The sequence below is a fragment of the Bradyrhizobium guangxiense genome (assembly GCF_004114915.1).
Taxonomy (GTDB): domain Bacteria; phylum Pseudomonadota; class Alphaproteobacteria; order Rhizobiales; family Xanthobacteraceae; genus Bradyrhizobium; species Bradyrhizobium guangxiense.
Genome location: NZ_CP022219.1, coordinates 6,141,585 through 6,252,732, shown reverse-complemented (window position 1 = coordinate 6,252,732; position 111,148 = coordinate 6,141,585). Strand labels below are relative to the sequence as shown.

General features: G+C 64.8%; 112 protein-coding genes, 4 tRNA genes and 2 pseudogenes (2 of these 118 only partly in view). 83 read left to right on the top strand and 35 right to left on the bottom strand.

What is annotated here, in order from left to right; genetic code table 11:
- The 3 genes in view from yidC to rpmH are tightly spaced (at most 27 nt apart) and all read right to left on the bottom strand, a layout consistent with a single transcriptional unit that may run on beyond the window.
- Positions 1-1,405, bottom strand: the 5' portion of a protein-coding gene (yidC, locus tag X268_RS30005) for a membrane protein insertase YidC (RefSeq protein WP_128928285.1). 464 nt of this gene lie to the left of the window's left edge; the window shows 1,405 of its 1,869 coding nt (coding positions 1-1,405); it begins with the start codon at positions 1,403-1,405; its stop codon lies off the left edge, out of view.
- 16 nt (positions 1,406-1,421) lie between these two features.
- A complete protein-coding gene (gene rnpA, locus X268_RS30000) occupies positions 1,422-1,847 on the bottom strand; it encodes a ribonuclease P protein component (protein WP_128928284.1) in 426 nt (141 codons plus the stop codon).
- 27 nt (positions 1,848-1,874) lie between these two features.
- Positions 1,875-2,009 (bottom strand): 50S ribosomal protein L34, encoded by a 135-nt coding sequence (gene rpmH, locus X268_RS29995; RefSeq protein WP_008542748.1) that lies wholly within the window; start codon positions 2,007-2,009, stop codon positions 1,875-1,877.
- Between the two features lie 366 nt (positions 2,010-2,375).
- Between rpmH and X268_RS29990 the strand changes: the two genes are divergently transcribed.
- From X268_RS29990 to X268_RS29970, 6 genes are all read left to right on the top strand, one after another.
- Positions 2,376-3,875 (top strand): ATP-binding protein, encoded by a 1,500-nt coding sequence (locus tag X268_RS29990; RefSeq protein ID WP_128928283.1) that lies wholly within the window; start codon positions 2,376-2,378, stop codon positions 3,873-3,875.
- 262 nt (positions 3,876-4,137) lie between these two features.
- A tRNA-Arg gene (locus tag X268_RS29985) sits at positions 4,138-4,214 on the top strand.
- A 174-nt stretch (positions 4,215-4,388) separates the two neighbouring features.
- Positions 4,389-5,897, top strand: coding sequence for a TIGR03790 family protein (locus tag X268_RS29980; RefSeq protein ID WP_128928282.1), 1,509 nt, complete (start codon positions 4,389-4,391; stop codon positions 5,895-5,897).
- Positions 5,898-6,059: 162 nt separating this feature from the next.
- A tRNA-OTHER gene (locus X268_RS39685) sits at positions 6,060-6,156 on the top strand.
- Positions 6,157-6,240: 84 nt separating this feature from the next.
- Entirely contained in the window at positions 6,241-6,597 is a 357-nt protein-coding gene (gene queD / locus X268_RS29975) for a 6-carboxytetrahydropterin synthase QueD (protein WP_128928281.1), read from the top strand.
- Positions 6,598-6,668: 71 nt separating this feature from the next.
- Positions 6,669-7,142, top strand: a complete 474-nt coding sequence (locus X268_RS29970) for a GNAT family N-acetyltransferase (RefSeq protein ID WP_128928280.1) — start codon at positions 6,669-6,671, stop codon at positions 7,140-7,142.
- 140 nt (positions 7,143-7,282) lie between these two features.
- Here X268_RS29970 and X268_RS29965 read toward each other — a convergent pair whose 3' ends face one another.
- Entirely contained in the window at positions 7,283-8,059 is a 777-nt protein-coding gene (locus X268_RS29965; RefSeq protein ID WP_128928279.1) for an IclR family transcriptional regulator, read from the bottom strand.
- Positions 8,060-8,247: 188 nt separating this feature from the next.
- Between X268_RS29965 and X268_RS29960 the strand changes: the two genes are divergently transcribed.
- Genes X268_RS29960 through X268_RS29950 form a run of 3 tightly spaced genes read left to right on the top strand, consistent with a single transcriptional unit; the run spans position 8,248 to position 12,178 of the window.
- Positions 8,248-9,039 carry an enoyl-CoA hydratase/isomerase family protein gene (locus tag X268_RS29960; protein WP_128928278.1) on the top strand — a complete coding sequence of 264 codons (792 nt, stop codon included), beginning with the start codon at positions 8,248-8,250 and terminating at the stop codon, positions 9,037-9,039.
- A 3-nt stretch (positions 9,040-9,042) separates the two neighbouring features.
- Positions 9,043-11,130 (top strand): acetate--CoA ligase family protein, encoded by a 2,088-nt coding sequence (locus X268_RS29955; RefSeq protein ID WP_128928277.1) that lies wholly within the window; start codon positions 9,043-9,045, stop codon positions 11,128-11,130.
- A 22-nt stretch (positions 11,131-11,152) separates the two neighbouring features.
- Positions 11,153-12,178: a tripartite tricarboxylate transporter substrate binding protein gene (locus X268_RS29950; protein WP_128928276.1), complete on the top strand. Its 1,026-nt coding sequence runs from the start codon at positions 11,153-11,155 to the stop codon at positions 12,176-12,178.
- Between the two features lie 31 nt (positions 12,179-12,209).
- Here X268_RS29950 and X268_RS29945 read toward each other — a convergent pair whose 3' ends face one another.
- Positions 12,210-12,536: a hypothetical protein gene (locus X268_RS29945; RefSeq protein WP_128928275.1), complete on the bottom strand. Its 327-nt coding sequence runs from the start codon at positions 12,534-12,536 to the stop codon at positions 12,210-12,212.
- A 269-nt stretch (positions 12,537-12,805) separates the two neighbouring features.
- On the opposite strand from X268_RS29945, the gene X268_RS40595 reads away from it, so the two are divergent.
- Positions 12,806-12,928 (top strand): hypothetical protein, encoded by a 123-nt coding sequence (locus X268_RS40595; protein WP_283818279.1) that lies wholly within the window; start codon positions 12,806-12,808, stop codon positions 12,926-12,928.
- A 31-nt stretch (positions 12,929-12,959) separates the two neighbouring features.
- On the opposite strand, the gene X268_RS29935 is transcribed toward X268_RS40595, so the two are convergent.
- Positions 12,960-14,201, bottom strand: coding sequence for an MFS transporter (locus X268_RS29935; protein WP_128928274.1), 1,242 nt, complete (start codon positions 14,199-14,201; stop codon positions 12,960-12,962).
- Between the two features lie 239 nt (positions 14,202-14,440).
- On the opposite strand from X268_RS29935, the gene X268_RS40590 reads away from it, so the two are divergent.
- From X268_RS40590 to X268_RS29910, 4 genes are all read left to right on the top strand, one after another.
- A complete protein-coding gene (locus X268_RS40590; protein WP_128929432.1) occupies positions 14,441-15,097 on the top strand; it encodes a LysR family transcriptional regulator in 657 nt (218 codons plus the stop codon).
- A 166-nt stretch (positions 15,098-15,263) separates the two neighbouring features.
- A complete protein-coding gene (locus X268_RS29920) occupies positions 15,264-17,453 on the top strand; it encodes a GumC family protein (RefSeq protein ID WP_128928272.1) in 2,190 nt (729 codons plus the stop codon).
- A 2-nt stretch (positions 17,454-17,455) separates the two neighbouring features.
- Positions 17,456-18,595: a glycoside hydrolase family 5 protein gene (locus tag X268_RS29915; RefSeq protein ID WP_128928271.1), complete on the top strand. Its 1,140-nt coding sequence runs from the start codon at positions 17,456-17,458 to the stop codon at positions 18,593-18,595.
- 79 nt (positions 18,596-18,674) lie between these two features.
- Positions 18,675-20,234, top strand: a complete 1,560-nt coding sequence (locus X268_RS29910; RefSeq protein ID WP_208764401.1) for a hypothetical protein — start codon at positions 18,675-18,677, stop codon at positions 20,232-20,234.
- Here X268_RS29910 and X268_RS39680 read toward each other — a convergent pair.
- On the bottom strand, positions 20,216-20,386 hold the full coding sequence (locus tag X268_RS39680) for a hypothetical protein (RefSeq protein WP_164937436.1): 171 nt from the start codon (positions 20,384-20,386) through the stop codon (positions 20,216-20,218). The genes X268_RS29910 and X268_RS39680 overlap by 19 nt on opposite strands.
- On the opposite strand from X268_RS39680, the gene X268_RS29905 reads away from it, so the two are divergent.
- Both X268_RS29905 and X268_RS29900 read left to right on the top strand, forming a co-directional pair.
- Positions 20,385-20,555 carry a hypothetical protein gene (locus tag X268_RS29905; RefSeq protein WP_430648242.1) on the top strand — a complete coding sequence of 57 codons (171 nt, stop codon included), beginning with the start codon at positions 20,385-20,387 and terminating at the stop codon, positions 20,553-20,555. The genes X268_RS39680 and X268_RS29905 overlap by 2 nt on opposite strands.
- Positions 20,556-20,565: 10 nt before the next feature.
- On the top strand, positions 20,566-21,024 hold the full coding sequence (locus X268_RS29900; protein ID WP_128928269.1) for a hypothetical protein: 459 nt from the start codon (positions 20,566-20,568) through the stop codon (positions 21,022-21,024).
- A 50-nt stretch (positions 21,025-21,074) separates the two neighbouring features.
- Here X268_RS29900 and X268_RS29895 read toward each other — a convergent pair whose 3' ends face one another.
- The 5 genes from X268_RS29895 to X268_RS29875 all read right to left on the bottom strand — a co-directional run bounded on the left by X268_RS29895 (position 21,075) and on the right by X268_RS29875 (position 23,546).
- Complete coding sequence (locus X268_RS29895) at positions 21,075-21,500, bottom strand: hypothetical protein (protein WP_128928268.1); 426 nt, start codon at positions 21,498-21,500, stop codon at positions 21,075-21,077.
- A gap of 75 nt (positions 21,501-21,575) precedes the next feature.
- Entirely contained in the window at positions 21,576-21,929 is a 354-nt protein-coding gene (locus tag X268_RS29890; RefSeq protein ID WP_128928267.1) for a hypothetical protein, read from the bottom strand.
- 58 nt (positions 21,930-21,987) lie between these two features.
- The gene (locus X268_RS29885; protein ID WP_128928266.1) at positions 21,988-22,494 is read right to left on the bottom strand and encodes a hypothetical protein; all 507 of its coding nucleotides are present in this window, start codon (positions 22,492-22,494) and stop codon (positions 21,988-21,990) included.
- A gap of 227 nt (positions 22,495-22,721) precedes the next feature.
- Positions 22,722-23,126: a hypothetical protein gene (locus X268_RS29880; protein WP_128928265.1), complete on the bottom strand. Its 405-nt coding sequence runs from the start codon at positions 23,124-23,126 to the stop codon at positions 22,722-22,724.
- 75 nt (positions 23,127-23,201) lie between these two features.
- Positions 23,202-23,546 carry a DUF1236 domain-containing protein gene (locus X268_RS29875; protein WP_128928264.1) on the bottom strand — a complete coding sequence of 115 codons (345 nt, stop codon included), beginning with the start codon at positions 23,544-23,546 and terminating at the stop codon, positions 23,202-23,204.
- A gap of 508 nt (positions 23,547-24,054) precedes the next feature.
- On the opposite strand from X268_RS29875, the gene X268_RS29870 reads away from it, so the two are divergent.
- Entirely contained in the window at positions 24,055-25,371 is a 1,317-nt protein-coding gene (locus tag X268_RS29870; RefSeq protein WP_128928263.1) for an aminotransferase class V-fold PLP-dependent enzyme, read from the top strand.
- Positions 25,372-25,473: 102 nt separating this feature from the next.
- Here X268_RS29870 and X268_RS29865 read toward each other — a convergent pair whose 3' ends face one another.
- The 3 genes from X268_RS29865 to X268_RS29855 all read right to left on the bottom strand — a co-directional run bounded on the left by X268_RS29865 (position 25,474) and on the right by X268_RS29855 (position 27,607).
- Complete coding sequence (locus X268_RS29865) at positions 25,474-25,908, bottom strand: DUF2846 domain-containing protein (RefSeq protein WP_245477707.1); 435 nt, start codon at positions 25,906-25,908, stop codon at positions 25,474-25,476.
- 126 nt (positions 25,909-26,034) lie between these two features.
- Positions 26,035-27,057: an LLM class flavin-dependent oxidoreductase gene (locus X268_RS29860; RefSeq protein ID WP_128928261.1), complete on the bottom strand. Its 1,023-nt coding sequence runs from the start codon at positions 27,055-27,057 to the stop codon at positions 26,035-26,037.
- A gap of 85 nt (positions 27,058-27,142) precedes the next feature.
- The gene (locus X268_RS29855; RefSeq protein ID WP_128928260.1) at positions 27,143-27,607 is read right to left on the bottom strand and encodes a hypothetical protein; all 465 of its coding nucleotides are present in this window, start codon (positions 27,605-27,607) and stop codon (positions 27,143-27,145) included.
- Between the two features lie 605 nt (positions 27,608-28,212).
- Between X268_RS29855 and X268_RS29850 the strand changes: the two genes are divergently transcribed.
- Positions 28,213-29,031, top strand: a complete 819-nt coding sequence (locus X268_RS29850; protein WP_128928259.1) for an alpha/beta fold hydrolase — start codon at positions 28,213-28,215, stop codon at positions 29,029-29,031.
- Positions 29,032-29,274: 243 nt separating this feature from the next.
- Here the strand turns inward: X268_RS29850 and X268_RS29845 are convergent, their stop codons facing one another.
- The 3 genes from X268_RS29845 to X268_RS29835 form a co-directional block, all read right to left on the bottom strand.
- Positions 29,275-29,958: a class I SAM-dependent methyltransferase gene (locus X268_RS29845; RefSeq protein ID WP_128928258.1), complete on the bottom strand. Its 684-nt coding sequence runs from the start codon at positions 29,956-29,958 to the stop codon at positions 29,275-29,277.
- A gap of 25 nt (positions 29,959-29,983) precedes the next feature.
- Positions 29,984-30,442 carry an Rrf2 family transcriptional regulator gene (locus tag X268_RS29840; protein WP_128928257.1) on the bottom strand — a complete coding sequence of 153 codons (459 nt, stop codon included), beginning with the start codon at positions 30,440-30,442 and terminating at the stop codon, positions 29,984-29,986.
- Between the two features lie 112 nt (positions 30,443-30,554).
- Positions 30,555-31,493, bottom strand: coding sequence for an acetamidase/formamidase family protein (locus X268_RS29835; protein ID WP_128928256.1), 939 nt, complete (start codon positions 31,491-31,493; stop codon positions 30,555-30,557).
- 182 nt (positions 31,494-31,675) lie between these two features.
- Here X268_RS29835 and X268_RS29830 point away from each other — a divergent pair, with 182 nt between their 5' ends.
- From X268_RS29830 to X268_RS29810, 5 genes are all read left to right on the top strand, one after another.
- The gene (locus tag X268_RS29830) at positions 31,676-32,062 is read left to right on the top strand and encodes a transposase (protein WP_128928255.1); all 387 of its coding nucleotides are present in this window, start codon (positions 31,676-31,678) and stop codon (positions 32,060-32,062) included.
- A gap of 306 nt (positions 32,063-32,368) precedes the next feature.
- Positions 32,369-33,412, top strand: a complete 1,044-nt coding sequence (locus X268_RS29825; RefSeq protein ID WP_128928254.1) for an ABC transporter substrate-binding protein — start codon at positions 32,369-32,371, stop codon at positions 33,410-33,412.
- Positions 33,409-34,236, top strand: a complete 828-nt coding sequence (locus X268_RS29820) for an ABC transporter ATP-binding protein (RefSeq protein WP_245477706.1) — start codon at positions 33,409-33,411, stop codon at positions 34,234-34,236. The genes X268_RS29825 and X268_RS29820 overlap by 4 nt, the downstream gene beginning before the upstream one ends.
- Before the next feature lie 20 nt (positions 34,237-34,256).
- A complete protein-coding gene (locus X268_RS29815; RefSeq protein ID WP_245477704.1) occupies positions 34,257-35,084 on the top strand; it encodes an ABC transporter permease in 828 nt (275 codons plus the stop codon).
- 73 nt (positions 35,085-35,157) lie between these two features.
- Positions 35,158-36,081, top strand: a complete 924-nt coding sequence (locus X268_RS29810) for an acetamidase/formamidase family protein (RefSeq protein WP_128928251.1) — start codon at positions 35,158-35,160, stop codon at positions 36,079-36,081.
- 240 nt (positions 36,082-36,321) lie between these two features.
- Here X268_RS29810 and X268_RS29805 read toward each other — a convergent pair whose 3' ends face one another.
- A complete protein-coding gene (locus X268_RS29805; protein WP_128928250.1) occupies positions 36,322-38,343 on the bottom strand; it encodes a YgiQ family radical SAM protein in 2,022 nt (673 codons plus the stop codon).
- 222 nt (positions 38,344-38,565) lie between these two features.
- Between X268_RS29805 and X268_RS29800 the strand changes: the two genes are divergently transcribed.
- Complete coding sequence (locus X268_RS29800; protein ID WP_128928249.1) at positions 38,566-39,510, top strand: DMT family transporter; 945 nt, start codon at positions 38,566-38,568, stop codon at positions 39,508-39,510.
- 294 nt (positions 39,511-39,804) lie between these two features.
- On the opposite strand, the gene X268_RS29795 is transcribed toward X268_RS29800, so the two are convergent.
- Together X268_RS29795 and X268_RS29790 are read right to left on the bottom strand one after the other, a co-directional pair.
- Entirely contained in the window at positions 39,805-40,485 is a 681-nt protein-coding gene (locus X268_RS29795) for a GntR family transcriptional regulator (protein WP_128928248.1), read from the bottom strand.
- Between the two features lie 9 nt (positions 40,486-40,494).
- Positions 40,495-41,907 carry an FAD-binding oxidoreductase gene (locus tag X268_RS29790; protein WP_128928247.1) on the bottom strand — a complete coding sequence of 471 codons (1,413 nt, stop codon included), beginning with the start codon at positions 41,905-41,907 and terminating at the stop codon, positions 40,495-40,497.
- Between the two features lie 177 nt (positions 41,908-42,084).
- Here X268_RS29790 and X268_RS29785 point away from each other — a divergent pair, with 177 nt between their 5' ends.
- The 10 genes from X268_RS29785 to X268_RS29740 all read left to right on the top strand — a co-directional run bounded on the left by X268_RS29785 (position 42,085) and on the right by X268_RS29740 (position 55,893).
- Positions 42,085-42,969 carry a dihydrodipicolinate synthase family protein gene (locus X268_RS29785; RefSeq protein WP_164937996.1) on the top strand — a complete coding sequence of 295 codons (885 nt, stop codon included), beginning with the start codon at positions 42,085-42,087 and terminating at the stop codon, positions 42,967-42,969.
- A 211-nt stretch (positions 42,970-43,180) separates the two neighbouring features.
- A complete protein-coding gene (locus X268_RS29780; protein WP_128928245.1) occupies positions 43,181-45,505 on the top strand; it encodes a TonB-dependent siderophore receptor in 2,325 nt (774 codons plus the stop codon).
- A 2-nt stretch (positions 45,506-45,507) separates the two neighbouring features.
- The gene (locus X268_RS29775; RefSeq protein ID WP_128928244.1) at positions 45,508-46,689 is read left to right on the top strand and encodes a PepSY-associated TM helix domain-containing protein; all 1,182 of its coding nucleotides are present in this window, start codon (positions 45,508-45,510) and stop codon (positions 46,687-46,689) included.
- Positions 46,690-46,779: 90 nt separating this feature from the next.
- Positions 46,780-48,012, top strand: coding sequence for a rhodanese-like domain-containing protein (locus X268_RS29770; RefSeq protein WP_164937995.1), 1,233 nt, complete (start codon positions 46,780-46,782; stop codon positions 48,010-48,012).
- Between the two features lie 332 nt (positions 48,013-48,344).
- Positions 48,345-49,589, top strand: a complete 1,245-nt coding sequence (gene serA, locus X268_RS29765; protein WP_128928242.1) for a phosphoglycerate dehydrogenase — start codon at positions 48,345-48,347, stop codon at positions 49,587-49,589.
- A gap of 81 nt (positions 49,590-49,670) precedes the next feature.
- Positions 49,671-51,332: a tannase/feruloyl esterase family alpha/beta hydrolase gene (locus tag X268_RS29760; RefSeq protein ID WP_164937994.1), complete on the top strand. Its 1,662-nt coding sequence runs from the start codon at positions 49,671-49,673 to the stop codon at positions 51,330-51,332.
- Between the two features lie 49 nt (positions 51,333-51,381).
- On the top strand, positions 51,382-51,846 hold the full coding sequence (locus tag X268_RS29755; protein WP_128928241.1) for a MarR family winged helix-turn-helix transcriptional regulator: 465 nt from the start codon (positions 51,382-51,384) through the stop codon (positions 51,844-51,846).
- Positions 51,847-51,859: 13 nt separating this feature from the next.
- Positions 51,860-52,630 carry an enoyl-CoA hydratase gene (locus X268_RS29750; RefSeq protein ID WP_128928240.1) on the top strand — a complete coding sequence of 257 codons (771 nt, stop codon included), beginning with the start codon at positions 51,860-51,862 and terminating at the stop codon, positions 52,628-52,630.
- A 111-nt stretch (positions 52,631-52,741) separates the two neighbouring features.
- Positions 52,742-54,823, top strand: a complete 2,082-nt coding sequence (locus X268_RS29745) for a methyl-accepting chemotaxis protein (RefSeq protein WP_128928239.1) — start codon at positions 52,742-52,744, stop codon at positions 54,821-54,823.
- A 131-nt stretch (positions 54,824-54,954) separates the two neighbouring features.
- Complete coding sequence (locus tag X268_RS29740) at positions 54,955-55,893, top strand: dihydrodipicolinate synthase family protein (protein WP_128928238.1); 939 nt, start codon at positions 54,955-54,957, stop codon at positions 55,891-55,893.
- 205 nt (positions 55,894-56,098) lie between these two features.
- Here the strand turns inward: X268_RS29740 and X268_RS29735 are convergent, their stop codons facing one another.
- The 3 genes and pseudogenes from X268_RS29735 to X268_RS29725 form a co-directional block, all read right to left on the bottom strand.
- Positions 56,099-56,797 (bottom strand): DUF1045 domain-containing protein, encoded by a 699-nt coding sequence (locus X268_RS29735; RefSeq protein ID WP_128928237.1) that lies wholly within the window; start codon positions 56,795-56,797, stop codon positions 56,099-56,101.
- Between the two features lie 18 nt (positions 56,798-56,815).
- A pseudogene (locus X268_RS29730) lies at positions 56,816-58,008 on the bottom strand (alpha-D-ribose 1-methylphosphonate 5-triphosphate diphosphatase).
- Entirely contained in the window at positions 58,005-58,673 is a 669-nt protein-coding gene (locus X268_RS29725; protein WP_128928236.1) for a transferase hexapeptide repeat family protein, read from the bottom strand. The pseudogene X268_RS29730 and the gene X268_RS29725 overlap by 4 nt, the downstream one beginning before the upstream one ends.
- Before the next feature lie 174 nt (positions 58,674-58,847).
- Between X268_RS29725 and phnC the strand changes: the two genes are divergently transcribed.
- The 4 genes from phnC to phnE (X268_RS29705) all read left to right on the top strand — a co-directional run bounded on the left by phnC (position 58,848) and on the right by phnE (X268_RS29705) (position 62,483).
- Positions 58,848-59,657, top strand: a complete 810-nt coding sequence (phnC, locus tag X268_RS29720) for a phosphonate ABC transporter ATP-binding protein (RefSeq protein WP_128928235.1) — start codon at positions 58,848-58,850, stop codon at positions 59,655-59,657.
- Between the two features lie 86 nt (positions 59,658-59,743).
- On the top strand, positions 59,744-60,679 hold the full coding sequence (phnD, locus tag X268_RS29715) for a phosphonate ABC transporter substrate-binding protein (RefSeq protein WP_128928234.1): 936 nt from the start codon (positions 59,744-59,746) through the stop codon (positions 60,677-60,679).
- Between the two features lie 74 nt (positions 60,680-60,753).
- Positions 60,754-61,638, top strand: a complete 885-nt coding sequence (gene phnE, locus X268_RS29710) for a phosphonate ABC transporter, permease protein PhnE (protein ID WP_128928233.1) — start codon at positions 60,754-60,756, stop codon at positions 61,636-61,638.
- Entirely contained in the window at positions 61,635-62,483 is an 849-nt protein-coding gene (gene phnE / locus X268_RS29705) for a phosphonate ABC transporter, permease protein PhnE (protein WP_128928232.1), read from the top strand. Before phnE (X268_RS29710) ends, phnE (X268_RS29705) begins: the two co-directional genes overlap by 4 nt.
- Before the next feature lie 128 nt (positions 62,484-62,611).
- Here the strand turns inward: phnE (X268_RS29705) and phnF are convergent, their stop codons facing one another.
- Complete coding sequence (phnF, locus tag X268_RS29700; RefSeq protein WP_128928231.1) at positions 62,612-63,340, bottom strand: phosphonate metabolism transcriptional regulator PhnF; 729 nt, start codon at positions 63,338-63,340, stop codon at positions 62,612-62,614.
- Positions 63,341-63,511: 171 nt separating this feature from the next.
- Here phnF and phnG point away from each other — a divergent pair, with 171 nt between their 5' ends.
- The 9 genes from phnG (at position 63,512) to X268_RS29655 (ending at position 70,504) form a co-directional block, all read left to right on the top strand.
- The gene (phnG, locus tag X268_RS29695; RefSeq protein ID WP_245477993.1) at positions 63,512-63,925 is read left to right on the top strand and encodes a phosphonate C-P lyase system protein PhnG; all 414 of its coding nucleotides are present in this window, start codon (positions 63,512-63,514) and stop codon (positions 63,923-63,925) included.
- Positions 63,926-63,929: 4 nt separating this feature from the next.
- Positions 63,930-64,538 (top strand): phosphonate C-P lyase system protein PhnH, encoded by a 609-nt coding sequence (gene phnH / locus X268_RS29690; protein ID WP_164937993.1) that lies wholly within the window; start codon positions 63,930-63,932, stop codon positions 64,536-64,538.
- A 4-nt stretch (positions 64,539-64,542) separates the two neighbouring features.
- Positions 64,543-65,646, top strand: a complete 1,104-nt coding sequence (locus X268_RS29685) for a carbon-phosphorus lyase complex subunit (protein WP_128928228.1) — start codon at positions 64,543-64,545, stop codon at positions 65,644-65,646.
- Positions 65,643-66,539: an alpha-D-ribose 1-methylphosphonate 5-phosphate C-P-lyase PhnJ gene (locus X268_RS29680; RefSeq protein ID WP_128928227.1), complete on the top strand. Its 897-nt coding sequence runs from the start codon at positions 65,643-65,645 to the stop codon at positions 66,537-66,539. The genes X268_RS29685 and X268_RS29680 overlap by 4 nt, the downstream gene beginning before the upstream one ends.
- The gene (gene phnK / locus X268_RS29675; RefSeq protein ID WP_128928226.1) at positions 66,532-67,329 is read left to right on the top strand and encodes a phosphonate C-P lyase system protein PhnK; all 798 of its coding nucleotides are present in this window, start codon (positions 66,532-66,534) and stop codon (positions 67,327-67,329) included. The genes X268_RS29680 and phnK overlap by 8 nt, the downstream gene beginning before the upstream one ends.
- Positions 67,330-67,351: 22 nt before the next feature.
- Positions 67,352-68,050, top strand: coding sequence for a phosphonate C-P lyase system protein PhnL (gene phnL, locus X268_RS29670; RefSeq protein ID WP_164937992.1), 699 nt, complete (start codon positions 67,352-67,354; stop codon positions 68,048-68,050).
- Between the two features lie 5 nt (positions 68,051-68,055).
- Complete coding sequence (locus X268_RS29665) at positions 68,056-69,213, top strand: alpha-D-ribose 1-methylphosphonate 5-triphosphate diphosphatase (RefSeq protein ID WP_128928224.1); 1,158 nt, start codon at positions 68,056-68,058, stop codon at positions 69,211-69,213.
- The gene (phnN, locus tag X268_RS29660; RefSeq protein ID WP_128928223.1) at positions 69,210-69,806 is read left to right on the top strand and encodes a phosphonate metabolism protein/1,5-bisphosphokinase (PRPP-forming) PhnN; all 597 of its coding nucleotides are present in this window, start codon (positions 69,210-69,212) and stop codon (positions 69,804-69,806) included. The genes X268_RS29665 and phnN overlap by 4 nt, the downstream gene beginning before the upstream one ends.
- Before the next feature lie 86 nt (positions 69,807-69,892).
- Positions 69,893-70,504, top strand: a complete 612-nt coding sequence (locus X268_RS29655) for a pyridoxamine 5'-phosphate oxidase family protein (RefSeq protein ID WP_128928222.1) — start codon at positions 69,893-69,895, stop codon at positions 70,502-70,504.
- 175 nt (positions 70,505-70,679) lie between these two features.
- Here the strand turns inward: X268_RS29655 and X268_RS29650 are convergent, their stop codons facing one another.
- On the bottom strand, positions 70,680-71,411 hold the full coding sequence (locus X268_RS29650; RefSeq protein WP_128928221.1) for an SDR family NAD(P)-dependent oxidoreductase: 732 nt from the start codon (positions 71,409-71,411) through the stop codon (positions 70,680-70,682).
- Positions 71,412-71,800: 389 nt separating this feature from the next.
- On the opposite strand from X268_RS29650, the gene X268_RS40115 reads away from it, so the two are divergent.
- Genes X268_RS40115 through X268_RS29635 form a run of 3 tightly spaced genes read left to right on the top strand, consistent with a single transcriptional unit; the run spans position 71,801 to position 73,944 of the window.
- Positions 71,801-71,995 (top strand): hypothetical protein, encoded by a 195-nt coding sequence (locus X268_RS40115; RefSeq protein ID WP_128929429.1) that lies wholly within the window; start codon positions 71,801-71,803, stop codon positions 71,993-71,995.
- 28 nt (positions 71,996-72,023) lie between these two features.
- Entirely contained in the window at positions 72,024-72,977 is a 954-nt protein-coding gene (locus tag X268_RS29640) for an aliphatic sulfonate ABC transporter substrate-binding protein (protein ID WP_128928220.1), read from the top strand.
- Between the two features lie 28 nt (positions 72,978-73,005).
- Positions 73,006-73,944: a TauD/TfdA dioxygenase family protein gene (locus tag X268_RS29635; RefSeq protein ID WP_128928219.1), complete on the top strand. Its 939-nt coding sequence runs from the start codon at positions 73,006-73,008 to the stop codon at positions 73,942-73,944.
- Positions 73,945-73,968: 24 nt separating this feature from the next.
- Here the strand turns inward: X268_RS29635 and X268_RS29630 are convergent, their stop codons facing one another.
- The 4 genes from X268_RS29630 to X268_RS29610 all read right to left on the bottom strand — a co-directional run bounded on the left by X268_RS29630 (position 73,969) and on the right by X268_RS29610 (position 77,663).
- Positions 73,969-74,472: a DUF6496 domain-containing protein gene (locus X268_RS29630; RefSeq protein ID WP_128928218.1), complete on the bottom strand. Its 504-nt coding sequence runs from the start codon at positions 74,470-74,472 to the stop codon at positions 73,969-73,971.
- 68 nt (positions 74,473-74,540) lie between these two features.
- Entirely contained in the window at positions 74,541-75,323 is a 783-nt protein-coding gene (locus tag X268_RS29625) for an alpha/beta fold hydrolase (protein WP_128928217.1), read from the bottom strand.
- A gap of 4 nt (positions 75,324-75,327) precedes the next feature.
- A complete protein-coding gene (locus X268_RS29620) occupies positions 75,328-76,623 on the bottom strand; it encodes an O-acetylhomoserine aminocarboxypropyltransferase (RefSeq protein ID WP_128928216.1) in 1,296 nt (431 codons plus the stop codon).
- A 239-nt stretch (positions 76,624-76,862) separates the two neighbouring features.
- On the bottom strand, positions 76,863-77,663 hold the full coding sequence (locus X268_RS29610) for an IclR family transcriptional regulator (RefSeq protein WP_164937990.1): 801 nt from the start codon (positions 77,661-77,663) through the stop codon (positions 76,863-76,865).
- A 127-nt stretch (positions 77,664-77,790) separates the two neighbouring features.
- Here X268_RS29610 and X268_RS29605 point away from each other — a divergent pair, with 127 nt between their 5' ends.
- Genes X268_RS29605 through X268_RS29580 form a run of 6 tightly spaced genes read left to right on the top strand, consistent with a single transcriptional unit; the run spans position 77,791 to position 82,402 of the window.
- Positions 77,791-78,756 carry a Bug family tripartite tricarboxylate transporter substrate binding protein gene (locus tag X268_RS29605; RefSeq protein ID WP_128928213.1) on the top strand — a complete coding sequence of 322 codons (966 nt, stop codon included), beginning with the start codon at positions 77,791-77,793 and terminating at the stop codon, positions 78,754-78,756.
- A 3-nt stretch (positions 78,757-78,759) separates the two neighbouring features.
- Positions 78,760-79,377, top strand: coding sequence for a flavin reductase family protein (locus tag X268_RS29600; protein ID WP_128928212.1), 618 nt, complete (start codon positions 78,760-78,762; stop codon positions 79,375-79,377).
- A gap of 52 nt (positions 79,378-79,429) precedes the next feature.
- The gene (locus tag X268_RS29595; protein ID WP_128928211.1) at positions 79,430-80,290 is read left to right on the top strand and encodes a fumarylacetoacetate hydrolase family protein; all 861 of its coding nucleotides are present in this window, start codon (positions 79,430-79,432) and stop codon (positions 80,288-80,290) included.
- 3 nt (positions 80,291-80,293) lie between these two features.
- Positions 80,294-81,097 carry a 2-oxo-hept-4-ene-1,7-dioate hydratase gene (gene hpaH / locus X268_RS29590; protein WP_128928210.1) on the top strand — a complete coding sequence of 268 codons (804 nt, stop codon included), beginning with the start codon at positions 80,294-80,296 and terminating at the stop codon, positions 81,095-81,097.
- A gap of 24 nt (positions 81,098-81,121) precedes the next feature.
- On the top strand, positions 81,122-81,514 hold the full coding sequence (locus X268_RS29585; protein ID WP_128928209.1) for a RidA family protein: 393 nt from the start codon (positions 81,122-81,124) through the stop codon (positions 81,512-81,514).
- A 12-nt stretch (positions 81,515-81,526) separates the two neighbouring features.
- Positions 81,527-82,402, top strand: a complete 876-nt coding sequence (locus tag X268_RS29580; protein WP_128928208.1) for an amidohydrolase family protein — start codon at positions 81,527-81,529, stop codon at positions 82,400-82,402.
- Positions 82,403-82,443: 41 nt separating this feature from the next.
- Here X268_RS29580 and X268_RS29575 read toward each other — a convergent pair whose 3' ends face one another.
- Entirely contained in the window at positions 82,444-83,448 is a 1,005-nt protein-coding gene (locus X268_RS29575; protein WP_128928207.1) for an LLM class flavin-dependent oxidoreductase, read from the bottom strand.
- Between the two features lie 177 nt (positions 83,449-83,625).
- Here X268_RS29575 and X268_RS29570 point away from each other — a divergent pair, with 177 nt between their 5' ends.
- The 4 genes from X268_RS29570 (at position 83,626) to X268_RS29555 (ending at position 88,227) form a co-directional block, all read left to right on the top strand.
- Entirely contained in the window at positions 83,626-84,099 is a 474-nt protein-coding gene (locus X268_RS29570; RefSeq protein ID WP_128928206.1) for a Crp/Fnr family transcriptional regulator, read from the top strand.
- A gap of 664 nt (positions 84,100-84,763) precedes the next feature.
- On the top strand, positions 84,764-85,450 hold the full coding sequence (locus X268_RS29565) for an SGNH/GDSL hydrolase family protein (RefSeq protein ID WP_128928205.1): 687 nt from the start codon (positions 84,764-84,766) through the stop codon (positions 85,448-85,450).
- Positions 85,435-86,562, top strand: a complete 1,128-nt coding sequence (locus X268_RS29560) for an acyltransferase family protein (RefSeq protein WP_128928204.1) — start codon at positions 85,435-85,437, stop codon at positions 86,560-86,562. The genes X268_RS29565 and X268_RS29560 overlap by 16 nt, the downstream gene beginning before the upstream one ends.
- Positions 86,563-86,838: 276 nt before the next feature.
- Entirely contained in the window at positions 86,839-88,227 is a 1,389-nt protein-coding gene (locus tag X268_RS29555) for a hypothetical protein (protein WP_245477702.1), read from the top strand.
- A 153-nt stretch (positions 88,228-88,380) separates the two neighbouring features.
- Here X268_RS29555 and X268_RS29550 read toward each other — a convergent pair.
- Positions 88,381-88,455, bottom strand: a tRNA-Thr gene (locus X268_RS29550).
- 321 nt (positions 88,456-88,776) lie between these two features.
- Here X268_RS29550 and X268_RS29545 point away from each other — a divergent pair.
- The 21 genes and pseudogenes from X268_RS29545 (at position 88,777) to X268_RS29445 (ending at position 105,088) form a co-directional block, all read left to right on the top strand.
- Positions 88,777-88,974: a hypothetical protein gene (locus tag X268_RS29545; protein ID WP_128929428.1), complete on the top strand. Its 198-nt coding sequence runs from the start codon at positions 88,777-88,779 to the stop codon at positions 88,972-88,974.
- A gap of 8 nt (positions 88,975-88,982) precedes the next feature.
- Positions 88,983-90,689, top strand: coding sequence for an FAD-dependent oxidoreductase (locus tag X268_RS29540; RefSeq protein ID WP_128929427.1), 1,707 nt, complete (start codon positions 88,983-88,985; stop codon positions 90,687-90,689).
- 212 nt (positions 90,690-90,901) lie between these two features.
- Positions 90,902-91,210, top strand: coding sequence for an EthD family reductase (locus X268_RS29535; protein ID WP_128928202.1), 309 nt, complete (start codon positions 90,902-90,904; stop codon positions 91,208-91,210).
- A gap of 242 nt (positions 91,211-91,452) precedes the next feature.
- Entirely contained in the window at positions 91,453-91,941 is a 489-nt protein-coding gene (locus X268_RS29530; RefSeq protein ID WP_128928201.1) for a hypothetical protein, read from the top strand.
- 146 nt (positions 91,942-92,087) lie between these two features.
- Positions 92,088-92,912, top strand: a complete 825-nt coding sequence (locus X268_RS29525) for an alpha/beta fold hydrolase (RefSeq protein WP_128928200.1) — start codon at positions 92,088-92,090, stop codon at positions 92,910-92,912.
- Positions 92,913-93,162: 250 nt separating this feature from the next.
- Positions 93,163-93,372: pseudogene (locus X268_RS29520) on the top strand (epimerase); the annotation flags it as partial.
- A gap of 82 nt (positions 93,373-93,454) precedes the next feature.
- On the top strand, positions 93,455-93,904 hold the full coding sequence (locus X268_RS29515) for a DUF2948 family protein (RefSeq protein WP_128928199.1): 450 nt from the start codon (positions 93,455-93,457) through the stop codon (positions 93,902-93,904).
- A 156-nt stretch (positions 93,905-94,060) separates the two neighbouring features.
- A complete protein-coding gene (gene hisD / locus X268_RS29510) occupies positions 94,061-95,356 on the top strand; it encodes a histidinol dehydrogenase (RefSeq protein WP_128928198.1) in 1,296 nt (431 codons plus the stop codon).
- Complete coding sequence (locus X268_RS29505) at positions 95,353-95,850, top strand: UPF0262 family protein (protein ID WP_128928197.1); 498 nt, start codon at positions 95,353-95,355, stop codon at positions 95,848-95,850. Before hisD ends, X268_RS29505 begins: the two co-directional genes overlap by 4 nt.
- A gap of 6 nt (positions 95,851-95,856) precedes the next feature.
- Positions 95,857-96,324, top strand: a complete 468-nt coding sequence (locus X268_RS29500; protein ID WP_128928196.1) for an arsenate-mycothiol transferase ArsC — start codon at positions 95,857-95,859, stop codon at positions 96,322-96,324.
- A gap of 155 nt (positions 96,325-96,479) precedes the next feature.
- A complete protein-coding gene (locus tag X268_RS29495; RefSeq protein WP_128928195.1) occupies positions 96,480-97,109 on the top strand; it encodes a Maf-like protein in 630 nt (209 codons plus the stop codon).
- 145 nt (positions 97,110-97,254) lie between these two features.
- Complete coding sequence (gene yacG / locus X268_RS29490; protein WP_128929426.1) at positions 97,255-97,437, top strand: DNA gyrase inhibitor YacG; 183 nt, start codon at positions 97,255-97,257, stop codon at positions 97,435-97,437.
- A gap of 186 nt (positions 97,438-97,623) precedes the next feature.
- Positions 97,624-97,699: transfer RNA gene (locus X268_RS29485), tRNA-Phe, on the top strand.
- Positions 97,700-97,952: 253 nt separating this feature from the next.
- Positions 97,953-99,173 (top strand): ABC transporter substrate-binding protein, encoded by a 1,221-nt coding sequence (locus X268_RS29480; protein ID WP_128928194.1) that lies wholly within the window; start codon positions 97,953-97,955, stop codon positions 99,171-99,173.
- Entirely contained in the window at positions 99,170-99,517 is a 348-nt protein-coding gene (locus X268_RS29475) for a hypothetical protein (protein ID WP_128928193.1), read from the top strand. Before X268_RS29480 ends, X268_RS29475 begins: the two co-directional genes overlap by 4 nt.
- A gap of 357 nt (positions 99,518-99,874) precedes the next feature.
- Complete coding sequence (locus X268_RS29470) at positions 99,875-100,507, top strand: DUF1326 domain-containing protein (RefSeq protein ID WP_128928192.1); 633 nt, start codon at positions 99,875-99,877, stop codon at positions 100,505-100,507.
- Positions 100,508-100,581: 74 nt separating this feature from the next.
- The gene (locus tag X268_RS29465; protein WP_128928191.1) at positions 100,582-101,361 is read left to right on the top strand and encodes a DUF2182 domain-containing protein; all 780 of its coding nucleotides are present in this window, start codon (positions 100,582-100,584) and stop codon (positions 101,359-101,361) included.
- Between the two features lie 319 nt (positions 101,362-101,680).
- Positions 101,681-101,929 carry a hypothetical protein gene (locus tag X268_RS29460; RefSeq protein WP_128928190.1) on the top strand — a complete coding sequence of 83 codons (249 nt, stop codon included), beginning with the start codon at positions 101,681-101,683 and terminating at the stop codon, positions 101,927-101,929.
- 461 nt (positions 101,930-102,390) lie between these two features.
- Positions 102,391-103,062 (top strand): FABP family protein, encoded by a 672-nt coding sequence (locus X268_RS29455; protein WP_128928189.1) that lies wholly within the window; start codon positions 102,391-102,393, stop codon positions 103,060-103,062.
- 19 nt (positions 103,063-103,081) lie between these two features.
- Positions 103,082-103,807, top strand: coding sequence for a RibD family protein (locus X268_RS29450; protein WP_128928188.1), 726 nt, complete (start codon positions 103,082-103,084; stop codon positions 103,805-103,807).
- Between the two features lie 9 nt (positions 103,808-103,816).
- Positions 103,817-105,088: a flavin monoamine oxidase family protein gene (locus X268_RS29445; protein ID WP_128928187.1), complete on the top strand. Its 1,272-nt coding sequence runs from the start codon at positions 103,817-103,819 to the stop codon at positions 105,086-105,088.
- Between the two features lie 74 nt (positions 105,089-105,162).
- On the opposite strand, the gene X268_RS29440 is transcribed toward X268_RS29445, so the two are convergent.
- A complete protein-coding gene (locus X268_RS29440) occupies positions 105,163-105,480 on the bottom strand; it encodes a hypothetical protein (RefSeq protein ID WP_164937989.1) in 318 nt (105 codons plus the stop codon).
- Between the two features lie 163 nt (positions 105,481-105,643).
- The gene (locus X268_RS29435) at positions 105,644-106,213 is read right to left on the bottom strand and encodes a cysteine hydrolase family protein (RefSeq protein ID WP_128928186.1); all 570 of its coding nucleotides are present in this window, start codon (positions 106,211-106,213) and stop codon (positions 105,644-105,646) included.
- Between the two features lie 227 nt (positions 106,214-106,440).
- On the opposite strand from X268_RS29435, the gene X268_RS29430 reads away from it, so the two are divergent.
- Positions 106,441-108,288: an AMP-dependent synthetase/ligase gene (locus tag X268_RS29430; RefSeq protein ID WP_164937988.1), complete on the top strand. Its 1,848-nt coding sequence runs from the start codon at positions 106,441-106,443 to the stop codon at positions 108,286-108,288.
- Positions 108,289-108,384: 96 nt separating this feature from the next.
- Positions 108,385-109,944 (top strand): oleate hydratase, encoded by a 1,560-nt coding sequence (locus tag X268_RS29425; protein WP_128928184.1) that lies wholly within the window; start codon positions 108,385-108,387, stop codon positions 109,942-109,944.
- Positions 109,945-109,981: 37 nt separating this feature from the next.
- Here the strand turns inward: X268_RS29425 and X268_RS29420 are convergent, their stop codons facing one another.
- Positions 109,982-111,148, bottom strand: partial view of a sensor histidine kinase gene (locus X268_RS29420; RefSeq protein ID WP_128928183.1) — the 3' portion only. It continues 681 nt past the right edge of the window; 1,167 of the gene's 1,848 nt are visible here — the last part of the coding sequence; the start codon falls outside the window, past its right edge; it ends in the stop codon at positions 109,982-109,984.

Here is a 111,148-nt window from a genome sequence, read left to right as displayed (position 1 = left end):
GAAGACAGCCGGCGACCGGATTGATCTTCTCCTTGCGGTAGATCTCCATCATCTCCTGCTGCTGCTTCACCTTGTCATCGGGGTAGCGCTCCTTCAGCGCCTGCAGCTGCGGCTGGATCGACTTCATCTTCGCCATCGAGGCGTAGGACTTGTTCGCCAGCGGGAAGAACAACAGCTTCACGATCACGGTGACGAGCAGGATCGAGATGCCGAAATTGCCGAACAGCCGGTAGAAGAAGTCGAGGCCGAGGAACATCGGCTTGGTGATGAAGTAGAACCAGCCCCAGTCGATCAAGAGATCGAAATGGTTCAGCCCGAGCTCCTTGTTGTAGCCGCCGAGGCCGGCGAACGGAAACACGCCGACGACGCCGGCCTCCTTGGCGCCCGCGAACAGCCGCGCGTTCGCCGTCGCCGTGCCGCCGATCGCGACGGTGACGGGCTCGAGCAGATAATCGGTCTGATAGGTGTGGAGATTGCCTGACGGGTTCGATGAGAAGCGCGCCTGCAGCTTGGCGTTGGTGTCGGGCAGCAGCGCCGAGGCCCAATACTTGTCGGTGATGCCGAGCCAGCCGTTGGTGACGTTGTTGAAGTTCACCTGCTTGGCTTCGTCGACCTTCTTGTAGGCGTATTCCTGCAGGCCCTGGTCGCCGAGATAGCCGATCAGGCCTTCATGCAGGATGTAATAGCCGGAAACCTGCGGCGCGCCGTGGCGCGAGATCAGCGCGAACGGGTAGAGCGTGACAGGCGTATTGCCGACATTGCTCACCTCGTCCTTGACGGTGAAGAGGTAATGATCGTCGACAGAGATGGTGCGGCGGAAGGTGAGGCCGTCGCCATTGTCCCACTTCAGCACCACAGGGGTGGTGGGGGTCAGGCTGCCGCTGCCGTCCTGCTGCCAGACGGTCTGGGCATCCGGCATCTTCGCGGTCACGCCCGTCGCCGCCACCCAGCCGAACTCGGCGTAATAGGGCTCTGCGGTGCCCGAGGGCGAGTAGAGAATGATCGGCGGCGATTTCGGGTCGACCGTCTCGCGGAACTGCACCAGCGCGATGTCGTCGATGCGGCCGCCCTTCAATGAAATGCTGCCAGCGATCCGCGGCGTGTCGATCTTGACGCGCGGGCTGGCGGCGATGGCGGCATCGCGCGCAACGACCGGCTGGGCCTGGTTCGCGGCCGGTGCTGCCGGCTGAGTTGCGCCACCGGGCTGCGGCGCGGCGCCTGGCGTCGCGGAGGCGGTTGGCGTCGCAGAGGCGGTTGGCTGCGGCGCGGACTTCTGAAGCTCGGCCTGCGCCTGCTGCTGGGCGCGCTGCTTCTCCATCTGCGGCACATTGTAGAAATATTGCCAAGCGATCAGGACGAGGCCCGACAGAATGACGGCGAGGATGGTATTGCGATTGTCAGTCATCTCGATTGTCTCGTCATCAATCCGGTTTGCGGCTGGCAGCGGGAGCGGGACTGGACCTTGTCCGGTCAGTCGTCGGGCCGCGTCGCTTCGCAGGTCCCTTGTGAACCCCCTTGGCCGTATGCCGTGCGGGCTTCGTGAGCGCTATGCGCAGATCGTCGAGCATGGCGGCGAAGGGGCGCGAGAGCGCGTCCCTTCGGCCAACCAGCACATAATCATGATGGGGCTGCATCGACACCGGATCGAGCCGCTTCACCAATTCGCGAAGCCGGCGCCGGATGCGATTGCGCTCGGGGGCGTTGCCGTTCTTCTTGGTAACGGTGAAGCCGATCCGGATCGGGCCGCCGTCATCGCGGGGACGGCTTTGCAGAACGAACGCGGGACTGTTCAGCCGCGCGCCATTGGCAACGGCGAGGAAATCCGCCCGCTGCCTCAGCCGATCCATGATGAAATCCCAAAAAGGGGGTCTGGCTCAGGCGCTCAGACGCTTGCGACCGCGGGCGCGGCGGGCGGCGAGAACCTTGCGGCCGCCGGCAGTGGCGAGACGGGCACGGAAGCCGTGACGGCGCTTGCGCACCAGTTTGCTGGGTTGATAAGTCCGCTTCACGGGTTTTTCTCCGCTGACCGGGCAATTTGCCTGTAGAATTGATGGTAAAGTCCGGAAGATACGGCCCAAAACGGGCCCTTTCCGGCCCCAAAAGAGCCGCTCCCGGCGTCAAACCGGGTCATCGCGGACAATTCGCGCGGCTTATAAGGGAGCGTCTTGTTTTCGTCAACGCCGCACAAGCGCGCGATTTCCGTGAATAACGCTGTTTGCAAGGGGTTTTTAACCCTTGAGGTGGCGACTCGCGATATCAGCGCTTACATCCCACCTTGGCAGATTAGCGATCCGTAATTTGACCCGACCGGGGATGGGTCGCATCGTCTTACTGCCAATTCTTCCCCCGCCAAAAGGGCAGCGAGGGCGAGTTTCGTGGCAGCGACAGACCTCCAGCCGATCCAGGATCAGGATCAGCCGGACCCGCCGGCAATGCGCCCCCGCGGGACCCGCGGGCTCGGGCTGTCAGGCAAGCTGCTGCTGCTAACCGTTCCCCTGGTGATGATCGCGGCCAGCCTGCTCTACGTGCCCGCCATCGCCAATTTCTGGGTCAACCGATTGAACGACCGCGTGGCGGCGGCCAACACCGCGGCGCTGGTGCTGGACGCGGCGCCGCTCGGCATGGTTCCCGATTCGCTGTCGCGCCAGATCCTCAAAAGCATCAATGCCCGCGCCGTCGCCATCAAGATGGGCCAGCAGCGTCGGCTGCTCGCCAGCGACAACATCCCGGCCGCCATCGAGCACGACATCGACCTGCGCGACATGACGGCCTGGGAGGCGATCACCGGCTCGTTCCGGATGATGTTGGAGACCGGCAACCAGGCCATCCGCATCGTCGGTCCCGGGGTCGGCAATGCCCAGTTCATCGAGATCGTCACCGACGAGCTGCCGCTGCGGCAGCAGATGTATCGATTCTCCCGCAACGTCGTGGTGGTTGCGCTGATCATTGCGGCGCTGACTGCCGGCCTGGTCTATCTCGCGCTTCATTATCTCTTCGTGCGCCCGATGCGGCGGCTGACCGCGAGCCTGGTCGGCTTCCACGAGAACCCCGAAAGCTCGGCGGGAATCATCGTGCCGAGCCAGCGCAGCGACGAGATCGGTGTCGCCGAACGCGAATTGTCGGACATGCAGCGCGATTTGATGTCGATGCTGCATCAGAAGAGCCGGCTCGCCGCGCTCGGCCTCGCCGTCTCCAAGATCAACCACGATCTGCGCAATCTGCTGGCCTCGGCCCAGCTCCTGTCGGATCAGCTCGCCAGCGTGCCGGACCCGCGGGTGCAGCGTTTTGCACCGAAGCTGGTGCGCTCGCTCGAGCGCGCCATCGCCTTCTGCCAGTCGACACTGTCCTACGGCCGCGCCCAGGAGGCCGCGCCCGACCGCCGCATGATCCTGATCGAGCCGGTCGTGCTGGAGGTGCGCGAGACCGCGGGCCTCGCCTCCGACGCCTCGATCGCCTGGGTCGCAGCGATCGAGCGCGGGCTCGCGATCGACGCCGATCCCGATCAGCTGTTCCGGGTGCTGCTCAACCTCGTCCGCAACGCCGCCCAGGCGCTGGAGAGTCATGCCTCCGGCGACGGTGGCCCGCAGCAGATCCGGATCACCGGGAAGCGCGAAGGCGCCGTCGCGATCATCGAGGTCTCCGACACCGGCCCGGGCGTTCCCCAGAAAACCAGGGAGCACCTGTTCGAGGCGTTCCAGACCTCCGGCCGTCCGGGCGGCAGCGGTCTGGGCCTTGCCATCGCCGCTGAGCTGGTCCGCGCCCATGGCGGCGATATCCACCTGGTCGAAGGCACCATTGGCGCCACCTTCCGCATCGTCATTCCCGACCGCCCCGTGGAGCTGCTCTCCATCCGCAACGAGCGGCAGAGGGCGTAGCTCGGCCGGTGGCCTCTCGTCGCCCGTCATTCCGGGGCTCGCGTCGCGAGAACCCGGAATCCCGAGCTTTGGCGCGAGATTCCGGGTTCGATGCTGCGCATCGTCCCGGAATGACATCCAAACCGTCATTTCCATGCAAAATCTCCCCATCCCGGACCTTGCCAATCGGGGAAAGAGCGGCTAGTCAGAGCGCTCTTTCGCACCCCCTCCGGCTCTGCCGGGGGCTGCGTCGCGGGCCACGCCCGCGCTGATTGCGAAACACGCGCCCGTAGCTCAGCTGGATAGAGCATCAGACTACGAATCTGAGGGTCGGACGTTCGAATCGTTCCGGGCGCGCCATTTACCTCGTTGAAATCACACGCCTTTACCGTCTTCTTTTCTTTCCCGAGAGGGCGTGGTTTGCAGTTCGTTGGCAAACCTTGTTCGCGGTGAGTTCTCGAAATTGAAGATAGCTTGCTTATCCGACCGGATCTCGAACGGAGATCAGGCATACAAGTCAATCGGCGACGCGTGATGGTCCATTTGCTATTTCCGTTTGCAGCGCGTCTGCCGCGAGTGCGACCTGGCAGCGTAGGAGGCCGCGGCGGGGTTGCCGACCGGGCCGCGGTCGAAATGATTCAGAACGGTCGCGATTTCGGAAAACGATTAGTCGCAACTATTCTTGTCGCGATCGCGCATCTACCATCCTTCGCAGCTGCACAGACCTCGTTGCTAACTGAATCTGTGAATGTGCTTGATGCAAATTCCGCAGTTGTAGCGACGTTATCCGTACCGCGGTCTAGCATTCAAAGCTCAGAAGTTGCGGTCCTGATCAATGATAACGATCCGCAGTCGGTGGAGATTGCGAACTACTATCAACGGGTGAGAAATCTTCCCAGCCGAAACATGATTCATTTGAGGTTCGAGCAAGACAAGATCTACCCCGGACTTCCTGCAAATAACGGTATTGATCCTGCTGAGTTCGCGGCGATCAAGCGGCAGGTGGATGCCGAGGCAGGTCCGGAGGTTCAGGCGTTTGTGATTTCCTGGAGCAGACCGTTTCGTATCGCGCGCTTCAACTACTACCCTACGAATTATTCGATTACGAGCGCCTTCGCCTATGGAATAGATATGCAGTACCTCACGAGCAGGAGTTGTGACAGCACCCCGCTCAATCCGTATTACGATTCACGATCGACAATGCCATATACGGATTTTCGCATTCGCCCAGCCATGATGCTCGCAGGTGAAAGCGCGACGAGTGTAAAAGCGACGATCGACAAGGGACTCAAGGCGGATCGAAGTCTTCCGAGAGGGAACGGCTGGTTCGTGAGAACCGCCGACAATACGAGGAGCATGCCTCGATATTCCGACTTCCAGGCAACTGTTCAAATTTGGAATCGCCCAGAAGCACTCAGGATGACCTACTACGACCGTTCAAGACCGGGTGGGCCGTCGGAAGTCAAAAACACCAGCGATATCCTCTTTTACCAGACGGGATTGGCGAACGTCTCAAGTCTCAATACAAACACCTATGTTCCTGGCGCTCTAGCGGACTCTCTTACCTCGGGCGGAGGCGATTTGTTTGGGTCGAATCAAACGAGCGCACTACGCTGGCTTGAAGCTGGGGTCGCAGCAAGTTACGGCACAGTGACCGAGCCCTGTGCATATGCAGATAAATTTCCTGCCGCTTCAGTGCTCGTGAAGAACTATTTCCTCGGCAACACAGCCCTTGAGGCATACACGAAATCGGTCCGACAGCCGTCCCAAGGCGTTTTCATAGGCGATCCGCTGGCAAGACCCTTCGGTACGCAGGCGACGCTTGTGAACGAAGTTCTCAGTATCAAGACGTCGATCCTTGAACCCGGAGTAGACTACGATCTTTACTCAGCGCCATCCCCGACCGGCCCATTTTCGCTGATTAGCACCGTTTCGGTGCCAGACTATCGCTTCACGACGATCATCCTGACTGGGATGAGAGCGCCGTTCTACAAACTAGACCGCGGAGGTGAGAGTGCTCCGCGATCGGATCGACGCAATTAAGAGAGCTGTCACGCGTGGGGCGAGGGCTTCCTCGAAGCCTTTCGACCTTCCGTTCCGTCGAGTTTCTGAATGATGATCGGAGCAAATTCGTCCGTCGGGGCTCTCAAAAGTCGATCTAGCTCAAAGAACGACGACGCGAGATGGTAATCGCGCCGGAGAACCGTGCTTGTCAGGTTGGTGATGACGAGCTAAGGCAACTCGCAACCATGGCAGACTACGAATCTGACGGTCGGACGTTCGAATCGTTCCGGGCGCGCCATTTTTCGACGGGAGGTCAGGACAAGACAGCATCTGGTCGCCAGACCGGCCTGAGACCGGACGGCGGCGCCGTGTGAGGATCTGGATGAGAATATCGCAGGCGTTCAAGTTCGAGGCGGCGCATCGGCTGCCAAACGTGCCCGAGACCCACCGATGCCGCCGGCTGCACGGTCATTCCTACCGGGTCGAGGTCCAGCTGGACGGGCCGGTCGATCCGCACACCGGCTTCGTCGCGGATTTCTTCGACATCGAAAAAAGCTTCGCCGATATCCTGGGCGCGTTGGATCACCACTGCCTGAACGACGTCGAAGGCCTCGAGAACCCGACCGCAGAGAATATCGCGATCTGGATCTGGGACCGGTTGAAGCCGAGCCTTCAACAGCTGTGGGCCGTCCGCGTCTATGAGACGGCGGACTGCTGGGCCGAATATCAGGGGCGGTGACGAGGAGCCCGAGCGACACCGTCTTCTGTAGACCCGATAAGGGTACAAGGCACTTCCGGAGTCCGGCGCTCATGGTACTCGATGGCGGCTTTTCCTTCAGAGCGGCTCGCCGCGAGGATGCTGCAACGGTCTTCAACATCACCCAGGCATCGATCCGCGGCCTCGCAGGCGCCTCCTATTCGCGGGCGCAACTGGAGAACTGGATGGGTGAGCGCACGCCGGCGTTTTATGAGGAGCTCATCGCCAGGGGACGAATGACCATATGCCTGCGAAACGGCGTTGCGGTCGGATTTGTCGACGCCGAACCCGGCGAAGTGACCAGGCTGTTTGTCTTGCCCGAAACCGCGGGATCCGGAATCGGCCGGCGTCTGCTCGAAATCGGTATCGCCCAGGCGCGGCTGGGCCACAACGGCCCGATAAGACTCGAAGCGACGATCAATGCCGAAGGCTTCTATCGAAAGTGCGGCTTCAGAAGCATAAGAAGAGGCTATTTCTCCCATGGTCTTGGTGGCGAGCCTATCGAGATCGTCCACATGGAATTATAAACTCGATATCTCCAACCCGCGTCGGAGCCGGGGCGATGGTGAACTTCAAATTCGAGAACGCGTCCAAGGCGAATCTGTAAGGGACCGTGTGTGACCTCTTCCGTCAGGCGGGCCAAGCTCCTGCGCCGCGCCGATCAGCGTCACCGGCCCGCTAGCACCTCCTTGCATTTGGCCGCAAACGCATTGAGGTACGCGCCCATCTCGCTCGCCAGGGCGTCGGTCCGGTCGACATTCTGCAGGCTCATGTTGAGGGCGTAGACCGGGAGCCCCTCCAGCACGATCGGCGTTGCGACGGCGAGAACGGCGGGCTGCCACGACACGGCGCAATAGCCGTCGCGTTCGACCGAGCTGATCGATCTCCTGACTTCTGCAAGCAACGCCTTGGTGGCCGCTGCGCTGCGCCGCCTGAACTGCTTCAGCAACAGCTCGCGCTCGGGCTCGGCAATGCCGGCGAGATAGGCGCGGCCCAGCGATGTCAGCTCCATCGGCACCTGCTGGCCGGCGACGACGTTGCGCAGCGCCGCGCGCGGGCTGTAGCGGATCGATTCCAGATAGACCATCATGGTTCGATCCGCGGTCGCTAAGCCGACGTTGAGCCGGCGTCTCGCCGATTCCGCTCGCATCATCGGTCCGATCGCGTTGAGCGCGGGTGATCCCGTCCGCATCGCGTGACCGATGCTGATGACGGACGCGGCAAGGCGGTAGGCCCGCTGGTTACGGACTTCGTCGAGCATCCCGGAATTGACCAGCGTTCGTGTCAGCCGGCTGACGGTCGATCGCGGTAGTCCGCTTCGCTCCGCGATCTCGCCGTTGCCCAGCGTGTCGACGCCGGGCCGGAACGCCCTGAGGATCTCGATGCCCCGCTCCAGCGACCGGTTGCCATCAACCCCGCCCGCATATCTGCGTAGCTGCGCCACATCCAGCCTCCGCCACGATTTCCACTCAGTGGAATTAAGGGGATGTCGCGGCGCATGAAAGCCGCTACAGGCATGGGGACGAAGAATGCCCGGCCGCGCTGGGGCCCGACGAGGAAACGGCACGGCCCGAGATCGACATCCGCCATCCCGTCGCGGTGATCGATCCGATTGCAACCACGGAGCCTGCCATGCCCTATCAGCTCATCGAATTTTCCGTCGAGGCCGACGTCGCGACGATCGCCTTCAACCGGCCCGAACGGCGCAACGCCATGAGCGACGAGATGCGTGCCGAGTTCGCTGGAGCGCTCGAAACCGTGGCCCGCGACAAGGCGATCAAGGCCCTGGTGCTGACCGGGCGCGGCAATGCCTTCTGTGCGGGCGGCGACATCAGCGGCATGAAGCGCCGGCTCGACGCGCCGCAGGGCGAGGTCGCATTCAACGGATGGAGCCGTCAGCAGGGCGTGCACCATGTGCAGTCGCTGCTGCTTGGCCTGCCGAAGCCGACGATTGCCGCCGTCAACGGCGCCGCGGCGGGGCTCGGTGCCGACACCGCGCTGGCCTGCGACTTCGTCATGGGCACCGAACGATCGAAATTCACCTGGTCCTACATCAAGCGCGGGTTGATCCCCGACGGCGGCGGGCTGTATTTCCTGCCCCGCCGGGTCGGACTTGCGAGGGCCAAGGAGCTGATCTTCACCGGCCGCGTCGTCGAGGCGGACGAAGCGCTCGCGCTCGGCATCGTCGATCGCAAGGTGGCCGCGGCCGAGCTCCTGGCCGCGGCGCAGGCCTGGGCGGCCGAACTGGCTGAAGGCTCTCCCACCGCGCTGGCCTTGAGCAAGAAGATCCTGAACGAGACGTTCGAGCATTCCGCGCATGACATCTTCAATCTCGGCAGCCAGGCGCAGGCGATCTGCTACACCAGCGTCGAGCATCGCGACGCCGTGACGGCGTTCCTCGCGCAATCCACCTCGAAGGATTGAGCGATGGATGCGATCGAACGTCTGATCCGGCCGCGCAGCGTCGCCGTCGTCGGTGCATCGGCGGACCCGAGCAAGACCTCGGGGCGACCGGTGTCCTATCTCCGCAAGCACGGCTTTGCGGGGGCGATCTATCCCGTCAATCCGAAGGTCGGTGAGATCGGCGGTCTCACCTGCTACCCCGACATCGCCTTGCTGCCTGACGTGCCTGACGTCGGCATTGTCCTGCTCGGTGCCGAGCGCGCCCATGTCGCGGTGCGTGAATTGTCCGAGCGCGGCGCGGCCGCGGCGATCGTTCTCGCCAGCGGCTTCACCGAAACCGGGGCCGAGGGCGCCGCGCGCCAGACGCAGCTCATGCAAGCTGCCGGCTCCATGCGGATCCTCGGGCCGAACACGATCGGTCTCGTCAATCTCACCGACAACATCGTGCTGTCGGCGTCGGGCGCGCTGGCAATGGATGACTTCACGGCGGGGCCCATCGGATTGGTCTCGCAAAGCGGGGGCATTCTCGGCGCTTTGCTGTCGCGCGCCGCGGCCCGCGGGATCGGGCTCTCCAAGCTGGTGTCGACCAGCAACGAGGCCGATCTCGAACTCGCCGACTTCATCGACTTTCTCGCCGGCGACGACGCAACCAAGGTCATTGCGCTCTATGTCGAGGCGATCCGTAATCCACGTCGCTTTCGCGAGGCGGTGCTGAAGGCCGGGCGCGCCGGCAAGCCCATCGTCGCCTTCAAGATCGGCCGATCGGAGGCGGGCGCCCAGGCGGCGGTCTCGCACACCGGCGCGCTCGCCGGCTCCGACCGCATGTACGATGCCTTGTTCAGGCAGCTCGGCGTGATCCGCGCCAGGACGTTCGAAGACCTGCTCGATATTCCCGCAGCCCTTGGCGCGGGACGGAAGCTTTCCGGCCGGCGTGTTGCGATCCTCACTTCGACCGGCGGTGCCGGCACGATCGTGTCCGACAGTCTCGGCGTCGCCGGCTTTGCGACCCCCGCCCCCGACGCTGAGACGGCCGCGCAATTGCGCAGCCTGCAGTCGGGATCGCATGCCAATCTCGATCGCAATCCGATCGACGTGACCCTGGCCGGTCTGCAGCCGGATCTGCTGCGTGCCGCGATCCGGATCCTGCTCGCAAGTCCCTCCTACGATGCGCTGGCAGTGATTGCCGGCTCGTCGGCCGTGGGGTCGCCGGCCCTGATGGCCGATGCCATCCACGACTGCCTGCCGCTCAGCGATAAGCCGGTCATTGCCTATGTCAGTCCCTACGCGCCCGAGGTGGTTTCCGTCCTCACCCGGCGCGGCGTCCCGGCCTACACGTCGGCCGAGAGCTGCGCCGCGGCGCTCGACGGGCTTTTGCGGGCCGCAATGCCGGAGCAGGTTCAGGCATCCGGTCCCACCGGGACGGCGGTCGACATCAGCGATCTCCCCGCTGGCTCGCTCGACGAAGCACAGGCCAAGACGCTGTTCGCCCGCTTTGGGATTCCCGTCGTGGCGGAGAAGGTGGTCGCAACGGCGGGCGAGGCGGGGCAGGCGGCGCGAGACTTCGGCGGCAAGGTCGTACTCAAGATTCTGTCGCGCGAGATTGCGCACAAGAGCGACGTCGGCGGCGTCGCGGTCAATCTGACGGCCGAGACCGTCGGCGGCCGTTCCGAGGTGATGGCCGACGAGGTCGAGACGAGGACCGGGAAGCGACCCGACCGATTTCTGGTTCAGGAGATGATTTCAGGCGGCGTCGAAATCATTCTCGGGATGCATCGCGATTCCCTGGGAACCGCGATCCTGCTCGGCATGGGCGGCGTTGCGGCCGAACTGTTCAAGGACACGACGATGCGCCTGCTTCCGCCGAATGGCGGCCTCGGCCTGTCCGAGGCGCGCGCGATGGCGCGCGATCTCGTCGCCTGGCCGCTGCTGGACGGTTTTCGGGGCCGGCCGAAATGCGATGTCGAGGCCCTCGCAGCCGCGATCGTCGCATTCTCGCACATGGTTGCGCAGCTCGGCGATCGCCTTGCGGAGGCGGAGATCAATCCGGTCTTCGTGCTGCCGGCGGGCCAGGGCGTGAAGGCGGCAGACGGATTGGTTGTTCTCAATGTCTGAACGGAATCGGATGGAGCTCCAGATGGCCAGTGGCGGAATCATCAATCACGACAGCGCGCGCGGGAAGTCTTTCACCCTGCGGCGCTGGCAAGGCCTTGCCATCCTGGCCTGTGCGATCGTCGCGGGGCTCGGAATAACGCCGGCGCGCGCCGAATATCCCGACAAGATCGTCAAGATCGTGGTGCCCTTCGCAGCCGGCGGCGGCACCGACGTCATCGCACGAACGACGGCGCAGGAGATCCAGGCCGACCTCGGCAAATCCGTCATCATCGAGAACAAGCCGGGCGCCGGGACCATCATCGGCACCCAGACGGTGGCCACCAGCGAGCCCGACGGCTATTCGCTGCTGATGGCGACCTTCGCGCACGCGGTCAACCCGAGTCTGTACAACAAGCTGCCGTTCGATCCGCACAAGGATTTCGCGGCGGTCTCGCTGATCGCGCGATCCTTCAATATCGTCGTCGTCAACCCCGCGTCCAAGATCAACTCGATCTCCGATTTGATCGCCGAGGCCAAGGCCAATCCGGGCAAATTGAATTTCGGCACGTTCGGCACCGGCACATCGGCCCATCTTGCAGGCGAGCTGTTCAATGCGATGGCGAAGGTCAAGATGACGGCGGTGCCCTACAAGGGCGCGGCGCCTGCGATCAGCGATCTCCTGGGCGGGCAGATCGACGTGATGTTCACCACCGTGGCAAGCGCGGCCTCGCTGGTCGCCGCGGGCCAGCTCCGGGCGCTGGCGGTCACATCCGCCGAGCGGTCGACAGCGTTTCCGCAGCTGCCGACCGTCGCCGAGGCCGGCGTGCCCGGCTACGCCGCCGAGTCCTGGTACGGATTGTACGCCCCGGCCAAGACGCCGGTTCCGGTGATCGCGCGCCTCAATCAGGCGGTCGGGAAGGCGGTTCAGTCCGGTGCGTTCAAGAAGCTCGAGGCGAACGAAGGCCTCATCATGGTCGGCAGCGCTCCGGAACAGCTCGACCGCTATGTCGCCCAGGAGGAGGAACGCTGGCGCAAGCTGGTCAAGGACGCGAACATCGAGGTGCAATAGCCATGGGTGGGTGCGGCCACGGAACAGAATCTTACCGCAACCCCTGCGCGTCGATCAGAATGCGGTGGATTTCAATGCGCTCCGGCAACTCGATCAGGAATTCCGCGTCGCGTGCGAGATGATGGACCTTGGTCGGCTCGCCCTTGGTGAAAGCCGTCATGGCCTCGATGTCCGCCCAATGGGAGATGGTCGTGAACCACGTCTCCGCGTCGCGGTCCTCGCGCAATTGCTGCACACCGAGCGCGGTCTTGAGCAGCGGTGGAATGCCTTCGGCCTGCAGATAGGCCTGATAAGCGTCGGCGACGTCGCGGCGGGGACGGCCGCGCCAGATGCGGGCGATGGTCGGCTTGGTCGGCATGATGAACTCCCTTGCGGCGAACGCCGTGCCCCGCCGTCCCGTTCCATGCGTCTTCGTGTCGCTGCCGCCGGCAGACCCCAGTGCCGGCTGCCGACGGCGCCGCCGCAGGAGCTTCACGGCGAAGAAGGGCCGCTGCATCCTCGTCGGCGTGCCCCGCGAGAAGGCCGAAATCTACACGCAGCCGCTTCACTTCGAGAAGGTGCTGAAGGGCTCGGAAGGCGGACAATGCCAGCCGGCGCGCGACATCCCGCGTCTCGTTCGGCTCAGCGATGCCGGCAAGGTCAGTTACCGCGGCATCGTCACCCCACCAGTTCGCGCTCGACGACGTCAACGACGCGCTGGACCTGATGCGCAGCGGTACGTCGGAACGAATCCTGCTCAACATCAGCTGAGCGCTGTGGCAGGGCCGGCGACGATGCAACTTCAACCGGGCGCTGCCCCCGCCACGCAGGCGCCGACGACATGTCGGCGCTGGCGCTGCAGCAGCCAGGTCGCGATCGCCATGTTCACGACATTCCAGGCGATGCCGTTGACCAGCGCCGAAGCGTAAGAGCCCGTCCAATCGTAGATCGCGCCGGCCATCCAGCTGCCCAGCGCCATGCCGACCAGCGTGACCGAGATGGCGAGGCTGATGCGAAAGCCGGCTTCCTGTGCCGGGAACAGCTCGCGAATGATCACGGCATAGCTCGGCACGATGCCGCCCTGCGCCAGGCCGAAGATGGCGGACACGACGTAAAGCGAGACCAGCCCGTTGAACGGCAGATAAAGCGCGAGTGCCGTGGCCTGCATCGCCGAGCCCAGCAGCAGCGTCGGCAGGCCGCCGATGCGGTTCAACAGCCAGCCGAAGACAAAACGGCTCGCCACACCGAAGCCGAGCATGACAGCCAGCATCTCGGCGCCGCGCGCCGTTCCATAGCCGAGGTCGCCGCAATAGGCCACCAGATGGACCTGCGGCATCGCCATGGCGATGCAGCAGCAGATGCCGGCCAAGGCCAGCAGGCCCTGGGTGACCGAAGGGGACAGGCCGATCGACTGCATCGTGTTGCCGCCGCTCGCCGCGTCGCGCGCGGCCGTGTGGGCGACGGGCCGGCGCAGCAGCACCAGCGAGAGCGGCAGCATCGTCGCCAGACAGAACAGGCCGATGCCGATATGGGTCTGCCGCCAGCCGTGCGCGGCGATGGCGTGCTGGACGACGGGTGGCCAGACCACGCCGGCCAGGGAGCTGCCGGCCGTCGCCAGGGAGATGGCGAGGCCGCGGTGCCTGTCGAACCACAGCGAGACGTCGGCCACCAAAGGCGCGAAGCTGGCGGCGCCGCCGAGGCCGATCGTGACACCTGAGATCATCGCGAACACCGAAAGGCTCGGCGCGAAGGCGGTGAGAACGTAACCGAGGCTCATCAGGATGGTGCCGCCGGCGAGCGGCGGCAGGATGCCGAAGCGATCCGCCAGGCGGCCGACGATGATGCCGCCGATCATGAAGCCGACGATGGCGAGCGTGTAGGGCAGGGTCGCCTCGGCGCGGGGCGCATTGAAATCGGCCTGCACCGCCGGCAATGCCACCACCAGCGACCACATGCCGACGCAGCCCAATGTGCTGAGTGCGATGGAGACGGCGAGGCGAATCCAGGAATAGGAACTTTCGATCGACGGCTGTTCGGGCGGCACTGGTTTCCTCGGGCTGCGCTAGAGCGTTTTCGAGCGAAGTGGACACCGGTTCGCGTGAAGAAAACGCGTCAAAACAAGAAACTAGAGCTTCGGTTCTGATTCAATCAGAACCGAAAATGCTCTAGGACCGGCCCTGGGGTATCGCCCGCCGTCAGCGGCGACAAAGCAGGATTTCTCTTTTGTCGCGCGAGCAAAACTCATGCATCCTGCCGGTCTCCCCGCATCGCCCGGAGTCGGCCATGACGTATCTGCTGCCGCCACTCAATGCCCTGCGCGCCTTCGAAGCCGCCGCCCGTCATCTCAGCTTCAAGCAGGCCGCCCACGAGCTGCACGTCACGGCCGGTGCGGTCAGCCAGCAAGTCCGCCTGCTGGAGGAGCGGCTGGGTGTGCAGCTGTTCGAGCGGCGGACGCGGCAGATCATTCTGACCTCGGCCGGCGAAACCTATCTGGCGCAGGTCCGAAAGGCGTTTCGCTGCCTTGCCGAGGCCACCGCCGAGCTCAAGCCTGAGGGCGTCACCAGTCTGCTGCATATCGGGCTTCACGCGAGTTTTGCCGTCGACGGTTTGCGCGCGCGCCTGGCTCGGTTCCGCCGCGCTGAGCCACAGCTCGCCATTCGCATCAGCCAGCCGGCGGGGCTGCACGAGCTGCTCGAAGGCAAGGTCGACGTCGTGATCGCGGACCGGGTGCAGCGTTGCCGGGGCTACAAATGCGAGCCTCTGGAGCGCGGCTTCCTGATCGGCCCGCTCGGCACCGCCGATTGTCCGGAGATCGAAACCCTGCGGTCCTGCCTGCTCGGCGATGGCGAGCTTGAGCGCCCAGGTAAATCCCGGGCGGCGCTGGTTGTCGGCACGGCAAGCCCGGCACGCAGACCGTCCAAGCCGTTCTTTTCCGCCTGAATGGGGTCGTTCGCAGGCATTTTTGCATCACTTCAGATGGGGGGCGGCATGGCCAGGCCGCGCCATGACGGTGTCGCGCGACGACCGTAACCGCCAGTTAACCATGGATATTTACGGTGGCGAAAGCCTCTGAGCTTCGTCTGTCAGTTGATTTCGAAAAGAGCCCATGGCGTTCGGTAGCCGCGTATCTCCGCGAAGCATCGCCCCGACGGAGCCTGCGGCTTCGTGGGAAGCGCCGCGCGCTGCGCGATTGAGGCCTGACGGTGCCGCGCCGGCGCTGATCAAGGGATCGCTGACCGTCTCCGGAACGCTCGCTTTTCTGCGCGAGAATGGGCGGCGCATTCTCACGCTGGCGCTGGCGCTGTTCGCCCTCGGCGTCATCGCCCTGATGATTCTGCCGGTCCGCTATGCCGCGACGGCCCTGGTCGTCCTCGATCCCCGCGAGCTGCGCATCACCACGGAGCAGGACGTCTTGCCGGGCATCGGCCAGGACGCCGCGGCGCTGCAGAGCCAGATCGAGATCGCCAAATCGGACGGCTTTCTCCGCCCCCTGATCGAGCAGCTCAAGATCGCGGAAGACGATGATATCGCCGGTGGTCATACCGACATGACGCGCCTGCTCGATAAGTTTCGCAACCGCCTCGAGATCACGCGCCGCGGGCTCACCTACGTCATTGCGATTTCCTTCACCTCGAACCGCCCCGACCGGGCCGCCTACTATGCCAACGCCATCGCCGAGGCGTTCGTCGCCAGCCAGGGCCGCGTCCGCACCGCGGCCACAGACGAAGCCGCCGACTGGCTCAAGGACAGGCTGAAGGCATTGAACGAGCGCCTGCGCGCGTCGGAAGACGCCGTCGCCGCGTTCAGGCTCGAGCACAAGATCCTCAATGCCGGCAAGGATTCCACCACGCAGCAATTGCGCGTGACCGATCTCAACCAGCAGGTCTCCGCCGCGCGCCTTCGCACCGAGGAAGCCAAGGCACGCTACGAGCAGGTGCAGCGCGATCTCAAGGCCAATGTCGAAGGGCCGGTGAAGCAGGATCTGCTCAGCATGCTGCGGACGCAGCGCTCGGCTCTGAACGACCAGATCGCGCAGAAGAAGGCGGTGTATGGCGACCGCCATCCCGACCTTGCCATCTCCTACAGCCAGCTGGCCGATATCAACCGTCAGATCGAGGTCGAGCGGAAGAAGAACATCGATACCGCGAAGTCTGAATATGAAGCCCAGCTGGAGCAGCAGAACGCGCTGGAAAAGCAGCTCAAGGCGGTCGAGACGCAGATGCTGGTCGACGGCCAGGCGCTGGTGAAGCTGCAGGAGCTGCAGCGCGACGCCGATGCCAACAGGAACATCTATGAGCAGTTCCTGTCGCGGTTCAAGACCACCAACGAGCAGCGTCAGCTGCAGGCGTCGCAGACCAAGATCGCTTCGGCGGCCATCCCACCGCTGCGCTCGACGCGTCCGCCGCTTGCTCTGCTGCTGGCGGCGCTGGCGATCGGCTCCCTGCTGACATCGACGGCCGCCGTTGCTGTCATGACGACCATGTCAGCCCAGCCCGCGCCCACTGAGGCGCCCATGCACGCAGCTGCGGCGGACACGCAAGGCCGGCAGGTTCAATCTCAAGTCCAGCCGCAGATTCCGCCACAAGTTCAGCCGCGAGTTCAGCCCCCCGCCGCTGCCGTTGACCGGCCGGAGGCGGTGCCGCGGCTTCCGGTCTGGGCCCGCATCCCCGAACTAGCGTCGGGGACCGCAGCCACCACCGTCTGGCAAAAGCCGATTGCGAGCTCGGCCGAGCTCGATCTCGGGGTCTATCTGGGGCCCCTGCTCGAACGGATCGATCGCGTGTCGGTGCGCGGTTGCAAGGTTGCCCTCGTGCTGTCGGTCGGCAAGAGCGCCGGCGGCAACACCGTTGCGCGCTCGCTGAATCGTGCCGCCGTGAAGCGCGGCATGATGAGCGTATTGATCCGCCTGCAGGGGGAATTCGCAGGGCACCAGCCGTCGGTGACCGAATGGAATGACGGCTCGACCACGGCGGGACTTCAGTCGATCGACGAGCTACTGAGCGCAGGTCGCAAAGCCGATGCGAGACCTGAGGACGACATCCGGTCCGAGTTCGATCTGATCGTCGTTCATGCCGGCAATCTGGCTTTGCAGCCCGACGCCATCGCGCTGGCGGCGCATGCGGATTTGATCGTCCTGGTGGCCCGCGCCGGCGAGCTCGGTTCGGCGGCGATGCGCCGGGTGACTGCGGCGCTGTCGCGGCACGAGACTGTACCAACGGGACTCGTGGTCAATCACGCGCCCGCGGGCTCGCAGGCGCCGCAACCCGAGGGCGGCGCATTGGGCCTTGCGGTCTGACCATGGCCGCGTCGCGCCGTCGTCTGCTGACTACGGCGCTGCTGCTCTCGATCTCGTTCGGCCCGCCGGCCTTCGCCGGCGATTGCGTGCCGGTGCCGCAGACGGTTGCGCCGGGAAGGCTCGCCGCGCTGTCGCGCGGCTTCAATGCCGACGGCTGGATCAACGGCGAGGTGCCAAGCCGCGGGTTGCTGCAGCAATTGCGCAAGTCGGGAATGAGCCATGTCCGGCTGCCGGTGCCGGCAGAGCGCGTCATGCCCCGTTTCGCCGCCAAGGCCGAGCGTGACGAGACGCTGCGCGTGGTCGACAAGGCGTTGAAGCAGCTCACCGCGCTCGGCTACGCAACGTCCGTCGATCTTCATCCCGGCGAGCGCTTCAATCGCCTGCACAAGGACGACCCGGACGCAGCGTTGCAACAGATGCAGGAGGCCTGGAGCGGACTTGCCGAGGTCATCCGATCCTATCCTGCCGATCGCGTCTTCGCCGAGCTGCTCAACGAGCCCGACATCGACGCCGGCAAATGGCAGATCGAGGTCGAGACGCTCGCCGCCTTCGTGCGCCGATTGCTTCCCACGACGACCCTCATTGTCGGTCCAGTCAACTGGCAGCGGGCGGACTCGCTGCCGCGATTCCGTCCGCTGCCGGATCCCGACGTCGTCTATGCCATCCACTTTTACGACCCCATGGTGTTCACCCATCAGGCCCATTGGGATGCACAGAATCCGCTGCACGACATCATCGATCTGCCTTATCCGATCAACGCCAGCGATCCCAAGGTTCGGGCGCTGCGCCAGGATTTGCAGGATCGGGGCGCGACCAAGGCGCTCGGCATGCTCGACACTGCGATTGCCGCGGCCGAGGCCAAGCCGGGCGTCGATCGCTGGCTCGCGCCCGCGCTCGAATGGCAGCAGCAATTCGCGCGGCCGATCATCGTCAACGAATTCGGCGTCCTGAAAGCCGGCGCGCCCAGGGCAAGCCGGTTGCGCTGGCTGGCGGAGGTCACAGCCTATGCCCGCGACCATTGCTGGGGTTGGACGCATTGGGAGCTGACGCAGGGCTTCGGCCTCGTCGACCGCAGCACCGGCAGGCCCGATCCCGACGTGATGCGGGCGTTGCGCGGCGCGACGCGGCCCGGCCGGCGCTGACGGCGCACTCCGCTATCGTTAACGTCTCCTTACCCACCGCCCGTTATCGTGCCGTCCGCGCGATGCCGAAGGACGATTGATGAGCGCCCGCTACCCACCGCAGGATCAGAGCGTGCAGGCCGTGACGTCGCCGCCGGCCTGGCGCGAGCTGGCCGCCACGTTCTGCATCGCCATCGCAACGATCGGCTTCGCCCCGGTGCTGCATCTGGCCAATCCGGCGCTGGCCATCGTCGTCGAGGTCCTCGTCGGCATCGCCATCGTTCTGGCGGTCCCGACCTATGCGCCGGCCATCGCGATCTTCGTCCTGTTCTTCCAGAATCTGTTCGTCTCGATCCTGTCGCCGCTGGTCCCGCTGCCGTCCGATCTCGACTTCATCAAGGGCTACAACTTTCTCGTCTGCTCGGTCATGTGGCTGGCAACGTTCGGCCTCTACGTGCTGGGCCAAAGGAATCAATCGGCCGAGGTCAACCGCATCATGCGCTGGGGCGTCGCCACCCTTGCCGTGGTGTCGCTCTATTTCGCGATCGGCTTCAGCCAGAACGGACAGCCCGCCGCGGTTTACTTGCGCAACATCGTGCTGCCGCTGTTCCTGTTCCAGCTGTCGCTTCTGACGGCGGCGACCTATGAGGTGCGCATCACGCCGTTCCTGGTGACGCTCGCGGTCATCCTCATCTGTTGCGGCTATGTCGAGCTCGCCTTCCGCGACGTCTGGCTGGCCATCACCAACGGCTCTACGTTCTGGGGTTTCGACGAGCTCAAGGCGACCCATTCGGGCGTCTGGGAGGCGGAGATGCGGGCCACCGGAAACGTGCCGGTCGACCTCAAGGATCGCTTCAGCTTCGACTTCCTGAACACGCCGCTGCTCGAAGGGTTCGGCCTGTCGAAGATGCTGCGCATCCACGGTCCGAACATGCATCCGATCAGCTTCGCCTACGGGATCGGCTTCCTCGCCCTGTTCCTGTTCTCGGTTGGACGTCCGCTGCTGGCCCTCGCGGCGCTGCCGCTCTTGGTGTTCTGCAGCGTGAAGGGCGCGCTGATCGTGGTGATCTTCGTGGCCGCGGCGTGGATCTCGACCCGGCTGCTCGGCGCCGTGCTGACGCTGCTGCTCGGTTTCCTCGGCTTGGTTGCGTTCGCGATTCTGGCGATCCGCGTCGGCCTCCAGATCGGCGACTATCACGTCATCGGCCTGATGGGCGGTCTCAACGGATTTTTGGAGAAGCCACTCGGCCGCGGCCTCGGCGTCGGCGGCAATTTGTCGGAGAGCTATTTTTCGATCGACTGGAGTGCCGCGCAGGCGGCCGGGACGATCGATGGCGCGGTCGAGAGCGCGATCGGCGTGCTCTTGTACCAGATGGGCATCGCCGCCCTCGTGCCGCTGGCCTTCTATTTCGCGATGGCGCTCAAGGCCTGGCGGCTCTATGCCTCGTCAGGCTACCTGACGCAGGGCCTTGCCGGGTTCGGCGTCCTCGTCGTGCTGCTCAACGGATTGTTCCAGGAAGAGGCCTTGTTCGCGCCGCTCGCGCTTGGGCTGATGCTCTCGCTCACCGGCCTCGTCATCGGCAGCCAGCTGAGAATGCAGGCGGTCGCCAGCGAGGATGCGGGGCTCGAGCAGCTCACGCGCTACCAGCCCGTGACGTAGCCCGGCGGCGGGCCTGCACGGCCGGCTCTGCGGCTGTGTCGCAGGAACTTCCACTTTTTCCCGGCGTTGAGCCGCGGTCCGCACCAGCGGCCGGCATGCGCGATGAAGAACTTTTCCAACGCTGAATTTTCCCCCGAGGTGATCGAGATCATGACGACCGCCCTGGAAGCCGCGGTTGCGAGTCTGCCGGAGCCGGTGCATGCCTCGCACGTCAACGCACTCGCCGAATCCATCCTGCGCACCGCGGGCGCGGGCGTGCGCAACGTCGCTGATCTGCAACGGATCGCGTTGATGGAGCTGCAGCTGATGCCCCGCAACTGATGAGGCAAAGATGAAGACGACATTCGTCGCGATCCTCGCGCTGCTTGCCACGCTGTCCGCCGCCCGCGCCGACAGCTGGACCAGTTATCGTATTGCCGAGACCGGGACGTCGGTCGATTTTCCAAGATCGCTGTTCGCGGAGTTGGCCGGCAAGCCCGATGGCTATGGTCAGCAATTTCGTACGTCGGACGGCAGGGCAGACCTCACCGTGCAGGCCGTTTCCAATGAGCAGGGTCTGACCCCGGCGCAATTTCTGGCGAAGAAGAATCCACCATCCGGAATCATTTATAAGCGCGTGGCGCGTGATTTCTTCGTGGTCTCGAGCATCAAGCGCGACAAGATCTGGTACGATCGCTGCAATTTTTCTCGGGGATATGTGCACTGCGTGCTGATCAATTATCCCGAGGCCGAGAAGCGACAATGGGACCGCGTCGTGACGCGCATTAGCCACAGCCTGAGCGCCAACTGAGCGGATCCAAAAAGAGCTGCCCGAGCAAGTCGGGCAGCAGGTCGTGAGGGTTAGCGTGCGGTCGTTGACGTGGTCGACATGGTCGGCTTCGAGCCCGGCACATGAGACATCGTCTTGGTGGTCGAGCCCACCTCTTCGCCGGCCTTGACCTTGGTGCGCGTATGCGAGCGGCTGAACGTGCCGCCCTCATGCGCCTGCGCCCGGGCATTCGAGTTCATCACGGGGCCATTGCCCTTGTTCATGCTGACCCCGGTCTGCGTCTTGCCGCTCACGGCAGCGGCGCTTCCGCCGGCCGCGATCGACGAGCCGGTGCGGCCCGTCGCCGAGGTGGACGTCCCACCGGTGCCGACGGTCGAGGCCGAGGTGCCGCCCACCGCGGCCGAGCCGCCGCTTCCGCCGGTGATACTGGTCTGCGCGAGAACCGGTGAGGCGGCAAGCAGAGCTGCAGCCGCTGCGGTCATGACTAACGTTCTCATGTGCAATCCTCTCTAGGTTTGGGGCATGATCCGAAGAATGCTCAGCGCTTTTCCGAAACGATCACGCTCGAACGATTAGGGTGACGAGGTCGAGATCGTGCAGCCGTTGACGGTGATGGTGCTGGCGCTGGTCGTGCCAGGACCACCCGCCGTCGACGAGGAGCTCGAGACGTTGCCGCCGCCCGCCTGAACATGCACGGACGATCCACCGGCCGAGCTCGAGCTCGAAAGCGAACCGCTCGACGCCGTCGAGCCGGTGGTGCCGGAGCCCGACGCACCGGCTGCGCTGATGCTGCCGTCTGCATGTTTCTCGACGGTGACCTTGCAGGTCTCGCCCGACGTCGTCTTGCCGGTCTTTTCCATGGTTTCTGCCGATGCAGCGCCGCCCATCAGAACCAGTGCCGCGATCGCAATGATTGACTTGTTCATGGCAGCTCCTCCTCAACATGGACGAAGGGAGCGGCACGCGGCCGCTCCCGGGATCGGACTAGTTCTTGTCCTTCTTCCACTCGTCCTTGTTGTGGCCCTTGCCCTTTTCCAGGCCCATGTCACTGGCATGGCTGCCGGACTTGCCGTCGCCCATGCCGGGCGACTTCGACGCGCCAGACTGGCCAACGGTCGAGCCACTGCCTGCGGCCGAGCCGCCGGTGCCGACGCTGGACGAGCTCTTGCCGCCGCCCGCGGACGAGCCGCCGGTGCCGAGCGTCGAGGCCGAGCCGCTGCCTGTGCCGCTGCCGGCTGCGGAGCCGCCGGTGCCCACAGTCGAGCTGCTGGTGCCACCGCCCGCCGACGAGCCACCGGTGCCGAGAGTTGAGGCCGAGCCGCTGCCCGTGCCGCTACCGGCCGCAGAGCCGCCGGTGCCTACGGTCGAGTTGCTGGTGCCGCCACCCGCCGACGAACCGCCGGTGCCGACCGTCGAGCTCGATTGCGCAACGGCGAGTGCCGTGCCGGCCAGCAGCGCGGCCGCAGCCGCAGAAAGCTTCAGGATCCTCATGTCCATCTCCTCCAAGGTTTTGCAAAGACAAATCGCCAAAGCAGGCTCGGGATAAATTGGTAATCGTGTAAACGTTCCTTGCGTCGGACACGCTGACGCGTCGATTCAGTGCTCATGGGAGTTCCGCGGCCCGAGCGCGGCGCGCATCGCAATTCATTCATTCATTGTTCATCTGCGCCGAACGCGAGTGTTTGTGCGCGCGATGCCGGGACCGGCGGCAGCTTCTGTCAGAATGCTCCGACCATCGCCTGTCGATCGTAAAGACGGCGCATGGAGGCAGCACGCGCAGTCCGCTTCGAACGAAGGCTCGTTGTGCGTGCGGCGCTCGGCTGGGATGCCGGTGGGGCTTTCGTCTCCGGCTTCTGCGGCGCAGCCATCGCCAACGCGTGGTCCGCATGATCGTCGCTTTGCTGGCCGGCAAGCAGGGGCGAGGAAACGGCTGTCGCGATCTGGCTAGATGTGTCGAAGATGATCTTTTCAGGCCAGGTGCGTGCGGAGTGGATGCGAATGATGCTGCGGTCGACCCCGGGCGCCGGAGCGAGGCCGGCCGGCGGTGGCAGTGAGCGATCGAGTGCGAACAGCAGCGCAACGACGAAGGCGCTGGCAAACAGGACGTATCGAACGATGGGCATCGAATGCTACCGCGGCAAGAACGGGTGTGATGACGCAGGCGGGCCGCTTCTCCACGGCCCGCTTGCGTGGCGGCGTTAGTCCACTTCCTGGACGACCATGCGGGTCTCGGGATCGACCAGCATCACGTGGCTGCCTGAATAGACGTAGCGGTATTTGGTGAGCGAAGGACCCCAGTCGCTCGGAACAGCCGTGAGCTCGACGTCCCGCGGCACCGGGGAGCCGATGACGATCTTCTCGCGCGTTTCGACCGGGCGGATCTTGTGCTCGGTGACGTAGGACCGGATCTTGGTGCGATATTCCGGTTCGATCTGCACGGCAGCGCCATGCCCGGCGCCGGTCGTTGTCGTGACGGTGGTTTGCGCCATGACGCTGGTCGACACCAGCAGCGCGGCGGCCGATATCAGCATGAATTTCTTCATTGCATTCTCCCTCGCCGCTTTATGCGGCGCTGCGATGAACTCGCCATCCGCCTCCCCGTTCCGTCGGCGGCGGAACATCTGCCGTTTTTTCCCGTTGCGTTCTGCGGGAGCAGTCATTGGAGGAGAGGAAGAATGCCCGTATTGATTCTCTGGGCCGTGCCCGCCATCCTGGTCGTCGGCGGCGGCATCTATCTGATCGGCCACATGCACTGAATGCGGAGGCCCCCGGCTTCTGCGATGTAGAAGCCGGGGTCGCGCAATTTGCCTGCTTATAAAGTACGCGCGGCTGAACCGACCATCGAGCTGGGGCAGCGTTGCGACGACTCATCTTCAGTGCAGCCACCAGCTCACCTGTAATCTGCTTCGCACGCAAAGATGCTCGATGGCGGTAGATGAACTAGGCCTCGCGAACCGCAGTGGGACGCGCTCCCATCATCGAATTGTCACCCCGCTGTCATTCGCGCTCTATTGATCGCTGCTCCTTTCGCCGCGCATCGTGGAGACTGATATGCATCTGACTGATACAATTTCGTCCGCCCGCCGCTGGATCCTGAAGAGCCTCGCGGCAGCCGCCGTGGCGCCGCTTGCGGAGCCGGCTTTTGCCGAGGGCCTTCCGGCGCAGCCGACCGGTTCGGCCGTCGCCCGGGCCACCGACAAGGCCTATTGGGCGGAGGTAAAGCGGCTCTATGCCGTGACGCCCGACATCGTCAATTTCGAGAACGGCTATTGGGGCATCATGGCCGAGCCCGTGCGGCGCGAGTTCATCCGTCAGTCCGACATGATCAACTATCAGAACACTTACTACGCGCGGCTGCGCGCGGGCGCGGATTTCGAGGCCGTGCGGGCCAAGGTGGCGGAGGCGGTCGGTGCGCTGCCCGAGGAGATCGCGCTCACCCGCGGCGCGACCGAAGCGCTGCAGCTCCTCATCGGCGGCTACAACAGGCTGAAGCCCGGCGACGGCGTGCTCTATGCCGACCTCGACTACGATTCGATGCAATATGCGATGAACGCGCTGCGTGCGCGCCGCGGCGTCGACGTGGTCAAGTTCGACGTGCCGGAGCCTGCCACGCGCCAGGCAGTGCTCGACGCCTATGTCCGCGCCATCGAGGCCAACCCGAAGACGCGACTTCTGCTCCTGACCCATGTCAGCCACCGCACCGGCTTCGTGATGCCGGTTGCCGAGATCGCCCGCATGGCGAAGGCCAAGGGCATCGACACCATCGTCGACGCCGCGCATTCCTGGGGCCAGATCGACTTCAAGGTGAGCGCGCTCGAGGCCGATTTCGTCGGCTTCAATCTGCACAAATGGATCGGCGCGCCGCTCGGCGTAGGCTTCCTCTACATCAGGAAGGATCGCCTCGCCGCCATCGATCGCGACATGGGCGACGAGGACTTTGCGGAGAGCGACATCCGCTCGCGGGTCCATACCGGCACGGTCAATTTCGCCACGGTGCTGACGGTGCCGACGGCCGTGGCGCTGCATCAAGAGATCGGCGCCGCGGCGAAGCAGGCCCGCCTGCGCTACTTACGCGACTATTGGGTGAGCCGCGCCCGCGGATTGAAGGACATCGAGATCCTGACCCCGGACGAGGTCGGCTCTTACGGCGCGATCACCTCATTTCGCCTCGCCGGCAGGACCAGCAAGGCGGACAACGAGGCGACCGTGGCGAAGCTCCGGGACGGCCACAAGATCCTGACAGTGCGGCGGGCCGGCGTCGCCAAGGGCCAATGCATCCGCGTGACTCCGGCGCTCTTCACCGATGAGGCCGATCTCGACCGCCTCGTCGAGGCGCTGGCGGTCATCACGGGGACGAAGACAGGGTGAGGCTGGCGCGGATAGCAAACCAATTTGAGAGCGGTCTCGTGCGGCCCATTCGAGACGTCCCGCTTGAGGCGGGCTCCTCAGGAATCCCCGGAGCGCCTCAGATCACGTCTTGCCACACGAGCTGTTGCTCTGATGCAGGCTGGCCACGTCGGCACGGCCCTGGCTTTCCGTGACCTGGATCAACGTGATTGCGCCGGGCGTGATGATTCCCATCTGCGGCTGTGCGGAGAGGTAGACGGTGCTGCCGGCGCGCAGATCGAGGCTCACCTTCTCGCTTCCTTGCCCGAACAGGTTGGTGCTCAGCGGAAGATTGTTGACCGCAACCTCGTGGCGGCCCGGAGGGAGGTCGCAGGCCACGAAACCCGCAGCCTGACTGCCTCCAATGGCGCGTCCATCTACCGAATAGCTTGGCTGGACCGCGAAACCCAGGGCCGATGAGCGATAGACCACCAGCCGCGCGGTATTTGCATTCACGTGTTCTGTCAGAGCCGCGCTGCCCATCGGCCCCGATGCGCACCCTGCCAGCAAGAAAGCCAAGACAAAGATCCCCAGACCCAAGCGCATTCCGCCCCCCGATTCAGTCCGACAGTCCCCGCGGACATCATCGGCGAGGGTGGTGTGGCGAGTCAATCGCGACTTCTGGTCGTGCCGCGCCGGCTCATGTCACCGCCACCCCAGCGCCGGCGCCACATGCGTCAAGATCGCCTCGATCGCATGCGCGCAATAGTCGACGCCGAGCTGGTTCGGAATGGTCAGCAGCAATGTATCTGCCTCGGCGATGGCCTCGTCCTGCCGCAGCTGCTGGACCAGCACATCCGGCTCGGCGGCATAGGAGCGGCCGAAGATCGCGCGCGTGCGCGGGTCGATGAAGCCGATCTGGTCCTCGCCTCCGCGCTCCCCGCCGAAATAGGCGCGGTCGCGATCGTCCATCAGCGCGAAGATGCTGCGGCTGACGGAGACGCGCGGCTCGCGGGCGTGACCGGCCTCCTTCCATGCCGCACGATAGCTGCGGATCTGCGCGGCCTGCTGCACATGGAAGGCTTCGCCGGTCTCGTCGTTCTTCAGCGTCGAGCTCTGCAGGTTCATGCCGAGCTTGGCCGCCCACACCGCGGTCGCGTTCGAGCCGGCGCCCCACCAGATCCGCTCGCGCAGGCCCTGCGCATGCGGCTCCAGGCGCAACAGCCCGGGCGGATTGGGAAACATTGGCTGCGGATTTGGCTCGGCAAAGCCTTCGCCGCGCAAGAGGTCGAGGAAGACCTCGGCATGGCGCCGGCCCATGTCGGCATCGCTCTGGCCCTCGGCCGGCTGGTAGCCGAAATAGCGCCAGCCGTCGATCACCTGCTCGGGCGAGCCGCGGCTGATGCCGAGCTGCAGTCGCCCGCCGGCGATGAGGTCGGCGCTGCCGGCATCTTCCACCATGTAGAGCGGGTTCTCGTAGCGCATGTCGATCACGGCCGTGCCGATCTCGATCCTGCTGGTCCTGGCCCCGACCGCCGCGAGCAGCGGAAACGGTGAGGCGAGCTGGCGCGCGAAGTGATGCACGCGGAAATAGGCGCCGTCTGCGCCGAGCTGCTCCGCTGCGACCGCAAGCTCGATCGATTGCAGCAGCGTGTCGCGCGCAGAGCGGGTCTGCGATTGCGGCGAGGGCGTCCAGTGCCCGAAGGAGAGGAATCCGATCTTTTTCATGGGGGCAACATATGGATGATCGGAAGAGTTTGCGAGACGTTGGCCGGGGGAAAAATGGCCTCGACCTGCCATGCCGAAGTGGCGCTCAGATTTCGCAACCGGTCACATTCAATGCCTTGAGCAGGCCGCCGAACGCCTTGAGGCGACAGGGCTCGGTCTCGCTGGCGGACTTTGCACGCGGAACATTGGCGGCTCGCTTCGCAACGGGCGCCTTTGGCTTCGGCTTGGGACGTTCGGCGGTCGCATTGGTCTTCGCATCGCGCCGCTGACGGACGATCTGTTGCGGCGTGGACGAACCGGCTTGGATGACTTGCGGAGCAATATGGTCATCGACTGGAGCAGCCTGTGTCGGCATCGCACTGCTCGCGGCGGCAATATCGAGGCGATCGGCCTTCGGCAACGCGTCATGGGAAGCAGAGGTGCCTGCGCTCTGCTCGGCGCGCGGCTGGGTGATCGCAACCGTGCGACGCGGCGGAGCGTTCAGCTCCATCGCCGACAGCACGCCTGCACTCAACAGGATGAGGAGGCCCAACAACGCCATTTTCAGCATAAGCGCCTCTAACCTAGGTTAGTGCCGCCCGGAATTCTCCGCGCCAATAAGGCAACTTTGTCAGCGATCGCCGGCCACCGGCGAATCATTTGCCGACAGGGTTAACGTCGGCGTTGCTGCTGCAGCCGCGGAGGATGCCGCCGCTCACGTCGGGGAGCGGACGGTGCGTCGCTGTCGGAAGATGGTGGGTGAGCGGTTGCGAACTGAGTGCCAAGAGGCTCATCGTCATGTCTGCTGTCGGAGGGAACGGACATCGACAGAGCGAGTCACGACTGCTGCTTTTGACCCATCTCGCACAGTCGCAATGATTCGTGGATTTTCGGAAGACGTAGCTGTGTCCTTCCACCATCATCATGGTGAGGTTTGTAGTCGCGACTGTGCTTCGGCAAGGTAACCCCGACTTGGAAAGCCGATGTCCATGAAGTGAGCGCCGTTCAACATGGACTCAACTGCACGTTGGGTCGGCGGTCGGGTGTTGCCAAGCAACGGCTCTCCAGGCCGCAATTCCAAAATTGTGCCCGCGAAATTGAGGAACGCGTGGCTCGGTGGATCAATTGATCGCTGTCCTTTCAATGAAATGTCTACAGCCCAGATGGAGCGACTCGATGTCCATGATCACCACTACAGACGGCGTAAACATCTTCTACAAGGACTGGGGCTCAGGCCAGCCGATTGTTTTCAGCCACGGTTGGCCGCTGACAGCGGACGACTGGGATGCCCAGATGATGTTCTTCCTGCATCACGGGTATCGGGTGATCGCCCACGACCGGCGCGGCCACGGCCGGTCCGACCAGCCCAGCACCGGCAACGACATGGACCACTGGGTTGCCGACCTCGCGGCCTTGACTGAGCACCTCAACCTGCGCAACGCGATCCACATCGGGCACTCGACAGGTGGCGGTGAGGTGGCTCGCTATGTCGCTGGCCACCAAGAGCGCGTCGCGAAGGCGGTTCTGGTCGCTTCACTGACGCCGAACATGTACCGGAGCGGAGATAACCCGTCCGGTCAACCGCCGGAGTGGTTCGAAGCGATCCGGGCAGGCGTGCTGAACAATCGCTCGGAGTTCTACCGGTTCGTCCCTGAGAATCCGTTTTACGGCTACAACCTGGATGGGACGAAGCCTTCGGAGGCGATCATTGCGAACTGGTGGCGCCAAGGCATGGCTGGCGGTGCCCTCGCTCACTACGCAACCGTCGCGTCTTGGCTTGAAGATTATACCGAAGACCTCAAGAAGATCACCGTGCCAGTGCTGGTGATGCATGGCGAGGCTGATCAGGTGGTCCCGTTCGCAAGTTCAGTGCCGCGTGCGGTCGACCTCCTTAAGAACGGGGCGCTGAAGACATATCCCGGCTATCCCCATGGTATGCTCACCACGCATGCGGATGTCCTCAACTCCGACCTGCTCACGTTCATCAGGTCTTGACGACATCTCTCATCCATCACCGCCTTCCCGCACGAAGGAGATGCCGTTTGCAAGGCGACCTCTCCTTCCTGTTCAAAAGACTGTATGCGACAGCCGCTCTTGGGCCCTTTGCCGACACGCAGGAGCGAACTGCCCATGTCAGGTGTTGAAAGGCGAAACGGACACAGCCTCGTTCGCGGAGTAAGGGATCATGTCCACACACCCGGCGCATTGCCGGCACGAACGCTTGCCCGTGGTGCCGCCTCACGCATAAGCCACCCAGCCCCGGAAGGCGAAGCCGGTATAGAACAAGGTCGGGTTCGAGAAGCCGGCCTCGCGCAGGATCGCCTCATCCTGCATGGGCGCGAGAATTTCCAGGTGATTGGTGACGGCGTCTTTCGCGGCCGCCGCCTGCTCGGGCTCGACGCCGGACGCTGCCAGGAAGGCAGAATAACGTGACAGCCACAGCCGGCGCTCTTCCTCGCCATCCGGCGCGCTCAGATGCGCGACCACGAAGGGAGCGCGCGGCTTGAGGCGGCGGCGGACCTCCGAGGCGATGCGGCGCCGCTCTGCGACGTCGACGAAGTGCAGGGTCAAGAGACAGCTGGCTCCGTCGAACGGTCCCTCCGGCGCATCATCGATATAGCCTTGATGAAGGCGTGCACGTGGTGCGAGCGGTCCCAGGGTTTGCCCGGCCAGCGCCAGCATCGCAGCGGACGGATCAACGCCGTCGAAGCGCCAACCGGGATGCGCTTGCGCAAACGCTTTGAGCTCCAGGCCGCCGCCCGCGCCGAGGACGAGCACCTGCCCATCGCCGGGGACGCTTTCGGCGAGCAGAATCGTCGTCATGGATTGCATGGCGTCATAGCCCGGCACGAAGCGCCGCGGCCCCTCCGTGTATCTCGCCACGAATTGCGGGTCGGAGAATGCGGCTTGAATGTCGGTCATGATGTTGTCCCGTGAATGGAGCCGTTCACGCGCGATGCGCGCTGATGTCGTGGATCTTTCGAGCCCCGAGCCGTTTGCGCAAATCCTCGCCCAGCATCGCCAGCGTCACTTCGCCGAGGCGCGCCAGCAGCACCGCCTCGGCATCGCCAAAGGCCTGATCGAGCGCGGCATTGACGGCCTGCTCGACCAGACAGCCCGGCGCCTCGGTGCGGTTGCCCATCGCCAGCAGCGAAGGGCTGCCGAGCGCGGCATAGACATCGTGCAGCGTCAGCTTCGACAGGTCGCAGGCCAGCGTCCAGCCGCCGCCATGTCCCTTCTCGGAGCGGACGTAACCGAGCTCCCTCAGCCCCGCCATGATGCGCCGGATCACCACAGGGTTGGTGTCCATGGCCTTCCCCAGCCTCTCGGACGTGAATGGCCCAGGCTGCTGCGCCATGTGCAAAAGGACATGCAGCACCCCGGATAATCGGCTGTCTCGTTTCATGTAACTTTATATGTTACATAATCGGCAAAGGTCAAGCCGCCGGCGACGCATGGCGGGCCACGCCGTCGATGGCTGTGTGTCTGGCGTCGATTTTCAGTGGCTGGGCGGGGCGCTACAGCAGCGCTTTCGGCAACAGCATATGGATGCCCTTGTTGCCGTCGACGAGTTGGGTGACGCGAAGATTCCCGGCCAGCGAACACAACATGTAGGCCTCGTTGCGCGTTCGGTTCGTCCGTGCGCAGACATGCTTGACCATTTCCCGGACCGCTTGCTTGGCGGCATCGTCGAGATCCTCGTCAAGGCCGATCGACATGAGATGTGTCGCGCTCTCGGCAAAGGGCCATTTGATATCCATGTCCTTGCGCACGGTCAGGCGGAATGTCCCGCTCACGCCGGTCTCGAGCGCGGTGATGCAGACTTCGCCGTCGCCCTGCACGCCGTGGCCGTCACCGGCGAAGAACAACGCGCCCTCGTTGAATACCGGCAGATACAGCGTCGTGCCGGCCCGCAGCTCCTTGTTGTCCATGTTGCCGCCGAACGCGCGCGGAACGGGGGAGCCGCAGCGGCCCCAGCTCGGTGGTGGGGCAGTGGCGATGATGCCGAAAAAGGGAGCGAGCGGGATCTCAGTGCCCCACGGCATGATGCAGACCTCGCGCTTGCGGTCGATCCTGGGATGGATCGTTTCATAGTCCGTGAACTCGTCCGGCAGCGTTCCGAGCAGAGGAAGGACTGACACGAAGCCCCAGTCCTGGCGCACCTTCACGTCGAGGATGTCGACCTGGAGTGCATCGCCGACATTGGCGCCGCGCACATAGACGGGCCCGGTAATGAAGTGAGGCCCCGGCCCGGGCTGCATCGTTTCCAGGGCGAGCAGATAGTCTTCGGGGACCAAAGACCGATCGTCCGGCAGCGTCTCCTTTCCTCCGGCCGGGAAGCTGTGCAGTGTCACGCTGTCGCCGGAACTGACCTCGAGGACAGGCGGCGTGTTGCAGTCCAAATAGCCCCACACCATGTTTTGGGGTGTGGCGGGGATCTCGTGGCGGCGCTGCATTGGACAACTCCAGGCGTAGCGGTTCGGGCTTTTTTGGGCTCCAAGAGCGATCCGCCCCGGATCGCCACGGCTGCGACCGGCAAAATCGTCCTCGGATATTCTAGGCGCCGGCGATCCTTCGGCTATACTGACTTGAGGCCCAGCGCGGGGCCGGCGTTCGAGCCTCTGCAAACGACGGGCCGATGGAGAGAGCGATGAGGCGATCCCGATTCACCGAGAATGAGATCATTCATCTCCTTGCCGAGGCGAGTTCCGGGGTGTCCATTGCAGAAATCTGCAAGGCCGCCGACATCACAGAACGTACCTTCTACCGGTGGCGTCGCAACTTCGGCACGCTCGATGTTCCCGCCGTTCAGCGGATGAACGATCTGAAATCGGAGAATCTGCGTTTGCGCGGGTTGGTCAACAATCTCTTCGAACTCTTGCGCAAGGCGGATGGCGACGTCAGGAAGGACGGGGCTCCTTCCCCGGCGACGCCGCGCGAGCCGACCCGGGCGAGCCGCATCGCAGCCGAAAAATGTGGAGGGGCATTGACTGGCCGCTTCTCCTCGGTGCGCGTCAATCCGTAGTCGCCTGCGGCCGTCGCGAACGGCGTGGCTATATGCTACGCGGCCTGCAAATCTTTTATGCAGTCAAAATGTCAGAAATGACGAAAACCATTCGCGCGCGGTGCTGAATTCGGCAGCGCGATGATGCGGCGGGCAGCAAAGCCGCGTCTTCAGGCCATGCGCCGTCACACTGCGTCAATGGGGTGACATATTGAAGGGCTGCGCCAAATCGCAAGCAAATCGCGTCGCTTATTTCGGCTTGATGCGGTGCAGTCGGCGCCTAGTCTTTGGGCTGCCCCGTCAGCATTCCCTGGAGAAGTCAGCGCCATGACCGACCATGTTCGTCTCGCTCCGCCGAGCAGCCGCGCGCTCAGTCGCCGCACCTTCCTTGCCGGCTCGTCCGTTGTCGCCGCCGGAATTGGCGCCGCGCCGCTGCTCGGATCCCGCATCGCCTCCGCCGCCGAGCTCAAGACCGTCCGCTTCAGTGAGGCCGTGCACAATCTGGGCTACATCAACCTCTACGTCGGCATGCATGCCGGCATCTTCAAGAAGAACGGTCTCGACATGAAGGTGACCGCCGCCGGCGGCGACACCCAGACCTTTGCGGCGGTGCTTGGCGGCTCCGCGGACTTCGCGATTGGCGATGCGACCATGGCGCAGATCTCCCGCGAGAACGGCGGCCCCGGCGTCGTGGTCGGTACGGTCGTGCAGCGTGCGCACTATTTTGGGGTGTCCAAGACGCTCAAACCGATCACCGATCCGAAGGAGTTCAAGGGTCTCAAGATCGTCACTTCGCCCGAGCCCAACACCAATTTCAGCGTTACCAAGCGGATGCTGGAGAAAGCCGGCCTGAAGCTGGGCACCGACGCGACGATCGTTCCGGTCAATCCCGGCACCGAGATCGCGGCGATGCTGGCCGGGCAGGCCGACATGGCGGTCGCCTATCAGCCGAGCGTCGCCGCCGCGGAGGCTCAAGGCGCCAAGGTCGTGTTCGACTTCTCGAACTATGTCGGGCCGTTCTGCAATACCGGCATCATGGTGCTGCCCTCGACGCTCCAGAAGGACCCTGCGATGGTGCAGGCGCTGGTCACGTCCTTCGAGGAGGCCTCGCGCAAGACCTACGCCGATCCCGCTTTCGCCAAGGAGGTCGCGCGCAAGGAGTTCCCCGATCTTCCCGGCGACGTCGTCGACAAGGCGATCGACGCCGAGCTGAAATATCTCATCCCGGCGCAGTCGGTCATCACCAAGCAGGATCAGTGGAAGAACCTGATGGACATGCAGATCTACCTCGGCAACGCCAAAGGATCAGTCCCGTTCGATCAGATCATCGACAACTCGTTTGCCGAAAAGGCGATTGCCAGCCTGAAATGAGCGTTGAGGCTGCCACACACGCAAGGCCTGGTGAGGGCGAGGCCGTGAACGGCACTGCTCTCCCGCTCGTCGTCGAGCACGTCGCAAAAGGCTACGACCTCAACGGGCAGGTCGTGCCGGTGATTGCCGATCTCAGCCTCACGCTGCGCAAGGGTGAGATCGTCAGCGTCGTCGGTCCCTCCGGTTGCGGCAAGACCACATTGCTCAACACACTCTGTGGCCTGCTGGCGCCTGATGCCGGCCGCATCCGCTGGCACGGTCGGCAAGTCGTTGGTCAGCCCCAGAACGTCGGCTACATGCTTCAGAAGGACCTCCTGTTCCCGTGGCGTACGGCGCTCGCCAACACCATGCTCGGCCTGGAGATCCGGGGTGTTCCTGCTGCCGAGGCCGAAGACCGCAGCCGGGCCATGCTCGACCAGCTTGGACTGCATGGGTTCGCAGACCACTATCCCGCGACGCTGTCGGGTGGAATGCGGCAGCGGGTCGCGTTGGCGCGCACGCTGGTGAATGCCCCGGACGTGCTGCTCCTGGACGAGCCGTTCGCCGCACTCGATTTTCAGACCAAGCTGCTCATCGAGAGTGACATGGTCAGTCTGGTCCGCAAAGGCGGGCGCTCGATGCTGCTCATCACCCATGACATTGAGGAGGCGGTTTCGATCGCGGATCGCGTCATCGTGCTGACGCGGCGGCCGACCGCGGTGAAGGCGGCTTATGAGATCGAACTCGGCTCCAATCGCGCCGACGTCATCTCGCTGCGCGAAAACCCGGATTTTAGCCGCTACGTCCGGCGCATCTGGGCCGATCTCGACGTTGCGATCCAATGACAACGGATATCGGGACCAGCATGGTTGACGCGTCGAAGCCTGCCGGAAGCGTTCCGTCGCCGGTGGCACGCGCAAAGTGGAAGCGCTTGCGCTTCGGCATCGCCGTGCTGGCGACTCAAGTTCTCGTTCTGGCCGCTCTTCTTGTCGTGTGGGAACGCGCCACGCCGAAGGGCAGCCCGGCCGCCTTCATGTTCGGATCGCCGTCGGCAATCGCGGTTTTCCTGATGCAGATGGCGCAGGACGGCAGCCTTTGGCGTGATGCGGCGGTCACCGGCATGGAGACGCTGCTCGGCTTCTTCATAGGCAACCTGGTCGGCACTCTGCTCGGCCTGTCGCTCTGGTATTCGCGTTTCGTGTCCCGGGTCATCGAACCGTTCGTCATCGCACTCGGCTCGATCCCCATCATCGCGCTCGCGCCCATCGTGATCATCTGGTTCGGCACCGGACTGGTCTCGAAGGTTGCAATGTCGACCCTGTCGGTGGTGATCGTCGCGCTGGTAACGTCCTACAAGGGAGCTGTCGGCGTCGATGGAGACCAGATCAATCTCATGAAAACCCTGGGCGCCTCGAGATTCCAGATCTTTCGGAAGCTCGTGATCCCTGCGTCGCTCACCGATATCTTCGCAGGGCTGAAGTTGACGGTCGGCTTCGCGTTGATCGGCGCCATCGTCGGTGAGTTCATGTCGTCGTCCGAGGGGCTGGGACACGCCATCTTCAAAGCGGGATCGCTCTACATCATTCCCAAGGTCTTCGCCGCGCTGGTCGTGACGATCGTGCTCGCGCTGGTTCTCACCTGGCTGGTCGGCAAGATCGAACGGCTGCTGATGCCCTGGCGCCGACAGGCATAGGGAAGATCGTCTGCGACTCTCATCCGCTTCGCGCGTCAACTTCATCGCATCCGCAAATGTCCACGGAGAGACCATGTCCAAGCGCATCAGCAAGGCCGGTAACATCAAGTACGCGCTGTCCGGCGACGACAAGTTCGTCGCTAGCGTCGAGCCCGGCGAAACCTTCGTGGTGGAATGCGCCATCAATGCCAATGACGGCACCATCCGTCATCTCGGACAGCAATTGACCGAGGCCGACGTGACGATGCCGTTCGTCAACGGCGCCACCGGACCGATCGAGGTGCGCGGCGCAAAGCCGGGCGACATGCTGCGTCTCGATGTGGTGAACATGGAGCTCGACAAGCTCGGCTTCACCGCGCTCTGGCCGGGCATTGGCATGTTTCCCGATTGGGTCAGGCGCAAGGAATTCGGCATCCAGACACGCGTCGTCGAAGTCAAGGACGGTCACGTGCACTGGAACGAGCATCTCCGCCTGCCGGTCAAGCCGATGATCGGCGTGGCCGGCGTGGCCCCGGTGCACGGGGCTGTTCTGACCGTCGACAACGGGACGCATGGCGGCAACATGGACGTCCAGGAGATCACCACGGGCAATAGCATCTTCTTCCGCGTCAACAAGGACGGCGCGCATCTCTTCCTGGGCGACTGTCACGCCATCCAGGGCGACGGCGAATGCAACGGAATGGGCGCGATCGAGATCGCGGCCAATCTCACCGTCAAGGTCTCGCTGGCCAAGGCACCCGTGAGGCTGAATCATCCGCGCATCCAGACCGCGACCCACATCTGCACGCTGGGATGCGCCCGCCCGCTCGAAGACGCGATGCGCATGGCTTTCGAGGAGATGGTCTACTGGATGGAGGACGACTGGAAGATTCCAGCGGCCGAAGGCTACATGCTGCTGGGCCAGATCGCAGAGGCCCGCTGCACGCAAATGGTCAATCCAAAGTACACGTATATCTGCAAGGTCGAGAGAAGCCTGCTGGAGCGGTATTACGGATAAGGACAGAGCTTTCGTTGCGAGTGATCGCGGCCAGCCGCCCGCTCTGCCGCGCGACCGGCGACGCGGCCGATGATGCCATCCTGCACCTGTTTTGCCCGACGGAGAAACGTGTACTTGGTCGATCGATCAGCCGGCTTGTGCGCGCCTTAAGTCATTGATCTCGCTGGCCCCGTCTACTGTGCATGGGGTTGTTTTCGAGATTTTTGTCTTGAGGGCGAGGCTGAGCCGGATCGCTGCCGGCTACTTCATCACCCGCAGGCCCTTGGTCGTGAACTTCTGCGTCTTGCTCCCGGGGCGAACCGGGCGCCTGGTGCCGGCGGCCTTGCCGGTGCCGGGCGGCTGGTGTGCGGGCACGAGCTGATGGGGCTGCGAGCCGATCAGGTCGCGGCGGCCCATCTCGATCAGGGCCTCGCGCAGCACCGGCCAATTGTCGGGGTCGTGGTAGCGCAGGAACGCCTTGTGCAGCCGGCGCTGGCGCAGGCCCTTGATCGCCTCGACCTTGTCGCTGCCGCCGTGGCGCACGCCGCGAAGCGGATTGACGCCGGTGTGGTACATCGCGGTCGCGGTCGCCATCGGTGAAGGCAGGAAGGTCTGCACCTGATCGGCGCGATAGCGGTTCTTCTTGAGCCACAGCGCGAGGTTCATCATGTCCTCGTCGGTCGTGCCAGGATGCGCCGCGATGAAATAGGGAATGAGGTAGTACTTCTTGCCGGCGCGTTCGGCGGCTTCGTCGAACATCCGCTTGAACTTGTTGTACGCGCCGATGCCCGGCTTCATCATCTTGTCGAGCGGACCGCGCTCGGTATGTTCAGGGGCGATCTTGAGATAGCCGCCGACGTGATGGGTGACGAGCTCCTTGATGTATTCCGGGCTCTCGACCGCGAGGTCGTAGCGCACGCCGGAGGCGACCATCACCTTCTTGATGCCACGGGTCTCGCGCACCTTGCGATAGAGCCGGATCAGATCGTCATGCGAGGTGTTGAGGTTCGGGCAGATCTCGGGGAAAACGCAGGACGGCCTGCGGCACGCCGCCTCGACCTTCGGGTCCTTGCACGCCATCCGGTACATGTTGGCGGTGGGCCCGCCGATGTCGGAGATCACGCCGGTGAAGCCGGGTGTCTTGTCGCGGATCTTCTCGATCTCGCGCAGAATGGACCCCTCGGAGCGGTTCTGGATGATGCGGCCCTCGTGCTCGGTGATCGAGCAGAAGGTGCAGCCGCCGAAACAGCCGCGCATGATCGTCACCGAGAATTTGATCATCTCCCAGGCGGGAATCCGCGCATCCCCGTAAGAGGGATGCGGCGCGCGCGCATAAGGCAGATCGTAGACCGCGTCCATCTCTTCGGTGGTGAGCGGGATCGGCGGCGGGTTGAGCCAGAGGTCGCGGTCGCCGTGACGCTGCACCAGCGGCCGCGCATTGCCGGGATTGCTCTCCCGGTGCAGCACGCGTGAGGCGCGGGCATACGCTTCCTTGTCCTGCTCGACCTGCTCCAGCGCCGGCAAGCGGATCACGGTTAAGCCCTTCTGGCGCGTTGCGCCTTCATCGGCGGAATCGAGATCGTCGGCGTGCAGCTCGGTGTAATCCTCAGGGACCCTGCGGAACAGCGCGACGCCCCTGATGTCATCGAGCGCGCGCGGCGCTTCGCCGGCAGCGAGCCGCTGCGCCACCTCGACCACGGCGCGCTCAGCATTGCCGTAGAGCAGGAGGTCGGCCTTGGCGTCGGCCAGCACCGAGCGGCGCACCTTGTCGGACCAGTAATCGTAATGCGCGATCCGGCGCAGCGAAGCCTCGATGCCGCCGAGCACGATCGGCACATCCTTGAACGCCTCGCGGCAGCGCTGGGCGTAGACGACGGTGCAGCGGTCCGGCCGCTTGCCGCCTTCGCCGCCGGCCGTATAGGCGTCGTCATGGCGGAGGCGGCGGTCCGCGGTGTAGCGGTTCACCATCGAGTCCATGTTGCCGCCGGTGACGCCGAAGAACACGCGCGGCTTGCCGAGCGCCTTGAACGGCTCGGCCGAATGCCAGTCCGGCTGAGAGATGATGCCGACCCGAAAGCCTTGCGCCTCCAGCAGCCGGCCGATGATCGCCATGCCGAAACTCGGATGGTCGACATAGGCGTCCCCGGTCACCAGCACGATGTCGCAGACATCCCAGCCGAGCGCGTCCATCTCGGCGCGGCTCATCGGGAGAAACGGCGCCGGCTTTCGCGGGCGGGCCTGGGCCATCAGCGGCTTTTCGGCGGTGATCATCTGGGTGTTCATGGGGCCAAGGGATAAGACCCCACGCCCGCGAATACAACCGACGGACGCGTGAAAGATTGTAGGTTCCCTGCCGGTCCGGGCGGGTTAAGTGTTTCTGGTCGATGCGCTGCCGATTTTGCCCTCGCTGCTCGCCGGTGTTGCCTCGACCCATTGAGCGTCGCAATCGTCACATGCGGCGATCCGGGTTCTCACCGCCGCAGCCATGGCGTATTGGGTCGCTTCATGGGCAAGGGAACATCGGAGGGCGGCAACGAAGCGGCCGCCGGCGCAGCATCGTCTGCGGCCGTCTGGCTCGGCGCGGTTGCGCTGATCGGCTTCATCCTGGTGGCGACCGCGCAGGCCTCCAATCAGATTCTGGCGCGCGGGCTCGCCGGATCCGTCCCGCCGTTTGCCCTCGCGTTCTTTCGCTGGAGCATCGTCGCCGTCGGGCTCGCGCCGATCGCACTTAAGGAGATCCGCGACGGCCGCGTGCAGCTCGGGCGCAACATCTGGCCGATCCTTGCCGCCGGCTTCATGGGCATGTTCCTGTGCGGCGGTCCGGTCTATGCCGCCGGCGTGTCGACGACGGCGATCCATATCGCGTTGATCATGGCGCTGTCGCCGATCGTGGTGCTGCTGATCTCGGCCATGCGCGGCATGGAGCATGTCGGTCCGCTGCAATGGCTCGGCACGGCGCTCGCACTTGCAGGCGCGCTGCTCATCATCTCCGGCGGCCATCCGCGGACGCTGATCGACGTTCAGACCGCCTCGGGCGACGGCCTCGTCGTGATCGCGATGCTCGGCTGGTCCGGTTACACGCTGCTGCAATCGCGCGCCGCGCCGAGGGCGTCGCTGCTCGCGCGCATCAGCCTGTTCTCGGGCGCGGGCGCCCTGTTCTCGCTGCCGCTTGCGGCCATGGAGATGTCGGCGATGCCGGGGCAGGTCTTCAGCGCCAAGGCGCTCTCGGCCTATGTCTTCGCCGGGATCGTTCCCGGCCTGCTCGCCTATGCCGGCTTTGCCTGGCTCGGCGGCAAGTTCGGATCGGTGCGAACCTCGCTCGTGCTCTATCTCGGGCCGATCGCAAGCGCGCTGCTGTCTTTCGTTATCCTGGGCGAGCCGCCGAAGCTGATCCATCTTCTCGGCGGTTTGCTGATCCTGGGCGGCGTCTGGGCCAGCCTGCGCCGCTAGTTCCATCAGCGTCCGGGTTCACCCGCAGGAACCATCCGTCGTCGTGGACATTCTGATGCAGGGGTTGCTGCGAGCCCGGCTCGCGCGCGCTCGCAAATGTTCGCCTCTGGCGATGGGGGAGCTGTGAGTACAGTCATAGAGAACTTGCTGTTGCGAAAGCAGAAGCTCGTGGAACAGCTCGAACAGACGCCGTCGATCGAGGATCGCGACAAGATCGAGCACCAGCTCGAACAGATCAACACCGCGCTGGACTTCCTGGACAGGCCCGGACCGCAGAGTGCGAAATAGGCGGGATCACTCCGACCTGGGCGTCTCCACCTTCAGGGCCCTGGCATAGACCACGCCCGAATTGGTGATATGCGTGGTCATCAATTCTTCGAAGGTGGCGAGCTCGCCGCGTGCGAACAAATCGAGCAGCTTGCGATGCTCGTCGAACGAGGTGCGGGTCCGCACGTCGATCGGCGAGGTCAGGTTGGTGCGGAGCGCGGCGACGCGGCCGGAAACCAGCTGATAGGATTCGGCGAGGTAGCGGTTGCCGCAATGGGCGAACAGCGCCTCGTGAAAGGCGGCATCGGCGCGGCCATAGGCGATGTTGTCCTTTGCCACGACCGCCGGTTCCATCGCCGCGATCGCGTCGTTCATCGCAGCGACAGCGCCGTCGCGGTCGTGGCGATGGGCGAGCTCGGCGGCCTTGGGTTCGAGCGCGATGCGGAAGGTGCAGAGCGCGTTGATGTCGTCCGCGCTCGGCGTAAAGACAAAGCTGCCGACTTGCGGGCGGATCACCACGAGGCCTTGCGCCTGCAGCTGCCCCATGGCCTCGCGCACCGGCGTGCGGCTGACGCCGAAGGCGTTCGCCACCATCTCCTCGGAGATGGCCGCTCCCAGTGCGAACTCGCCCTCGATGATCGCCTGCCGTAGCCGCTGCATCACCCGCTGCGACAGCGATTTCGGCGTATCGAGCTTGAGCGATCGCATGCGCGTTTCTCAGATCACCTTGCCGGGATTGAGCAACTGATCGGGATCGAGCGCGGCCTTCAGCGTCCGCATCAGCGCGATCTCGGCTTCGCTCCTGGCGTGACCCAGCCACTGCTTCTTCAAGGTGCCGATGCCGTGCTCGGCGGAGACGCTGCCGCCGAACTCGCGCACCAGGCCGTAGATGATCGCATCCATCTCTTCCTTCGGCTGCTGCTCGACGGGAAGGCCGGTGACCCAGGAGACCAGATGCAGATTGCCGTCGCCGATATGGCCGTAATAGACGCTCTCGCAGCCCTTGATGCCGGAGGCGAGGGCAGCCTTGCAGCGCGTGGCGAACTCGTCCATCCGGGCCACCGCAAGGCCGATGTCGTAGGAGATGTGCGGCCCCAGCACCTGGCCGAACTCGGCGCAGATGTCGCGCACGCGCCAGAAGGCTTGCGTCTGCGCCAGCGATTGCGCCACGGCGGCGTCCGCCAGCAGCCCGCGCTCCATCAGCTCCTCGAGCCAGGCCTGGAAGCGCGGCGCATCGACGCTCTCGTCGGTCCCTTGCGCTTCCACCAGCACATAGAGACCGTGGCCGGCGGCGACCGGCGGCTTCACGCCAGCGCGTGTCGTGATCACGTCCCAATAATCCGGCCACATCACCTCGAAGGCCGACAGCAGCGGCCCGAGCCCGCTGCGCGCCGCGCCGAGCAGGGCGATCACCGCAGCGTAATCCTTCAACGCGCAGAGCGCCGCCATGGTCGAGCGCGGCTTCGGGAACAGCTTCAGCACCACGCGGGTGATGATGCCGAGCGTGCCTTCCGAGCCGATGAACAGATGCTTCAGATCGTAGCCCGCATTGTTCTTCATCAGCTTGTTGAGGCCAGTGATGATGGTGCCGTCCGGCAGCACGACTTCGAGACCGAGCACCAGCTCGCGCGTCATGCCGTAGCGGATCACGCGGTTGCCGCCGGCATTGGTCGAGAGATTGCCGCCGATCGCGCAGGAGCCGCGCGAGCCGAGGTCGAGCGGAAAGAAGAAGCCGGCCTCGTCCGCGGCCTTCTGGATCGTCTCCAGCGGCGTACCGGCCTTCACCGTCATCGTCATCGAAGCAGGATCGATCTCCTCGATGCCGCTCATGCGCTCCAGCGAGATCGCCACCCAGCCGGCCTCGGGCGAGGCGCCGCGGCACAGTCCGGTCAGTCCGCCCTGCGGCACGAACGGCAGGCGCGCCTGCCGGCAGGGCGCAATCGCATCGGCCACGCCTTGCGCATCGACGGGGCGGATCACCGCCAGCGGCGTCTGCGGCAGGCTCGCGCTCCAGTCGTTGCAATTGCGCGCCGGCACGTCGGTGCCAACAAGCACCGCGGCCGCGCCGAGCTTGTCGCGCAAGGCGCCGAGCAATTGGTCGGGTTGCCCGATAGGGGTCACCACGTTCATGCGAGACCTCCTCAGAAATGGGCTGCGCCCACGCGCGCCGCCGCGGTGGAAAGGGTTTGCATGGGTCTTGTATGTAAGGTACAAGATGAAAAGTAAAGCAAAAACAAGGTCTGACAAAGCTTCGTAAGATCGTTTTGGATCAGAGGCTTAGGTCGGAGTCGAACAAAGGGCAGTGTGATGACCGAGGCAATTCGCGGATTCTGGGTGGCGTCGGCGACGCCGCTGGCGAGCGACGGCAGCGTGGACTCGGCAAAGCTCGCGGCTCACGCCAAGCAGCTGTTCGGCAAGGGTGTCGACGGCGTCGTGCTGTTCGGCACCACCGGCGAGGGCACCTCCTTCAATGTCGCCGAGCGCGTCACGATCATTGAAACCGTGCTCAAGGCCGGCGTCGCCCCGGAGCGCATCGGCATCGGCGGCGGCTTCCCCGCCATCACCGACAGCATCGCGCTCGCGCGCGCCGTGCTCGGCCTCGGCCTGCGCCACGTGCTGGTGCTGCCGCCCTATTTCGACCGCGGCGTTTCGCCCGAGGGCATTGAAGATGCGTTTGCCGCAATCATCGACGGCGTCGCTGACGATCGCTTGCGCGCCTATCTCTACCACATCCCGCAAATGTCGGGCGTCGCAATCCCCACCACCGTCGCGGCGAGCCTGCGCAAGCGCTACGGCAAGGTCGTCGCCGGCCTGAAAGACTCCAGCGGCGATTTGAAGCAGTTCCAGGCCTTCCGTGCCGCAGCGCCCGAGCTCGCCATCACCGTCGGCAACGAAGCCGATATCGCCCGTGCGATCGCAGCCGGCGGCGCCGGCACCATCTGCGGCATGGCCAATGTAGTGCCCGAGCTGGTCAAGGGCATGGTCGAGGGCAAGGATGTCGAAGCGCGCATGCGGGCTGTGACCGACATCGTGCTGAAGACGCCCTCGTTCACCGCGACGCTGAAGGCGATCCTGGCGGCGCAGACCGGCGATGCCGGCTGGCAGCGCGTGCGCCCGCCGCTGCGGGCCTCGTCCGACGGCGCTGCGTTCAAGCGAATGCTCGATGAACTAACCGCTCCCGCGATCGCGTGAGATCGCATGAAACGTGATGGGTCGCCGCGAATTCTCGTGCAGCGTGTCGCGGCCGGTACGATCGCAATCTGAGATTGGCGTTCGGGGTGGCTCGTTTCTTAGAACGATTCAACACTAGAGCGATTCAACTCCGCCTACGGTTCTCTTCGCGCACAGCGACTGTTAGACGCGCCAGCTTCAATGCTGCGTCTGACCTGGAAGTGAATCGAACGTGCCTGCTCATCTGGATGGCCTGTGTATCAACGGCCGTCGAACCCGCGCCGGCAAGAGCCGGGCGGGTCTTCTCATCGGAGCGGCCGTGCTGCTCGCCGAATGTCCCTCGAGCACGACGACCGCGCAGGCCCAATCAGCCCTGCCGCCGGTGACGGTGGAGGCACCGGCACCCCGGTCGAAGCCGGTGCGCGCGTCGGACCCTTCTTCACGCCCGACGCAGACCGCGCGCCAGCGCAACCGCAATCCGGCACCTGCCTCGCCGACGCTCTCGGAGCGAGCGGCCGCGGAAGCCGCCGCGCAACAGGTCGCAAGGCTCGGCTATCGTGCGATGCCGAGCGCGACCACGTTGCGCAGCGGCGCCTCGCCGCTCGACACCTCGCAGGCCGTCAATGTCGTGCCCGAGCAGGTGCTGAAGGATCAGCTCCCGCGCAACATCGACGATGCCCTGGTGAATATCAGCGGCATCACCCAGACCAACACGCTGGCCGGTACTCAGGACGCCGTGATCCGCCGCGGGTTCGGCGACAATCGCGACGGCTCGATCATGCGCAACGGCATGCCGCTGGTGCAGAGCCGCAGCCTCAATGCCGCCGTTGAGAGCGTGGAGGTGCTGAAGGGGCCGGCCTCGCTGCTCTACGGCATCATGGACCCCGGCGGCATCGTCAACACCATCAGCAAGCGCCCCGAGCTCTATCAGCATGGTTCGGTCATGCTGCTCGGCTCGGCCTTCAGTGCCTCGAAGACCGGTGCTGACGGCACGCTCGACATCACCGGTCCGATCGGCGACCAGGGTCTCGCCTATCGCTTCATCGGATACGGCGTCAGCGAGGATTATTGGCGCAATTTTGGCCGGCATCGCGAGATGCTGGTGGCGCCGTCGCTCGCCTGGTACGGCCAGGACACCACGGTTCAGCTCAATTACGAGCACCGCGAGTTCATCTCTCCGTTCGACCGCGGCACGGCCTACATCAACGGCGTGCCGCTGGCGATCCCCGCGACGCGTCGTCTCGACGAGCCCTACAACAACATTTGGGGGACGTCCGACCTGATTCAGGCCTCGGTCGAGCATCGCCTCAACCAGGACTGGAAGGTGACCGCCGCTTACAGTTACAACACCGAGACTTTCAGCGCCAACCAGCTCCGCATCACCGGCGTCAACGCGAAGACCGGCGTCGAGACGCGCAGCAATGACGGCACGCAGGGCTCGCTCAGCAATTCGAGCTACGGCACGTCCTACATCTCGGGCGGGTTCTGGCTCGGTGACATGCGCAACGACGTGCTGTTCGGTGGGGACGGTCAGTACCGTACGATCTACCGCGACAATCTGATCCGGCAGGCGGCGCCCTCCTTCAACGTCTATAATCCCGTCTACGGCCTGATCGGACCGGGTGCGACGGTGTCGAACAGCGACAGCGCCCAGACCGACAAGCTCGGCCAGTGGTCGCTGTTCTTCCAGGACACGCTGCATCTGACGGAGCGGTTCGCGCTGGTCGGCGGTGTGCGTTACATGGACTACGACCAGATCGCCGGCCGCGGAAAGCCGTTCATCACCAACACCAACGTGTCGGCGGATGCGGTGCTTCCCCTCGGCGGGGCGATCTTCAAGCTCACCGACCAGATCTCGCTCTATGCGAGCTACTCGCAGTCGCTGAAGCCGAACTCGACCATCGCTCCGCTGAGCAATGGCGGTGGCGTCGTGCTGGGATCGAACATCGCCCCCGAGGAGGGAACGCAGTACGAGACCGGCGTGAAATTCGATCTCGACAAGCGCCTGTCGGGCACGATCGCCGTCTACGATATCGAAAAGCACAACGTGCTGGTCAGCCAGCTCGACACCGCGACGGGCTTCAACGTCTATACCGCGGCCGGCAAGGTGCGCTCGCGCGGCCTCGAGATCGACGTGACCGGCCGGCTCTCCGCCAATTGGAGCATGATCGGAAGCTATGGTTACACCGATGCGCGTGTGACCGAGGATCCGACCTATGCCGGCAAGCGATTGCAGAACGTCGCGATGAACACGGCTTCGCTCTACCTGGTCTACGATTTCGGCACGGTGCTTCCCGGCCAGCTCAGGCTCGGCGGCGGCGCCCGCTATGTCGGCGACCGGGCCGGCGATGCGTTGAATAGTTTCGTGCTGCCGTCCTATGTCGTCGCCGATATCTTCGCGACCTATGAGACGAAGCATCAGGCATTGCCGGTTGTCTATCAGCTCAACGTCAAGAACCTGTTCGACACCGTCTATTACACATCCGCACAGAACAATCTGGGCGTCGCCATCGGCGATGCGCGGCGGGTATCGCTGTCGGCGACGGTGAAGTTCTAGCGATGTCGGGGCTGCGGGGGCACACGATCAAGGCGGTCCTGTTCCAGGTCCATTCCGTCGCGGGGCTGGTGCTCGCGCTGCTGCTGTCCCTGATCGCGCTGACCGGCGCGATCATGAGTTTCGAGGACGAGATCATCGATCATCTCAACGCCGGCATCATGCAGGTCGCGCCGCGTCAGGCGCCGGTGCTGATGCCTGACGCGCTGGTGACACGGCTGAAGGCGGCGCAGGACCTCGGCAAAGTCTCGGCCGTCACGTTGTCGAGCGATCCGTCGGCAGCGGTCCATGTCCGTTTTGCGCGCGACGAGCGGGGAGATCGTCCGACCTCGCTTTATGTCGATCCCTATGATGCGCGCGTGCTGGGCTCGCCTCGCGGCGAGGCGTTCTTCGCGACCGTGCGCCGGCTGCATCGCTGGCTGCTGATTCCCGGTGACGGCAAGGGCTGGGGGCGCCCGATCACCGGCGCGATCGCGCTCGGTCTGATCATCATGCTGGTCTCGGGTCTCGTGCTGCGCTGGCCGCGTCGTGCGGGCAGCGTGAAGATGTGGTTGAAACCGAACCTCGCGCTTGGTGGGCGCGCCTTGCATCGCTCTCTGCACACCGTGATCGGCACCTGGGTCCTGCCGATCTATCTCGCCATGACGCTCACCGGACTGTATTTCTCCTTCGAATGGTACAAGGACGGCGTGGCCTGGCTGCTGGCGCGTCCGCACGTTGTCGCAGCGAAGATGCCCGCAAAGCCGCCGCGTGCGGCCAACTCCGAGCCGGTGCCGTCAATCGGATTCGATCCGGCATGGACGACGTTCCTGCGCGAGGAGGGCGATCGGTTCGCCAGGGCCTTGCTGACGCTGCCGGGCGGACCGGGCACGACGATCCGCATCCGGTCGTGGGGGAAGTCCTCGTTGCTCGAGACCACGCGCGACGAATTCCGCATCGACGCCGTCACCGGCCAGCTGGTCGCCGCGGAGCGCTTTACCGACAAGACGTTCGGCGAGAAGATCATCGCGGCCATCTACGACATCCATCGCGGCGCGATCCTGGGCTGGCCGGGCAAGTTCGCCTTCATGCTGGCCGCGATCCTGATGCCGTTGTTTTCGGTCACCGGCATCCTGCTCTATCTGTCGCGCCGCAAGCTGCGGCGCCCGGCACAGAAGCCGCTCGGGCGGCTCGTTCCCGGCGAGTGAGCCGGCAAGGCTAGCCAACGCGCTGAGGCTAGCCAACGCGCTTCTAATCGTTCAAAAGCCCAGGGCCTGTCCTTCCCTAGGGTCCACGTCATGAAGCTTCCCACCGTCACTCCCGCCGACATCCGCCGGGCGCTGCTGCTGCGAGAGGAGATAGCGCTGCTCGATCTCAGATACGAGGCGGGCTTTGCGACCGGGCATCCGCTGTTCGCGGCCAACATGGCCGTCGACCGGATCGAGATCGAGGCCGAGGCGAGGCTGCCGCGCAGGGACGTGCCGATCGTTCTCTACGACGACGGTGAGGGGCTGGTCGCCGCTGGCGCCGAGCGTCTGGCGGCGCTCGGCTATACTGATATCAGCGCGCTCGACGGCGGGTTGAAGGCCTGGCGCGCGGCAGGCTTTGAGGTCTTCGAGGACGTCAATTCCTATTCCAAAGCGTTCGGCGAGCTGGTCGAAGCGCGGCGCCACACGCCCTCGTTCAGCGCCGACGAGGTGGCCAAGCTCATCGCGGACAAGGCCAACATCGCCATTCTCGACGTTCGTCGTTTCGACGAATATGCGACCATGAACATTCCGGGCTCGGTCAGCGTGCCCGGCGCGGAGCTGGTGCTGCGGGCAGGACAAGCCGCCCCGGACCCCGAGACCACCATCATCGTCAATTGTGCCGGGCGCACGCGCTCGATCATCGGCACCCAGTCGCTGATCAATGCCGGCGTGCCCAACAAGGTGCGGGCGCTGCGCAACGGCACCATCGGCTGGACGCTGGCGCGGCACACGCTCGACCACGGCGCCGACAGGCGCGGTGCGATCGGGCCGTTCCAGGGTGGTCCCGCCAATGCGCGCGATGTCGCCTATCGTGCCGGCGTTCGCCATATCGGTGCGAGCGAGATGGCCGCGCTCGTCGCGCAGACGGATCGCACGCTCTATCGCTTCGATGTGCGCGATGCGGAAGAGTATGCGGCCGGCCATCTCCCGGGCTTCCGCCATTATCCGGGCGGGCAACTCGTGCAGGAGACCGACATGGCCGCGCCGGTGCGCGGGGCGCGCATCATCCTGACCGACGACAGGAGCGTCCGTGCCGACATGACGGCATCCTGGCTGGCGCAGATGGGCTGGGAGGTCTATGTGCTGGAAGGCGGTTATGACGGCGCGCTCGAGGTCAGCCCGCCGCGCGTGCTGCCCAAGCCGGATCCGGCCCACCGCTACCGCCGCCCCTATGAAGGTACCGACGTCGCGGAGAAGGCGATGCAGGCCTATCTCGATTGGGAATACGGCCTCGTCGAGCAGCTCCGCCGCGACGGCACGCACGGGTTTTACGTGATTTGACGGCTGTGCAAGCGCGACCCGAGCACTAATCCATCACCGTCACCCTGAGGTGGCCGCCTCTTGAGCGGCCCTCGAAGGGCGACGGCCCGGCTCTCTCCACGCGGCTGTAGCGGGGCCGTGCATCCTTCGAGGCTCCCGGCGCGATGCTTAGGCATCGCGCCACTCGCGCCTCAGGATGACGGACGGCAGTTTGTTGCGCGCAAAAGACGGCGCCGGTGGGATGCCAAGCACATCTCACGTTCTGCCATCTTCTCCCCGTATCCCACCCCTATTGTGCTGGGCCTCCTCCGCAGTCTATGAGCTGCGGGAAAATCGTTGCTTACGGAGATTCCATGTCAGCCCCAGGCCATAGCCCGGAGCGGAGCGCGAAGGCGCTGTTGCTCGAAGGCGTCAATGATAGTGCTGTGGACCTTTTCAGGAGCGCGGGCTTCGCCAACGTCGAGCGGCTGACCAAGGCGCTGGACGGTGAGGATCTGCGCCGCGCGCTCGACGGCGTGTCGTTGCTCGGCATCCGCTCGCGCACCCAGATCACCGATGAGGTTCTCGGGGCCGCCAACCAGCTGCTCGCGGTCGGCTGCTTCAGCGTCGGCACCAATCAGGTCGATCTTGCAGCGGCGCGCAAACGCGGCATTCCCGTGTTCAACGCGCCGTTCTCCAACACGCGCAGCGTCGCCGAGCTCGTGATCGGCGAGATCGTGATGCTGCTGCGGCGGATCTTCCCGCGCTCGGTGTCGGCCCATGCGGGCGGCTGGGACAAGTCGGCGACCGGCAGCCGCGAGGTGCGCGGCCGCACCCTCGGCATCGTCGGCTACGGCAATATCGGCTCGCAGCTCTCGACGCTCGCCGAAGCCATCGGCATGCGCGTGATCTATTTCGACCGCACCGACAAGCTCCGCCATGGCAACACCGAGCCGGTCGAGAAACTGGAAGAGCTGCTGGCGCAGAGCGACATCGTCAGCCTGCACGTGCCGGAGACGCCGGAGACCGCAGGCATGATCGGCGAAAAGGAGCTGCGGGCGATGAAATCAGGCTCGTTCCTGATCAACAACAGCCGCGGCACCGTGGTCGATCTCGACGCGCTCGCGCGCGCCTTACGCGACGGCCATCTCGCCGGCGCCGCCATTGACGTGTTTCCGGTCGAGCCGTCCTCGAACGCGGAGCGTTTCAACAGCCCGGTGCAGGGCCTCGAGAACGTCATCCTCACTCCGCATATCGGCGGCTCGACCGAGGAGGCGCAGGAGCGCATCGGCGGCGAGGGCGCGCGCAAGCTGGTCGACTATTTTATCACGGGCTCGACCATGGGCGCGGTGAACTTCCCGGAAGTGCAGTTGCACTTGCGTCCCTCCGGCGCACGCTTCAGCCATGTCCATCGCAACGTGCCCGGCATGCTGCGGCGGCTCAACGAGGTCTTCCTCCAACGCGACATCAACATCGCTGCGCAATACCTGGAGACATCGGGCGATCTCGGTTACGTCGTGCTCGATGCCGATCTTGGCGGACAGGATTCGGCGACGCTGCTGCAGCAGATCCGCGGCCTTGACGGCACGGTCGGCGCGCGGCTGGTGTTCGAGCACTAGCGGTCCTTATTGACGGTCGCCAGGAGGTCGCATTCAATGCGATCTCCTGACGGATCGAACAAACAAAACCGGGTGGAAACGATGACGCTGACAAGAGCGAAGCTGTGCGCATGGCTCGCGGGCACAGCGGCGGCCCTGAGCGCGAACTCCGCTTTGGCGCTGACCTTGGCGGAGGACGCGGAAACGGTCTGCAAGGGTCTCGTCGGCGGCACTGATGCCGTGAAGATCGATTCCGCAGCGTTGCAGGCGCCCTCGCAGCTTGCCGTGGCCGAACGCGGGCCGACACCGTCCGGCCGCATCGCGCCGGCCAACCCTGCCTTCTGCAAGGTGCTCGGCCATATCGACCCCGTCGATCCCAAGGCGCCGCCGATCAAATTTCAGGTCAACCTTCCCGTCGAATGGAACGGTCGCTCGCTGCAATATGGCGGCGGCGGATTCAACGGCGTGCTGATCACAGGCCTTGCGCTGCCGCCGGCCTATCCCTTCGACAAGCCGTCGCCGCTGGCGCGCGGCTTCGTCACCTACGGCACCGATTCCGGCCATGAGACGAAGCAGGGCGAGCCGCCGCAGGTGTTTGCGTTGAACGACGAAGCCTTCGACAATTTTGCCCATCGCTCCTACAAGCGCGTGCGCGATGCCGCGGTTGCGCTGATGGAGCGCGCCTACGGCAAGAAGCCCGAGAAGATGTATTTCATGGGCTCGTCCGAGGGCGGCCGCGAAGGCCTCACCATGGCGCAGCGTTATCCCGATGATTTCGATGGCATCTTTGCCCGCGTGCCCGTCATCAACTGGGTCGGCCTGCAGCACGCCGGCACGCGTTCGGGTCTCGTCACCATGGGCGCAGGCTGGATCAATCCGGCGCAGGTCAAGCTCGTCGGCGAGGCTGTGCGGGCCGCGTGCGACAAGGCCGACGGCTCCGACGATGCGCTGGTGCAGGATCCTGTCGGCTGCAAGGCGGCCTTCAAGGTTGAGACGCTGCGCTGTGAGGCCGGCAAGACCGGCGATCAGTGTCTCACCGATGCCCAGATCAAGGCGATCGAGACCCTGCACGGGACCTACAAATTCCCGTTCGCGCTCGCCAATGGTCTCGATGACTATCCGGGCTGGGGCGTGTCGGGCGAGGATACGCCGGCGATCGGGCCGACCGGTGGCTGGGTGGCGTGGTGGCTCGGCACCGCGGCGCCGGCGCAGCCGCCTGCGCCCAACAACGGCATCGCCTGGATCTACGGCGCCGGCGGCATCCAATACGTGTTCGCGCGCGATCCCAAGCTCGACGTTACCACCTACAAGGTGGAGGAGCACAAGGCGCGGCTGCTTGAAGTGTCGAAGCTGATGGATTCGACCGATCCCGATCTCAGCCGTTTCCGCGCCCGCGGCGGCCGTCTGATCATGCTCGAGCACATGGCCGACTACGCGCAAAGCCCCTATGCCGGCATCCGCTATTTCGAGAGCGTCGAGCGCAAGATGGGCAAGGCCGAGACCGCCGAGTTCGCGCGGCTCTACACCGCGCCCGGCGTCGACCATGTCGGATCCGGCGCACCGGCCAATGTCGACATGCTCAGCGTGCTGGTCGACTGGGTCGAGAAGGGCAAGGCGCCCGGCGATCTCGAAGTGGCCGAGCAGAAGGTCGAGGCGCCGTCCTTCGCGACGCTGCGCGCGCTGCCGCTGTGCCGTTGGCCGGCCTGGCCGCATTACAAGTCCGGACCGGTGACGGAGGCGGCCAGCTTCACCTGCGCGCCGTAAGCGACAAGGCCAGTTTGACAATGAGCGTGCGTCCGACTATCTATTTCGCATGCGAAATAATAACGTCGACGCGCGGCATCCTCGGCTGATCTATCTGCTCAACGTCGCCCAGCGCCGGCTGCAGCGCTGGATGGCGGCGCGGCCGGACAACGAGGTGACGCCGGCGCAGGCGGGGCTGTTGTTCATCCTTGGCAAGCAGGACGGCGTCCTGATGGGCGAGGCCGGCGCGGCGCTCGATATGGGGCCGGCCGGCATTTCCGGCCTCGTCGACCGGACCGAGGCTGCGAAGTTGATCGAGCGGCGGGCCGACCGCGAGGACGGACGCGCCTGGCGCGTTTGGCTGACGCCGAAAGGGCGCACCGCACTGGCGCAGGCGAAAGCTGCCGCCGTGGAAGTCAACGCTGCGCTGACGGACGGATTCACGGCTGCGGAGATCGACATCGTCGCGCGCTGGCTGACCAGCATTCAGGACAAGTTTCCGAGATCTTCAGAAACAAGACATTCAGACGAATAGAAGGAGCAGAGCCATGACCGAGCATGTCCGGATCGAGAAAACCGATGGAATTCTCACCCTTACGCTGGCGCGTCCCGACAAGAAGAACGCGCTGACGGATGCGATGTACGGCAAGCTCGCTGATAGCATCGAAGCTGCCGAGCATGATCCGTCCGCCCGCGTGATCCTGATCCGCGGCGAGGGCGACATGTTCACCGCCGGCAATGACGTTGGCGAATTCGCGGCGGTCGCAGCCGGCAAGTCCGAAGGCAGCCGCAACGTCATCCGCTTCATCCAGTCGCTGGCACGCTGCACGAGGCCGCTGGTTGCCGCGGTGCAGGGCCGCGCCGTCGGCGTCGGCACCACGATGCTGCTGCATTGCGACCTTGTCGTGCTCGCCGACAACGCGCAATTGTCGACGCCCTTCGTCAGCCTCGCGTTGGTGCCGGAGGCGGCGTCCAGCCTGTTGATGCCGGCGCGCATCGGCTACGTCCGCGCCTACGAGATGTTCGCGCTGGGTGAGACCGTGCCGGCGCAGGCCGCGCTGCAATGGGGCCTCGCCAACCGTGTGGTGCCGCTCGACCGACTCGATGCCGAGGCGCTTGCGCTGGCGCAGCGTCTTGCCCGCCAGCCGGCCGGTGCCCTCACGGCCACCAAGCGCTTGATGCGCAACGGCGAGGCGTTGGTCGCGCAGATGCAGGCCGAAGGCGAGCAGTTCGCCCAGCGCCTGCGCACCGCCGAGGCGCGCGAAGCCTTCACGGCCTTTGCCGAGCGCCGTCCGCCCGATTTCACCAAGGTTGCGTGAAGCCGGTGGCTCCCTCCTAGAGGCCTTCGATTAACATTTGTTATAAGTTTAACCGAACTTTGGCATGTATCGGTGCAAGGTGACCGCTCGTGGAGAGTAGGTCCCCGGCCCATGTCAATTTTTAAGAAATCGGTAAGCAAGCTGCTTCTTGTCCTGATGGCGCTTTTGGCCGTCGGCGCGCTGACCAGCACGGCGATCCAGATGATCGGCGCCTTCAGCCGCTACAGCGACAGTCTGGAGACCGAGCGGCTCGCTGCCGCCGACAAGGCGATCTTCCACGGCGTGCTCGCGCTACGCACCAATCGCGGCGACGCCCAGAGCGCGCTGCTCGGCGAGGACGATCCGCGCGCCAAGCTCGAAGCTGCGGAGAGGGCCGAACAGGCCGGCTATGATTCCATCGCCGCCGCCCTCCCGACCGTCGAATTCGCGCGCCGAGATGAATTCGCCGGCACGCTGAAGCAGCGCTGGGCCGACGCCGCGCCGCAATTCCAACTCTTCTACGACGAGGCCAAGCGTCCGCGCGCGGGACGCAAGATCGAGCGGACCAATTCCTGGTACGATGCCGTCACCAAGGTGATCGACACCGCGAACCTTGCCTCGACCGCGGTGTCGAACCGCGCCTGGATGAACGACCCCTATATCGCGCGCATGATCCAGGTCCGCCGCTTCGCCTGGCAGATCCGCGATCGCTACGGCATCCATTGCTCGTCCCTTCGCTCGAACGTCAACAGCAGCAAACCGCTCGACGACGCCCAGAAGCGGTCGGTGGCGCAATGGGATGGCACGATCACCTCCGGTTGGGCAGGCCTCGCCGAATTACTGGCGGCGCCTGACGTGACGGCGGAACTGGTGACCGCGGCCAACGACGCCAAGGCCAAGACCGATGGCGCCCTCAAGCAGATCAACGAGATCACTAAGAATCTTGACGGCAGCGGCAAGCCCGCGCTCCCCGCTGCGGAATGGAATACGCTTTGCCAGGCACCGTTCCCGCTCATCGTCGGGGTCGCCAACAAGGCCCTCGACCAGTCCATCGCGCGGGCGGAAGCCGTGCAGGCGAAAGCACTCACCAATCTCATCGTGCAGTCCTTCGCGTTCCTGCTTGCGCTGGCCGCGACCCTGGCGGGCGTGTACGTGGTGCGCAATCGCCTGATGCACCCGGTGCGCGCCATTCTCGACGCCATCGCACGCATCAGCGCGCATGACTATGCGACGCCGGTGCCGCAATCCCGGCATCCCGACGAGTTCGGCACCATGGCTGCCGCGCTCGAAAGCCTGCGCGAGAGTGCGGCAACCGCCGAGCGGCTCGGTCGGGAACGCGAATCGCAACAGGCGCTCCAGCTCGCCCGCTCCGGGACTGTCGATGCGGCCTGCCGCAGCTTCGACGACACCGTGCAGGCGGTGATCCAGAGTGTCGGGGCCTCGACGCGGGAGCTCGACGCCACCGCGACCGGCGTGCGCTCGCTGGGTTCGCAATCGAGCAGCCAGACCGCGGCGGTCTCGTCAGCGGCCGAGCAGGCCACCAACAATCTCGAGACCATCGCGGCTGCGACGGAAGAGCTCTCCGCATCCGTCGGCGAGATCTCCGCGCAGGTGCAGTCCAGCGCTCGCGAGGCCCGTGAAGCCGTATCGCAGGCCGAGCAGACCAATGCGACGGTCGAGATCCTCGACCAGACCGCCAGCCGTATCGGCGAGGTCGTGAAGATGATCAACGCCATCGCCGCCCAGACCAACCTTCTGGCCTTGAACGCCACGATCGAAGCCGCGCGCGCGGGCGAAGCCGGCCGCGGTTTTGCCGTGGTCGCGGGCGAGGTCAAGAGCCTCGCCTCCCAGACGGCGACGGCGACGGAAGAGATCTCGCGCCAGGTCGAGGAGATTCAGGGCGCCACGGGCCAGGCGGTTGCAGCGATCCGCTCGATCGGCAGCGCCATCAGCGGCATCGATGAGAAGATGACGGCGATTGCCGCCGCAGTCGAGCAGCAGCGCGCCGCCACCACCGAGATCTCGCGCAACTTCCAGCAGGCCGCGCAAGGCACCCGCGAGGTCACCGACACCATCGGCAGCGTCGCGAGACTCAACCAGGAGACCGGTAATGCCGGCACGGTTTTGTCGGAATCCGTCAAGAAGATGTCCGCCGACGCCGACCGTCTCCGCGTCGCGGTCGAGGGATTCTTGGGCGCCGTGAAGACCGCCTAGCCGCGCCTCGTTCTTCCATCCTGATGCCCTGCGTTCGGCATTGCCGCAGGTCCCCGCGGCGGGGACATCTGTGCCGCCGCGCTCCGTGAGCGCAGCGCCAGACGCAAGACACATCAGGGATGGAGAGTTCGATGCCGGTCACCCCACACAAGGCCCAGCGCCCCTATCGCGGCGTGTTCCCGGTCGCGCCCACCATCTTCGACGAGCGCGGCGAGGTCGATCTCGAGGGCCAGCGCCGCTGCATCGACTTCATGATCGATGCCGGCTCGCATGGCATCTGCATCCTCGCGAATTTCTCCGAGCAATTCGTGCTCACCGATGCCGAGCGCGAAACCGTGATGCACGCGGTGCTGGAGCATGTCGCGGGGCGGGTTCCCGTGATCGTCACCACCACCCATTTCAGCTCGGCCGTCTGCGCCGCGCGCAGCAAGCAGGCCGAAGTTGCAGGCGCCGCCATGGTCATGGTGATGCCGCCCTATCACGGCGCGACCTTCCGCGTGCCCGAGAAGGGCATCGTCGAGTTCTTCAGGGTGCTCTCGGGCGCGATCGACATTCCCATCATGATCCAGGACGCGCCGGTGGCGGGGACGCCGCTGTCGGTCGAGCTGCTGGCCCGGCTGTCGCGCGAGTTTTCCAACATCCGCTATTTCAAGATCGAGGTACCTGGCGCGGCTTCAAAGCTCCGCAGCCTGATCGAGGCGGGCGGCAAGGACATCGAGGGTCCGTGGGACGGCGAGGAAGCCATCACGCTGCTGGCCGACCTCGATGCCGGCGCCACCGGCGCGATGACCGGCGGCGGTTATCCTGACGGCATCCGCCAGATCGTCGATCCCTATTTCGCCGGCGATCGCGAAAAGGCCAAGGCCGCCTACGAACGGTGGCTGCCGCTGATCAACTACGAGAACCGTCAATGCGGCCTGATCGCCTGCAAGGTGATGATGCAGGCCGGCGGCGTGATCAAATCGGACGCCGTGCGCCACCCGCTGCAGCCGCTGCATCCGGCAACGCGCGCCGGATTGCTGGAGTTGGCCAAGGAGCGCGATGCACTGGCGCTGCGGTGGGGGAAGTAGGTCTCTCGAATCGCCTTCTGTCGCCAAATACTCCGCTGTCGTCCCGGACAAGCGCGCAACAAGCGCGCGCGCAGATCCGGGACCCATACGCCGCAGCAGGAGTTTGGCGAGGACTCGGAGTTGCCAGCGCGTCCCATAACCGCTCCCTGTGGTTATGGATCCCCGCGTTCGCGGGGATGACACTGAGTGTGTCGCGCGATTTCGCCTAACGAGCCAGCATCCACTCGCCGATGTTGCGAAACCGCGCCTTGGCATCATCCTGCTTGAACAGCGCGATACGGTCGATCTCGAGCGTCTCGATCCGCAGCGCCGCAAACCGCGCCCTCAGCATCTCCAGGATCGGCCCGCGCCGCTTCGCATCCAGCCGGCCCGTCAGTGTCATGTGGAAGCGGAATTCTTCCATCACGTAAGGATAGCCCCAGCGATCGAGATAGTCGCGCTGCCGTTCGCTCAGCTTCTCCGGCTTGCGCCGCGCGCGATCTTCAGCCGTCAGCGCAGGACGAAACGAATCGAAATCGCGGACACAATCGGCGGCCAGCTGCTGCAGCGCCTCGACCGGCTCGGCCGGAATGACGGCAATGAAGCCGCTGATGGAATCCACAATCGGAGGGATCACGGGACGCGGCCGTGCCTTGCCGGCGAATGCCGCGCAAGCGGCCATCAGCTCCGTTTCGGTCCTGCCTGATATCAGCGCCATCGGCGCCTTCAGCGTGGCATGAAAGCCGTATTTGCGGGGATCGGCGGTGACGTCGCGCCAATCCGGCGCGACGCGCAGCGCATCTTGCGGAAACGAAACCTCGTCACCCGAATAGGCATCATAACCGAGCAGTTCCGCGCCGAATCGCGAGAGGGGGCTGTTGGGCCCAGCGGCAAAATAGATCGCGTAGCGGGGAAAACCTGTCATTGCCTCAGCATAACCAATTTATGCCGCAACGATAGCCTCGCGCGGCGTTGCTGCCGTGGTGAGCAGCCGACCCGCATCGGTGAGATGCACGAGCTTGCCGCCTGAGATCACCGCGATCAGCCGCGGCCGCAGCGGCACACTGTCGTCGACCAGCAGAATATCGGCGCGGCGACCTTCCGCGAGCATACCGCGATCAGTGAGGCCGGTTGCGCGTGCAGGCCCGCCAGAGACCAGATCCCAGGCTTCCGTCAGCGGCAGCACGCCATCGGCGGCAAGGCGGAACGCGGCGAGCAGCTGCGCGGGATAGTAATAGTCCGACGCCAGCACCGAGCAGAGCCCCTTGGCGATCATGTCGGAAGCCTTGGTCCAGCCGGTGTGGCTGGCGCCGCGCACGACGTTCGGCGCGCCGTAGACGATGGCATCGCCGTGACTTGCCGCGGCCTGCGCCGTCTCCTCGTTGATCGGAAACTCCGCGATCAAGGCGCCGAGCTCGCGAAACTCGCGGCGCATCGCGGGCGTCGCGTCGTCATGCGAGAGCATCCGCACCTCGGCCCCCCGGGCCGCGACGGCCAGCCGCGACACCGAAGCGGGCACCTCGTCGGCCCGCGACACCACGCGCTCGACCAGGCGGTCGAATTCCTCGGCCGACAGTCCGGTGCGCTCCACCATGCGGTTGCGCTTGCGCGGCTTGGCCAGGTCGGCGACCGTGCCGTCCATGTGGTCGTTGAAAGCGAACAGGTCGACGCGGCTTCAGCCAGCCATTGGGCAATCTCGGCCTCGGCATCGAGATTGTAGGTCTCGTGCCGCAGATGGAAGCGGGTGTCGGCGGCGAATTGCGGACGCTGCCGCTCGATCGCCTCCATCAGGCCGCGCGCGTTGTCCGCGCTGCGCAGGCCCGGCTCCCAGGAGCAGGTCGTGGCGTGAAACACCGTGGTGATGCCGTTGCTGATCGCTTGGCGATCGCTGTCGGCCAGTGCCACGTCGATCGGAAAGTCGACGCCGGCGCGGGGCATCATCTGCCGCTCGAAGGCATCGCCATGAAGATCGACGATGCCGGGCAGCACCAGCAGGTTGCGCGCGTCGATCGCCAGCCGTGTCCGGCCGCGAGGAGTGTCGATCGCGCCGATGTCCTGTCCGGACACCGCCAGTGACGTTTCGACCAGTTCGGCGCCGATCAGGACCCGGCCGCCTGCGAGAAAAATGTCTGTCACGCGACCGCGCTTCGTTTGCTGGGAGAACTGGCGAGAGAGCTCGTCCGTGCTTCGTATGCCGCAAGAAAATCTTCAATCCCGAGCTTGCGGAAATCGGGCAGGGCCTCGCGCAATTTGTCGTGATCCCAGTCCCACCAGGCGAGCCGCGCGAGCCGTCCGGCGATCTCCTCAGAGAACCGCCGCCGCACGATGCGAGCCGGATTGCCAGCGACAATGGTGTAGGCCGGCACATCTTTGGTGACGATGGCGCCGGCCGCGATCACCGCGCCGGTGCCGATGTTGCGGCCCGGCAGCACGATCGCGCCGTGGCCGATCCAGACGTCGTGGCCGATATGGACGTGATGCTGCCGCCGCCAGTCGAAGAACTCGGCATCGTCGCTCTCGCCCTCGAAATAGGCGCTGGAGCGATAGGTGAAATGCGCCTGAGTCGCGCGGTGCATCGGATGGTTGCCGGGATTGATCCGCGTCATTGCCGCGATCGAGCAGAACTTCCCGATCGTGGTGTAGGTGATTTGCGAATCGTTCACGACATAGGAGTAATCGCCCATCGCCACTTCATGCAAAATCGTGCGCGCGCCGACCTCGGTATAGGCGCCGAGCCTGGTCTCATGCAGCTTGGCCGAGGGGTCGATGGTCGGCTGAACCGAAAGAGCTTTGGCGGCCATGTCGAATCCGAGGGTGCGAGGGTGGGCGTTCCTCTTCGAGCGGCTTGATGACGATGTCATGACGCTGCGATGACAGGGGACGAGGTGTGTAGGATCGCCGCACCGCGACGCGCCTGTCACACAAGTGTCAAGCGCCGGCGTTAGCGGTTGGCTCCAGTTAATCTGGAGCCGTGCATGCTGGTGGTGGAAGGTCTAACGTGTCGCTTCGGCAGAAAGGCCGCGGTGGACGATGCCTCGTTTCAAATTCCCCCCGGCGGCTTCGTCGGTGTGATCGGACGATCCGGCGCCGGCAAGTCGACGCTGCTGCGGACCATCAACCGCCTGGTGACGCCGACTGAGGGCCGCATCCTGTTCGACGGGACTGACGTCACCGCGCTGCGCGGCAAGGAGCTGCGGCAGTGGCGGGCGCGTTCGGCGATGATCTTCCAGCAGTTCAACCTGGTCGGGCGGCTTGATGTCCTCACCAATGTCCTGATGGGACGACTTGCGACCATGCCGGCCTGGCGCTCGCTGTCGCAAATCTGGCCGGAGCAAGACAAGGCGCTGGCGATGTCCGCGCTCGAACAGTTCGACATTGCCTCGCTCGCCGCCCAGCGCGCCGACCAGCTCTCCGGCGGCCAGCAGCAGCGCGTGGCGATCGCGCGCGCCCTGGTGCAGCAGCCCGACGTCATCCTCGCCGACGAGCCGATCGCCTCGCTCGATCCGCGCAACACCAAGATCGTGATGGACGCGCTTCTGCGCATCAACAAGCATTTCGGCATCACCGTGCTCTGCAACCTGCATTCGCTCGATCTCGCCCGCAATTATTGCGATCGCCTGATCGGCATGGCGGCGGGGCGCGTCGTGTTCGACGGTGCGCCGTCCGCGCTGACCGATCACGTGGCGCGCGAGCTCTACGATCTCGAAGCCGCCGACGTCATGGGTGCGATGCCTGTCCCGGCGCCCGACGCCGTCCCGGCGCTCGGAACGGCTGCGGCCGCCTGAGCGGCTTCTGTTTCGCTGCAAGTCTTCGTTGCAAGTCTTCGTTGCAAGTCTTTGCGTCAACCGACCCAACCGATGAAGAGGGTATCATGATCACTCGCAGACTGGTTCTCGCCGGCGCCGCCGCGCTCGCATTCACGGCCTCCGCCTCCGCCGAGGACTGGAAGGCCAAATATCCCGAGCTGACCTTCGCGGTCATCCCGGCGGAAAACGCCTCGGGCGTCACCGAGCGCTGGGCGCCGTTCATGAGCTATCTGTCCAAGGAACTGGGCGTGAAGGTCACGCTGCGCATCGCCAACGACTATGCCGCTGTCATCGAAGGCCAGCGCGCCGGGAACATCCACATCGCCAGCTACGGCTCGGCCTCGTTCGCTCGCGCGCGCCTGACCGGCGTCAAGACCGATGCCTTCGCCAACGACATCAACGCCGACGGCTCGACCGGCTATTATTCGGTGTTCTTCGTCAAGGCGAGCAGCCCCTACAAGAGCATCGATCAGCTCAAGGGCAAGAACCTCGGCCTGGTCGATCCGAACTCGACCTCCGGCAACAACGTGCCGCGCTTCGAGCTCGACAAGATGGGCATCCATGATGCCGATACCTATTTCAGCAAGGTCGTCTTCACCGGCAGCCACGAGAACGCCATGCTGGCACTGGCGCAGGGCACCGTGGACGTCGCCGCCAACCAGTGGACCAGCGACGACGATTCGACGCTGGCACAGATGCTGACCAAGGGCATGCTGAAGAATGCCGACGGCACGCCGATGAAGAAGGACGACTTCCGCATCATCCACAAGTCGGCGCCGATCATCAACGGCCCTTATGCCTATAATTCCGACCTGCCGGAGGACGCCAAGGCGGCGATCGCGAAGGCGTTCTTCGACGCGCCGGCCAAGGACAAGGCGGCTTTCGATCGTCTCCAGGACGGCCAGAAGAAGGGCTTTCATCCGGCCACCACCAAGGACTGGGATGGTACGATCGAGCTGATCAAGTTCGTCGATGCGCTGCGTAAGAAGAAGGCGTCCTGAGTTTTGGGACGAATGCACCTGGAGCCGGGTCGATCGACCCGGCTCTTTCTTTGACGGGACCTCACCTCAGGCCGATGACGACAGCGGTTTCGATCCTCCCCGAGCAGCAGCTTGCCGCGCTCAATGCCGCCTATCGCCAGGCGGTTTCGCGCAGGCGGCTTCGCCTGTTGCTGGGAGCCGGCGTCTTTGCCGCCGCGCTGGTTCTCGCCGCCATCGGCGCTGAAGTGAATCTGCGCACGCTGTTCACCTATTTCGGCAACTTCATCAGCTATTTCGACCGGATCCTCACGCTGGACAACGGCCAGCGGGTCTGGACCGATGTCGGTGAGTGGCTCTGGGGCTGGCGCAAATGGCTGAAGATGCTGGGCGAGACCCTGCTCATCAGCTATGTCGGCACGTTGATCGGCGCGACCTTCGCGTTCTGCCTGAATTTCTTCGCGGCCGAAAACACCTCGCCGTCCCCCTGGCTGCGCTTCGTGGTCCGGCGCCTGCTGGAATTCGCCCGCACCGTTCCCGGCATCGTCTTCGCGCTTGTCTTCGTCATTGCTTTCGGGCTCGGACCGATGGCGGGCGTGCTGGCGATCGCGATCCACTCCACCGGCGCGCTGGGAAAACTGTTCTCGGAGATCGTCGAGAATGCCGACATGAAACCGGTCGAGGGCATCCGCTCGACCGGGGCGAGCTGGCTCTCCTGCATGCGCTTTGCCATCGTGCCGCAGGTCACCGCCGGCTATGCCAGCTATGCGCTACTGCGCTTCGAGATCAACGTGCGCGAGGCCTCCGTGATGGGCTTCGTCGGGGCCGGAGGCATCGGCCAGGAGCTCGTCGTCGCCATCCGCAAGTTCTACTATTCGGACGTCAGCGCCATCCTGCTCACCATCATCGTCACCGTCTTCATCATCGACATCACCACCGGCTGGCTGCGCGGCCGCCTGTTCGGCAAGGAGGCGCGGACGTGACGAAGCCGTACGAGGTCGACGCGCGAGAGATTCGCGCGCGCTACCCCGATGTGTTCGACCGGCCGGCCTCGGCGCGTCTTGCCGTGCCGGCGATGATCGTCGCCGCGTTCGCGATCCTGGTCTACGGCCTCGTCGATCTCGATTTCTCGCCGTCGCGGTTCATTGCCGGCCTCAGCCAGCTCGGCTGGATTACATTGATGATGATTCCGCCCGACCCCGGTTCCTCGCTGCCGGTCTATCTGAAGGCGCTGGGCGAGACGCTCTCGATCGCGTTGCTCGGCACGACGCTCGCCGCCGTATTTGCGCTCCCGGTCAGCCTGCTGGCCGCGCGCAACGTCATACCCTCGCAGATCCTGCGCTTCCCCGTACGCCGTATCCTGGATTCGATCCGCGGGGTCGACACGCTGATCTGGGCGCTGGTGTGGATCAACGTGGTCGGGCTCGGCCCGTTCGCCGGCGTGCTCGCCATCGCGGTGTCGGATTTCGGCGCCTTCGGCAAGCTGTTCTCGGAGGCGATCGAGGGCGCCGACCAGAAGCAGGTCGAAGGCGTCCGCGCCGCCGGTGGCAGTGCGCTGCACGAGATCCGCTTTGGGCTGATGCCGCAGGTGCTGCCGGTCATCGCCGGCCAGGTGCTCTATTTCATCGAGTCGAACACCCGCTCGGCCACCATCATCGGCATTGTCGGCGCCGGCGGCATCGGCCTCCAGCTCGCCGAGCAGATCCGCGTGCTGGAATGGCAGAAGGTGTCGTTCCTGATCCTGATGATTCTGGTCGCGGTCGCCGCGATCGATTTCATCTCGGGCAAGCTGCGCTTTGCGATCATTGGAAGGCGGGCAGTGGCGTGATCGCAGGTGCCGTGGGGCGGGCAAAGCGTAGCGTGCCCACGACCTCTAGCGATCGAGAATGATCGCGGGCACGGCGCAAGTGCGCCTTTGCCCACCCTACGACTCCGGTGTCGCGGAGAGAGCGTCCCTTACGACTCCACCAGAAACTCCACCCGCTCTGCCGCAAACCGCGAATGCTTCGTCACCAGCGGCTTGCCCTGGAGATCGTGGTCGGTGGCGTCGACCACCAGGATCGGGCGCCCCAGCGCGAGATCGAGCCGGGCCGCGTCGGTGGCGTCCACGATGCCGGCGGTGATCCGGGTCGCGCCGCGGCGATAGTCGCGCACGCCGTAATGCGCGAGCAGCTTGGTCATCGAGCGCGTGGCGGCGAACACCGCGCCCGCATTCGGAAACAGCTCGGCCGACAGCCAAGTGGTCGAGACGCAGATCGGCGTGCGGTCCGCGAGGCGGATCGCCTCGATCCGCACCAGGGGCGCGCCGGCCTTCAAGCCCAGCTCGCGCGCCAGCTCCCGGGTCGCGACATCGTCGGACGCCTCGATCAACTGGCCGCGCGGCTCGCGGCCGCCGGCGCCGACGATCTCCGAGAAGCGGGGGCGCGAGCGCAAGGGATAGGCGAGCTTCTGGGCCTCGACATAGGTTCCGCTGCCGCGCTCGGCGCGCACCAAGCCGCGCTCGGCGAGGGCTGCCAGCGCGCGCCGCACGGTGTGGCGGTTCACGCGATAGGTTTCGGCGATCTCCATCTCACCCGGCAATTTGTCGCCGGCCGCAAAGCGTCCGTCGGCGATGCCGCGCTCGATGCCGTCGGCAACGAGGCGCCAGAGCGCCACGCCGGACGATGCAGTGTCTTGCATGCTCATATCGCCGGTCAGCCTAGCCCAGAAATCACGGACTTGTCACGAAACAGTCATGGCGCTCCCATATCAAGTTGTCTATTATCATAGACAACTTGAGCGCGGCAAGTTCTATCAAGAGGTTCGGTGGATCGGGTGACCCAGCACAATGACCAGCAAGCCCAGCGCAAGGCCGCGATGGCCGTGCTGGCGAACGCGGAGGCGGGCGAGATCGCCGCCCGCCTCCGCAATTTAAGCGTCCCGGCCCATCGGGATCTGCGGGCGCCCGAAAACGGCCTCGTCATGCTGCGCGGCCGGGTCGGCGGCGATGGCGCTCCGTTCAACCTCGGCGAAGCCACGGTGTCGCGCGCCGCGGTTCGGCTCGAGAGCGGCGAGGGCGGCTTCGGTTACACGCTGGGGCGCGACGGCGAGAAGGCGCGGCTGATCGCGCTGTGCGATGCGCTGGTGCAATCGCGCGATTTCGGCAGCGCGGTGGAGCGGGACGTGATTGCGCCGCTGCGTGAGCAGCTGATGGCCGCGCGCCAGCGGGCTGCGGCCGAGACCGCTGCGACGAAGGTTGATTTCTACACCATGGTGCGCGGTGAGGGGTGAGGTCATGACCACGATTGCGGAACTGCCGCCGGGTTTCGCCGACAAGGTGCTGTCGGCGCAATCGACCTTTCGCTCGGTGATGGATGCGATGGCGCGGCCGGGCTCGGTCCAGCGCATCGTGCCGGCAGCGGGCATGCCCGGGGCGATGATGCGCGGCACCGCCGCGATCGCGCTGACGCTGTTCGACCACGACACGCCGCTGTGGCTGGATGCGCGGATGGCGGAGAGCTCGGACGCAGTGAAATGGTTGAAATTTCATACCGGCGCGCCCGTGGTGCAGGATTGCTCCATCGCGAGCTTTGCTTTGATCGGCGACGGCGCCTTGCTGCCGGCGCTGGAGTGCTTTGCGCTCGGCACCAGCGAATATCCGGATCGTTCGACCACGTTGATCGTGCAGGTCGAGAGTCTCGAATCGGGTCGCCCCTTCGAGCTGCGCGGACCGGGCATCGACGGTACCGCGACGCTGCAGGCGTCGATCAGGCCGTTCGATCTGTTCGAGCGCCTGCATCTCAACGAGGTGTTGTTTCCGCGCGGCATCGACGTGGTGCTGGTCGCCGATGACGCCGTGGTCGCGATCCCCCGCACCACCCGCGTCGTGAGCAAGGGAAGCTGAAAGCATGTATGTCGCAGTCAAAGGCGGCGAACGCGCCATCGAGAACGCCCATCGCCTGCTCGCGCATGAGCGGCGCGGCGACCTGGGCGTTCCGGAACTCACGCTCGACCAGATCTCGGAGCAGCTCGGCCTCGCGGTGGACCGCGTCATGAGCGAAGGCTCGCTCTACGATCGTGAGCTCGCGGCACTTGCGATCAAGCAGGCGCGCGGCGACCTGATCGAGGCGATCTTCCTGGTTCGCGCCTTCCGCGCCACGCTGCCGCGTTTCGGCGCGAGCGAGCCCGTTGACACCGGCGCGATGCGGGTGCAGCGGCGAGTATCCTCGACCTTCAAGGACATTCCGGGCGGCCAGATCCTCGGGCCGACTTTCGACTATACCCACCGCCTGCTCGATCCCTCGCTCGCGCAAGGATTCGTGCCGGAGGCGCCGGCCTCCGCTGAAGCGTCCACCGCGCCGACACCGCGCGTGACGGACATTCTCGGCCGCGACGGCCTGATCGAATCCTCGCCGCAGGCCGAGGACGGCGCCAGCGTCGGCGATCTCCCCCGCGAGCCGCTGAATTTTCCGGCGGATCGCGATTTGCGCCTGCAGAACCTCGCGCGGGGCGACGAAGGATTTTTGCTGGCGATGGGCTATTCCACCCAGCGCGGCTACGGCCGCAACCACCCCTTCGCCGGCGAGATCCGCTTCGGCGAGGTCGAGGTGGAGTTCTTCGCGGAGGACGCCGGCTTCGCCGTGCCGCTTGGCGCGATCGAGCTGACCGAGTGCCAGATGGTCAATCAGTTCAAAGGCTCGGCGACCGAAGCGCCGTGCTTCACCCGCGGCTATGGCCTCGCCTTCGGCCAGAGCGAGCGCAAGACCATGTCGATGGCGCTGGTCGACCGCGCGCTGCGCGCCCGCGAGCTCGGCGAAGAGGCGCTGGCCCCGGCGCAGGATGAGGAATTCGTAATGTCGCATTCGGACAACGTTCAGGCGACGGGCTTCGTCGAGCATCTCAAGCTGCCGCATTATGTCGACTTCCAGTCCGAGCTCGGATTGCTCCGCAAGCTGCGTCAGGAGTTCGCGGATGCCAATGCGCCCGCTGCCATGAAGGAGGCTGCGGAATGAACGCGCCCGCCTACAACTTTGCCTATCTCGACGAGCAGACCAAGCGGATGATCCGCCGCGCCATCCTGAAGGCGATCGCGATCCCCGGCTATCAGGTGCCGTTCCCCAGCCGCGAAATGCCGATGCCCTATGGCTGGGGCACCGGCGGCGTGCAGGTCACCGCGGCGATCCTCGGGCCTGCCGACGTGCTGAAGGTGATCGACCAGGGCTCCGACGACACCACCAACGCGATCTCGATCCGGAAATTCTTCGCCAAGACCGCGGGCGTTGCGACGACGACCGCGACGATTGATGCGACCGTGATCCAGACCCGTCACCGCATCCCGGAGACATCGCTGCACGCAAACCAGGTGCTGGTCTATCAGGTGCCGATCCCGGAACCGCTGCGCTTCCTGGAGCCGCGCGAGACCGAGACGCGGCGGATGCATGCGCTCGCCGAATACGGCCTGATGCATGTGAAGCTCTACGAGGACATCGCCCGCTTCGGCCACATCGCCACGGCCTATGCCTATCCGGTCAAGGTCAACGCGCGCTACGTGATGGATCCGTCGCCGACGCCGAAATTCGACAATCCCAAGATGGACAATTGCCCCGCGCTACAATTGTTCGGCGCCGGCCGCGAGAAGCGCATCTATGCGATCCCGCCCTATACGCAGGTGGTGTCGCTCGATTTCGAGGCCCATCCGTTCGAGCCATACCGGTTCAACGCGCCTTGCGCGCTGTGCGGGGCGGAAAATTCCTATCTCGACGAGATCGTCACCGACGACAAGGGCGCACGCATGTTCGTCTGCTCCGACACCGACTATTGCGAAAGCCGCCAGGCCGCCGGCCATCATGGCAGCCTCAGCGCCGCGCCGTACAAGGAGAAGGCGCAGGAGAGATCAAATGGTTGACCAGGCCGTGCTCGACAGCGATCAGCCGCTGCTGGTCGCGGAATCTCTCAGCAAGTCGTTCGGCCGCATCGCCGCGTGCCGCGACGTCTCGTTCTCGCTCTATCCCGGCGAGGTGCTGGCGATCGTCGGCGAGTCCGGCTCGGGCAAGTCGACGCTGCTGCAGATGCTGTCGGGCCAGCTCGCAGCCAGTGCCGGACGCGTCTCCTATCGGATGCGCGACGGTGTCGCGCGCGATCTCGCCACGCTCGGCGAGGCCGAGCGCCGTTTCCTGTTCCGCACCGATTGGGGTTTCGTGCACCAGGATCCCGCCCAGGGCCTGCGCATGGCAGTGTCGGCCGGTGCCAATGTCGGCGAGCGCCTGATGGCGGTGGGGTGGAATCACTATGGCCGAATCCGCGAGACCGCATCCGACTGGCTCACCCGCGTCGAGATCGACATCGCGCGCATCGACGATGCGCCGCGCACCTATTCCGGCGGCATGCGCCAACGGCTCCAGATCGCGCGCAACCTCGTCACCGAGCCGCGCCTGGTGTTCATGGACGAGCCGACCGGCGGCCTCGACGTCTCGGTGCAGGCCCGCCTGCTCGACCTGCTGCGCAGCCTCGTCGCCGAGCTGCACCTCGCCGTCATCATCGTCACCCACGACCTCGCGGTGGCGCGCCTGTTGTCGCACCGCGTGATGGTGATGAAGGCCGGCCGCGTCATCGAGACGGGTCTCACCGATCAGGTTCTCGACGATCCGCGCGAGCCCTATACTCAACTCCTCGTCTCCTCGATTCTGCCGCCATGAACTTCACAAGATGAGCTTTCCGATGACCGCCATGATCGATATCGCCGACGCCCGCAAGACGTTCACGATGCACCTGCAGGGCGGCATTGAATTGCCCGTCGTGCGCGGCGTGACGTTCCACGTCGGCCCGGGCGAATGCGTCGTGCTGTCGGGGCCGTCAGGCGCCGGCAAGTCGTCGATCCTGAAGATGATCTTCGGCAACTACCGCTGTGACGCCGGCCGCATCGGTATCCGCCATCGCGGCACGGTGGTCGATCTCGCCACCGCGGAGCCACGGCAGGTCCTCAACATCCGCCGCTCGACGATCGGCTATGTCAGCCAGTTCCTGCGCGCGGTGCCGCGCGTTGCGACCATCGACGTCGTCGCCGAGCCGCTGATCGTCAATGGCATGACGCGGGCCGAGGCGCAGTCCCGCGCCGGCGAGCTGCTGCACCGCCTCAACATCCCCGAGCGGCTCTGGCAGCTGCCGCCTGCGACCTTCTCGGGCGGCGAGCAGCAGCGCGTCAATATCGCGCGCGGCTTCATCTCGGATCTGCCGATCCTGCTGCTGGACGAGCCCACCGCCTCGCTCGATGCCGCCAACCGCGCCGTGGTGGTCGAGCTGGTCGCCGAGAAGAAGCGCCAGGGTGTCGCCATGGTGGCCATTGTGCACGACGATGAAGTCCGACATCTGATTGCCGACCGTATCGTCGACGTCACCAGCTTTGCCGCCGCGGCCTGAAGGAAATGGAAATGAACCCGAAGGAATCAGTGATCGCCAACGCCAGGATCGTGCTGGCCGACCGGGTGATCGAGAAGGGCTGGCTTGCGCTCGCCGATGGCCGCATCGCCGAGATCGGCGAGGGGCGCGCGCCCACAGGCGCCGCGGATGCCGGCGGCGATCTGATCATGCCCGGCCTGATCGAGCTCCACACCGACCACCTCGAAGCCCATTACGTGCCGCGGCCAAAGGTGTTCTGGAATCCGGTCGCCGCCGTCATCTCCTATGACGGCCAGCTCGCGACCTCAGGCATCACCACCGTGTTCGATTCGCTCCGGGTCTGGCGCGAGGACGGTGCCGAGGAGGTCGATGGCCGCGCCGGCGTGCTGGCCGCCGCGATCACGACGGCGCGCGAGGCCAGCCTGCTGCGCGCCGACCATTTCCTGCATCTGCGCTGCGAGATCCCGATGCCGAGCGTGGTCGAGGAGGCCAAGGAGCTGATCGACCGTCCCGACGTCAAGCTGATGTCGCTGATGGATCACACGCCCGGCCAGCGCCAGTTCCGCGACAAGGTCAAGCTGCGCGACTATTACCGCGGCAAGGGCGGCGGCAAGACCGATGCCGAGCTCGACGAGCTGTTCGCGAGGCGCTTCGAGTATCAGAAGCAATATGCCGCGACCAATATGCGGCAGATCGTGGCGCTGGCGCATCAGTACAACATCCCGCTGGCGAGCCACGACGATACCACCGAGGAGAACGTCGCCGACGCCGTGCGCGATCGCGTTTCGGTCGCGGAATTCCCGACCACGCTGGAGGCCGCGCGCGGCTTGCACCAGGCCGGCATCGACATCTTGATGGGCGCGCCGAACGTCGTGCGCGGCGGCTCGCATTCCGGCAACATCGCCGCGGTCGATCTCGCGCGCGAAGGCCTGCTCGACATCCTGTCGTCGGACTACATCCCGTCGAGCCTTTTGATGGCCGCGCTGCAATTGCCCGAGCACGTGCCCGCCATCAGCCTTCCGGCTGCGGTTCGCACCGTGACGAAGGCGCCCGCCGAGGCGGTCGGTCTCACCGACCGCGGCGAGGTCGCGGCCGGCAAGCGCGCCGACTTGATCCGCGTGCATGTCGCAGGCAGTGTTCCCGTCGTCCGCAGCGTCTGGCGCGAGGGACACCGCGTCGCATGAGCGAGATGGCGACCACGGCCGAGGGCGAGACGGGTGCGATCGGCCCCGGCCGGCTCGTGCTCGTGGTCGGCCCCAGCGGCGCCGGCAAGGACACGTTGCTGCGGCTGGGGCAGGCGGCCTGCGCCGATGATCACGACGTCGTCTTCCCGCGCCGTGTGGTGACGCGCGCGTCGTCGGCCGACGAGGACAACATTGCAATGAGCCCGGACGAATTCGCCCGCGCGCGCGAGCACGCCGATTTCGCCGTGCATTGGGACGCGCATGGGCATTCCTATGCGCTGCCGCTGGAGATCAATGACGACATCCGCGCCGGCCGTGCTGTCGTCGTTAATGTCTCGCGCACTGTGATCGGCGCGCTGCGCGAAGCCTATGCCAACGTCGTGGTGGTCGCCATCACGGCGCCGCCGGAGGTGCTGGCGCAACGGCTTGCGGCGCGCGGCCGGCAAAGCGACGGCAACATCGCGGAGCGGCTGTCGCGCAGTGTCGACGATTCGTCGGCGCAGGCCGATGTCACCATCCTCAACGCCGGTAGCGCAGAGTATCACAGCCGCCAGCTCGTGCGCGTGATCAGGCACGAAGGTTGGCACGATTAGAGCGTTTTCAAGCGAAGTGGATACCGGTTTTCGTCAAGTAAATGCATCCAAGCGAGAATCTAGCCGGCGCAACAGGAGAGAGTGGCATGTCGATGATCGAAACGGTCGAGCAGCTTGAGGCTATCTACGGCGCCGTTGGTGACGCCTCGACCGTAAAAGTCGCCGACCATGTCACGCCGCTCTACCGGATCTTCATCGAAAAGGCGTCGTTCGCCGCGCTCGCCACCATCGGCCCGGAAGGCATCGACTGCTCGCCGCGCGGCGCCCTGCCGGGCTTCGTCCGTGTCCATGATCCGAAGACGCTGATGCTGCCCGACCGCCGTGGCAACAACCGGGTCGATTCCCTGCGCAACGTCGTGCGGGACCCCCCCGTGTCGCTGATGTTCCTGATTCCCGGCTCCGGCAACGCGGTCCGCGCCAATGGCCGCGCCCATCTCTCGATCGATCCGGAGCTGCTGGCTTCGTTCAAGGTCGAGGGCAAGGCGCCGCGCAGTGTCATGGTGATGAACGTCGAGGAGATCTATTTCCAGTGCGCCCGCGCCATCGTCCGCTCCGACCTCTGGAATCCCGACAAGCGCGTCGACCCCAAGACGCTGCCGACACCGGGCCAGATCCTCGCCGAGATGAGCGACAACAAGGTCGGCGGTGCGGAATACGACCGCGCGTGGCCGGAACGGGCCGCGGCAACGATGTGGTGATGCGTCCGTGCTCTCTCATCTCCCTCGCCCCGCTCTTGCGGGGAGAGGGCTGGGTGAGGGGCCTCCCTCCGCGCGTGAGATCGCCGTGGGATCTGTACCCCCTCACCCGGATCGCAAGAGCGATCCGACCTCTCCCCGCAAGCGGGGAGAAGTGAAGGAAGCCCGCCGCTCCGCTTCAATTAAACGCCATCCCGCCGCTCAGCGCGACCGTCTGTCCGGTCATGTAGGCGTTGTCGACCAGCAGCATCACGGCCTTTGCCACCTCCTCCGCAGTGCCGAAGCGGCCGAGCGGGATGCGGCTGACGAGCTGCGGTTGGCCGCTCATCATGTCGGTCTCGATCAGCGAGGGCGCCACGGCGTTGACGGTGATGCCCTCCTTCACCAGCCGCGCCGCATAGCCGCGCGTCAGGCCCTCCATGCCGGCCTTTGACGCATTGTAATGTGGGCCGATCGAGCCGGCGCCGCGCGCGGCTCCGGAGGAGATGTTGATGATGCGGCCCCATTTCCGTGCGCGCATCGACGGCAACACCGCTTGCGTGCACAGGAACGCGGACTTCAGATTGACCAGGATCGTTCGGTCGAAATCCTCCTCGGTGAGGTCGTCGAGGCCGCGTGTGATGGCGATGCCGGCATTGTTGACGAGGATGTCGATGGGGCCGAGCCCGGCCGTGACGCGCTCGACCATTCCGGCCACGGCCTCGGCCTGCGAGACGTCGGCGGCGACGACGATGGCGCGGCCGCCCTGCTTGACGATCTCTCCCGCGAGTTGTTCAGCTTGGTCAATCTTCTCGCGGCAATTGATCGCCACCGCCGCGCCTGCTTCGGCCAGCGCGCGACAGACGGCTGCACCAATTCCGCGCGATCCGCCGGTCACGAGCGCCGTGCGCTCCTTCATGGTATCCGTCATGTCGTCCTCCTGCACTTCTTTGCGCCTCTGGGGGTAACGGTACCACGCTATGGACGCCCAACGTGTTGACATCATCGCGAGATGATTTCGGTTGCGGCGGCTTGCGCGCAGAGACGTGCGCGCACGCGACCGCCGCAAATATGGATAGCCATTTCATTGACCGATCGGGTCAATCCCTCGATATTCGAGACATCGAAACTGCACCTTCGAGCCGAGAGCCGCTGCATGACATCGAATGACCAGCGAGTGATGAGCGACATGCGCAAGCGCATGATGCGTCGCTGCGTCTCGGCCGCGACCGGCGCCTGTTGTTGCTGCTGACCGCCGAACCAAAGTCCCGATCGCAATCTCTTGACAGGAACGCCGACCCGTTCGGCGAACGAGCAGCCATGCCCAAGGCCTATATCATCGAAGTTCATGACCGCACCGCCGGCATCATCGCCAGCGACGAGCGCGGCTTTCGCTTCTTCTCCTCCGAACGCCTGTTCGACAGTCTCGAAGGCCGCCAGTTCCGCTCGGCCCGGGACGCCGAACGCGCCGCCCGCGCCGTGTTGGCGGAGCGCCGGCACCTTGTCTCAATCTAAGCACCAGCAGACCGAAAGGACTTCGCAAATGATCACGCGACGACACATCATCGCCGGCGCTCTGTTGCTGGCAACTGCGGCAGGCTCGCCCGGGCACGCCGAGGACAAGCCGGCGGAGATCCGCGTCGGCACGCAGAAGGGCGGCTTCTTCCCGGCGGTGCGCCAGCGCCAGACGCTCGAGAACGCCTTCAAGCCGCTCGGCATCGAGATCAAGTGGATCGACTTCCAGTTCGGTCCGCCGCTGCTGGAGGCTATCAATGTCGGCAGCGTCGATTTCGGCTTCGTCGGCGACACGCCGCCGATCTTCGCGCAGGCCGGCGGCGCCAAGATCCGCTACGTTGCTGCGGTGAAATCGGAAGGAAACACCCAGGCGATCATCGTGCCGAAGGATTCGCCGATTCACGCGCTGGCCGATCTCAAGGGCAAGCGCGTTGCCTTCGGCAAGGGATCGAGCGCGCACAATCTGCTGGTCACCGCGCTCGAAAAGGCCGGCCTGTCGTGGTCCGACATCACGCCGGCGCCGCTTGCGCCTGCCGATGCGACGGCCGCCTTCATCAAGGGATCGGTCGACGCCTGGTCGATCTGGGATCCGTATCTCGCCATTGCCGAGCTGAAGGAGAACGCGCGCGTCATCGCTTTCGACAAGGACGTGCACACGCCGAATGCCTTCTACATCGCGGGTTCCGACTTCGTGGACAAATATCCAGCACTGGTCGCGAAGCTCAATGCCGCCTTCGCCTCCGAAGGCGGTTGGGCCAACGGTCATCACGAGGAAGTCGCCAAAGCGCAGGCCGAGGCCACTGGCGTCGACATCACAGCCGTGAGGCGCTTCGTCGATCGCTCCAACTTCAGCGTGGTGCCGATCGACGGCGAGGTGATCAGGAGCCAGCAGGCGGTCGCCGATCGCTTCACCAGGCTCGGCCTGATCCCGAAGCCGGTCAACGTCTCCGACATCGTCTGGAAATGGAATCCGGGCTCCTGAGCGGGGCGTCCATTTGAGGGGTAGCAGTATGAGTTTCTACAGAGACTTCAACGACAAGCTCGCGATTGAACGGTGGAACACGGACCGGCGCGAACCGTTCGAGACAATCGAGGTCAGGCAGCTCTCGCCGACCGTCGGCGCGGAGATCTCCGGTATCGATCTCTCCAAGGAGGTGAGCGAGACGCAATTTGCCGAAATCAGGCGGGCGATCGACGAGAATCTTGCCGTGATCTTCCGCGACCAGAAACTTTCGCCGGAGGATCATAAGCGCTTCGCGCGCCGCTTCGGCAAGTCTTTGCACCGGCACGAGCTGGCCGCCACGCGTTTCAAGGGCGATGGTCCGTTCGATCCGGAATTCCTGTCATGGAAGACCGGCCGGGACTCGCGCTTCACTGCCGGCGATGGCTGGCATCCCGACGTGTCCTGCGATCCCAGCCCGATCGCCTATTCGCTGCTGCGGGTGACGAAGACCCCGCCGCTCGGCGGCGACACCGCCTTCGCCAACATGTATCTCGCCTACGAATTCCTGTCGGATCCGGTCAAGCAATTGCTCGACGGCCTGACCGCCATCCACGACGGGTCGCTGGCCTGGACCGCCGGCTATGGTGCGAAGCCTGATCCCGGCAAGACCTATCCGCAGACGGAGCACCCGGTGGTGCCCGTCCATCCGCGCACGGGACGAAAGTTCCTCTATGTGAATGCGTCCTTCACTTCGCACATCGTGCAACTGACGCGGCGGGAAAGCGACGCCATTCTACAGTTTCTGTTCCGGCATGTCGAAAGTCAGCTGGCGTTGCAGACGCGCGTCAACTGGCAGCCGAATTCGCTGCTGGTATGGGACAATTGGGCGAGCCAGCACCACGCGATCTGGGATTACTATCCCTGGGAACGCTGGGGCGAGCGTGTCTCGGTGGTGACCGGAGAGGCACCGCGAGCCCGGCTCGATCTCGGCGAGGCCGCCGAGTAGCTCCGCCCGACGCCGCGCCCCCACCTAGCCGCGGCGGCGCGCCCTGGTGCGTGCCGCCTTCTTCGCGGCGGCGGAGCGGACCTTGGCACCCTTGGTGTGGCTTGCCTTGCGCGCGGCGGCTGAACGGGACGAGGCACTTCGCCGGCTTGCCGCGCGCTTGCCTTGCTTCGACAGCGCGCTCCGCGATGCCGTTGAGCGCGGCTCCTTCTTCAGGACGTTCTCGACCGCGCGCGACACTTTCGGTCGGCGCTTCGGCGTGCGTTTGCCCTGGCCGACCTCATAGGCATATTTGGCGCTGCGTCGTGTCGACTTCTTGGTTCGCCCTTTGCGCGGCGGCGGCAGATCGACGCCGGCGCGGCGCGCCTCGGACAGGCCGATGGCAACGGCCTGCTTGGTCGAGCGCGCGCCGTGTCTGCCCTTCCTGATCTTGTCGATCTCGTCCTTGACGAATTCTCCGGCCTGCGTGCTCGGCGATTTTCCGGCGCGCTTGTCTTGCCTGGCTTTGCGAATCACTTCCTGTCTTGGCATGGGTCGAGTTCCCTTCTTGAATCGCAGGGATGTCCGACCGCAACGCGCAACGCGGAAGATTGATCCGATCAACCCTTCAACGCCGCCAGCAATTCGTCCGGCCGCTCGGCCATGATCATGTGTCCGGCGCCTGGCATCACGACGGTCTTCGCATGAGCGATCGCGGCCGCGAGCGCCTTGCCTGCCTTCGCCGGTGTCATCATGTCCCGCTCGCCAAGGATCAGCGTCGTCGGCACCTTCACGCTCGCAGCGGCGGTGAGCGCATTCGTATAGGAATTGCAGGCGGACAGATCCCTGAACAGCACGCCCGGCTCGCATGACTTCAGCACGGCCTGCGCGCCGCCATGCATCCACAGGCCCGGCGCGAGGCTGCCGCCGAGCTCGGCGTTGAAGCCGAGGCCCCAGATCGAGACCATGTCGTTGGCATCCTGCGAATTGGCCTCGGCGGCCTTTAGGAGATCCGGGCCGACTGTCATGGTTGCGGCGGTGCCGATCAGGCTCAGCGCGGAGACCTTGTCCGGATGCCGCGCGGCGGTCTCCAGCGAGATCAGCGATCCCATGGAATGGCCGATCAGATGCGCCTTCGAGCTGCCAGCCGCATCGAGCAGCGCCGCGGTCCAGTCGGCCATCTCGGCGATGCTGCCGAGCGAAGGCCCAGTAGAGCGGCCGTGCCCGGGAAGATCGGGCGCCATCACGCCAAAACCGTGATGGGCGAACCAGCGCGTATGCAGCGCCCAGGTCGAATGGTCGAAGCCGGCGCCGTGGATGAACACGACCGTGGGCAGCGATTTGTCGAAGTCGCGGCCGCCGGTTGCGACAAACACGTCAGCGCCGTTGACGGAGAGCTTCATGGTGTCAGACCTTTTGCGAGATGCGCAGCGCCTGCGCCAGATCGTCGATGATGTCGCTTGCCGTCTCGATGCCGACCGACAGCCGCACCAGCTCTTCACCGATGCCGGCCGCCTTGAGCTGCTCGGGATCCATCTGCTGATGCGTGGTCGACGCCGGGTGGATCACCAGTGTCTTGGCGTCGCCGACATTGGCGAGATGGCTGATCATGCGCAAGCTTTCGATGAACTTGCGCCCGGCGGGCCGCCCGCCCTTGATGCCGAAGGAGATGATCGAGCCGGCGCCGCGCGGCAGCAACTGCTTGGCGAGCTGATAGTCCGTATGCGTCTCCAGCGAGGGATGCAGCACCCAGTCCACGGCCTTGTTGGACTTCAGTGCTTCGAGCACGAGATGCGTGTTCTGCATGTGTCGGTCCATGCGCACGCCGAGGGTCTCGACGCCCTGCAGGAGCTGGAATGCGTTGGTCGGCGACAGGCAGGCACCGAAATCGCGCAAACCTTCCGTGCGGGCGCGAATGATGAAGGCGCTCGTGCCGAACTGCTCGTCGAAGACGATGCCGTGATAGCCGCCATAGGGTTCGGTCAGCACGGCGAACTTGCCCGATCCGCGCCAGTCGAACCGGCCTCCGTCGATGATCGCGCCGCCGATCGCGATGCCGTGGCCGCCGATCCATTTGGTGGCCGAATGCATGACGATGTCGGCGCCGAGCTCGATCGGACGGCTCAGATATGGCGTGGCGAAAGTGTTGTCGATCAGCAGTGGGATCTTTGCCTCATGGGCGATCGCCGCAACCTTCGGGATATCGAGCACTTCCAACCCGGGATTGCCGATGGTCTCGCCGATCACGAGCTTCGTGTTCGGCCTAATCGCCGCGCGGAACGCTTCGAGATCGCGCGGCTTGACGAAGCTGGTGGTGATGCCGAAGCGCGGCAGCGTGTGCGCCAGCAAATTGATGGTGCCGCCATAGAGCGAGCTCGACGCCACGATGTGGTCGCCGGCGCTCAGCAGCGTCGCGATCGCCAGATGTAGCGCGGCCATGCCGCTCGCAGTGCAGATCGCGCCGACGCCGCCTTCGAGCGCCGCGAGCCGCTCCTCCAGCACGCCGGTGGTGGGGTTGGAGATGCGGGTATAGATGTGGCCGGCGCGCTCCAGATTGAACAGCGCCGCGGCGTGGTCGGAATCCTGGAACACGTAGGACGTGGTCTGGTAGATCGGCACCGCCCGGGCGCCGGTCGCGGGATCCGGGTGCTGGCCCGCATGCAGGCTCAGGGTCTCGAAGGCAGGCGGTTTTGGCGCGGGCATGCGTGGCCTCGTTTGGTCGGTCGGTGGTGGGGCGTTGTGCCATAAAATGGAGTGCGAAGTCAGCCCATTGACAGCCCACACAAGAGGTCGTCATGGCCGGGCTTGTTCCGGGCATCCACGTTCTTCGTGCCGCGAGGAAAGGCATGGATCGCCGGGACAAGCCCGGCCATGACGCTGCGGCAGATCCAGTGCCTTCAACGCGAAGCGCACATGCGGTGCACTCTCCGAACGAGAGAGAGCTACCCCCCGATCGCCTGCTCGATGATCCGTGTCTCCCGTAGCAAGATCTCCGCCACCTCCTGCTCGCGTCTTGGCCCGAGCCTCGTGCGAACGGCGGAGACCGTCATCGCTGCGGCCGGCTGGCCATCCGGCGTCTTGATCCAGGTCGAGATCGATTTCGTGCCCTGGATGAGGCCGATCTCCCTCATGCCGTATCCCAGCCGTCGCGCTGCAGTGACCTCGCCGACGACCGTCGCCACGTCGGTCTTGTAGGCCTCGAACCGCTTCTCGTTGGCCGCGACGATTTTTCGCGCGTCCTGCGCCGGCATCGCGGCGAGGATGGCGATGCCCGCGCTGGAGACGCCGAGCGGCCGCCGCGCGCCGACCTCGATCGACAGCACCTGGATCGGGTAGACCCCGATCCTGCGATCGACGCACAGCGTGTCGTTGCCGGTCCGCACCGTCAGGAACAGCGTGTCACCGATCTCGGCGGAGGCACGCTGCAGCGACGGATTGGCGGCGATCAAAAGCCGCGACGGACGGGGACGCGCCAGCGCGAGTTCCGGCACCTGATTGCCGATCGCGTAGCGGCCGGTTCGCTCGTGCCGCTCGACGATGCCCTCCTCGATCAACACGTGGATGATGCGATGCACGGTCGGACGGGTGAGGCCGGTTGTGCGCACCACCTCGGCCAATGGCACACCGTCCTCGCGGCCTGCGGCAAGAATGCGCAGGACGGTAAGCGCGCGGCGGATCGCCTGCGCGCCCTGTCGCGGTTCCAGTGCGCCGCGGCTGGCTTTCGGGGGACGTGTCTTGTCCATAATATGGACAAGAACGCCACAATTCACTCGACAGGTAAAGCGCTCATCTGGAGATTGCGCGGCGATTGGGCGCCAGGCGCAACGTCAGGCGTTCGAGTTCAATTGGAAGCGCCGTCGGGAGGTTAACATGAGATTAATCTGGATTGCCATAGCTGCTGCAGCCGCGATGCTGGCGGCGCCCGCATCGGGCCAGCAATGGCCGGCCCGCAGCGTCAAGCTGATCGTGCCTTATCCCGCCGGCGGCAACGTCGACAGCGCCGCGCGCATCGTCGCCGACAAGCTTCAGGAAAAGCTCGGCCAGCCTTTCATCATCGAGAACAAGGCCGGCGCCGGCGGCATGATCGCGGGCGAGGCCTTCGCCAAGTCGGCGCCCGACGGCTACACGCTGTTCGTCGGCGCCAACGGTCCGGTGCTGTTCGCAACGGAGATCAACAAGCGCGAGGCCTATAATTGGAAGAAGGACTTCCTGCCGATCTCGACCATCTCGATGACACCTTTGGTGCTTGAGGTGCATCCGTCGGTACAGGCGACGAACTTCAAGGAGTTCATCGACCTCGCCAAGCGCGAGCCCGGCAAGTTGACGATGGCCTCGCCTGGTCCCGGCACTACCAACCACCTGCTCAGCGAGCTGATGCAGTCCAATCTCGACCTGCAATGGGTCACCGCGCATTACCGCGGCAACGCGCCGGCGATCAACGACCTGCTCGGCGGCCAGGTGCAGTTCGCGTTCGACCAGCTCACGGTCAGCCTCCAGCACATCAAGGCCGGCCTGTTCCGCCCGCTCGCCGTCACCAGCCCGCACCGTCTGAAGTCGCTGCCTGATGTGCCGACCTTCACCGAGCTCGGCTACAAGGACTTTGACGGCCAGACCTTCACCGGCCTGTTCGCGCCCGCCGGCACGCCGGCAGCTGTCGTTGAGAAGCTGCACGAGACGCTGGTCGCGATCCTGAAAGACCCCGGCGTGGTCGACAAGTTCGAGAAGCTCGGCGGCGAAGCGACGGCGATGACGCCGGACGAGTTCAAGGCCTATCTCGAGCGGGAGGATGCCAAATGGATTCCGGTCGTGCGCAAAGCCAACATCAGGGCGGATTGATCGATGCGGATCGACCCCAGCGAGCACGGTGCGGAGCGCATCTATCGCCTGATGACCGGCATCGTGGTGCCGCGCCCGATCGCGTGGGTCACGAGCCTGTCAGCCACGGGCGTGCTCAACCTCGCGCCGTTCAGCGCCTTCACCTTCGTCTCCCAGAAGCCGCCGATGCTCGCCATCAGCGTCGGCCGCAAGGGTGCCGATTACAAAGACACCGCGCATAACATCCTCGATACCGAGGAATACGTCATCCACATCGCCGATACGCCGCTGATGCAGGCCTTGCACGACAGCTCGGTCGAGCATCCGCCTGAAGTCAGTGAGGTTGAGCATCTCGGGCTCGAGACGGTCGCGAGCGAATGCATCAAGGTGCCGCGGCTCGCGGCCGCGCCGGTCGCGATGGAATGCCGCTTCCGCCAGTGCCTGGAATTCGGTGATGCCAAGAGCCGGCTCATCGTCGGCGAGGTCGTGATGTTCCATTTGCGCGACGGCCTCGTCAACGACGGCAAGGTCGAAACCAGGGCACTCGATCCGATCGCACGCATTGGCGGCCCGCGCTACGCCCGGCTCGGCGAGATCGTGACGCTGAATACCGTGTTCCAGACCCCCAAATCGAAAGACTGAGCGCAGGCCGGTCGCCGGCCAGGCCGCCTCAACGTCATCGGAGGAAACGACAATGCGACTCCTGAGCTATCTCCTGGACGGCGAGGCGCGCTATGGCGCGGCCGTCGAAGGCGGCGTGGTCGATCTGACCAGGCGGCTCGGCCGCGACTATTCGGATGTGAAGGCGCTGATCGCGGCCAACGCACTCGCCGATGCGCAGGAGGCCGTCGCCGGACAAAAGCCGGACTACGCGCTGGACAAGCTCGTGCTGCTGCCGCCGGTGCTGGCGCCGGAAAAGCTCTGGTGCATCGGCGTCAACTACGCCGAGCGCAACGCCGAATACAAAGACAATTCCGACCTGCCCAAATATCCCAGCCTGTTCGTGCGCAGCATGTCGTCGATGACCGGCTCCGGCCAGCCGCTGGAGAAGCCCAAGGTTTCCGATCAGCTCGACTATGAAGGCGAGCTGGTCATCGTGATCGGGCAGGGCGCCCGCCACATCCCGCGCGAACGGGCGTGGTCGCACATCTTCGGCATGACCTTGTGCAACGAAGGCACGATCCGCGACTGGCTGCGCCACGGCAAGTTCAACGTCACGCAGGGCAAGAATTTCGACCGCTCCGGCAGCATCGGCCCGTGGATCGTCACGGCGGGCGAACTCGACCCGCGCGGTCCGCACGACATCGTCACGCGCGTCAACGGCGAGGTGCGGCAGCAGGACACGACCGAGCGGCTGATGTTTCCGTTCGATTTCATCATCTCCTATCTCTCGACCTTCGCCACTCTGAAACCCGGCGACATGATCGTGACCGGCACGCCGACGGGGGCCGGTGCGCGCTTCGATCCGCCGCGCTGGCTGAAGGTCGGCGACGTCGTCGAGGTCGAATCCAGCCGCATCGGCGTGCTGCGTAACACGGTCGCGGCGGAGCAATAAGCAATGCTGGATATTGCCACGATCGAACGCCTCGCCGCGCGCCTCGATGAAGCCGAGCGCACGAAATCACTGATCCCGATGTTCACAAAGGAGTATCCCGATTTCAGCATCGAGGACGCCTACGCCGTCCAGCGCGCCTGGACCAAGCTGCAGCTCGGCCGCGGACGCATCATCAAGGGCCACAAGATCGGCCTGACCTCGAAAGCGATGCAGAACGCGGTCGGCATCAACGAGCCGGATTACGGCGTGCTGTTCGCCGACATGTTCTATGCCGACGCCACGCCGATCCCGTTCGACCGCTTCCACGCGCCGCGAATCGAGGTCGAGCTCGCCTTCGTGCTGAGGGCGCCGTTGCGCGGACCGGATTGCACCATCTTCGACGTGCTCAACGCCACCGACTACGTGACCCCCGCGCTGGAGATCCTGGAGACGCGCATGCACCGCGTCGATCCCGAGACCGGCAAGACGCGCAAGGTGATGGACACGATCTCCGACAACGCCGCCAATGCCGCGCTGGTGCTCGGAGGCCGGCCGATCCGCCCGATGGATGCCGATCTGCGCTGGATCGGCGCGCTGCTGTTCCGCAATGGCGAGGTCGAGGAGACAGGGCTTGCGGCCGGCGTGCTCAACCATCCCGCCAACGGCATCGCCTGGCTCGCCAACCGCCTGGCTCCGCATGACGAGCATCTCAAAGCCGGCGAGGTCGTGCTGGCGGGATCGTTCACGCGGCCTGTCGACATCCGCCGCGGCGACACCTTCCACGCCGATTACGGCGCGTTCGGCTCGGTGTCGTGCCAATTCGTTTGAACCAACGAGAAGAGGGAGCCCACCATGAGTGGCCACACGCGGCGCAAGAGCATCCATATCGGCGGCTTCAAGCACGCCAATCCGATTCCGAACGCCTGCCGCATCGGCAATCTCGTGATGTCCGGCGTCATCCTCGGTCGTGACGCGGCCGGCGTGATGCCGGAGAGCCTTGATGCGCAATGCGCCAACATGTTCGCGCATATGAAGGCGACCGTGGAGGCCGCCGGCGGCACCACCGACGACATCATCAAGATGACGGTGTGGCTGAAGGACCGCACGCAGCGCGGCCCCGTCAACGTCGAATGGCTAAAAATGTTTCCGGACGAGCATTCGCGCCCGGCGCGTCATGCGCTGCCGATGGACAATATGGATGGCGGCGCGCTGGTGCAGTGCGACTTCACCGCCGTGATCGACTGAAGGAGCGCTTGCATGCCGACCTATCTGCCGTTCGACCCCAATCCGCGCCGCCCGATCAAGGCACCGCCGCCCAAAACCGTCGACAGCCAGTTTCACGTGCTGGGCCCGGTCGACAAATATCCGGAGCGTCCCGGTGCGGCCTATCGGATGCCGACCGCGACCTGGGAAGCGGCGCTGCGCATGCACAAGCAGCTCGGCATCGAGCGCGGCATCATCGTGCAGACCACGACCTACGGCGCCGATCATGCCGTCGTGCTCGACGGGCTCAAAGCGATGGGCCCGAACTATCGCGGTTGCGCCAATGCGCTGGTGTTCGCGGAAGCCAGCGACTCCTATCTCGCCAAGCTGCATGATGCCGGCGTGCGTGGCGCGCGCTTCAGCTTCCGCCAGGAGCTCGGCGCCGTGCTGTCCGATGCCGACTTCGCCCGCGCCATCGCCCGCATCCGCGAGCTCGGCTGGTACGTCAAGATCCAGCCCGAGAAGGACGGCATCATCTCCAGCGTCGCCAAGTACGAGAACCTCGACGTACCCGTGCTGATCGACCACATGGCGCGGCCCGATCCGCAGGCCGGCAAGGACGATCCGAATCTGCGCAAGATGCTGGAGCTGCTCAAGAAGGGCAATTTCTGGGTGATGCTGTCGCTCGGCGAGAAAACCTCGAAGGCCGGCGCGCCCTATGACGACGTGATCCCGATTGCGCGCGCCTATATCGAAGCGGCCGTCGACCGCTGCGTCTGGGCCAGCGACTGGCCGCATCCGGTCTCCGTCAAGCAGCCGCCGAACGACGCCGATCTGCTCGAGCTGATGTACCGCTACGCGCCGGACCAGGCTGAGCTGGAGAAGATCCTGGTGCACAATCCGGCAAAGCTGTTCGGCTTTCCGGATTGAAACACGCAAGTCGCGCCTTCATCGTCGCGACAGTCGGGCCCTCACACCGGCTGCTTCGCCAGCCGATCCCGCACCTCGGCTGCGATCTCGAACGAGTGCAGTCGCGCGGCGTGATCGTAGATCTGCCCGGTGGTGATCAACTCGTCCGCGCCGGTCTCGGCAATCAGCGGCTTCAGCTTCGCCTCGACCATATCGGGCGAGCCGACTGCCGAGCAGGACAGCGACTGGTCGACCATGGCCTTCTCGGCCGGTGACCACAGCGCGTCCATATCGTCCACCGGCGGCGGCAGCGGCCCGGGCGTGCCGCGGCGTAAGTTGATGAACTGCTGCTGCAGCGAGGAGAACATCCGCTGCGCCTCGACGTCGCTGTCGGCGGCGAACACGTTGACGCCGACCATCGCATAGGGCTTGTCGAGCTGCGCCGATGGCTCGAAGCGCGCGCGATATTCACGCAGCGCCGGCATCATCATCTGCGGCGCGAAATGCGAGGCAAACGCGAATGGCAGCCCGAGCATCGCGGCAAGCTGCGCGCCGAAGGTGCTCGATCCCAAAATCCACAGCGGCACCTTCGTCCCCATGCCGGGCACGGCGCGGATCGCCTGGTTCGGCTGCGCCTCGCCGAGCAACGCCTGCAACTCCAGCACGTCATGTGGAAAATTCTCGGACGTGGTGGCGAGGTCGCGCCGCAGCGCCCGCGCGGTGAACTGGTCGGTGCCCGGCGCCCGTCCGAGCCCGAGATCGATCCGCCCGGGATAGAGCGATTCCAGCGTGCCGAACTGCTCGGCGATGACCAGCGGCGAATGGTTCGGCAGCATGATCCCGCCGGAGCCGACGCGGATCGTCTTGGTGCCGCCCGCGATGTGGCCGATCACCACCGACGTCGCCGCGCTCGCGATGCCGGTCATGTTGTGGTGCTCGGCGAGCCAGAACCGCTTGTAGCCCCAGCCTTCCGCATGCCGGGCGAGATCGAGCGAGTTGCGGAACGCCTGCGCGGCGTCGCCGCCCTGGCGGATCGGGGCGAGGTCGAGCACGGAGAAGGGGATCATGGGAAATACCGGCGGGAGGGAGCTGTGCCAACACATGTAGTGTCGGCCCGCCGGATGGGTAGGGCATTGGCGAGACCTATCATGGTTCATCGTCGAACGAGGCTTGCTGGGTCCGTTTTTGCTCTGCCCATTCTACCGCTGCTTGCCGCAGTCGGTGACGGCGCGTATCCTCGCCCGATGGCTGTTGCTGCCCCCGATCTGAAAGCGTTCCTGCTCGCGACGCCGTTCTTCGGCGGTCTTTCCGAGCCAGGCATCGACCTCTTGATGTCGATGCTGGTCGAGCGCCGCTTCGATGGCAACGCCATCGTCGTGACGGAAGGCGAGCCGGGACGCTCGATGTTCATCGTCAAGTCCGGCCGGCTCGCGGTGAGCAAGCGGGCGAATGCGGGCAGCGTCATCCCGATTTCAGTTCTGGAGCGTGGTGATTTCTTCGGCGAGATGACACTGATCGAAATGCAGAACCGCTCCGCCACGGTGGTCGCGGAGGTGCCGACGGTGCTGTACGAGCTGACCGCCAAGAATCTCTACGCCTGCTACAAGGCCGACATCCACGCCTATGTGATCGTGCTGCAGAACATCAATCGCGAGCTGTGCCGGCGCCTGCGCCGGGCCGACGAACGATTTGCGGGGCGGCGTCGCGAGGACGGTTGATCACATCTACTGGGTTGGATGGTTTGAGCTGCGCAGGACGGGTAGAGCACCTGCGAAACCCATCAAGCTTCATCATCCCCGCAAGACTTCGACGGGTGTGTCGCTTCTGCCTTCGCTCCTTGAGCTGCGGCGGACAAGTCGCTCTACAGCAACGCCATCGTGTGCAGCGAGTTTCTATGAAAGCCGAAGGCAACGATGCCGGAGAGAAGCAACACAGTCCCAGTCACGATCAGGCAACACGCAAACACAATCGGAGCCTCTGGTTCGTCATCCACGGCAAGGAGGATAATAGATAAAATTTTACCGACAATCGAAAGGAAGAATTAACCTTACCTGCGCGGCACAATCGCGACCCGTCGGCAAATTCTCCTTTTTAGAAATACTCCACTCCGACGAAATTTTGATTTGCAGCATTATCCCGCCATCCCGGCCGGCCTTCCCTGCGCCTCCTCACTTCAAGAGGGCGAAAAGAGGAGAGCAAACCTCGGGAATGCTGCTGCCGCACAGGATCGGGCTTAGGCAGCTGTTCTGATTTGACATTGATCTTATCGAATTCTGCAGCGGCAATCGCGCCAGGGTGCCGCGGACCGCACCGGCAACCAGCTGGTTCGAATATCTTAACCGCCGCCCAGCTATCTTTCGAAATTCAACCCTCGGATACGTCTTGAGCGCCTACATGAACAGGATGCTTATCGGCTGTGCGGTCCTCTTGATCGGCGCTGTTGCGGCCGGGGCCTCTCTTGCCAAGAAGCAGGCGTTTCTTGAATCGCATCGCCGGAGCCGGCAAGTCATCCTCCATTACACGCTGTCCCGGGTCGATAAGCCCATCATCGTTGTCGGCGATAGCGTCGTCGAGGCCTCTGCGCTGCCGCGCGAACTCTGCGGCCATCCGATCGTCAATGCCGGCCTCGACGGCGCCTCGACAACGAGCGACCTGGGCAATTGGCTGATGGATGTGCTCGACGGGAGACCTGCTGCCGCGATCGTGATGGCTTTGGGAATCAACGATGCGCTGGGAGCTGCGCGTGACTTGCCGCAGTTCAAGGCGAATTACAGCGCATTGTTGGCGCAGCTTTCGGAGACCAAGGCCCGTCTTGTGGTGCTGGCGGTTCCGCCGCTCGAGGTTTCAACTCGCCTGACCGCCGAGGCGCAAACGAAAGCGATGCGCCTGATCGAGAGTTACAATTCCGCTCTACCCGAGCTCGCTTTGCGTGGCGGCGCGACCTTTGCCGCGCTGCCGCCCATGCCAGCGCCGCACACGATCGACGGGGTGCATCTGAACGCCGTCGGCTATCAGACGTGGAATCAAGCCGTCTTGCAGGGAGCATCCGTGCTATGCAGCACGAATTGACGCCAGCGGTTGCTCCTGATCAGGCAAACAAGCTTCTCGGATTGGAGCTGCTGCGCTTCCTGACGGCTTTTGCGATCCTGGTGTTTCACTATCGCCAATTCGCCTTCGTTGGTGACAGGGAAGTGGGTCTTGTCCGGGATCAGCTGCCGCTCTATTGGCTGCTGGCGCCATTCTATGGCAGCGGCCCCTATGCCGTCCGGATGTTCTGGTGCATCAGCGGCTTCATATTCTTCTGGAAGTATCGCGACGCCATCGCCGATCGGGTGCTTGATGGCTGGAGGTTTTTCGTCCTGCGGTTCTCGCGGCTCTACCCGTTGCATCTTGCGACGCTTCTGCTCGTGGCGCTGTTGCAGCCATTATATTTCAAGGCCAATGGATCGTTCTTTGTCTATCAAGACAACGATTTCATGCATTTCGTGCTGCAGTTGTTGATGGCCGCCAACGCGACGTCTCAGGATGCGCTGAGCTTCAACGGTCCGATCTGGTCGGTATCGGTCGAAGTGCTGGTCTATTTCTTCTTCTTCGTCATGTTGCTGGCGACCCGTTCCTGGTTGCTCAATGTGGCGCTGATCGCCATCAGCCTGACGATTCCTGGAGAGATCGCCGACTGCTTTGCCTTCTTTTACGCTGGCGGGCTGGCGGCGATGGCGCGCCAATCCTTGCGGTCGTCGCCCGCTCGTGCGCTGGCAGTCGAAAGCGCGGGCTGGATTGCTGTCGTGTCCTTGATCTCAGGGTATTGGCTGACGGGCGGCCGGCTGGAATCGCTCGGCTTGTTGCTGCTTCTGATCTGTACGCCGATGCTGCTTTATAGTTTCTCTCGCGACGTCGTGTTGCCGGCCTGGCTTCAGCGGGTTGTCGAGGCGGCCGGCAACGTGACTTATTCAAGCTATCTGCTGCACTTTCCAATTCAGTTGGCGATCATGCTGGGCTTTTCTCTGATGCAAGTCCCGGTTCCCCTCTATGACGGCGCGTTCTTCGGAATGTTCATCGGCGCCACGCTGCTGGCGTCGCATCTCACCTACCGCTATTTTGAAGAGCCGGCGCAGCGGCTCATCCGTGCCTCGTTGTTGCCGGCGCGCGCCGAGGCGATCCGCCGCCCCGCCATGGCCTGAGCACGCAGCGGTGTTTTGCAGTCATTCCTTAACCAACAAACTCAGCCCTGGCTGGACTCCGTCCCATGTTTACCCGACCTTAGATGCACTCAACCATAAAGCGACGATCCGCTCATTGCGGCGCCAATCGGGAACGCGGTAGCTTGCAAGCCTCGCATCGGAGGTCAGAGGGCCGAAATGTCCGCGCTTGAGGTTTGGAACGGTCTTCGAGCCGGCGGCGAGACGTCGAAATCGGCATATCTCGGCGGACACGCCATCTACATTTTCCTGATTTCGTTGGCCTGCCTCTACTACGCAGCAAATGCACAGCTCTTGCTCGGCCACTATGATCTAGGGTGGCACTTGGCCGCCGGAGATCTCATCAGGGAGAGAGGCAGCATCCCGTTTCAGGATCCCTGGGCGTTCACCCTTGGCGACAAGCAGTGGATCAATCTCTCCTGGCTTTGGGATGCGATTGCCAGCGTGGTCTATCAGTACACGGGCTTTGGCGGCATCGCGATTCTGGTCGTCGCCTGTGGCGCGATCATCGTCGGCTGTCTGACGTGGATCACCTTGGGCAGCGGGGCCTCCGCGCCGGCGGTTTGCACGGCCGTGTTGGCCGCTTCAGTGTTCTATCCGGCCTTTGCGACGCCGCCGAATATCTATCTCGCCGCATCGCCGAACACGTCGACAATGCTTCTCTCCGTGGTTTTCTACGCGTCATGTCTGAGGAAGACGCGATATTTGCTGCCGCTCCTCATGATCCTCTGGGCGAACCTGCACGGCGGCTTCGTGATGGGCCTCTTGATCATCGGACTGTTTGGCGGCGTGGCGCTGCTTCGCCGCGACTGGGTGAGCTTCAGATACCTTGGTTTCACCGGCGTTGCCTGCCTCGCCGCCACCCTCGTCAATCCGCTCGGCTGGCACATTTACGTCGGTGTCATCGAGACACTTGGTCACTTCGTGCAGGCCTACATCACCGAATGGAGGCCATACTTCGAGAACTTCCAGGTTCCCGGAAGCATTGCCGGCCTGGCCTACATCTTGATCTTCGTCGCGCTCGAGCTGCGCAACGGACGCTCGGTTTCCGTTCCCTTGGAGGCAAGGCTGTTCTCTTGGCTGTTCTTGGGCCTGGGATTCTACGAGTACAGGTACATGTCCTTCTTCTACCTGTTCTCGACCATTCCGCTCGCGCTGCACTTCGATCTGATCCTGCCAAAGCGGCTGAAAGTGCTTGCCGCGGAGGGCTATCTTTTCACCTCGGGTATCGTCGTCCTTTGCGCGCTGCCATTGGTGTTCATGTTGAAGGCACCAGCTCTTACGTTCTCGGACGATTTGATCTCGGATCAGGACGCCGCTTACTTCAAGGCAAATCTTTCGCATGCGCGCGTTCTGAATCATTGGAACGTCGGTGGCCCTCTGATCGCCCGCGCGCATGGCGCTGTGCCTGTGTTCATTGATGGCCGGGCAGCAACCGCCTATCCGGATTCGCTGCTGCGCGACTATTTCAGACTCGCGACTTGGAACATCGACGAGTCCGCTTGGGCCGAAGTTCTCGAGAAATATGAGATCGATGCTGTGCTTTGGCCGACGGCACATGACGTGCTGAGACGCTTCCTCGTCGACAAGCGCGGCTGGAAGGAACAGTATGTCGGCATGCACGAGACGCTTTATGCCAAGCCGTGACCGGCGGTGACGTCTTGCGTCCAGAAACGGACGCGCCGATCGTCGGGGACCGCGTGCCTTGCACCGCCCGTGGCTTCCCACGGCACTCCCCAAGGGCCTGTCCCTCACTCGGGACCGAACGTCCAATGAAATCGATGTTCCCAGCGGGATGAATGGTGCTGCCAGACAGGATTGAACTGTCGACCTCTCCATTACCAATGGAGTGCTCTACCACTGAGCTACGGCAGCATGTGCTGGTGAAGAATCGGGCGCCCGAGGGGCCCTGCCAAGCGGGCCGATATCTGCCACAAGCCCCCCTCCTGCGCAAGCTTGCTAGGCCTGTCAAAACGAGAAAATCGGGCCGATATCAGGGCCAAAATGCCCATTTTGGCGCGAAACCACCAACTTCCCGCTGATTCGGGGGCCGATATCCCCGGCCAACTGGCCAGTTGCCTCAAGGCTCGGAGTCGCTCCATTTCGCGTTTCGCACGATTGGATCGAGCGGGGCTCTTGAGCTGCCACGTTCGTTGGGCATGTTATGCCCAGATCCCGTGAATGGACCTGTCCGTGATGGCTGACGAGACCGACAAGAGTGCGAGACAGGCGAAGGTGTCCCGCGACGACCGGCTGAAATCGGCGCTGCGCGAAAACCTGAAGCGTCGGAAGCTGCAGGCGCGCGAACGTGCCGCGAGCACTGAGCCCTCGCAGAATGAAGATGGTTCCCTAAATGAGGGGGCCGCCGGGAAAGCCGGCAGCTGGAGCGAGTGAGAATGACGATGGGGCAGGACGGAGAGCAACGAGCTGGTGGTGACGTGCAGATGTCGCGCTTCACCCGTCCCGAGCAGACCTTTCCGGCGCTGACGCCGGCCGAGATCGAGCGCATCAGGCATTTTGGCGAGATCCGCAATTACGCCGACGGCGAGTTCCTGTTCGAGACCGGCAAGCCCGGGCCGGGCATGTTCGTCGTGCTGAAGGGCCATGTCGCCATCACCCAGCGCGACGGTCTCGGCCACGTCACGCCGGTGATCGACCAGGGGCCGGGGCAGTTCCTGGCCGAGCTCAGCCAGCTGTCGGGACAGCCGGCGCTGGTCGATGGCCGCGCCGAGGGCGATGTCGAGACGCTGCTGCTGCCGCCGGACCGGCTGCGCGCGCTGCTGGTCGCGGAGGCCGAGCTAGGCGAGCGCATCATGCGCGCGCTGATCCTGCGACGGGTCAACCTGATCCAGGGCGGCATCGGCGGTCCCGTGCTGATCGGCCCGTCGCATTCGGCCGGCGTGGTGCGGCTGCAGGGCTTTCTCACCCGCAACGGCCAGCCGCATCATCTGCTCGATCCCGAGCGCGACCGCGACGGCGCCGAAGTGATCGCGCGTTATTCACCGAAGCCGGAAGACTGGCCGCTGGTCGTCACCGCCAGCGGCGCGGTGCTGCGCAATCCCAACGAGACCGAGCTTGCGCGCGCCATCGGCATGATCGGCGGCGCCAAGGACGACCGCATCTACGACGTCGCGGTGGTCGGCTGCGGGCCGGCCGGCCTCGCCACCGCCGTGTATGCGGCATCCGAAGGGCTGTCCGTCGCCGTGCTCGACATCCGCGCCTTCGGCGGCCAGGCCGGCGCCAGCGCGCGCATCGAGAACTATCTCGGCTTTCCGACCGGCATCTCCGGCCAGGCGCTGACTGCGCGCGCCTTCACCCAGGCGCAAAAATTCGGCGCCGACATCATGATCCCCGTCACGGTGAAATCGCTCGACTGCGAGCGCAAGGACGGCGCGTTTTCGGTGGCGCTCGAGGGCAGCGATCCCTTGCGCTCACGTTCGGTCGTGGTCGCGAGCGGCGCGCGTTATCGCCGGCCTGCCATCGAGAGTCTCGACAAGTTCGAAGGCCGCGGCGTTTGGTACTGGGCCTCGCCCGTAGAGGCGAAGCTCTGCGCCGGCGAGGAGGTGGCTCTGGTCGGCGCCGGCAATTCGGCCGGCCAAGCCGCCGTGTTCCTGTCGGGTCACGCGAAGCGCGTGCTGATGATCATCCGCGGCGGCGGCTTGGGCGCCAGCATGTCGCGCTATCTCATCGAGCGCATCGAAGCGACGCCGAACATCGAATTGATGTTCAACACGGAGATCACCGCGCTCGAAGGCGACGAGGCCGGATTGCTGCGGCGGCTCCGCTGGAAGAGCCGGCTGTCCGACGACGAGGACGCAGCCGACATCCGCAATCTCTTTCTGTTCGTCGGCGCCGATCCAGCCACCTCCTGGCTCGATGGCTGCGGCGTGACGCTCGATCGCGGCGGGGTCGTCGTCACGGGCGCGCAGTCCGAGCAGAACCAGGGCCGGCTGGTGGCGCCGCTGGAGACCTCCGTGCCCGGCGTCTATGCCGTCGGCGACGTCCGCTCCGGCTCTGTCAAGCGCGTCGGCGGCGCGATCGGCGAGGGCGCCCAGGTCGTGGCCTCCCTGCACGGCTATCTCGGCGACGCCGCAAAACCGGCGCTTTAGTCAAGAAGAAGACAAGCGGATGGCAAGTGGAATATGGCTTGCCATCCTGACATGTCCCACAGACTATCCCCTCATCCTGAGGAGCCGCGCAGCGGCGTCTCGAAGGATGAAGGCCCGGATGCAACAGCCGAGCCTGCATGGTTCGAGACGCGTGCTTTGCACGCTCCTCACCATGAGGATCTACAGAAAAAGCGCTCAATCGGGAGGACTAAATGGCTGAAGTCGTCGTGCTCTACAAAACGCCCAAGGATGCTGCCGCCTTCGACAAATATTACGCCGAGACGCACATTCCGCTCGCCAAGAAACTTCCCGGGCTGAAGAACTACGCCGTCAGCAAGGGGCCGGTCGCATCGCCCGCAGGTCCTTCCGGAATCCATCTCGTCGCCATTCTCACCTTCGACAGCGTCGCCGACGTCCAGGCGGCATTCGGCAGCCCGGAGGGCAAGGCGACCGGCGCCGACGTGCCGAAATTCGCCAGCGGCGGGGGCGACATCCTGATCTTCGACACCAAGGACGTGTGAAGGATCGCTTCAACTCTCGTCGAAGCCGCGATCTCGCAGCCCGGATTTCGCTGCGCTCCCTCCGGGCTGAAAACACCAAGCTGCCGTCGCTTGTGACAGCGGTGAAAAAACAGCCATGCGTTTGTCGATTCGCACGATGACGCATGGCTTCGCACCTGCAAGTGATGACAACGCAGGTGGCAATCCCATGAGGTCCGTAATACTACTCTCGTCACCTCAATGCTGAGAGTAGGAGAGATGTCATGGTTCTTGGGTTGAGCCTGCCCGCCTTCACGATGGTCCATGTCATCATCAGCCTGATCGCCATCGCCGCGGGCCTCGTCGTGATGTTCGGCCTGCTCGGTTCGAAGCCGATGCCGGCTCTCACCGGCATCTTCTTGGCCTTCACGATCCTAACCAGCGTCACCGGCTTCCTGTTTCCGTTCAAGGAGCTGCTGCCCTCGCACATTATCGGCATCATCTCGCTGGTGCTGCTCGCGATCGCCTGCGTCGCGCTGTACGCCATGAAGCTCAGCGGCGTCTGGCGTCCGGTCTACATCGTGACCGCGATGGTCTCGCTCTATTTCAACGTCTTCGTGCTGGTGATCCAATCGTTCCTCAAGGTGCCGGCGCTCGCCGCACTCGCGCCCGCCGTGCCGCCGGCGCCGCCGTCGGGTCCGGTGTTCGCGGTGGTGCAGGGCTTGGTGCTGGTGTTCTTCGTCGTGCTCCCCGTCGGCGCCTGGCGGCGTTAAAAGCCGATGACGTTTGCCTGATCGCTGACATCTCGTCGTCGTTGTTCCGGGGCATCGCGCAGCGATGAACCCGGAATCTCGTGCCTCAATCCGGCTTTGCGCGTCGCGCGCCCCGGCATGACATCTCACACTCAAGGAGTCCCACAATGCCCACCATCACCACCAAAGACGGCGTCGAGATCTTCTACAAGGATTGGGGAAGTGGCCAGCCGATCGTGTTCAGCCACGGCTGGCCGCTGTCGTCGGACGACTGGGACGCGCAGATGATGTACTTCGTCACGCGCGGCTATCGCGTCATCGCCCATGACCGCCGCGGTCATGGCCGCTCGGCGCAGGTCGCCGACGGTCACGACATGGATCATTATGCCGACGATCTCGCCGCCGTCACCGCGCATCTCGACCTCAAGAACGCCATTCATGTCGGCCATTCCACCGGCGGCGGCGAGGTGGTGCACTATATCGCGCGCCACGGCGAGAGCCGGGTGACGAAGGCGGCGATCCTGTCCGCAGTGCCGCCGCTGATGGTGCAGACCGCGGCCAATCCCGGTGGCCTGCCCAAGAGCGTGTTCGACGGCTTCCAGGCTGCGCTTGCCGCCGGCCGCTCGGTGTTCTACCGCGACATCGCCGCGGGCCCGTTCTACGGCTACAACCGTCCGGGCGCAAAGCCCTCGGAAGCGGTGATCGATAACTGGTGGCGCCAAGGCATGATGGGCGGTGCGAAGGCGCATTACGACGGCATCGTCGCGTTCTCGCAGACCGACTTCACCGAGGACCTGAAGAAGATCAACGTGCCGGTGCTGGTGATGCACGGCGACGACGACCAGATCGTGCCTTACGCCGATTCCGCGCCGCTGTCGGCGAAGCTTCTGAAGAAAGGCATCCTGAAGACCTACAAGGGTTTTCCGCACGGCATGCCGACCACGCACGCCGAAACCATCAACGCGGACCTGCTGGCGTTTTTCAGGGACTGAGATGCGACTCACACCCTCATGAAGGGTGCGTCGCATTTGGATTTAACAGGGATATCTGCGGGCTTGGCCGGCCTCTCCTGCTTGCGGGAGGGGCCGGCGCGCTCGCGGAGCGCGGCGGGTCAGGGCTCTCGCTGCGAAGTGATGCCCCGTGCCGCACGAAGGACTTCGCCACGGCCGCCATGCTGCGGGATGTCTCGGCGCCGTCGACCTGCGTATCGTTCGGCGAGATCGCGGTCGCCGCATGAGCGGCGGCGCGATCCAGCCCTTGCACGGCGCCCGTTCCAAGACGGCCTGGGTGCAGGCGATCTATAGCGCAACCTGGCCGCTCTGGTCGGTGCTGCGTCGGCTGTCGCCGCGGCTCGTCACCTCGACCAAGCAGATCGGGTGCGCCATGATCCGCGTCGCCGGGGAGGGGGATCCACGGAAGGTGCTGGAAATGGAGGATATCAATAGCCTCTAGCCCGCCGGCCCGTTAGTTTGTGTGGAAATTTCGGGGCCTGCGCGCGTTGAGCCCTGTCCACTCCGAGGGAGAAGCGTCGGCGATGTCGCCCCAGCTCAAACTGATCGCGCTCGACGCCGACGATCTCGCCGTGATCTCGACCCATGTCCAGGACGCCCGCGTCCAGGCCTCCGACATCATCTGGCGACAAAGCGAGAAGCGGCTCGTGGTCGGGATGAGCCGGCTGGACTGGGAGCAGACGCTGGAGGGCGAAGCCGAGCCGCGCCGGCTGGTCGCCGCGCTCCGCTTCGACCGCGTGCTCGCCTGCAAGTCGCGCAACATCGACCTCAATGCTCCCGACAAGGTCCTGGACCTCGTCGGCATCGAATTTCACCCGAGGGGCGGGCGCAGCGAGGAGCCCGCCGGCAGCGCCCTGCTTTTGTTTGCCGAAGGCGGTGCCATTCGGCTCGACGTCGAATGCCTGGAATGCGAGCTGACCGATCTCGGGGCGGACGCGCTGGGAACGGGGGTGGAGATCGAGGGGGAAGGCTGAGGTGGCATGCCAATCACGGGTCCCCTGTCCTCGCCGGGACGATCCCAGGGGCGACGGCCCGGTCCCAAGGGTTGACGCCGCTTCCTCGCCGCGCCATTGAGCAGGGGACCTGGTGCGCCATTCCGCCCCAAAGACCAGCCAGAAGCCAAGCCAGACATGCCCGTTCGCCTCGACCGCAGCAGCGCCGATTTTGACCAGCGATTTGCGGCCTTCCTCGCCGCCAAGCGCGAGGTCTCGGCCGACGTCGAGGCCGCCGCGCGCGCCATCGTCGACGACGTGGCCAGGCGCGGCGATGTCGCCCTGCTCGAGGCCACCGCGAAGTTCGACCGCCTGAAGCTGGATGCATCCGGCCTGCGCGTCACGGCCGCCGAGATCGAGGCCGCGGTGAAGGCCTGCGATGCCGCGACCCTGGATGCGCTGAAACTCGCGCGCGACCGCATCGAGACCTATCATCGTCGCCAGCTGCCGACGGATGAGCGCTTCACCGACGCGCTCGGCGTCGAGCTCGGCTGGCGCTACACCGCAATCGAATCGGCCGGCCTCTACGTGCCCGGCGGCACCGCGGCCTATCCGTCCTCGGTGCTGATGAACGCAGTGCCCGCCAAGGTCGCCGGCGTCTCGCGCCTCGTGATGGTGGTGCCCTCGCCGGACGGCAAGCTCAACCCGCTGGTGCTGGCGGCCGCGCATCTCGGCGGCGTCACCGAGATTTACCGCGTCGGCGGCGCGCAGGCCGTGGCTGCGCTGGCGCACGGCACCGCAACGATCGCGCCGGTCGCAAAGATCGTCGGCCCCGGCAATGCCTATGTCGCCGCCGCCAAGCGGCTGGTGTTCGGCAAGGTCGGCATCGACATGATCGCGGGGCCATCCGAAGTGCTCGTGATCGCCGACGACACCGGCAATGCCGATTGGATCGCCGCCGACCTGCTGGCGCAAGCCGAGCATGATGCCAGTGCGCAGTCGATCCTGATCACCGACTCGGCGCGGCTTTCCGCCGATGTCGAACAGGCGGGCGAGGCGCAATTGAAGACGCTGCCGCGCGCGGCGATCGCCGGTCCCTCCTGGGCCGATTTCGGCGCCATCATCATGGTGAAGAACTTGGGCGAGGCCATCCCGCTCGCGGACGCCATCGCCGCCGAGCATCTCGAGATCATGACCGTGGATCCCGACGCGCTCGCCGCCCGGATTCGCAATGCCGGCGCGGTGTTCCTCGGGCCGCATACGCCCGAGGCGATCGGCGATTATGTCGGCGGCTCCAACCATGTGTTGCCGACGGCGCGCTCGGCGCGATTCTCCTCGGGCCTGTCGGTGCACGACTTCATGAAGCGCACTTCCATCCTGAAATGCGGGCCGGACCAGCTCCGTGCGCTGGGCCCGGCCGCGATGACGCTCGGCAAAGCGGAGGGGCTGGACGCCCATTCGCGCTCGATTGGATTGCGCCTCAATCTGTCATGACAAAGCCGCCCGAACAGGACGACTCCAGCAATCGCATCGTCGCGGTCACCCTCGACGAGGACTCGATCGGCCGTTCCGGGCCCGATATCGAGCACGAGCGGGCGATCGCGATCTACGATCTGATCGAGCAGAATTTGTTCGCGCCCGAGGGCGCGGAGGGGCAGGGCCCGTTCACGCTGCACATCGGCATCACCGGCAATCGGCTGATGTTCGACATCCGCCGCGAGGACGGCTCGCCCGTCGTCGCGCATCTGTTGTCGCTGACGCCGTTCCGGCGGATCGTGAAGGACTATTTCATGATCTGCGACAGCTACTACCAGGCGATCCGCACGGCGACCCCCGACAAGATCGAGGCCATCGACATGGGCCGCCGCGGCATCCATGACGAGGGATCACGCACGCTGCAGGAGCGGCTGAAAGGCAAGGTGCGGGTCGACTTCGAGACCTCGCGCCGGCTGTTCACGCTCATCACTGTCCTGCACTGGAAAGGCTGATCACGGATGGCTGCGCCCTCACGCGCAAGCAATCCGCAGTCCGTGCTGTTCGCCTGCGCGATGAACAGCGTGCGCTCGCCGATGGCCGAGAGCCTGTTGCAGCACATGTTTCCGCAGGGCCTCTACGTCAAATCGGCAGGCACCAGAAAGGGCGAGCTCGATCCGTTCGCGGTTGCCGTGATGGCCGAGCTCGGCCAGGACATCTCCGCCCACAAGCCGCAGACCTTCGAGGAGCTGGAGGATTGGGAAGGGCTGAATTTCGACCTCATCATCACGCTCTCGCCCGAGGCGCACCACAAGGCGCTGGAGCTGACGCGGACGCTCGCTGCCGACGTCGAATATTGGCCGACGCAGGATCCCACCACGATCGAAGGCAGCCGCGACCAGAAACTGGCGGCTTACCGCGAGGTCTGCGACCAGCTCCTGCTGCGCATTCGCCGGCGGTTTGCCAAGGTCGGCGCGGCGAGCGGGTAGCGTTCGGCACCCGTAACACCGGCGTCATAGATTGAGGGCACAGCGAGGTCGGACACCTCGAATCAGCAAAGTCCGGGTTCCCGGGTTGTGAAATCAGCCCCCTTCCGATAGGTTCCGCGCGCAATTCACCCCTGCTTCATCCCCCAAATCACCTGATGCTCGGCCGCCCCAAATTCGTACTTGCCTCCGGTTCGCCGCGTCGGCTGTCGCTGCTCAACCAGGCCGGCATCGAGCCGGACGCGCTCCGGCCGGCCGACGTCGACGAGACGCCGAAGCGGGGCGAGCTGCCGCGTGCCTGCGCCAATCGGCTCCCGCGGGCCAAGGCCGACGCGGCGCTGAAATCGGTGCAGCTCGACGACGAGCTGAGGGGCGCTTTCATCCTCTCCGCTGACACGGTGGTGGCGGTCGGCCGCCGCATCCTGCCCAAGGCCAACCTGGTGGACGAGGCCGCCCAGTGCCTGCGGCTGCTGTCGGGTCGCAACCATCGGGTCTACACCGCGATCTGCCTGGTGACGCCGCGTGAGGCCTTCCGCCAGCGCCTGGTCGAGACCCGCGTCCGCTTCAAGCGCCTGTCGGAGGACGACATCCAGGCCTATATCGGCTCCGGCGAATGGCGCGGCAAAGCCGGCGGCTATGCGGTGCAGGGCATCGCGGGCTCCTTCGTGGTCAAGATGGTGGGGTCCTACACCAACGTCGTCGGCCTGCCGCTCTACGAGACCACCACGCTGCTTGGCGGCGAGGGCTTTCCGATTCGCTTTGGCTGGCTCAATTCCACTGCGGTGTGAGCCGACCGACCGCGGCTCAACAAGAATCGCGAAAACAACCCCATGCACAGTAGAATGGCCGGCCGGCGCGCCTGCGCCGCCGCGCCAGGAACCCGTTTGCCGACAGGCTCTTGAACCCCTTCACCCCGTGCAAGCTGCCGACATCATGGACGACCACGTCACAAAGCCCGCCAGCCCGCCCAAAGCCTGCCCGATCTGCGGCAAGCCGCAGTCACAGGCGACCCGCCCGTTCTGCTCCTCGCGCTGCCGCGATGTCGATCTGAACCGCTGGCTGAAGGGCGCCTACGTCATCCCCGCTCGCGACGACGACCCGGATGACGTTGAATAGATGAACAATATCAGTAGCTTGGTTGAGCGGGCGCGACGCTACGCGCCAGCCACGGCAAGCCTGCCGGAGCTTGTGCACAGCCAGGCCGCGCCCGGCGAAGCCTCTTGGCAAAGCCGGGTGGACAGGCCGCTTCCGGCCCACTATAAACCGCCCGCTCGAAGGGCTTTGGCCCCTCTCTTGGAGCACGCCCAGGTAGCTCAGTTGGTAGAGCATGCGACTGAAAATCGCAGTGTCGGTGGTTCGATTCCGCCCCTGGGCACCATAGCTCGTCAACGCCACGCTGCACCAACGCTGCCGGCTGTTGCCGATTGTAGGCTTGCCGAACATCGGGAAGATTTCCCAACGCACTGCGGGCAGGGCTCGTTGGACTGCGCTTGCCTGCCCTGATCCAATCCGGCCGAACCAGCTTTCTCGCGGGCGGCGCGATGAGTCGGCTCTTCAGCTAGCGAAGGGGCATGCATGTTGTGAACGGCCCCGGATCCACGAGCTCGGCTGCAGCGATGAGGATTGCGGCGATGAGCAAGAGCTTGCGCACGAATGCTGCCAGAGCGGCAATCCTTGTGGCCGGACTTTTCATCACGCCCCCTTTGCTCGCTGATGATCGTCAATATGGTCCGGGCGCAAGTGATGCTGAGATCAAGATCGGCCAGACGATGCCCTATAGCGGTCCGCTTTCGGCATCCTCCGTGATCGGCAAGGTGCAGGCGGCCTACTTCCGCATGATCAATGATCATGGCGGTGTCAATGGACGCAAGATCACGTTGATTTCCTACGACGATGCGGCGACGCCGTCCAAGACCGTCGAGCAGGTCCGCAAGCTCATAGAGAGCGACGAGGTGTTGTTCACATTCGAGACGCTCGGCAACGCCTCGAACATCGCGGTCCAGAAATATCTCAATGACCGAAAGATCCCTCAGCTTTTCGTGGCCGGGCGGTCGACGCGTTTCGAGGATTCGGTCAACTTCCCGTGGACGATGGGATTTGCTCCCAATCTGCGCACGGAGGTCCGCGTTTACGCGCGCTTCATCCTGGAGAACTATCCGAATGCCAAAATCGGCCTGCTCTATCAGAACGACGAGAGCGGCAGGGATTATCTGACCGGGTTGAAGGAAGCGCTCGGCGCAAGGGCAGCCGAACTCATCGTCAGTGACGCTTCATACGATGTGACGGACCCGACCGTTGACTCGCAGGTCGTGCGCCTCAAGGCGGCCGGTGTCAACGTTCTCGTCAATATGGCTGCCTCGAGATTCGCCGCCCAGGTCATCAGAAAGATGGCAGAGCTGGATTGGAAGCCCGTTCATCTCCTTGGCGTCGGTTCGTCCTCGATCGACGCGGTCCTGAGCCCGGCGGGCATCGAGAACGCAAAGGGCATCATCTCGGCGAGCTCGTTCAAGGAGGTCGATGATCCGACCTGGCGCGATGACGAAGGTATGAAGCGATGGAGCGCCTTCATGGACGGTTACTATCCGGGAGGCGACCGGAAAAGCATCTTCACGGTCTATGGCTATAGCGCCGCCGAGCTGCTGGTGCAGGTCTTGAAGCAATGCGGCAACAATCTCTCGCGCGAGAATGTCATGGCGCAGGCGACGAACCTGAAAAACGTGAAACTCGATCTGCTGCTCCCGGGACTCTCCGTCAATACCGGTCCGACCGACTATCGTGTGGTCAAGGAGTTCCGAATGATGCGTTTCACAGGCGACCGATGGGAGGCGTTTGGGCCGATCGTTGCCGATTGATCCCGCTGCCGTCAACGGCCGCCGTTCGCGCCACGTTGGTCGTCTACCAGCGATACGAGGCCAACCGCTCAAACCACCATGCCAAGAACGAACAACAGTTCGTCGTGTCGGTGGTTGCGTATGTTCCGCCCCTGGGCACCATTCGAGATAAAGCCGCGGCGACCCGTGAGACAATGCGCTGCAGCATCCCGCTGCCAGTTCGCTGCAAATCCGGACATATCTTCTCGGACGAGTGCGAGTATCATATTCTTGAAGCGCATCTGCACCATGTGGCCGCTGCGCCGGCCGATCAGCGCTCGAAATTGCTTGCGCTGCTCCTGAGCATGCTCGATCAATCCGCGTAGAAACGGCAGCACATCGGGTTGTCCTCGCATAGTGAGGGGGTGACGGAGATTCTTTAGCGATTTCAATGAAATATGAACTCGCGTTTTTCTTCTGAATGGCGCACCATTCCCCTGACGTCGGACATCCCGAGATGTGGCTGCTCCTGAGGCACTACCCTCGTTCGCTATACGTGGCCGCCGGCCGCTGATATGATCCCTGGACGGTAAACGGCAGCTCGCCACCATCCTTTTTCTGCGATGTCGGCCTTCTGATCGGATCTCGATCCCGCTCGCGCCTTTTTCGCATTGCTTCGACAACAACGCTGAACAAAATTGTCCACGGCTGCCGCGCCCCCCGCTCACATTGGGAGATGTGCCATGGCTGCATCGGACTGGCGTCTCGAAGGCGAATGGATGAAGAACTGCAATTGCGCGTTCGGCTGCCCCTGCGATTTCAACGCTCTACCGACCCACGGTTATTGCAAGGGCATGGTCGGCATGCGGATCACCAGGGGGCATTTTGAGGGCGTCAAGCTCGATGGTCTTTGCTTTGCAGTCGTCGTGGATTTTCCCGGCGCGCTGCATCAAGGCAACGGCAAGATGCAGCCTATCGTCGATCAGCGCGCCACGCCGGAGCAGCGACAGGCGCTGTTCAACATTCTGTCGGGCAAGCACTCGGCCGAGGGCACGCTGTTCCACATTTTCAGCCTGATCGTGACCACCATTCACGATCCGGTTTTCGCGCCGTTCGAATTTTCCTTCGACCAGGATGGCCGGGTCGCAAAGCTCGTTGCCGGCGACGTGCTCGAGACCGAGGTGGAGCCGATCAAGAATCCCGTAACCGGTGCTCCACATCGGATTCAAGTGGTCATGCCCGAGGGTTTCGAGCACAGGGCTGCCGAGATCGCATCCGCCGACATTCGCTCAACAGGTGCGATCCGATTCGAGACCCAGGGCACGCACAGCTCGCTCGCCCATGTCGTGCAGACGCCCGAAGGCGTTGCGGCGTGAAGCGGCGCTGATAGGCGCGCCGCGAAGAATGAAGATCCGGCTTTGGATTCGTCGCTGTGCTGGCGGGGTAACCCATGGACGGGCGTGCGATACTGGAACATCTGCTCTACCGTGATCGCTTGATCGTCGCGGTCGGGACCGCCGTCGTGGCAGCGCTCGCCTGGGCCTATCTCGCGGACGGCGCCGGCATGGACGTCGAGATGATGGCCGAGATGCCGGATATGGCGCCGATGCCGTGGACGCTGCGCTCCGCCGCGCTGCTGTTCGCGATGTGGTGGGTGATGATGATCGCGATGATGACGCCGAGCGCGGGACCCGTCATCCTGTTGTATGCGACGATCAGGCACAAGCACGATACTGCATCCGGCGCGGCGATCGATGCCTGGATCTTTCTCGCCGGCTATCTCGTGACATGGGCTGTGTTCAGCCTCGCAGCAGTTCTGGCACAATGGGCGCTTGAACGCTTCGGCCTCTTGTCGATGGCGATGGCAAGCACCAGCACGCTTCTGGCCGGCGGCATTCTGATTGCCGCAGGGCTTTATCAGTTCACGCCGCTCAAACGGGCCTGCCTGCGCTTCTGCGAGAGCCCGCTGCTGTTTCTCAGCCGGCATTGGCGGTCCGGCGCGCACGGAGCCCTTCGGATGGGGCTTCGCCACGGCAGCTACTGCGTCGGCTGCTGCTGGTTCCTGATGGTATTGCTGTTCGTCGGCGGTGCGATGAATCTGGTCTGGGTCGCCGGCATCGGCCTCTATGTTGCCGCTGAGAAACTGCTGCCGTTCGGCCGACGATTGAGCCATGCAGCGGGCGCGGCCCTGGTCGTGTCAGGCATGATCGTTCTTGCGCGCGCGACCTGACCGACAGGCAAGAACCAAAGGTTCACCTTCCAAATATGAAATCACCGGCGCGGCTGAACAGGTCAGACGGCTCCAAAGATTGCGCCGCAACGCGGGTCAACCGCCGCACACGGGAACGACGCTGGAAGGCAATTTCAGCTGGACGAATTATTTCATTTTATCAATGTTTTAAGAGGATAGGCGAGGCGTTGAGCCGCCCCTGTCGCTGAAAGCCAATCCCCGCGCCAGATCGCATCCCCCCATCCCTGGCACCCTGCTTGCTCAGTCATGATCCAAGTCGGGCCTCAGTGGGGAGGCTCGTTTCAGGTTGAGGCAAACGATGCAAGAAGTGTCCCGTCTTGGTACTGCCGGCGAACAGCGGCTCGATGCGTTGATCGCCGATTTGTGGTGGCGCGTTCGGCTCTTGAATACCGATATCCTCGAGGAAGAGGCCAAAGCCGGAGTGTTCGACGTGCACCAGCCGACCTATCCGATGCTTGCACTCAACCTTCGCGCACGGCGGGACAATCTGGTCTCCACCCTCGGCGTGCTCGAGCAGCGTGCGAAATCGGTGTCCGTGGCGGCCTGAGAGCGATCTCCGGTGACACGGGGAGCGTCAGCGATTTTGCTCGTCTGACGAGATGACTTGATGTCGGCGCCCCGTCTGTTCGGAGAGGTTGTGCGGCGACGACCGCGAGCGCGCTGACCGTCGTTCGCGATCACCGCGGCCCGCCCGTCGTGCGTGATCATCGCAATCAGACGATCGTCAGGGACCACCGCCATCAGCCCGCGGTCCGCGATCACCGCCACTAACCGTCCCGGCGACGGAGTCGAAATCGAACAGGTTCGACTCCGTTTCGTGTCGTGCAGGCGGTTCTGCCCATTGCCTGCAGACGTTACTGCGACATGTAATGCACGATCTTCCCTAAACGCCCGACAATCGCCCCGCGCACAAGGCCGATGTCCATTCGCGATTGTGAGGCCTGAGCAGGCGCCAGGTTCTCGCCGTCATGCTATGGCTGTTCCCCCGCAACTTCGCGCGAGGACGCCATGCTCCCCATTCCCGCCGACATCTTCACCGAACCCGAGGACGTCTCGCCCGACGGCCTTGCCAATCTCGGTCCGCTGCGGCGCCTCGCCGGCCACTGGCAGGCGGACAAGGGCATCGACATCAATCCGAAGGCGGAGGGGCCGGAGCGGCGAACCTTCATCGAGCGCATCCGCATGGATCCGATCGATCCGCAGGCCAACGGCCCGCAGCTGTTCTACGGGCTGCGCTATCACATCCACATCAACACGCCCGAGGAAGACATCACCTTCCACGACCAGGTCGGGTATTGGCTGTGGGAGCCCGCGACCGGGCTGATCCTGCAGACGCTGGCTATTCCGCGCGGGCAGGTGCTGCTGGCCTCGGGCAAGGCCGGGCCGGATGACAAGAACATCTCCGTCGCCGCCAAGCGCGGCGACACCGCCTACGGCATCTGCTCGACCGATTTTCTGGAACAGGCCTTCCGCACCGACTCCTACCGCTGCGACATCAGCTTCAACGACAACGGCAGCTGGACCTATCTGATCCAAACCGAGTTGTTCGTGCGCGGCGCGCCGTTCAATCATCGCGACACCAACACGCTGCGACTGGTCGCGCCGCCGAAACCCAATCCGCTCGCGGTGATCGTCAATGATCGCGCCAAGAGCGATGGCGGTGGTGGAACGGCGGCTTGAGCGCCATCGGGAGAGTTGCATGAAGCCCTACGTCATCTGCCTGATGCATTCCAGCCTCGACGGCCGCACGCATCCCAGCCGCTGGCGTCCGAAGGGGGCGGGCACGGACTGGTTCGAGAAGATCCACGACGAGCTCGCCGGCGATGCCTGGGTGATCGGCCGCGTCACCGGCTCGGAGTTCGCCAAGGGCAAGCCTTATCCTGCGACGACGGAGGAGACATTTCCGCGCCAGAACTGGTTCGCCTGGCGCGATGCAAAGACACCCGATGTCAAGAGCTACGGCGTCGTGCTCGACGCGCAGGGCAAGATCGGCTGGGGCCGCTCCGACATCGGCGGCGATCCGATCGTCGTGGTGCTGACCGAAAGCGTACCGGATTCGCATCTCGCAGGGCTGCGCGGCGAGGGCGTGTCCTACATCTTCGCCGGCAAGTCCGAGATCGATCTGGCGCTGACGCTGGACATCCTCAACCGCGAGCTCGGCGTGAAGCGTCTCCTGGTGGAGGGCGGCGGCGTCGCCAATGGCGCGTTCCTGCGTGCCGGCCTCATCGACGAGTTCAACCTGATCCTCAGCCCCGCGCTCGACGGCGCGACGGGTGCGCCTTTCGCGTTCTCTTCGACGGAAGCGGATCGCGACAAGCGCGCGCCGATCGCTGCGATGACGCTGGAGAGCACGCGGGATCTCGGCGGCGGCGTCCTGCTGCTGCGCTATCTGATCAAGAACGATCCGCAAGCCGCGAGCCGGTAAAGCGCGGCTATGCCAGAGACGACAGAGCATATCGTCATCGTCGGCGCCGGCGCGGCCGGCCTGATGGCGGCGCGCGAGCTGGCGCGTGCCGGCCGGAAAGTGACGATCCTGGAGGCGCGCCAGCGCTGCGGCGGCCGCATCCATCCGCTGCCGGCTTCGGAGTTCGGCTATCCCGCCGAGGGCGGCGCCGAATTCGTCCATGGCGAGGCGCCTGTCACGCGCGGACTGCTGCGCGAGGCCGGGCTGTCGCTTCGGGAGATCGAAGGCGAGCAGTGGAGCTCTGACGGAACGAGGCTCTCGCGCGACCAGCGCGACGGCCCGCACGAGGCAGAGCTTCAAGCCGTGCTGAGGGATTTGAAGGACGATCTCACCGTCGCCGAGTTCCTGCGCCGGCATTTTGCCGGAGATGAGTATGCGCCGATGCGCCATTCGATCGGGCGGATGGTCGAGGGCTATGACGCGGCCGATCCCGAGCGCGCCTCGACGCTGGCGCTGCGCGAGGAATGGATGGACGGCGGCCACGCGCCGCAGGCGCGTATCATTGGCGGCTACGGGGCGCTGATCGACTTCCTGGCGGGCGAGTGCCGCCGGAACGGCGTCGTGTTTCGCCTGGGATGCGCGGTGTCGGCGGTCGAGGAGCAAGGCCAGGCGCTGGCCGTCCGTTGCGCGGACGGTGCCGTGCATGGCTGCGATCGCGTCATCCTCACCGTGCCGCTGCCGCTGCTGCGCGAGATCGTGCTGCCGGCGAGCGCGGACGCGAAGCTTGTTGCAACGGGCGACATCGGCTTCGGCAATGTCGTCAAGATCCTGCTGCGCTTTGCGCGACCATGGTGGCGCGAGCGGCAGCCGGATCTCGCAGCCATGACCTTCCTGTTGTCCGACCAGACCATCCCGGTGTGGTGGACGCAATATCCGAGCCGGCATGCCGTTCTCACCGGCTGGTTCGGCGGGCCGCGCACGGCCGAGCTGGAAAGCCTCGGTCCGCAAGCACCGATCGAGGCCGGGCTCGATTCGCTCGCTGCGATCTTCAAGCTGTCGCGCCAGGACATCGCGCGCGAGCTCGTAGCGTCCGCGGCGACCAACTGGGCGCACGATCCCTTCGCCCGCGGCGCCTATTCCTGGGCGACGCCGCGGACGCGCGAGGCGCAGGCGATTCTGGCGCGTGCCGACGGGCTGGTGTCGTTTTCAGGCGAGGCGCTCTATCGCGGCCGCGACATGGGCACGGTCGAGGCCGCGCTCGCGAGTGGGCTGGAGACGGCCAAGACGATCTTGCGGGGATAGCTGCTTGCCAAGTCCGGTCATGACGATCGGCATGTCGCCAAGAAAAAGGCCCGCATGCTTGCGGGCCTCGTCTCTCACCAGCGGCTGCCGCCGAAGCCGAATGTCACGCTGGGGCCGCCGTAATATCCATACGGTCCGCCGCCGTAATAGCCGTGATGCCGTGGGTAATAGCCGTAGCTCCGGTAGTGTGGACGGTAGTAGCCGTGATGGTGGTGATGTTGGCGCCAGTGATGATGGCGATGGCCATGATGGTGCCGGTGCTGCGCGCTGATGTCGGTCACTTGGCCGGCCGGCGCGTTCTGCTTCGCGCTTGAATTGCTGGCCGCGTTCGCCGCCGATCCGCCGGCAAGCGCCGCGGCTCCGACGGCCATCGCGACGATGAGATACTTCATGTCATCACTCCAGTTGAATGTCGAGTGACAACAGATGGGCGTCGGCTGCGTTCCAGCAAGTTGCGGGCGTCGAAACGACGCAGCGCGCGTGCGATTCGCGAGTGAATCATCCTGCGTCGTGAGATTTATTGTCGCATCATCGGCATCGGTCGCAATGCTGCCATCACTTGGCCGCGAATGACGCAATCACGTCGCCGGTGGTCACGATGCGGGCGAATTCGCCGTTGAGGTTCGACAGCGTCATCGCATGGATCGCCTCGGCGGAGTGCGTGTCGCCGTCGGGCCCGATGCGCTCGAACGTCCATGTCGCATCGCGCACGAGGCGTGCGTCGAAGCCGAGATTGCCGGCCATCCGCGTCGTCGTCTCCACGCAATGATTGGTGGTGGCGCCGCAGATCACGAGCGTGCCGATGCCGGAAGCGCGCAGGCGCGCTTCCAGATCCGTGCCGATGAAGGCGCTGTTGACGCGCTTGACGATCACGGTCTCGCCGGGACGCTCGCGCGCCTCGTCCTTGACGGCATAGCCGGAACGCGACGGCAGAAACGAGGAGTTCGGCTTCGTGCCTTCATGGCGGATGTGGAAGACCGGCGCGCCGCGCGCCCTGAACGCCTGCAGCAGATCGGCGATCCGCGCCACCGCATCCGGATTGTTGCGTCGCTTGCCCCCCGCCTCCCATTCGTCGAACGCGCATTGGACGTCGATGACGATGAGGGCGGGCAGGGAGCTGGTCATGATCGGAGCTTTCGCGCGGGTCGCGGAGGCGACTATGCGGGGCGGCAGGGATGGCGCGCAATGACGATCTTCCCTCGTTTCGCGACGGCTCTGCGGAGCAGCGCTCCGCTCCTTCCGAGCTCGCTCCGAAGCATGGCCGCCTTGCTGAGGATCAAAGCGGCCAGAGCTGGCGGGACTAGTGTCCAGCCACCAAATGGTCTGGAATCGACGAGATGCGAGAGAACGCCATGCCGGAGCCGACGAGTCAACCGGACGGGCTTGCCGGGATCAGGACGCTGCCGGAGCTGCTGCGCTGGCGCGTCAAGGCGACCCCGGCGGCAGAGGCCTATCGGCATTTTGATGCAGCCGCGCAGCGCTGGGTCAGCCAGTCCTGGCACGAGATCGATGCCGAATTCGAGCTGTGGCGACGGGCCCTCGCCGCGGAGGCGTTCGCGCCGGGTGAGCGCGTCGCCATCCTGATGCCGAACGGAATTGCGCATATCGCGATGGACCAGGCGGCGCTGTCGCGCGGCCTGGTGCCGGTGCCGATGCATGCCGTCGACAACCCCGACAGCATCGCTTACGTCCTCGTCGATTCCGGTGCGCTGCTCTTGTTCGTCGATACGCTGGAGCGCTGGCAGGCGATCGCGGCGACCGGCCAGCCGCTCGACCATCTCAAGCGCATCGTCTGCGCGGATGCGAGCGGGCTCATCACACCGGATGCGCGCATCGTCGGGCTCGACCACTGGCTCCCGCACGCACCCGGCGCCACCGCGCCGCTGCCCGACATCGCGGTCGCGCCGGATGATCTCGCCGCTATCGTCTACACGTCGGGCACAACCGGGCGGCCCAAGGGCGTGATGCTGTCGCATGGCAACGTCGTCGCCAATGTGAAGGCGATCGCGCGCCGGATCAAAGCCGAACCGCACGACGTCTTCCTGTCCTTCCTGCCGCTCTCGCACACCTTCGAGCGCACCGGCGGGGATTACTACCCGATCGCAGTCGGCGCCTGTGTCGCCTATGCCCGCTCGGTGCCGCAGCTCGCGGAGGACCTGAGGCATGTGCGGCCGACCGTGCTGGTCTCGGTGCCGCGGATCTACGAGCGCGTCTACGCGCTGGTCATGCAGCATCGCGCCTCAGCCGGCGCCATCGAGCGCGCGCTGCTCGATCTCACGATCGCCGTCGGCGGGCGACGTTTCGATGCGCGGCAGGGGCGCGGCGTGCTGTCGCCGCTCGACCGACTGGCCTGGCCGCTCCTGAAGCGGCTCCTCGTCGACAAGGTGCTGGCACAGCTCGGCGGGCGCCTGCGCGTCGCGGTGTCCGGCGGGGCGCCGATCGCGGAGCCTGTCATCCGCCTGTTTCTCGCGCTCGGCCTCGACGTGCTCCAGGGCTACGGCATGACCGAGACCTCGCCGGTGGTCTCGGTCAACACCGTCGACGACAACGATCCGCACTCGGTCGGCCACGTTCTCGACGGCATCGAGGTCAAGCTAGGTGAAAACGACGAGTTGCTGGTGCGCGGCCCCAGCGTGATGCTCGGCTACTGGCACAAGCCGGAGGAGACGCGCCGCGTCAAGGACCCCGACGGCTGGCTGCACACCGGCGATCAGGCCCGCATCGACAGCGGGCGCATCACCATCACCGGTCGCATCAAGGACATTCTGGTCACCTCGACCGGCGAGAAGATCGCGCCGGTGGATCTGGAGACGGCGATCCTCGCCGATCCCTTGTTCGAGCAGGCGCTGGTGGTCGGTGAACAGCGGCCGTTCCTCGCCGCGCTGGTCGTGCTCAACGCCAAGGCCTGGGTGCAGGAGAAGGAAAGGCTGGCGGCGAGCGGGCAGCAAGGCGGTGCGGCGGAACGGGCCGCGCTGCTTGCCAGGATAGCGGCGGCCGTGAAGGCCTATCCGTCCTACGCGACACCGCGCGCGGTGTGGTGGACGCTGGATCCGTGGACCATCGCTGCGGGCCTGCTCACGCCGACGCTGAAGAACAAGCGCCCCGCACTCGAACGCCACTTCGCAGAGGAGATCGAACACATCTATGCGAAGAAGGCGAATGCCTCGGCGCTCTCCGGCAAGGCGCTCACTTCCTCTTGAACGCTGGCTCCGCCGCGCTTGATCCAGCGCAACATCGGTCGCCGCCTCCGCATGCAATGTCGCCGGAGAGAATTCGGACGGCAATCGAGGCAAATCATGAAGGCGTATTTCATCGGCGGTGGCATTGGATCGCTCGCGGGCGCCGCGTTCCTGATCCGCGACGCGCAGCAGGCGGGGCGTGACATCGTGATCTACGAGGCCCAGCCGCTGGTCGGCGGCAGCCTCGACGGCGCGCTGCTCGCGAACGGCGCCTATTCGTTGCGCGGCGGGCGCATGCTCACCACCGACCATTACGAATGCACCTGGGATCTGCTCTCCAGCATTCCCTCGCTCGATCATCCGGGCCTCAGCGTGCGCGACGAGACCATCGCGTTCAATCTGGAGAACCCGGCGCATTCGCAGGCGCGGCTGGTCGACCGCAACCGCTTCAAGATCGACGTCTCTCATATGGGCTTTTCCGCGCGGGACCGGCTGGAGCTGCTGCGGCTAACCGAGGCGTCGGAGGAGAGCCTCGGCAACAGCCGCATCACCGACTGGCTCTCGCCGAGCTTCTTCGAGTCCAATTTCTGGTACATGTGGCAGACCACATTCGCGTTTCAGCCCTGGCACAGCGCGGTCGAGCTGAAGCGTTATTTGCACCGCTTCATGAGCGAGTTTCCACGCATCGAGACGCTCGGCGGCGTCAAGCGCACCGTCTACAATCAATATGACGCGATCGTGCGGCCGCTCGCCGACTGGCTGAAGCGGCAGGGCGTGCAGTTCGTGCGCGGCACGCGCGTCACCGACATGGCGATCGAAAGCGAGGACGGGCGCTTGCGGGTGCGCCAGCTCGTGCTCGATCGCGACGGCCGCATCGCCAACGTCCGGCTCGAGGACGACGATCTCGTGTTCTTCCAGAACGGCTCGATGACGGATGCCTCGAGCCTCGGCTCGATGACCGAGCCGCCGCCGCGCCTGACCAAGAAAGACAGTCAGGGCTGGGCGCTGTGGGAGACCATCGCGGAGGGACGACCCGAATTCGGCAATCCCGCCGCCTTCAACAGTTCTATCCCCGAATCCTATTGGCTGTCCTTCACCGTCACCTGCCGCGATCCGCTCTTCTTCGACCGGATGGAGGCGTTCTCCGGCAACAAGGCCGGCACGGGCGGCCTGGTGACGTTCAAGGATTCCAACTGGCTGATGTCGGTCGTGCTCTATCATCAGCCGCATTTCGTGGGACAGCCGAAGAACGTGCAGGTGTTCTGGGGCTATGCGCTGCATCCCGACCGCGTCGGCAACTTCGTCGGAAAGCCGATGTCCGATTGCGGCGGCGCGGACATCCTGAAGGAATTGTGCGGTCACCTGAACTTCGATTCCGCGGTGTTCGAGGATGCGATCTGCATCCCCTGCCGCATGCCCTACATCACCAGCATGTTCATGCCGCGCCATCTGGCCGACCGGCCGCTGCCGGTGCCGAAGAATTCGGTCAACCTCGCCTTCGTCAGCCAGTTCGTCGAAATCCCCGACGACGTCGTGTTCACCGTCGAATATTCGGTGCGTGCGGCGCAGATGGCGGTCTATCAGCTGATGAAGATCGATCGCCCGGTGCCGCCGGTGACGCGGCACGACAAGTCGCTCGCGGTTATTTTCGCCACGCTGGAGAAGGCGTTCGCGTGATGCCGGGTCGCGGCGTCACTGGCGCCTGCGATAGAAGCTATCGAGGCGGCGCCAGCGGCAGGGGGACATGAAAGACCGCGCCTCCTGACGGCGCGTTCTCCGCCCAGACCCGCCCGCCATGCGCCTCGACGATCGTATGGGCGATCGACAGGCCAATGCCCATGCCTTGCGCCTTGGTCGTGAAGAACGGCTTGAAGATCTCCGCGACCTTCTCTGCGAGGATCCCCTCACCGGCATCGGCGACGGAGACGAGGGCCACATTGCCAGCGAGACTGGTTCGCCCGACGATGCGGCGCCGCTTGTCCGGAAGATGGGCTACCGCATCGATGCCGTTCACGACGAGATTCAGAATGGCCTGCTGGAGCTGGACCTTGTCGCCCTTGACGCGGATATCCTTGGGCGAGGGTTCCGTCACGAGCTCGACGTCGTGCGTCAGCGCCTGCACGGAGAGGAATCGAAATACCTCGCCGACCATCGCATTGAGGTCGAGCTCGCGCCGTTCGGTCGGGTCCCGTTTCAGGAACGCGCGCAGCCGGCTGATGACCTCGGCAGCGCGCTGATCGTCCCGGCGAATGTGGTCCAATATGTCCCCGATCTCGCCGAGATCGGGAGCCGGATTGCGCAATATCTGTTGGGCCGTCTCGGCATTGATCATGATGGCAGCGAGCGGCTGGGTCAGCTCGTGGGCGAGCGAGGCGGACATCTCGCCCGCGGTGGCGCGGCGATTCATGTGGGCGAGCTCCGACATGCGCTGCCGCGCTTCGACCTCGGCCACGAAGCGCAGGCGGCGCTCGCGCAGCAGAATGGCGATCAACAGCGCCTGCAGCAGAACGACGCTCGCGACGCCGGTGACGTGCCAGTGATACTGCTCCCAGAAGGTCGGTTCACGGAAGCGCACTTCGCTGCCGGGGGGCAGATTGGCTTCGTCCACGTTCCAGCGCTTCAGCTGCCGCCAGTCGAAGATCGGCTTCACGTTGCCCCCGCCGAAGGGGACGATCCTCGACGGCGCTTCGCCGTCGAGGATACGCATCGCCAATTGGCCGGCTTCCCGTCCGATCGTCTCCGGCAGCAGCAGGAAGCCGCCCACGCCCGACCGCCCGAGGAACGTATCGGACGTGATGATGATCGGGCGGTTGGCACGTTCGGCGACGCGCGCGAGCGCCGAGGTCGGGGAATAATAGGTGCCTTCGCCGTCCGAATACAT

Bases quoted from the DNA above. Each gene is read 5' to 3' on its own strand.
- X268_RS29570 (WP_128928206.1), top strand. From the start codon at position 83,626: ATGGCTGTTGCTGCCCCCGATCTGAAAGCGTTCCTGCTCGCGACGCCG.
- X268_RS29545 (WP_128929428.1), top strand. From the start codon at position 88,777: ATGGCTGACGAGACCGACAAGAGTGCGAGACAGGCGAAGGTGTCCCGC.
- phnH (WP_164937993.1), top strand. From the start codon at position 63,930: ATGACCACGATTGCGGAACTGCCGCCGGGTTTCGCCGACAAGGTGCTG.
- phnL (WP_164937992.1), top strand. From the start codon at position 67,352: ATGACCGCCATGATCGATATCGCCGACGCCCGCAAGACGTTCACGATG.
- X268_RS29480 (WP_128928194.1), top strand. From the start codon at position 97,953: ATGAGCAAGAGCTTGCGCACGAATGCTGCCAGAGCGGCAATCCTTGTG.
- X268_RS29650 (WP_128928221.1), bottom strand. From the start codon at position 71,411: ATGACGGATACCATGAAGGAGCGCACGGCGCTCGTGACCGGCGGATCG.
- X268_RS29855 (WP_128928260.1), bottom strand. From the start codon at position 27,607: ATGCTGAAAATGGCGTTGTTGGGCCTCCTCATCCTGTTGAGTGCAGGC.
- phnE (WP_128928233.1), top strand. From the start codon at position 60,754: ATGACGACAGCGGTTTCGATCCTCCCCGAGCAGCAGCTTGCCGCGCTC.
- X268_RS29790 (WP_128928247.1), bottom strand. From the start codon at position 41,907: ATGAACGTGGTGACCCCTATCGGGCAACCCGACCAATTGCTCGGCGCC.
- X268_RS29795 (WP_128928248.1), bottom strand. From the start codon at position 40,485: ATGCGATCGCTCAAGCTCGATACGCCGAAATCGCTGTCGCAGCGGGTG.
- X268_RS29505 (WP_128928197.1), top strand. From the start codon at position 95,353: ATGACAAAGCCGCCCGAACAGGACGACTCCAGCAATCGCATCGTCGCG.
- X268_RS29910 (WP_208764401.1), top strand. From the start codon at position 18,675: ATGAGCGCCCGCTACCCACCGCAGGATCAGAGCGTGCAGGCCGTGACG.
- X268_RS29465 (WP_128928191.1), top strand. From the start codon at position 100,582: ATGGACGGGCGTGCGATACTGGAACATCTGCTCTACCGTGATCGCTTG.
- X268_RS29815 (WP_245477704.1), top strand. From the start codon at position 34,257: ATGGTTGACGCGTCGAAGCCTGCCGGAAGCGTTCCGTCGCCGGTGGCA.
- phnF (WP_128928231.1), bottom strand. From the start codon at position 63,340: ATGAGCATGCAAGACACTGCATCGTCCGGCGTGGCGCTCTGGCGCCTC.
- X268_RS29920 (WP_128928272.1), top strand. From the start codon at position 15,264: ATGGCGTTCGGTAGCCGCGTATCTCCGCGAAGCATCGCCCCGACGGAG.
- X268_RS29895 (WP_128928268.1), bottom strand. From the start codon at position 21,500: ATGAGAACGTTAGTCATGACCGCAGCGGCTGCAGCTCTGCTTGCCGCC.
- X268_RS29955 (WP_128928277.1), top strand. From the start codon at position 9,043: ATGGATGCGATCGAACGTCTGATCCGGCCGCGCAGCGTCGCCGTCGTC.
- rnpA (WP_128928284.1), bottom strand. From the start codon at position 1,847: ATGGATCGGCTGAGGCAGCGGGCGGATTTCCTCGCCGTTGCCAATGGC.
- X268_RS29805 (WP_128928250.1), bottom strand. From the start codon at position 38,343: ATGAACACCCAGATGATCACCGCCGAAAAGCCGCTGATGGCCCAGGCC.
- X268_RS29860 (WP_128928261.1), bottom strand. From the start codon at position 27,057: ATGAAAAAGATCGGATTCCTCTCCTTCGGGCACTGGACGCCCTCGCCG.
- X268_RS40595 (WP_283818279.1), top strand. From the start codon at position 12,806: ATGCCGGCAAGGTCAGTTACCGCGGCATCGTCACCCCACCAGTTCGCG.
- X268_RS29500 (WP_128928196.1), top strand. From the start codon at position 95,857: ATGGCTGCGCCCTCACGCGCAAGCAATCCGCAGTCCGTGCTGTTCGCC.
- X268_RS29845 (WP_128928258.1), bottom strand. From the start codon at position 29,958: ATGACCGACATTCAAGCCGCATTCTCCGACCCGCAATTCGTGGCGAGA.
- phnK (WP_128928226.1), top strand. From the start codon at position 66,532: ATGGTTGACCAGGCCGTGCTCGACAGCGATCAGCCGCTGCTGGTCGCG.
- X268_RS29580 (WP_128928208.1), top strand. From the start codon at position 81,527: ATGCCGACCTATCTGCCGTTCGACCCCAATCCGCGCCGCCCGATCAAG.
- X268_RS29460 (WP_128928190.1), top strand. From the start codon at position 101,681: ATGCAAGAAGTGTCCCGTCTTGGTACTGCCGGCGAACAGCGGCTCGAT.
- X268_RS29495 (WP_128928195.1), top strand. From the start codon at position 96,480: ATGCTCGGCCGCCCCAAATTCGTACTTGCCTCCGGTTCGCCGCGTCGG.
- hpaH (WP_128928210.1), top strand. From the start codon at position 80,294: ATGCTGGATATTGCCACGATCGAACGCCTCGCCGCGCGCCTCGATGAA.
- X268_RS29945 (WP_128928275.1), bottom strand. From the start codon at position 12,536: ATGCCGACCAAGCCGACCATCGCCCGCATCTGGCGCGGCCGTCCCCGC.
- X268_RS29830 (WP_128928255.1), top strand. From the start codon at position 31,676: ATGGAGAGAGCGATGAGGCGATCCCGATTCACCGAGAATGAGATCATT.
- X268_RS29980 (WP_128928282.1), top strand. From the start codon at position 4,389: ATGGTCCATTTGCTATTTCCGTTTGCAGCGCGTCTGCCGCGAGTGCGA.
- X268_RS29835 (WP_128928256.1), bottom strand. From the start codon at position 31,493: ATGCAGCGCCGCCACGAGATCCCCGCCACACCCCAAAACATGGTGTGG.
- X268_RS29600 (WP_128928212.1), top strand. From the start codon at position 78,760: ATGCGGATCGACCCCAGCGAGCACGGTGCGGAGCGCATCTATCGCCTG.
- X268_RS29640 (WP_128928220.1), top strand. From the start codon at position 72,024: ATGATCACGCGACGACACATCATCGCCGGCGCTCTGTTGCTGGCAACT.
- X268_RS29595 (WP_128928211.1), top strand. From the start codon at position 79,430: ATGCGACTCCTGAGCTATCTCCTGGACGGCGAGGCGCGCTATGGCGCG.
- X268_RS29885 (WP_128928266.1), bottom strand. From the start codon at position 22,494: ATGAGGATCCTGAAGCTTTCTGCGGCTGCGGCCGCGCTGCTGGCCGGC.
- X268_RS29525 (WP_128928200.1), top strand. From the start codon at position 92,088: ATGCCCACCATCACCACCAAAGACGGCGTCGAGATCTTCTACAAGGAT.
- X268_RS29880 (WP_128928265.1), bottom strand. From the start codon at position 23,126: ATGCCCATCGTTCGATACGTCCTGTTTGCCAGCGCCTTCGTCGTTGCG.
- X268_RS29605 (WP_128928213.1), top strand. From the start codon at position 77,791: ATGAGATTAATCTGGATTGCCATAGCTGCTGCAGCCGCGATGCTGGCG.
- X268_RS29435 (WP_128928186.1), bottom strand. From the start codon at position 106,213: ATGACCAGCTCCCTGCCCGCCCTCATCGTCATCGACGTCCAATGCGCG.
- X268_RS29960 (WP_128928278.1), top strand. From the start codon at position 8,248: ATGCCCTATCAGCTCATCGAATTTTCCGTCGAGGCCGACGTCGCGACG.
- X268_RS29750 (WP_128928240.1), top strand. From the start codon at position 51,860: ATGACCGAGCATGTCCGGATCGAGAAAACCGATGGAATTCTCACCCTT.
- serA (WP_128928242.1), top strand. From the start codon at position 48,345: ATGTCAGCCCCAGGCCATAGCCCGGAGCGGAGCGCGAAGGCGCTGTTG.
- phnG (WP_245477993.1), top strand. From the start codon at position 63,512: ATGGCCGTGCTGGCGAACGCGGAGGCGGGCGAGATCGCCGCCCGCCTC.
- X268_RS29770 (WP_164937995.1), top strand. From the start codon at position 46,780: ATGAAGCTTCCCACCGTCACTCCCGCCGACATCCGCCGGGCGCTGCTG.
- X268_RS29970 (WP_128928280.1), top strand. From the start codon at position 6,669: ATGGTACTCGATGGCGGCTTTTCCTTCAGAGCGGCTCGCCGCGAGGAT.
- X268_RS29890 (WP_128928267.1), bottom strand. From the start codon at position 21,929: ATGAACAAGTCAATCATTGCGATCGCGGCACTGGTTCTGATGGGCGGC.
- X268_RS29665 (WP_128928224.1), top strand. From the start codon at position 68,056: ATGGAAATGAACCCGAAGGAATCAGTGATCGCCAACGCCAGGATCGTG.
- X268_RS29950 (WP_128928276.1), top strand. From the start codon at position 11,153: ATGGCCAGTGGCGGAATCATCAATCACGACAGCGCGCGCGGGAAGTCT.
- X268_RS29745 (WP_128928239.1), top strand. From the start codon at position 52,742: ATGTCAATTTTTAAGAAATCGGTAAGCAAGCTGCTTCTTGTCCTGATG.
- queD (WP_128928281.1), top strand. From the start codon at position 6,241: ATGAGAATATCGCAGGCGTTCAAGTTCGAGGCGGCGCATCGGCTGCCA.
- X268_RS29515 (WP_128928199.1), top strand. From the start codon at position 93,455: ATGTCGCCCCAGCTCAAACTGATCGCGCTCGACGCCGACGATCTCGCC.
- X268_RS29740 (WP_128928238.1), top strand. From the start codon at position 54,955: ATGCCGGTCACCCCACACAAGGCCCAGCGCCCCTATCGCGGCGTGTTC.
- X268_RS29685 (WP_128928228.1), top strand. From the start codon at position 64,543: ATGTATGTCGCAGTCAAAGGCGGCGAACGCGCCATCGAGAACGCCCAT.
- X268_RS29900 (WP_128928269.1), top strand. From the start codon at position 20,566: ATGAAGACGACATTCGTCGCGATCCTCGCGCTGCTTGCCACGCTGTCC.
- X268_RS29585 (WP_128928209.1), top strand. From the start codon at position 81,122: ATGAGTGGCCACACGCGGCGCAAGAGCATCCATATCGGCGGCTTCAAG.
- X268_RS29680 (WP_128928227.1), top strand. From the start codon at position 65,643: ATGAACGCGCCCGCCTACAACTTTGCCTATCTCGACGAGCAGACCAAG.
- yacG (WP_128929426.1), top strand. From the start codon at position 97,255: ATGGACGACCACGTCACAAAGCCCGCCAGCCCGCCCAAAGCCTGCCCG.
- X268_RS29735 (WP_128928237.1), bottom strand. From the start codon at position 56,797: ATGACAGGTTTTCCCCGCTACGCGATCTATTTTGCCGCTGGGCCCAAC.
- X268_RS29540 (WP_128929427.1), top strand. From the start codon at position 88,983: ATGGGGCAGGACGGAGAGCAACGAGCTGGTGGTGACGTGCAGATGTCG.
- X268_RS29470 (WP_128928192.1), top strand. From the start codon at position 99,875: ATGGCTGCATCGGACTGGCGTCTCGAAGGCGAATGGATGAAGAACTGC.
- X268_RS29610 (WP_164937990.1), bottom strand. From the start codon at position 77,663: ATGGACAAGACACGTCCCCCGAAAGCCAGCCGCGGCGCACTGGAACCG.
- X268_RS29440 (WP_164937989.1), bottom strand. From the start codon at position 105,480: ATGAAGTATCTCATCGTCGCGATGGCCGTCGGAGCCGCGGCGCTTGCC.
- X268_RS29620 (WP_128928216.1), bottom strand. From the start codon at position 76,623: ATGCCCGCGCCAAAACCGCCTGCCTTCGAGACCCTGAGCCTGCATGCG.
- X268_RS29430 (WP_164937988.1), top strand. From the start codon at position 106,441: ATGCCGGAGCCGACGAGTCAACCGGACGGGCTTGCCGGGATCAGGACG.
- X268_RS40115 (WP_128929429.1), top strand. From the start codon at position 71,801: ATGCCCAAGGCCTATATCATCGAAGTTCATGACCGCACCGCCGGCATC.
- X268_RS29840 (WP_128928257.1), bottom strand. From the start codon at position 30,442: ATGAAACGAGACAGCCGATTATCCGGGGTGCTGCATGTCCTTTTGCAC.
- X268_RS29760 (WP_164937994.1), top strand. From the start codon at position 49,671: ATGACGCTGACAAGAGCGAAGCTGTGCGCATGGCTCGCGGGCACAGCG.
- X268_RS29785 (WP_164937996.1), top strand. From the start codon at position 42,085: ATGACCGAGGCAATTCGCGGATTCTGGGTGGCGTCGGCGACGCCGCTG.
- X268_RS29870 (WP_128928263.1), top strand. From the start codon at position 24,055: ATGCATCTGACTGATACAATTTCGTCCGCCCGCCGCTGGATCCTGAAG.
- X268_RS29915 (WP_128928271.1), top strand. From the start codon at position 17,456: ATGGCCGCGTCGCGCCGTCGTCTGCTGACTACGGCGCTGCTGCTCTCG.
- X268_RS29825 (WP_128928254.1), top strand. From the start codon at position 32,369: ATGACCGACCATGTTCGTCTCGCTCCGCCGAGCAGCCGCGCGCTCAGT.
- X268_RS40590 (WP_128929432.1), top strand. From the start codon at position 14,441: ATGACGTATCTGCTGCCGCCACTCAATGCCCTGCGCGCCTTCGAAGCC.
- X268_RS29875 (WP_128928264.1), bottom strand. From the start codon at position 23,546: ATGAAGAAATTCATGCTGATATCGGCCGCCGCGCTGCTGGTGTCGACC.
- X268_RS29655 (WP_128928222.1), top strand. From the start codon at position 69,893: ATGTCGATGATCGAAACGGTCGAGCAGCTTGAGGCTATCTACGGCGCC.
- X268_RS29535 (WP_128928202.1), top strand. From the start codon at position 90,902: ATGGCTGAAGTCGTCGTGCTCTACAAAACGCCCAAGGATGCTGCCGCC.
- X268_RS29755 (WP_128928241.1), top strand. From the start codon at position 51,382: ATGCGAAATAATAACGTCGACGCGCGGCATCCTCGGCTGATCTATCTG.
- X268_RS29530 (WP_128928201.1), top strand. From the start codon at position 91,453: ATGGTTCTTGGGTTGAGCCTGCCCGCCTTCACGATGGTCCATGTCATC.
- X268_RS29425 (WP_128928184.1), top strand. From the start codon at position 108,385: ATGAAGGCGTATTTCATCGGCGGTGGCATTGGATCGCTCGCGGGCGCC.
- X268_RS29810 (WP_128928251.1), top strand. From the start codon at position 35,158: ATGTCCAAGCGCATCAGCAAGGCCGGTAACATCAAGTACGCGCTGTCC.
- X268_RS29575 (WP_128928207.1), bottom strand. From the start codon at position 83,448: ATGATCCCCTTCTCCGTGCTCGACCTCGCCCCGATCCGCCAGGGCGGC.
- X268_RS29630 (WP_128928218.1), bottom strand. From the start codon at position 74,472: ATGCCAAGACAGGAAGTGATTCGCAAAGCCAGGCAAGACAAGCGCGCC.
- hisD (WP_128928198.1), top strand. From the start codon at position 94,061: ATGCCCGTTCGCCTCGACCGCAGCAGCGCCGATTTTGACCAGCGATTT.
- X268_RS29775 (WP_128928244.1), top strand. From the start codon at position 45,508: ATGTCGGGGCTGCGGGGGCACACGATCAAGGCGGTCCTGTTCCAGGTC.
- phnD (WP_128928234.1), top strand. From the start codon at position 59,744: ATGATCACTCGCAGACTGGTTCTCGCCGGCGCCGCCGCGCTCGCATTC.
- X268_RS29625 (WP_128928217.1), bottom strand. From the start codon at position 75,323: ATGAAGCTCTCCGTCAACGGCGCTGACGTGTTTGTCGCAACCGGCGGC.
- X268_RS29455 (WP_128928189.1), top strand. From the start codon at position 102,391: ATGCTCCCCATTCCCGCCGACATCTTCACCGAACCCGAGGACGTCTCG.
- phnC (WP_128928235.1), top strand. From the start codon at position 58,848: ATGCTGGTGGTGGAAGGTCTAACGTGTCGCTTCGGCAGAAAGGCCGCG.
- phnN (WP_128928223.1), top strand. From the start codon at position 69,210: ATGAGCGAGATGGCGACCACGGCCGAGGGCGAGACGGGTGCGATCGGC.
- X268_RS29905 (WP_430648242.1), top strand. From the start codon at position 20,385: ATGACGACCGCCCTGGAAGCCGCGGTTGCGAGTCTGCCGGAGCCGGTG.
- X268_RS29800 (WP_128928249.1), top strand. From the start codon at position 38,566: ATGGGCAAGGGAACATCGGAGGGCGGCAACGAAGCGGCCGCCGGCGCA.
- X268_RS29635 (WP_128928219.1), top strand. From the start codon at position 73,006: ATGAGTTTCTACAGAGACTTCAACGACAAGCTCGCGATTGAACGGTGG.
- X268_RS29725 (WP_128928236.1), bottom strand. From the start codon at position 58,673: ATGGCCGCCAAAGCTCTTTCGGTTCAGCCGACCATCGACCCCTCGGCC.
- X268_RS39680 (WP_164937436.1), bottom strand. From the start codon at position 20,386: ATGATCTCGATCACCTCGGGGGAAAATTCAGCGTTGGAAAAGTTCTTC.
- X268_RS29820 (WP_245477706.1), top strand. From the start codon at position 33,409: ATGAGCGTTGAGGCTGCCACACACGCAAGGCCTGGTGAGGGCGAGGCC.
- X268_RS29560 (WP_128928204.1), top strand. From the start codon at position 85,435: ATGCAGCACGAATTGACGCCAGCGGTTGCTCCTGATCAGGCAAACAAG.
- X268_RS29450 (WP_128928188.1), top strand. From the start codon at position 103,082: ATGAAGCCCTACGTCATCTGCCTGATGCATTCCAGCCTCGACGGCCGC.
- X268_RS29445 (WP_128928187.1), top strand. From the start codon at position 103,817: ATGCCAGAGACGACAGAGCATATCGTCATCGTCGGCGCCGGCGCGGCC.
- X268_RS29850 (WP_128928259.1), top strand. From the start codon at position 28,213: ATGTCCATGATCACCACTACAGACGGCGTAAACATCTTCTACAAGGAC.